Below are 115,343 nucleotides of genomic sequence, written 5' to 3'. Positions count from 1 at the left end.
ACCGTGCCGAGGCCGAGCGAACACAGCGACAGCAGCGTCAGAAATAGCCACAGCGGCAGCGGCGTCAGAACAGCGATCGCCGCAGCCATCAACGCCGCAAAACCAGTACCGATGATCGCAATCCGCTTGTAGCGCTCGACATGCACCATCGCCCGGCCGGTGAACGCCGCGCCGAACACCGAGATCGCCGCGATCGGAATCAACGCGAGGCCGGACTGGCTGGCCGTCAGATAGTACACCGCCTCGTAGTACAGCGGCATGTGCACGGTCAACGCGATCATCGCCCCCATGGTGAACGCGCCGCCCGCCATCGCCCACGGCACTACCGTCCCACTCATCAATTGCAGCGGCAGGAATGGCTCACGCGCACGCAGCGCGTGCCAGACGAAGCTCACCGCCAGCAGTACAACCGCGCCCGACAGCGCCAGGATCATCGGCGACAGCCAGGCGAAGCGGTTTCCGCCCCAGGTCAGCACCAGCATCACCGCCATCGCGGCGGCCATCAGCAGCACGCCGCCGAGCCAATCTACCTTCCGGCGGCGGTGATACACCGGGATCTTCGCCATCTTCGGCAGCAGCAGCGCCAGCGCGCCGATCGCGAGCGGCAGGTTGATCCAGAAGATCATCGACCAGTGCAGATGCTCGGCGAAGAAGCCACCGAGGATCGGACCGCCGATCCCGGCCGACACCCACACGCCGGAGAAATACGCCTGATACTGGCCGCGCTCGCGCGGGCTGACGACGTCGGAGATCACGGTCTGCACGATCGGCATGATGCCGCCGCCCCCCAGGCCTTGCAGAGCACGGCCAAGGATCAGGACGAGCAGACTCGGCGCCAGCGCGCACATCACTGAGCCAGCGACGAACAGGCTGAGCGAGACGATGATCATCACGCGACGGCCATAGATGTCGGCGAGGCTGCCGAACACCGGCGCCACCGCTGTCGATGACAGCAGATAGGCCGTGATCACCCAGGACAGGTTTTCGACATCGCCGAACTGACGCCCGATCGTCGGCAGCGCAGTGGCGACGATCGTCTGGTCGAGCGCCGCGAGAAACATCGCCAGCAGCAGGCTCAACAAGATTGCGCGAACTTCCCCCTGCGTCAGCGCACCGGCCGGCGCCAGCGGCGGGGCGTCGCCGAGATTGATCACTTCGGTCGGAATGCTAGAGAGCTCTGCGGCGGCTTCGTCGGACAGCAGATGGTGGGTCGGACCCGCAGACGTGCGGCTCTGGCGTTCAGACATGCTCATGCGGGCGCAGAATCTCGTCGGGCTGAAGAGGATGCGGAGGAAATTGGCCAGTGCATCCTACTAGCGCATCCAGTCCCGGAGCGACAGCAACGTCAGCGCATGGGTGCGCCGCGTACCGCATCAAATGGCCAGACTCGGGATATGATCACCAATCAGCGGAATGTTCCGCGTGGCAAAATACACCCCACGGCTGGTGGGATCGGAGGTCAGGCATGAAGCGATTCAAGCGACGTCTCCTCGTCACCTGCGCCAGCGCCCTGGCTCTCGCGGGGGCGCTACTGCCGCCGGTCGCGGACGCGTGCACACGCCTGGTTTATCTCGGTGCTGACAATCAGGTGATCACGGCGCGATCGATGGATTGGGCCCGTGACATCGGCACCAATCTCTGGATCTTTCCCCGCGGCATCAAGCGCTCCGGCGAGGCCGGCCCCAATTCGGCACAATGGACCGCACGCTACGGCAGCGTAATCGCGTCAGCCTACGATGTCGCGACCTCGGACGGCATCAACGAGGCCGGGCTGGTCGCCAACGTGCTGTGGCTGGCGGAATCGCAATATCCGGCGTTCAATGGTTCCAAGCCAGGACTGGCACTCTCCCTGTGGCCGCAATACGCGCTCGACAACTTCGCAACCGTCGCCGACGCGGTCGAAGCGCTGGCCAAGGAACCATTTACCGTCGTCACCGACAAGATGCCCGGCGAGCAACGCTTCGCCACTGTTCACCTATCGCTGTCGGACGCCTCCGGCGACAGCGCCATCATCGAGTATATCGATGGCAAGCAGGTGATCCACCACGGTCGGCAATACCAGGTAATGACCAATTCGCCGAACTTCGATCAGCAACTCGCGCTTTATTCGTACTGGCAGCAGATCGGCGGCACGGTGATGCTGCCGGGCACCAATCGCGCCGCCGACCGCTTCGCGCGGGCGTCGTTCTATGTCGGGGCCATTCCGAAAACGCCCGACCCGGTGGAATCGATCGCCGCCGCTTTCAGCGTGATCCGCAATGCGTCGGTGCCGTACGGCATCTCGACGCCCGACCAACCGAACATCTCCTCGACCCGCTGGCGCAGCGTCGCCGACCACAAGCGCAAACTGTACTTCTTTGAGTCCGCGCTGACGCCGAACGTGTTCTGGGTCGATCTCACCAAGATCGAATTCGCCGCCGACAAGGGCACAGTGAAGAAGCTCGACCTCGGCCCCGGCCAGAGCAACATCTTCTCCGGCGAAGTGCACGATCGCTTCAAGCCGGCGGAGCCGTTCAAGTTTCAAGGGCTGTGAAGTCGCGCCGACAGCGTAGGAGTACAGTCAAAACCGCAGTCTCCGAGAGCTTCTCTCGGAGACGAAATATGAGGCTCACTTGATCTTGTTGATACGACGCAGATCGGCATCGATCCGCGACTGCCAGCCGGGGCCTCCGGCCTTGTAGGTGTCGATCACCTCCGGCGACAGCCGCAGTGACACCAGTCGCTTGGTCGGCGCCTTGTTTGGACCGCGCCCTCGGCGGATCGAAGCGGCGAGATCGGGAAGAACTTCGGCGAATGGACGAAGCTCTTTGATCTGCTCCGCTGTCAGTTCCGGACTTTCAACATCGTCCCAATCCTGCTTGCTGTAACCTCGGCCGGGCTGAAACGTCTTCGAGAGCCTTTTACTCATCGATCAGTCTCCTCTCCCTGCGACTTGCACGACGCATACTGATAACGCTGACACCCTCAGTGCCGAGCTTGAGAAATACAACGACGATGACCCCGCTGAACAATTCTCCGACCGCGATCATTCGGTCGAGCTTTGCTGGAACGATCGCCGAGCGTTCAAAGAACGCTTCATCGAGATCGGCGAAGTCCATCCCATGCCGGTCGATATTGACGAGCCGCTTGTACTCGTCCCAGACAATCCGCATCGCGATCAACTCATTATAATGTATCTACAATAAAATCGACGTCAAGCTGGTCGACCGGCAGCAGACGGGTCGCCAGCATGGACCATCGGCCGGCCAGCGCCTACATCATCCGGGTACCCACCTGGAGTTCGCATGCCCCGTTCCGATCTAGCCGCACCGGAGGACGCATCCGGCGCGACGCTCGCCAACTGGCGCGAGCTGCCGTTCAGCCGCTGGTCGTTCCGCAACATCGACGCCCTGATCCCGACCGAGACGATCGCCAACGCGCCTGACGATATCTGGTCCCTGCCCGCGGCACCGCGCGATTTGGCGGACTTTCGCGTCCGGCCCCAAGGCGGCGGAACGCTCGACCTCGACGGCTTCCTCACCGCCACCAAGACCGACGCGCTGGTCGTGCTCAAGGACGGCAGGATCGCGGTCGAGGCCTACGCCAACGGCACCACCGCCACGACGCCGCATATCATCATGTCGGCGTCGAAATCGCTCACCGGCCTGATCGCCGGCATCCTGAGCGAGCGCGGCCACCTTAATCTCGACGCCGAGGTGACGACGCTGATCCCGGAAGTGGCAGGCACGGCCTATCAGGGCGCGACACTGCGACAGATGCTGGACATGCGGACCGGCATCCAAATCGACCTCGACGCCCAGCGCGCTTATGCGGCTGCCGCCGGCTGGGATCCAGTGCCTGAGGACCTGCCGCCGACCGATCTGAAGGCGTTCTATCGCAGTCTCAAGATCGCGCCACAGCCGCATGGCGGTCCGTTCCGCTACGTCTCCGCCAACACCGATCTGCTCGGCTGGGCGATCGAGCGCGCCACCGGTACCAGCTTTGCCACGCTGGTCTCCGACCTGTTGTGGCGGCCGCTCGGCGCCGAACAGCCTGCCTCGATCACCACAGACCGGCAGGGCCAGGCGCGCGCCACCGGCGGCTTCAGCATGGTGGCGCGCGATTTGGCGCGTATCGGCCAGATGATGCTCGACGACGGCTACCGTGACGGCCGCACGATCGTTCCGCCGTCATGGATCGACGATCTATGGACCGCCGGCGACCGGGATGCGTGGCGGCAGGGCGAGTGGCAGAAATTGTTCCCGTACCGGAATTTCAGCTATCGCGGCGGCTGGTACGTGATTCACGATGAGCCGAAGGCGATGTTCGCGATGGGAATCCACGGCCAGAATCTCTTCATCGATCCGGAAAATCGGCTGGTGATCGCCAAGCTGTCGTCGCAGGGCGCGGCGGTCGACAATGCGGCCTGGGCAGTGACACATCGTGCGCTGCCGGAATTTCGTCGCTGCCTCGCCTCGTGAGAGTACTGGGGGCTCGCGGAATTCGTCCCACCTAGAGCATTTCTGATTTCGACGGAATCAGGACCGCACTTCCTAGCGGTCGCAGCTTGCAGAACCTCATGGTGAGGAGGCGCGAAGCGCCGTCTCGAACCATGTGCCGCAAGCCCTGCGGCTCCTCATCCTTCGAGACGCCCCGGCTTTGCCGGGCTCCTCAGGATGAGGACTTTAGTGAGCTTGGAAAGGCCAAGTTCGCTTAATCAATCGATGAAGCGCTCTAGACAGGCGCGCCGATGCGATTGAAGGACAAATACAAATAAAGAGGCCCGGTCGCCATTCGGCGCCCGGGCCCAAGTCTAGGGAGGAAACGCCCCAAGGAAGGGGACCGCGACGAACCGCATCGCGGATGTTCAGTATGTGACACACTTCTAGCGTGCGTTCTATTTGGGCAAATCCCGAGTCCGGGAATGTCCCGATCGTAGTTTTACGGAGGCGGCTTAGTCCCTCCGGGCACAGCGACGATCTGGTATGGCCGCGCCGACCGCCCTGTCAGACCGCGACCTTATCGAGCAGATCGATCAGATGCGGTTTGTTGTCGGACACGATCTTCACCTTGGCAGCCAACTCCGGGTTATTGGCGAAGAACGCCACCAGCCCCTGCTCATCGGCCGACCAATCCGGCCGCAAACCGCCTTTCGGCGGCTTAGCCCGGCCCGCTTCCTTGGCCTGCTGCTTGACCCAATCGGCCTCGCGGCCGGCATCGATCTCTTCGATCGGATAGGTCAGATGGATCGTATAGTCGTCGGCCACGCCCCTCGCATCCAGCAGCATCTGCAGCGTGGCCCGCTCTGGATTGCCGTAATCACCATTGCCGGAGAACACGTAGTGATCGGCAGTGACGCGTTCGAAGAACGAGGTCTCCATATTGTTGTCGCTGCCGTGATGCGGCACCTTCAAAATATCGACGTGCAGCTTCTCGTCCTTGGCCAGCTTGCCGGCGGTCTCAAGCCCCTCGATGATCTTGTCGCCCCTCGCATCGCCGGTCAGCAGCATGGTCTTGCCGCCGCATTCGGCGAGCAGCACAATGCTCGACAGGTTCGGCACTGATTTGTCGACGAAAGCTGCGAGCATCGCCGACGCGGTGGGACGGGTGCCGTCGGCCTTGCGTTGCCGCAGCCACTGATCGTGCATGTCCTGCAGCGCCTGCAGTTCGTCCTGCAGCGGGCCCGCGACGGTGATCGTCACACCGTTGAGGTCGACCGGCGCGGCGTCGGCAGCGGTCAGGATCAGCTTGCCCTTGAACTTGTGGTTCGGCCTCCAGCCGAGATCGGCAGCGTCATCGCGCAGCGTCCGCCCCTGCGGCACGCTGGCAAGCACGGCTTGCGCCGCAGCCTCTTCCTCGCGCTCGCCGATCTCGACGCCGGCGAACATATTAGTGTCGGCGCCGGCGAGGATCGAGGCTGTGCCGAAACCGCTCGCCAGCGGCCAGCGCCGGCGATTGCCAAATCGCCGCCACCAGCATCAGCGCAATTCCGGTCGCAATCCGCCCCATGCCAGATCCGCCTACGCTCGGGTCGGGCCACAGACTATCCGGATTCCGCGACCCGGCAAAACCGGGTTTGCGCCGGCAAACGGCCGGCAAGTCATCGCGGCGACCTGTCACGCTCGGCCCGATCGCCGAGTCATCCCCAATCACCTCCTATGATTTGAGCGATTCAAAAGTGATGGTGCGGTAACGTGCATCTCTGTCCCGCCGCGCACAGTTCAACTGAATCAACGCGATACTCGCCCATCAGGATCGTTCGCAGGCGAGCGCCTGATATCGTTTGATAGATTCCAAACTGGCTTCGCGCAAAAGCTTCGCAGCAGCGTTGATACACGTTGCCGTATCCGATTACTTCGCCGCCTCGATTTGGGGGCAAGCGATGAAATTGGGTTTTGCCGGCGTGAATGCCGGTCGCAGTTCTTTGGTCAACGCGCTGCTGCTGACGAGCGCGCTGATCTCACCAGTGGTGTGGCCCTCGGCGCAAGCCGCCGCGCAGGATGCCAAACCGCAGGCGACCCAGCTGCCCGCCGTCGAAGTCGCCGCCCCGGAGGCGAGCCGGCGCCAGGCGCAGCCTGCGCGCGACCGGAATCGCGCCGCCGCGGGCCCGTCGCGCCGCTCGGCCCAGCGCGCCCCGCAAGCACCACAACCGGTACAGCCCACGCAGCGCGCGGTGTTCGAACGCGGCACAGATCCGGTGCCGGGCTTCGTCCCCAGCGTCAGTGCCAGCGGCACCAAGACCGACACCAAGCTGATCGAAACGCCGCAGTCGATTTCGGTGATCAGTCGAGACAATCTCGATGCGCGCGGCGTCGACACCATCGCGCAGGCGCTGCAATACACCGCCGGCGTCGCGGTGCAGACCGGCGGCGCCGATCCGCGCTACGATCAGGCCCGTATCCGGGGTTTCGAGACCAACGGCTTCTCCAATTTCCGCGATGGATTGCGCGACACCGCCAACGGCTCGGCCTATTTCTCGGTGTTCCGCAATGAGCCCTACGGCGTCCAGCGCGTCGACGTCGTCAAGGGACCGAGCTCGGTGATGTACGGCCAGAGCCCGCCCGGCGGCCTGATCGATCTGATCAGCAAGCGCCCGACCGATCAGGCGTTCGGCGAAGTGGTCGGCCTCGTCGGCACCGCCGACCGGCTGCAGGGCGCGTTCGATGTCGGCGGCCCGATCGACAAGGATAAGACCCTGCTCTATCGCCTCACCGGCGTGCTGCGGGATTCCGACGCGCAGATCGCCAAATTCTCCGACAAGGTGAAGGACGACCGGGCTTATATCGCACCGGCCGTGACCTGGCGTCCCACCAACGACACCTCGCTGACGATCCTCAGCGACTTCCAGCACGATGTCTTCGGCAACGCGTTTCCGGTATCGGTCGGTGTCGTGCGAGGCGGCAAGATTGTCGACGTCAAGGCGCTGCCGCTGTTTCTTGGCGATCCGTCGTACAACACTTTCGACCAGACCCAGTATCGGATCGGCTATCAGTTCGAGCACCGCTTCAGCGACGATCTGATCGTGCGCTCGCGCGCCCGTTACGGCCATGTCGACCTGGAATATCGCTACATCACCTTTGCGGGCACGCCGCTCGACACCCAGACCGTATTTCCGCGGGTTTCACGCAAGGTGCTGGAGACCACCGACAGCTTCAACATCGACAACCACGTCATCGCCAAGACCTGGACCGGTCCGCTGCAGCACACCGTGCTGATCGGCACCGATTATCAGGCGTTCCAACTCGGCGGCGATCAGTTCGGCGGCACCGCGCCATCGCTCAGCCGGATCAACCCGGTTTACGGCCAGCAGATCGTGATCCCGACGACGCTGCTGCAGAGCTACAAGCAGAACCTGAACCAGGCCGGCATCTATCTGCAAGACCAGATCAAGCTGCAGAACTGGATCCTGACACTCGGCGGCCGCTACGATGCCGCCCAGCAGACCACCCTCAACCGCCTGAACGGCGTGCCGCAGCCGAACGACGACACCGCCTTCACCAAGCGCGCCGGCCTGACCTACGTCTTCGACAGCGGCGTTGCCCCCTATGTCAGCTATTCCGAATCGTTCCTGCCCACGGCCGGCATCGATTTCAGCTCGAATGCCTTCAAGCCAACCAAGGGCAAGCAGTACGAAGGCGGCATCAAGTTCCAGCCGAACCGAGACCTCTTGTTCACCGTGGCGGTCTTCGACCTGACCCAGGACAACGTGCTGACGGCCGACCCGCTGCATCTGAACTACAGCATCCAAACCGGCCAGGTGAATTCGCGCGGCCTCGAGCTCGAATTGCTCGCCAAACCGATGCCGGGGCTGAATGTACTGGCGACTTACACACTGCAGAACGTCAAGAACACCCAGAGCAACAATGGCGATATCGGCAAGGTGCCGGTGCAGATCCCCCGCAATATGGCGTCGGGCTTCGTCGATTACACGCTGCAGAGCGGACCGCTCGCCGGCTGGGGCTTCGGAGCCGGCGTCCGCTACGTTGGTGAATCCTACATGGACATTCTGAACACGCTCACCAACGACGCCTATACGGTGTTCGACGCCGGGCTGCATTATCGCCAGCCGAAGGGCATCAATCTGGCGCTCAACGTCAAGAACATCGCCAATAACGACCACACGCAGTGCACGGTGACCGGCGGCTGTCAGTACATCACCCCGCGGGTGGTCACCGCGACCGCGAGCTATCGCTGGTGACCGGGACACGCGCACTCAAGATCTGGAGCAAGGTCCACACCTGGACCTCGCTGATCAGCATGCTGTTCATGCTGATGCTGTGCCTCACCGGCCTGCCGTTGATCTTCCACGAGGAGATCGAGGAGTTCACCGAACAGCAGTTCGTGGCGCCGCAGCTCCCGGGCGGCACGCCGGCGGCGCCGGCCGACGACGTCCTTCACGCCGCACAGCAGGCCCGCCCAGGCGATCACGTGCTGTTCGTCACCTGGCGCGACGAGCAGCCGAACACGGTTGTGGTCACGATGTCGCCGACGCCGAAACCGGTGCGCGGCCAGTTCTATCGCCTGGTGATGGACGGCCGCACCAAGGCGGTGCTCGGCGAGGAGCGGCCGCAGCGGGGCGTGATGGACATCATCCTCCTGCTGCACAAGAACATGCTGCTGGAGCTGCCCGGTGAACTATTCCTCGGCGCGATGGGCCTACTGCTGGTGGTGTCGATCGTCTCCGGCGTCGTGGTCTATGCGCCGTTCATGCGCCGGCTCGAATTCGGCACCGTCCGTCAGCGCTCGCGGCGGCTGAAATGGCTCGACCTGCATAACCTGTTCGGCATCGTCACCACGGTCTGGCTGTTCGTCGTCGGCGGCACCGGCGTGATCAACACGCTGGCGATGCCGATGTACGACTACTGGCGCGGCCAGGTACTGCCGCCTCTGTTGGCACCGTATCGCGGTGCGCCGGTCGCTCAACCATCCTCGCTGGATCAGGCGATCGCGCGGGTCCGCGCTGCGATGCCGGAGGGACGTCTTTCCTCGATCACGATGCCGACCGCGGAGAATTTTGGGAGCCCCCGCCATCTCGTGGTCTGGATGAAGGGCAACTCCGCGCTCACGGCGCTGATCGCCACCCCGACGCTGGTCGATGTCGATCAAACCGTGCCCGTGCTGGTGCCGCAGATGCCTTGGTATTTGACGCTGCTGCAGATGTCGCGGCCACTGCATTTCGGCGACTATGGTGGCCTGCCACTCAAGATCGTCTGGGGGTTGCTCGACCTCGTCTGCATCGTCGTGCTGATCACCGGACTTTATCTCTGGGTCGCTAAACAGCGCTTCGGCGGCAGCGTCCGCAGCCGCACCGCGGCGCCATCCGATGCGAGGCCGGCATGACCACGCCCCGCAGAGCCTCGCACACCACCGCGCAGATCTTCGCCGCCCCGCTCGCGATCGGCGTCATCACCGCCCTTGGGCTGACGACAGCGTTGCTCGGCGACGGGCTGTGGGACTGGATCTCCTGGATCGCACTCGCACTGCCCGTTGCGGTGGCGGTCGTTTATTGGCAGATCGGCCCGAAGCGGGCCGAGCCGCGATAAAAGGCACAGTTGTTCAACACAGACAGACGTCATCGCCCGGCTCGTCCGGGCGACCCAGTATCGCAGAGCGCCGCCTGTTTAGAGCAGCTCTGTTTTTCATAGAATCAGTGCTGATCCACGCCGCCTGCCGCATGCACAACCTCATGGTGAGGAGGCGCGTAGCGCCGTCTCGAACCATGTGACGCAGGGAATGCGTTGCCCCATCCTTCGAGACGCCCGGCTTCGCCTGGCTCCTCAGGATGAGGACTCAGTGCCTTCGGAAAGGTCGGATCGTTCAATCAGACGATGAACCGCTCTAGCTCGGCGAGCAAGACAATCGTTCTGGAATACTGGATCCCCGCTTTCGCGGGGATGACGGCTTAGGGTTGGGTTAGGCTCGACTCAAATTTCCCGCGTGATGCCCGGCCTTGTGCCGGGCATCCACGAACTTCGGCATAGCGTCGTGGCGAGACGTGGATGGCCGGGACGAGCCCGGCCATGACGGCGTAGAGAGACAACGGCTTCTAACTACTTCACCAGCTCACACCCGCCTTCCGCGATCGGACGGAACGCCTTGTCGGCGGCGATGGTCGAAACCAGGCGATAGTAGTCGTAAGGATACTTCGACTCCTCCGGCTTCTTCACCTCGAACAGGTACATCGGGTGCACCACGCGTCCGTCCTGCCGGATGGTGACGTCGCCGAACAGCTTGTCCTTGCCGCTGAACTTTTTCATCTGCGGCACGACGTCCTTGGCGTCATCGCTTCCGGTAGCCGCGACGGCGTTGAGATAGGCCAGCGTCGAGGCGTAGACGCCGGCTTGGTTGCCGCTCGGCATCTTGCCGTTCATGCCGGGCCGCTGCGCGAACCGCTTGGCGAAAGCGCGCGTGTCGTCATTCATGTCCCAATAGAACGCTTCCATCAGCTGCAGGCCCTGCGCCACCTTCAGGCCCATGCCGTGGATATCGTTGATGAACAAGAGGAACGCGACCAGCTTCTGCCCGCTCTGCTGAATGCCGAATTCGGCCGCCTGCTTGACGCTGTTGATGGTGTCGCCGCCGGCATTGGCGAGGCCGATCACGCCCGCCTTCGAAGATTGCGCCTGCAGCAGGAACGAGGCGAAGTCCGACGTGCCGAGCGGATGCTTGGCCGAGCCGAGCACCTTGCCGCCATGTGCCTCAATGTACTTGGCGGCTTCGGCTTCAATGCCCTTGCCGAGCGCATAGTCCACCGTGATGAAGTACCAGTCCTTGCCGCCCCGCTGCATCATCGCCGCGGCGGTGGTGTTGCCGGTCGCCCAGGTGTCGTTGACCCACTGGATGGTGTTGGGCGAGCAGGCCTTGCCGGTGAGATCGGAGCTCGCCGTCGACGACGCCAGGAACGTCATCTTGGTGCCGCGCAGCAGCGTGTTGATCGACAGCCCGACCGCCGAATTCGGCACGTCGACGATCGCGTCGACGCCCTCGTTGTCGAGCCAGCGGCGGGCGATGGCGTTGCCGACGTCGGCCTTGTTCTGGTGATCGGCGTAGACGATCTCGACCTTGAGGTTCTTGCCGCCGCCGGCGAAGTCTTCGGCCGCCATCCGCGCCGCTTCGACCGAGCCCATGCCGTTGGTATCTTGGAAAATGCCGGAAATGTCGTTGAGCACGCCGACACGCACGACATTGCCGGAGATCTCGGCGTTGGCAGTGCCGCACAACAGGCACGCGGCCGCAAGGCCGAGCAGGCCCTTGGTTGGTGTCATTTGATTTCTCCCTCGGTGTTTTGATTGTTTGTTGAGTGGGCCGCAGCGGGTCGTTGCCCCCTACGGTAGCGCTGCTCAGACCTGACGATCCGGAATCCGCAAGATCAGGCCGTCGAGATCGGACGACAGCTTGATCTGGCACGACAGCCGGCTGTTCGGCAGCCGCTCGGCGGCCGTGCCGTCGAGCAGATCGTCCTCATCGCCGGCGACTTTAGGCAGCTTCTCGAGTCCGTGCTCGACATAGACGTGACAGGTCGCGCACACGGCATTGCCGCCGCATTCAGCGACGACGCCGTCGAGCCCGAGGCTGAGCGCGGCATACATCGCAGTGTCGCCGACTGCGGCCTCGGTGGTGCGACGTTCGCCATCGGGAAGAATGAACGTGATACTTGGCATCATGGGCCCCTCAGGCAGGCGTCAGTTGGATCGGCAAGCTTTCCAGCCCGCGCAGCGTATTGTTGAAACGGCGCTTCAAAGGCCCGGCGATCTCGATCGCCGCAACCTTCCGAGCCAGCGCGGCGAGCACCACCTCGCCCTCCAGCCGGGCGACGAGCTGACCGACGCACATGTGCACGCCCGAACCGAAGCCGACATGGCCCGAGGTTTTGCGGGTGATGTCGTAGCGGTCCGGATCGTCCCAGCGCCGCGGATCGCGGTTGGCGGAGCCGAGGAACATCAGCACCTTCTCGCCCTCCCCGATCGTGGTTCCGGCGAGTTCGACCTCGCGCGTGGTGGTGCGGAAGAAGGTCTGCACCGGGCTCTCGAACCGCACCGCTTCCTCAAAGGCGTTGCGGGCCAGCGACGCATCGGCGCGCAGCCGCGCGAACTCGTCCGGAAAACGCGCCAGGCAGTACACCGCCGCAGCAATGCCGTTGACGGTCGTGTCGAGGCCCGCCGAGAGCAGCGACCGCACCAGCAGCGGGGCCTCCTCGGGCGTGATCTCGCCGGTGTCGCTGAAGGCGTGGATACAGGCGCCGAAACCGCCAGGCGCGAGGTTCGGCCGCTGGCACTGCTCGGCCACATAGGCCTGATGCGGCGCCGAGCGTTCGATCGCGTTCTGCCGCAGTTCGTTCGGCGGCCCGAACGCGTTGAACACGAGACCCGCATAGGGCAGCAGATTCTCGCGCCCCTCCTGCTTCAGGCCCATCGCATCGGGAAACACCGATAGCGGATAGGCTTCGGCAAGGTCGGCGATCGCATCGATATTGCCGCCGCGGGCCAGCAGTTCATCGATCTTGGCGTCCGCCGCCGCCGCGAAGCCGTCACGCAGCCGCTTCATCGTCGCCGGCGACAGCACCTTGCTGAGCACCGCGCGGGTGCGGGTATGCGCCGGCGGGTCAGCCTCGAGGATCAGGCTCGGCGGCCGCCACGGCTTCTCCTTCTTGAAATCGCTCAGGCCAACGCCGCGGCTGGAGCAGAAGGTGAGCGGATCGTTGAGCACCGCATAAACTTCGGCGTAGCGGGCAACGCCATAGACGTTCCACTTGTCGAGATACACCACCGGGCCCGCCTCGCGCAGCGTCTCCTGCTCCGGATAGGGATCGGCGAAGTAGTCCAGCGCGAACGGATCGATAGCCAGATGCGGAATACCTGCGCCTTGCTGGGACGGCGTGGTAACCGGCACCGATAAGGGAGCCGTGGTCATGTTGTCCTCCTCAATCGCCACTTGTGAAATGCCGTGGCATGTCCTTATGTCGGCGCATGCATTCGCAGCCGACATCCCCATGACTGGTGCATCCCGTCCGCCAAAATCCCGGCGATCTGCCGCGGCCGCGCCGAGCCCCGAAGGCCTCACGCTCGATCTGGAGCGTTACGTTCCGGCCTTCATCACCTTCATCGCCAACAAGCTGTCGAACAGCGCCACGGCGTTCTATCAGGGCAATTTCGGCGTCAACGTCACGGAATGGCGGATCATGTCGCTGCTGGCGATCGAGCCCGGCATTTCGGCGGCGCGGATCTGTCAGGTGATCGGCTTCAACAAGGGACCGGTCAGCCGCACGCTGTCCGACATGCAGTCGCGTGGGCTGATCACCATCCGCGTCGATCCGAACGACGCCCGCACGCATTCGATCTCGCTCACCGGCAAAGGTCGCGCCACCCATGACAAGGTGATCGTCGCTGCGCTGGAGCGCGAACGGAAGCTGATGTCGTGCCTGAGTGCGGACGAGCAGGAAGTCCTGATCGATCTGTTGCGCCGGCTGCACAACAATCTCGGCGCGGTCACCGGCGAAACCACCTGAACCGCCGCGCGGCGCTGCACGCCGTTCATCCTGCTTGCGCATGATCGCGGACACGTCTCCGCGACAGCCGGCCGCTGTGCTGCCGAGCATGACTCCTCCCCGAACCGGCGACTGGGTCGCTCTTGTTCAGAACAATTCTCACATATCAGTTGCCTTGGCAACGAATAAGTTGGCGCGTGTTTCGGCACGCGCGACGGGCTCGTTCGCAAGCGCGAACAAGCTCCGTGCATCACCGATGAGTCAGAATGAAGTTTGGTGTCGGCTCGGGATCAGCCGAACCGGCATTGATCCGCTACGCTTGGCGCCAGAACAGCCCGATAGTCAGCGCGATGCCGAGGGCGACGACGCCGATCCGCAGCCAGGTCTCGTTGACCCGGCGCAGCACCCAGACGCCGAGCAAGTAACCGACCGTCGACGACACCGCGAGCACCAGTGCCTCCAGCCATTTCACCTCGGGCGAGAACGCGAACATCGCCACCGCCGAGGCGTTCATCGCGGCCGCCAGTGCGTTCTTGGTGGCGCCGGCGTTGCGCGCGGTCATGCCGGCGATCGACAGCGCAGCCATCATCAGAAAGCCGATGCCGCCGCCGAAGTAACCGCCATAGATCGAGATCAGAAACTGAATGCCGATCAGCACCGGCGCGCCGACGTGCCGCGCCTGCGCACTTGGTTTGCGGCCGAAGCTGCCCCACGCGAACATCGCGGTGGCGAACAGCACCAGCCACGGGATCATCTTGGCGAACACCGTCGGCGGCGTGATCAGCAGCAGCAGCGCACCGGCCGCCCCGCCGGCGAGGCTGGTGAACACCAGCGCCCGGAAGCTGACCTCGCCGACGCCGCGCACCATGCCGCGGCCGGCGTAGCCCGAAGCGAGCTGGCCGGGAAACAGCGCGACCGTGGAGGTGATGTTCGCCGACAGCGGCGTCATCCCGGCGAACAGCAGCGCCGGCAAGGTCACGAACGACCCGCCGCCCGCAAGCGTGTTCTGAACGCCGGCCCACAGGCCGGCGACGGCGATGATGATCAGCGCGGTCATGCAAGTCCTTCAATAGAGCGGCGGCGGGCGCCGCCGGCAGCAAGATAAGGTGGCTACCTCGGCCGTTGCTTGAGCTTGGCGCGCTTGGGCAGCAGCGCCGGCCACGACACGATGTGATCTTCGAGCTCCTCGACCGGGACCTCGGTCTCGGTGCGCTCGACCCGCCCGCGCACCGAGACCCCGGCCTCATGGACGGTATTCGGATCGCCGGAGATCAGCGGGTGCCACCAGTACAGGTCGCGCCCCTCGGCGACGAGCTTGTAGGCGCAGCTCGGCGGCAGCCAGGTCAGCTCGCGCACCTCTTTCGGGGTGAGCCGCACGCAGTCCGGCACCCGGTCCGACCGGTTCGGATAGTCCCGGCAGGCGCAGGCGCCCGCATCGAGCAGCCGGCAGCCGACCTCGGTGAAGTAGATCCGCCCGGTGTCTTCGTCCTCGAGCTTTTCCAGACAGCAGCGCGCGCAGCCGTCGCACAGGCTCTCCCATTCGGTCGGGGAGAGCTGCTCCAACGTCTTGGTCTTCCAGAAGAAACCGTCTTGGTCGGAGCGCTTCTGCGGCTTCGTCATGCGATCTGGCGTTTGCGCGGTCGTCCACGCTTCCGCGCGGGCTTATCTGGAGTTGCAGGAGACCGGTCCGCACGCGAATTCAGCCAGCGGAAGATCTTTTCGGCCGGTTTACGGACTTCCGGGCTGAAGTCCAGCAAGAACCGCTCGCCGCGCACGAAAGCAACGAAAGAGGCATGAACTGGCGCCTGGCGGTCCGCCGCGCCGGTTTCCTTGAACCAGTCGATCAGCTTGTCGCCATAGCCGCGCTTGGCCGCGATCCGCAGCAGCCGCAGCAGATCGTCGGAGAAGACCGTGGCGAGTTGCTGCTGATCGCCGCTCAGTGCGCGTTGCAAATGTTCCGTCGCTTCGCCAAAATTGTCACGCACGAGCGCCCGCGCGGCATCGAGCAATTCGCGCCCGACCGGGTCGAGCTTGTCGAGCGCGGCAACGATCGGCTCGGCTTCGGACAGCCGGTCGGCGTCAATCAGCAACCAGGCCAGATTGGCCTCCGCCACCATGCTGGGATCGCCGATCGCCATCGCCTTGCGATAGGCCGCCTCGGCTTCAGCCAGGTTGCCGGTGTGGTCGGCGAGGACGTTGCCGAGGCGGTACCAGGCTTCGTAGTTACCCGGATATTGTTCAACAGTACGGCGACCGAACTGTGCTGCTTCGTCGAATCGGCCGAGGTCCACCTGAAGAGACGAGACACGCGATAGCGCAAACGCCACGAACCAGCCGAGCTGAGCCTGTTCGTGCCCAGCCAGCCGGGACACCACGTCCTCGTACACAGCAAGTGCCTCTTCGCTCCGCCCCAAAGCTCCGAGTGTGACGCCTTTGTTGCAAAGCGCGGAAGCGACAACAGCGCGAATTGCGGGGTCCTCGGCCGCTCCGAACCGGCTCACCACCTCGTCGTCAACCGCAACCGCCTCTTCGCTCCGCCCCAATGTTCCGAGCGTGACCCCTTTGTTGACCAGCGCGCGGGCGAATTCAATGCGAAGTGTGGGCTCCTCGGCCGCACCGAACCGGCTCACCACCTCGTCACAAGCCGCAACCGCCTCCTCGCTACGCCCCAGCGTTCCGAGCGCGACCCCTTTGCTGACTAGCGCGCGGATGACCTGCTCGCGAAGCCCGAGTTCCTCGGCCGTACCGAACCGCCTTACCACCTCGTCGTCAACCGCGACCGCATCCTCGCTCCGCCCCAATGTTCCGAGCGTGATCGCCTTGTTGAGCAGCGCGCGGGCAACCGCCTCGCGAAGCTCGGGCTCCTCCGCCGCGCCAAACCGGTTCAACACCTCGTCGTAAACCGCAATCGCTTCCTCGCTCCGCTCCAACGCTCCAAGCCTGCCCCCCTTGTTGACCAGCGTGCGGGCGACCCAAACGCGAAGCTGAGGCTCCTCGGCTGCGCCGAATCGGTTCAACACCTCGTCGTAAACCGCAATCGCGTCCTCGCTCCGCCCCAGCAGTTGAAGCGCGGCCCCCTTGTTGACCAGCGCGCGGGCGACCTGCACGCGAAGCTGAGGCTCCTCGGCTGCGCCGAATCGGTTCAACACCTCGTCGTAAACCGCAATCGCTTCCTCGCTCCGCTCCAACGCTCCAAGCCTGCCCCCCTTGTTGACCAGCGTGCGGGCGACCCAAACGCGAAGCTGAGGCTCCTCGGCTGCGCCGAATCGGTTCAACACCTCGTCGTAAACCGCAATCGCGTCCTCGCTCCGCCCCAGCAGTTGAAGCGCGGCCCCCTTGTTGACCAGCGCGCGGGCGACCTGCACGCGAAGCTGGGGCTCCTCGGCTGCGCCGAATCGGTTCAACACCTCGTCGTAAACCGCAATCGCATCCTCGCTCCGTTCCAGCGATTTAAGCGCGCCCCCCTTGTTGACCAGCGCGCGGGCGAGCTGACGGCGAAGCCCTGGCTCCTCCGCCGCGCCGAACTGGCTCACCGCATCGTCATAGACCACAATCGCGTCCTCGCTCCGCCCCAGCAGTTGAAGCGCGGCCCCCTTATTGACCAGCGCGCGGGCAACCCAAACGCGAAACTCGGGCTGCTCGGCCGCGCCGAACCGGTTCATAACCTCGTCACAAACCGTCAGCGCTTCCTCATATCGGCCGGAAGATGCCAGTTGATCGGCTTCGATCATCAGCCGGTCGATCTCCGCCCGCGCCGAACCAGCCTCTGATCTGGGTGGCTCGTCCAGGGAAGGCGCTTCGAGCGGGCTTTCCGCCAGCAACAACCGCCCACCGGGCGTCATCCTCTCGCCTTCATCGCCGGCCGCCTCCAGCGCCTCGCGATAGAACGGATGCAGCGACGCGCACTCAGCGGCCATCGCCTCGGCCTTCATCTTCGCCAGTTCCGACGGTGCGTAGAAACTGCTCAGAAACGCGGTAAGCCAAGCCACCTTCTGCCGGGTGCGGCGACTGCCATGCCGCATCAGGTACCAGATGTTGAAGAACCGCTCGACGAACTGATAGCCGGCGCGGGCGCCGGAGGTTTCGACCTCTTCGATCAATCCATCGCGTTTGAGCCGGGCGAGCTGCGACGAAATCGTAGTGACCTCGACCGCGGTGACTTCGCTCAGTCGGGCGGCGCCGACCGGATGCCAATTGAGCGCGACCGCGTCGATCACCGCTCGCTGCAGATCGGTTTGGTATTCCTCGATCCGAGCCTTGTAATACGGCGTCAGCTGATCGAGCAGCACTTCGAGATCGCGAAACACGCTGTCGCTCTCGGTACGTTCCAGCAGTTGGTAGACCAGCGTCAGCACCCGCGGATTGCCACCGGTCAACGTGTGCAGCGTCGTGATCCGGCCGGGTTCGCGTTCCAGCACCTCGCGAACCGGCTGGCCGAATTCGCCGCGCGCCTCCGACAGGCGGTACATGCAATGCCGCAACTCGCCTTCGGACAGCGGGTGCAGTGTGTGCGGATGGAAAAACTCGTAGAACGCAGCCTCTCGCTCGGCGCTCTGCCGCAGCATCTGCGTCGCCGCGCCGAATACGATCGGCCCTCCCGGCGCCTGCAGCGCGCGCCGCAATTTCCAATTCTGCTGAGGCGACAGCGCGTCGAGGATCAGGTCGAGATTGTCGACGAACAGTACCGGCCGGCCGCCGAGTTGCTTGCAGAGAGCGAGGAAGGCGTCGCCGGCGGAATCCGGCTCGTGCCACTCCGCGCGGCCCAGGCTGCGATCGATGCCGTCGGCAGCTTCCTGCCTGCCGCCATCCTCGCACCATTCGGCAAGTGACTCGGCGCAGTTGCGCCAGAATGCGTCGAGCGAACGGACGTTGTATTGCTCCTCGCGGAAGCTCAGCGGAATGAATCGCGCGCGCAGCGCGGCCTCCTCCGAGATGCCGATCGCCAGCCGCCGCAACAGGCTGGTCTTGCCCATGCCGCGGGGCCCGACGATGAGAAAATGCTCGCCGAGCTCCGGCATGTAGCGGAGCTTGTCGAGCAGGAAGGCGACGAACTCGCCCCTGGCCACGAACCCTGCGAGGAAGGTTTCGGGGTCGAGCCGACGCGGGTCATAGATGGCGATGCCGAGGTTGGTCATGGGCAGATGTACTTGATCCAGTAGCGGCGCAGCAGGCCGGAACGGAAACGCCAGCGGCCATCGACCTCGGTCACGAAGCCGTCGTTGGCCAAGGCGGTCATCAGGTTCATCAGATCGCGGTGCGAGACAACTGGATGCTTCTGATTGACCTTAGCGAGGATGGTGGAGGCGATCTCGCCGGATCGATCGCCGCAGCAACAACCCAGGATCGCGTACAGAACTTCGGTGTCCGGCTTTGGGAAGTTCTTGTTGAGGTGCTCTTCCCAGGCGACGAAATTATTGCGGTAGGCGTGCCCGAGGAGTTCGTCGAAGGCGCGGTCGATCTCGGCATTCGTCGGAACGGCCGCCGCTCCGCCATCGTTAGGCGACAGCCTGATCCGATTAGCAATCAATTCGAGATAATAGGGCGACAGCCAGCCGAGCTCGGCGGCCAGATAATCGAAGCCGGCATCGTCGAGGACGAACCGCCACCGCACCTTGCGATCCGCACACAGCGCGTCGATGAACGCACGAGCCTCCTGCGCGGAGAACGGTTCGAGCGGAAATATCTCGAGATCGATCAGGGCGCCGCCGAGCCCCAGCCGCCGCGCCACGACGTCGAGTCCGATCGATCCAGTCAGCAGCCAGCGCACGTTGGGGTAGGACTGGCGCAGCTTGCGCAAGTGATACAAGAACGCCTGCGCCGCCTCCGGCCCCTTCGAGATCAGCGCCGATACGAACAGCGAAATCTCGTCGATCAGGATCAGCACCTTGGGATGCTCGTCGTGCAACGACGCGACCAACGCCTCGGAGAATTGCTTGACGTCGACTCGACCGATCGCACCGATCAGATTGCCGCCTTCGATGCTCGCAGTGGTGAGTTGCTTGAGCCGATGCAGGATCTGACCGCGAGCGCGCTGTGCGAGTGATCCCGCATCCTCGATCTTCTTGCAGAGATCGCGGAGGAACTCCTCCTCGCTCGCCATCCCCTCGACGTCGGAGAAGATCGTCAGCCATCCCTGCTGTTTGAGCTGCCGCTCGACCTCGTGCATCAGCCAGGTCTTGCCGACCCGCCGCGGCGCCAACATCTGGATGCTCTTCCCGGCCTCCAGCAGCCGCAACACCTCTGCCGTCTCGCAATCCCGATGCGCCATCGCGCGCCCCCAACAATATCATATTTCAATATGCCGCATTTATTCATTTTCGGATTTATCCGTCAATGAATAATTTATGGCGTGAAGTGCAGGTCTCTTCGAGAACATCCGATCCAAACTGAGCCGGAGCCGTGTTGCTCGCCAGCCTCGTCGTTGCCTGAAATCCCTGCGACGCCGTTGGTTTGTCCGCACCGCTCGGCTAGAAGGTGAAGACCTTTAAAGTGCGTCGAATCGCCTTTGGTTTGCCGCAACGCTGCCGCAAGACGTCATTCCGGCGCCGAGGCGGCGTCGTTACCCAAGGGTCAGAAGCCCGGTGCCGAAGATTCTGCCAGACAATTGGAAGCAGCGGATCCGGAATTGGTTTCTGGACCTCGACGCTCGGCTCGACTCGACGCTGTTCTCATCGGCGGTCGGTATCAGAGAGCTGTGGGAGCGGTTCTCGACCTATATGGACCGCTTCTATGTCGGCGGCTGGAAGCGCTGGGTGTTTATCGAGCCGCTGTCGGAGGCCGCCTCGATCGGACTGCTCGGCCTCGTCGCGCTGCTGGCGCTGGCGCAGCCGGCATTCCGCGAGACCTCGGATGAGGACTGGCTGAAGAAGTCCGACCTCGCCGTTACCTTCCTCGATCGCTACGGTAATCCGATCGGCAGCCGCGGCATCAAGCACAACGACGCGATCCCACTCGAGGACTTCCCGGACAACCTGATCAAGGCCACCCTCGCCACCGAGGACCGCCGGTTCTACGATCATTTCGGCATCGACGTCGCCGGCACGTTGCGCGCGCTGGTGACCAACGCCCAGGCCGGCGGCGTGCGCCAGGGCGGCTCGTCGATCAGCCAGCAGCTCGCCAAGAACCTGTTCCTGTCCAACGAGCGCACGCTCGAACGCAAGATCAACGAAGCGTTCCTGGCGATCTGGCTGGAAACCCGGCTGACCAAGAACGAGATCCTGAAGCTGTATCTCGATCGCGCCTATATGGGCGGCGGCACCTTCGGCGCCGACGGCGCGGCCCACTTCTATTTCAACAAGTCGGTGCGCGACGTGAACCTCGCGGAGGCGGCGATGCTTGCCGGCCTGTTCAAGGCGCCCACCAAATACGCCCCGCACATCAACCTCCCCGCCGCCCGCGCCCGCGCCAACCAGGTACTCGACAATCTGGTCGACGCCGGGTTCATGACCGAGGGCCAGGTGTTCGGCGCTCGTCGTAATCCGGCCTCGGTGGTCGACCGCCGCGACGAGAACTCGCCGAACTACTATCTCGATTGGGCGTTCGACGAAGTCCGCAAGATCGTCGACACCTTCCCGAAGTCGTACACCGAGCGCGTGTTCGTGGTCCGCACCGCGATCGACATGAACGTGCAACGCGCCGCCGAGAGCGCGATCGAGAACCAGCTCCGGCAGTTCGGCCGCGATTATCACGCGACCCAGGCCGCCACCGTAGTGTCCGATCTCGATGGCGGCGTGCGCGCGATGGTCGGCGGCCGCGACTATGGCTCCAGCCAGTTCAACCGCGCGGTCGACGCCTATCGCCAGCCGGGTTCGTCGTTCAAGCCTTACGTTTACACCACGGCGCTGCTGAACGGCTTCAAGCCGACCTCGATCGTGGTCGACGGCCCGGTCTGCCTCGGCAACTGGTGCCCACAAAACTACGGCCACTCCTATTCCGGCTCGGTGACGCTGACCCAGGCGATCACCCGCTCGATCAACGTGGTGCCGGTGAAGCTGTCGATCGCGATCGGCGGCAATCCGAAGAACCAGTGGGACTCGGCCAAGAAGGGCCGCGCCAAGATCGTCGAGGTGGCGCGCCGGTTCGGCCTCACTGCACCGCTGCTCGACACCCCCTCGCTGCCGATCGGTTCGACCGAGGTCACCGTGGTCGAGCACGCGGTCGCCTACGTGACCTTCCCCAACAAGGGCCTGGCGGTGAAGCCGCATGCGGTGCTGGAGATCCGCACCGGCGCCGGCGACCTGGTGTGGCGCTGGGACCGCGACGGCCCGCAGCCGCGGCGCGCGATCCCCGCCAACATCGCCGCCGATATGGCTGGGATGATGAGCCACGTCGTCACCGAGGGCACCGCGCGGCGCGCGCGGCTCGACGGCATTCCGGCCGCCGGCAAGACCGGCACCACCAACGCCTATCGCGACGCCTGGTTCGTCGGCTACACCGGCAACTTCGCTTGCGCGGTGTGGTACGGCAACGACGACTACTCGCCGACCAACCGGATGACCGGCGGCTCGCTGCCGGCGCAAACCTGGCACGACATCATGGTAGCGGCGCATCAGGGCGTCGAGGTCAAGGAGCTGGCCGGCGTCGGCATGGGCGAGAAGCTGCCGGCGACGCCGGGCGAACGTGCTGCGGGCGCTGAGAGCGCCGAAGTGAAAGCGGCTCCGCCACCGGTGCTGACGCGGCGCGGCGCCGAGATCCTGGTGCGGGTGGAGAAGATGCTCGACGATACCAGCCGTGCACTCGATTCCGCCCCTGCTCCGGCGACCGGCCGCAAGGTATCGACCGGCACGGTGGGCCTCACGGACAGCATGGCGGCGGCGTCGCCCGGCTCCGCCCCGGCAGCGGCCCAGAAGAATTGAGCGCGGCGATGCGACTGACGATGACATCGGGGATGGCTGCGACGTGCGCCTGATCGTCCTCACTCTGCTGGCCCTGCTGATCGCCGCCGGCGTCGGCATCGGCGCCACCTGGATCACCGCGACGCGCGGCACCGATTTTGGCACGCTGACGATCGGCGCCTGGACGGCGCGGCCGCGGGTCGGCACCTCCGAGGTCGATCCTTACGCCCGCGCCGCGATCGTGCGCAGCGGCGCGCTGCCGGTTGGCGCCGGCGACGGCATCTCGTTCCTCGCCACCACCGACGATAACAAGCGCCCGCTGGACGGCCGCTGCGACGTTGAAATCAGCGGTGTCACTCCCGCCGCGCGGTTCTGGACGCTGACGCTGTACGATCCGCGGGGCAATCTGGTCGCCAATACGCTGGAGCGCTACGGCTTCACCAGCCAAGAGATCATTCGCGACGCCGAAGGCAAGTTCAGCATCCGGATCGCGGCCCGTGCCCGCGGCGGCAACTGGCTGCCGACCGGAGGCGTCGACCGCTATTGGGTGATGCTGCGGCTGTACGATACCCCGGTCGGCATCGCCACCCGAACCCAACGCGACGCGCCGATGCCGACGGTCGCCACCATCGGCTGCCCATGATCCGCTTTTCCATCGCCATCATTGCCGGACTGGTCCTCGGCGGCATCGTGCATCTCGTCACCGTCCTGGTGCTGCCGCGGATCGCCGGCCAGGACGCCTACGCCCGGCTGGCACCTCTGACCCAGGTCAACGCGGTGACCCAGTTGCCGGACATTACGCCCGACAACGCGCCGCTGCCGCTGCTCGATCCGGCGTTCGCGATGGCGGTGTGCCGCTACGATCTGTCGAAGGGCCCGATCAAGCTGGCGGTGCCGGTGAGCCAAGCCTACACCGCGGTGTCGTTCTACACCCGCAGCGAAGTCGCCTACTACGCGATCAACGATCGCTCCGCCGGCCGCAAGGTGATCGAGCTCGATCTGATGACCGCCGAGCAGCATGCCGAGCTGCCGGAAGACGAAGACGTTACCTCGGCCGACCGCCTGATCATCGACTCGCCGACTCCCACCGGCCTGATCGTGATGAAGGCGCTCGCCTCCGAGCCCGGCCTGATGCCGCAAGCCCGCGCGGCGCTGAAGGCCGCGACCTGCAAGACGCAGTCGGAGCCGCAGGTGAAGTCGCAGTCATAATCTCGACGACAAACAACGCGAACCGCGCCCTCGCTCGCGGCGCCACCTTGTTTGTCGAACCACGCGTGGCACAATGCCGTCAGGCGCCCTTGGTGCGCGGGAACGTGCCCAGCTCCTCGATATTGTAGCCTTCCGGATAGGTGCGGCCGCCGATCTCCTGCCACTTCGGTGCCCGACGCTTCGGCAGCAGCTTCAGGATCGCACGGCGCAGTCCGAGCCCGCCGAGCGCGAGCACGCGCAGCGGCGCCGACGGATAGGTGAACCCTAATGCCTCGACCAACGGCCGGTCGGTGATGGCCAGCGCGACCTGCCGTCCGCCGCGATGCAGAATCCGCGGCACGAAGTAATCCGACAGCACGAGATCGATCGTGCGTTCGGAGATCAGCCGGTTCGACTCCGCATAGACGAACCGCGTACGCTCGAACTCGTCTGCGAACGCGCGAAACGAGTGGATGTCCGGATAGAGGCCATCGATGCCCATCCGGCGACCGAACTCGTTCCAATAGACGAACCACAGATGCTGCTCGGTCTCGGTCATCGGCCGATGACCAAAGCGGCCGACCCAGTCGATCGGCGAAAACACGAAGGTCGACAGAACGTAGAGGTAGTCGTCCGTGGCGATGCGATATCGTCCGTGCATCGCATTGATACGCGCGAACGAGCGGCGCGCGCGATCGCTGTCGAGGCCGTTGCGCAGTACCTCGCGGATCAGAAGTGCGGTGTCGTCGTATCGCTTCGACACGCGCTCGGAGAATTCACCGGTCCGCGCCAGCAGGCCTGAAATCGACGGCACCGCGTAGGTGCGTAGCAGCGCAAATTCCAGCGCCTTGTTGATGTCCCACGGGAAGTCGATGTGAGCCAGGCGCCAAACTGTCCGCTGCGCTTGTGCGAGTTCAGGCGCGCCGTCCGGCACGCTCAATCCGTCGGCAGTCGTCACCTGCGGTTCAAGAGAGTCGATCATCAACGCTTCCTCCAAAAGCGACGCGCAGATTGGTTCGCGGGAGGAAGTTCGGTCTTGCGTAGAGAAGCTGGGAGACAGTCGCAGATATGCGACATCGCCATCGAATGATGCGGCGCGATATCGGCCCATCACTCGTGTGAACTACGTGCGACTCAGCCCTTCCGCACGACTGCCCCGCTTTGCGGTGCAGCGGGCTTGGCCAACTGGCCGAGATTGGCGGCCTGCAATTCCAATTCGGCAATCAGGCGGTCGGCGTCGGCGGCGATGCCGTCGGGCGCCATGATCACCAAACGCTCCAGCGCCCAGCGATACGACGACGCGCGCCGGCGCAGGCACTGCTGCACCCACTGCACGATCAGAGAATTCTCTTCCATCCGCGCCACTGCGTCCGCGCGCTCATTTGGCGACAGATCGGCGATGTATTTTAGGCTCGCGTTGCGTTTCTGATCGAGTTCGAGCACCCGCGCCGCGGTGAACTGAAACGGCTCGATCATCGTCAGGTCGTTGCGGACGTCCTGGATCAGCTCGTTGTAGCGGGAGGAGTGCGAGCGATGCGGCTCATCGATCAGCAGCTTGCCGTAGGCGGTGCGATCAAACGGCGGCTGCTGCCGCCACGGCGCTGCGATCGGCTGGTAATCACCGAACACGCTCTTCCATGCGGGGCGTGCATGCGGCGCTTCGATCAGCGGATACGCCATGTCGCGCATGTTGCGCTCTTGGTCGGTCAACTGAAACGCCGACGCTTGCAGGCCGATGCTGCCGGTGGCTTCGGCGCCAATCCAGCGATGCATGTCGTCGGTGACGAAGTCGCGCCTCGTGCGTCCGAAATCACCGCCAGCACAGCCGCCGAGCAAGACAGCCGCAAGGGTGGGAAGGAGCAGAACCGTTCGGGCGGCCCTGCCCCGGATCAGGACCGGACGGCCGACCGCGGACATCGATGAACTTCTTCGGTTCAGGAGCGGGCGCGGCGGCGGCGACGCCGGCCGGGCGCATCGCCCTGTTTGGGCCCGCCGTCGCTGCCGGCATCGACGTGACGCTCGATCCGGATCACCGGGAGGATGGTCACGGTGGCGGTGTGATCGGACGGCGCGACCATGGGCGAGCCCGGCCGCCGCGATGCCGCATCCGCCGGAAATTCAATGATGGTGCCCATACCGGTCTCTCCGCGTCCTTTCCTGCGACCCGATCACGGTGCGTCGCATTAAGGAGCCGTTATGGTTAATGCACTGTTAATGGCGGAGCCGTCGGCGGTTGCAACCGTCACGGGTGGGGTGATAGCTTTGAAGCCCCTGGGGACGGGAACTTGACGTCGACGTGAGGCTTGTGACCTCCATGATCGAGATTCCGCCATCCGATCTGCGCGCTAGTCGCTTCCCCGCCCTCGGCCCCCAGCCGATCGCGATTGCGGCCGCAGCCCTGCTGCTGATCATCGCCGGGATCGGCACCATCTTTCTGTGGCGCATTGCGACCGGCACCAGCCCTGAACAGGAACGAGTCGCCGCCGGCCGTCAGGTGCAGGCCCGAGTCGCGCAGACCTCCGAACAGCTGGTGGAGCGCACCAAGGGGCTGGAGCTGACGCAGCAGCAATCGATCGACCAACTGCAGGCGCTGCAGGATCAGCTTGCGCAGATCGAAAGGCTGGTCGCCGCCCAGCGCAGCGAGACCAAGAAACTGTCGGAACAGGTCGGAGAGATCGGCACCAATCTCGACAGCCTGCGGCAGTCCTTCGCCCAGGCCCAGCCGGCGGACACCGCCGAGCGGCCAACCGCGCGATCACGGCCTGTCGCCCATGCTTCGCGCGGCAAAGCCGGCAAACCTCGCGCCACCAAATCGCAACGCAAACGCATCAAACCGCGCAGATAGCTCAAATTGCATACCGCTGCTTAACCAATTTGCGACCAAGTTCGCTGGGGCAAGCGGCTAGTATGTGTGGGAGTTGACGATGCGTAAATTTGCGGTGCTGGCAGCCGGCTGTAGCACGCTGGCTGTCCTGGTCGGGCTCGGCGCCGGCCGCGCGTGGTTCACCCTCACCCCTTCCAAGCTCGACGCCGCCCGCGCTCCGTCCGCTTCGGAAGAAATCACCACCGGCACGATTGCTGCGCGTTGGCCCACGCCCGGCGGCACGCCTCCCCGTGCAGCGCAGAGCCCTGCCCCCAACATCCAGCCAGCCCGCGCGACCGCCGCTGATCCCGCGATGACCGCCAAGCCCGCGGCGCTGCCGACTCCGGCGCCGGCCCCGGTGCGGCAGGTCTGCAGCAATCCGAACGCGCTGGGCATCTCGCGCACCGTCGAGATCGACACCTCAGGCGGCCCGGGCCTCGGCATGTCGCAATATCGCGACTATGACTTCCTGCAGCCCGGCGAAGTCGCCCTGACCTTTGACGATGGCCCGTGGCCGGTAAATACCCCCGCGGTGCTGGCAGCGCTGGAGGCGCAATGCGTCAAGGCGGTGTTCTTCCCGATCGGCAAGCATGCGAGCTGGCACCCGGCGATCCTCAAGCAGGTGATCGCCGCCGGCCACACCGTCGGTTCGCACACCTGGTCACACGTCAATCTCGCCAGCAAGCCGTTCGCCGAAGCCAAGAACGAAATCGAGAAGGGCATCAGCGGCGTGGTGCAGTCCGCAGGTCAGCCGACGGCGCCGTTCTTCCGCTTCCCCCAGCTGCGACAGACACCGGAGCTGAAGGCGTATCTTGGCGAGCGCAACATCGCGACGTTCTCGATCGACGTCGACTCCGAAGACTTCCGGATTCACAAGCCGGATCAGCTGATCAACGGCGTGATGGCCAAGCTCAAGAAGGCCGGCAAAGGCATCCTGCTGATGCACGACTTCCAGAAGTCGACCGCGCAGGCCCTGCCCGAGCTGCTCGCGCAGCTCAAGGCCGGCGGTTACAAGATCGTGTTCATCACCGCCAAGGACCGGGTGACCACGCTACCGGAGTACGACGCCCAGGTCGCGCCGGCGCAACCGACCGCTTCGACCGCAAAGCCGATCGCCAACGTGATCCGCACCGTCGATTAGCAGCGGCTGCTACCAAAATTGTGACTTCGATAGACGGGCGCTTCAAGCGCCCGTTCTTGCGTCTCCGACCTGCTTAACAAACCGTTGAGCTTAACTGGCTGTTAAAGCGGCGGGGCTAAGCTTCCGGTAACTCGTACCATTTTGCGCCGCCATGACAACGTTCACACCCTTTCCCGGATACGACGGGCTGATGTCGCTGTCGCGCCGCGAAGGCGTCGACATTCGCCCGACGCTGCTCAGGGTGCTGACCGATCTGTATGTGCAGAGCCCGTCGCACACTGACGAGGAAGAGCGGCAGTTCGTCGAGCTGACATCGCGGCTGATCGATGAGGTCGACGATGCGACCCGCGCGGTGGTACGCGCCCGGCTGTCGATCTATCCGCATACCCCGCGCGCGATCGCGCTGCGGCTGTCGCTATCGCCCTCAACCGATCAGCGCGTGCCTTTAGCCGCACCGATCCCCCCGGTTGATACCGCAGCTCCTGCGCGGCCGGCGCCGCGTATTCCGACCGAAGCCGAACAGCGCGCGTCCAGCCTGTCGATGCAGCCGGAAGACGCTGCGCAGCTGTCGGAGATGTTCTTCTCGGCGAGTTCGCAGGAGCGGACGCAGATCCTATACAATCTTGCCGAGACGCCACTGCGCCCGGCGGCGCGGATTCATCTGCCGCGGGCGATGCGGGCGATCGAAGTACTCCACATGGCGGCCTATGTGTCCGACGTCGAGAACTTCACCGCCGAACTCGGTGACGCACTGCTGCTCACGGCCCCGACGGCCGAGCGCGTCGTGTTCGATGAAGGCGGCGAAGCGCTCGCCTGCGCCCTGAAGGCACTGGGGATCAAGAGCCAAGTGTTCGAGCAGGTACTGATGTTCCTTGACCCGGTCAAAGGCTCGTCGGTCGAGTGGGTTTACCGGCTGTCGCGGCTGTACGATCGCTTGAGCGAACGCGCGGCGCTGATCATGCTGGCGGCTTGGCGCGGTGCCACCGTCGCTTCCACGCGCGCCAAGTATCGCGCGGCACTTTACGACGATGAACGGCAGCGCGCCCGCAGCGCAACGCCACAGGCCCGCCCTGCGGTCCAGCCTGGCGCCATTTGGACGCCACGCACCGGCACGACGCGCGGTTAGCGCGCTTCATTGGAAGTCGTTTAGTTCGTAATACTCGTCATGGCCGGCGGTACCGCGGCCATCCACGGCTTCTCCCAACACGTGGATGCCAAGGCCGAGCCCGGCATGACGCGGCAGAACAGCGCCGATTACTTCGCCAGATCGAGAAAGTGCCGCCCGGCGCGATCTTCGGTTTCGACGATCCAGACGTCGGGATCGAACCGGATTTCCTTGGCGAGACGCGCCTCGACGTCGGCTTCGGGTTGGGGCGCCTGCGACGCCGGCACGAACACACGCTCGAATGGGCGCTCGTCGTCGTATGCGGTCTGTGGCGCCGGAACGTACAGCATCGCTTGTCCGTCCAAGGTCGCGACCTTGACGAACACCGCTCCCGCGTCCTCGGCCCCACGCCGGCGCACCGCGCCGAACACGCCCTCGGTCTGGCAGCGCCGCAAGTAAGCCGACACCCAAATCGCACTCTTCAGTCTCATGGGGTGGCTTGTAGAGGATTTTGGGATTGGCGCAAATCGGAAGCGGTGATCGCCCGTCAGAGACGTCGAGGCCTACGTCCACCCAAAATCAAGAGAAGCGACAGCGGTGTCTTTCGGGCAGACGGCCGCTGTCGACTTAGCACTAGTCGATCGGATGGCCGATCATCAGTCCAAGCTCGCGGACGACGCGGTCGGAGATCTGCCCCGTGACCGGCAGGTTGCGCGAGCGTTCGAAGCGAGCGATGGCGGCTTGGGTGTCGGAGCCAGCGGTGCCGGTCGGCTTGAGCTGGCCATAGCCATATTGCGTCAGCGCGCGCTGCACCGAAGCGACACGGCGGGACGACGGAGCGGCGGCCTCGCTAGCACCACTCGGGATCGCAGCCGGCGGCCGCGGCGCATTGACCGACGAGGCAGCGCTATGCGGCGCGGTGGCGCGCACCAGATTGCCGAGCGGATCTTCGGCTTCGGCACGGCCGCGCACCGGACGCGCGTCCGGCCGACGCGTGTCAGCGGCCTTCGCCTCGACGGGGCGCACCTCGACCGGCCGCGCCTCCACCGGCTTGGCGGCTTCGACCGGCCTGGACTCGACCTTGGTTTCGGACGGCTTCAGCTCGGTCACGGTCGGTTCGAGCAGCTTCTGATCGAGCACCTTGGTGTCGGCACGCGCCTCGGCGTCGACCGGGCGCGGACGCGGCAACGTGACGATCGAAACCGACGCCGACGGCGCCGCCTTGCCGAACATCGGCGATGGGTGCTGGCCGGCCTGCATGAAGATCGCATTGGTCACGATCGCGATCACTGCGGCCGAGGCGAACATCGCCGCGACGAAATCCTTCGGGCTCGACAGCATCAGCCGCATCGCAAATCCACGCTCCTCGCTGTCCGCAACGGCTGCCGCCGCACCGCGACGCCGCGGTGCATCGTCCTTTCGCGTCTTAGGCACTCTTCTTCACCTGGTAGTCTGTCGCCGGCGAGTCTGCCGGCATCGCCGGGTTCAACGTCGTCACGTTGCTCGCTGCCGGCAATGCCAACGGCAGCGACACCGTAACGGTGGTACCGCAATCGATCTGGCTCTGCACCTCGATCTCGCCGCCGTGCATCCGCACCAAGCTCTTGACGATCGACAGCCCGAGGCCGGTGCCCTCGTGGCGGCGCTGATAGGTCTTTCCAGCCTGGAAGAACGGATCGCCGAGGCGCTTCAGATCTTCTTCGGCAATGCCGACGCCGGTATCGGTAACGCGCAGCACCAGCCGGGTGCCTTCGACCGCGGCCGAGACGGTGACGGTGCCGCCCCGCTCGGTGAACTTGATCGCATTCGATACCAGGTTGAGCAGGATCTGCTTGAACGCCCGCGGATCGCCAACGACCTCCGGCAGGTTTTCCGGCGCGCGGGTGACGAGATCGATCCCGCTGTCGCGCGCCTTCAGCGCTAGCAGATTGCAGCAGTTGAGCAGTGCGGGGCGCGGCGCGAACGGCTCAGGCACGATCTCGAACGAGCCGGACTCCATCTTCGACATGTCGAGGATGCCATTGACCACCGACAACAGATGCTGACCGGAATCGTTGATGAGCTGCGCGTATTCCTTGCGCCGCTCCGGGCCGAGCATCAGCACGTCGTCCTGCAGGATCATGTCGGAAAAACCGATGATCGCGTTCAGCGGCGTCCGCAGCTCGTGGCTCATGGTGGCAAGGAAGCGGCTCTTGGCGGCATCGGCGCGATCGGCTTCGGCGCGCGCTTCGTCGAGCGCCTGCTCGTGGATCTTGCGCTCGGTAATGTCGCGCATCACCGCGACGACTTCGGTCTCGCCTGCGTTGGCGGCGGTCGTGGTGAGGCTCGGCTCAAGCGGCCGGCAGCGCATCTCGACCCAGACGAATTCAGCGGCCGACGGTCGGCCGCGCTCGTCGCGCGCGACCTCGCGGCGAATGCGGAATTCGACGCTGCCGGTCTCGCGGCCGCGCGCCGCATCGGACATGGCTTTCAAGTAAGCCGGACGGTCGGCGACGTGAACGCGATCGAACAGACCATGCTCGGCAAGCCGGGCCACCGGCGTGCCAAGCAGATTCTCGGCCGCCGGCGAAATGAAGCGCACCGCGCCGTTACGATTGTGACGCGAGATGACATCGCTCATGTTACGGGCGAGCAGCCGGTAGCGCTCTTCCTCGACATTCAGCAGTGCGCCGTTGGTTCGCGCCAGCCACACCGCACCGTAAGCAAGGCCGGAGGCGTACAGCGCCGCCGAGGTGATACCGAACGCAGCGAGCGTCGCGCTCGACGCGGCACCGGCGGTTTGCACCGGCAAAAGGCCAAACAAGCCGAGCCCGATCAGCACCGCCGCGCCGCCGAGCGCCAGCGACGCCGCGAACATCACGGCGCGACGCGAAGCCGACAGCGCCGCTTCGATCGGGATCACCACCAGCCACACGGCTGCGAAAGATTGAATGCCGCCGGTCAGCGCGGCGACGCCGATCACCAGCGCAGTCAGCGCCAGCGACGACAGAAAGTGTGCCTGCTCGTAGCGCCCAGTGCGCGACAGGAACCACGCCACCAGAATAGGCGCAATCAGCCACGCAAACGCAGCTGCCTCGAGCGCCGTCGGAGCGCCACGCAAAACCAGATACAGTGGAAAGGCCGCGAAGGCGGCGAGGCTTCCGAGCAGACGCGGCGCAAGGAACGCACGATGCCGTGCAGTCGTCAGCGCGTCATAGCGCGCCGACGGATGCAGCAATGCATCGAGACATTCACCGATGATCCTGGATACTGCCACGCTTCTCGCGCTCGCTGGTCGCCTCGTAACGGGAGGCATTGTGGCGCCTCACGTGTGGTTGGCCGAACCTGTCAGAGCGACATTAAACGAACACTAAGGCGACCGCAGACGATGGCGTTCGGCCGCTTCTCCGCGCGTCGGCGCACCGCATTCAACCCGAATGGTGAACGCATGGTTTCAGCGACCGCCGCGATATGGTTTCGAATTGGTGGACGCAAACAGCGTGCGCGGTGAGAAAGCGTGCAACGTCAATCGAATATTTACGCCGAATCGGCTCGGCGGTGTTTTCAGCCGATTTCACTCGAATTGTAAGTAACCGATCCACTCCGAATTCATTGACCTTCGCTACGACGGAGCTCGATTGCGAGACCAATCGCAACGGGGATTTGGACGACGGGGTCGCGAGATGTTCTTTCTGCTTCGCTTGGCATTTTGGATCGGAGTGGTCCTGGTGTTTCTGCCGCGCGAGTCGACACCGGATTCGGAGAAGCTGCCGCAGATCGGCGCCTCGGAGGCGGTATCTGCAGCGAGCGCCGCGGTGTCGGACTTCAGTCAATTCTGCAAGCGCCAGCCGGCGGCTTGCGAAGTCGGCGAACAGGCCGCGACGGTGATCGGCCATCGCGCGCAGGAAGGCGCGCGCAAGCTGTATCAGATCATCACCGAGAAGCGTGGCGAACCGACCGGTGCCATCGGCGCCGCCGATGCGCCCGATCCGTCGCTCGCGCCGCGCGACACGCTGACGGCGGAAGATCTTAAAATCGAGTGGAAGCTGCCCGGCGCCGAAACCGCATCGACCGATGCGGTCGCAAAGCCCACTGCCACCAATTAGGGCAATTCACGACCATCGGAGCAGGCGATTCTCGCTTTCGACCGCCTGCGAACCCATATATCTGTCGGTACAGGTTCCATCGCGAGCGAACCGCTACCGACAGATACGGGTCACGATGACGATTGACGAGATCAGGGACAATTTCGCGCTACTCGACGAGTGGGACGACCGCTATCGGTACGTGATCGAACTCGGCCGCATGCTCGAGCCGATGCCCGAGGACGAACACTCCTCCGCCAACAAGGTGCAAGGCTGTGCCAGCCAAGTGTGGCTGTCGCGCAAGCTGTCGCATAACGCCAACGGCGAGCCGGTGCTGAGCTATCTCGGCGACAGCGACGCGCACATCGTCCGTGGTCTGATCGCGATCCTGCTGACGCTGGTGTCGGGCCATACGCCGAAGGAGATCCTGGCGACGGAACCGATCGCGGTGTTCGACGAACTGGGCTTTCGCGAACATCTGACGCCGCAGCGTTCCAACGGTCTGCGTTCGATGATCGAGCGGATCAAGGCCGACGCTCGCGAGACCCTCGCCGCCTCGACCTGACGGACCGCTGGCGGCTGATCCGCCGCCTCACGGCACCACGAAAGCGGCATCGTCCGCCAGCCAGCTTCGCAGCCGCGGCTTGGCCTGTGCCGTCCGCGGTGCAAGGCCGTAATGCCTTGCCAGCCGGTCCAGCGCGAGCTGCAGTACCACCTTGGCTGAGCGCGACGGCCAGCCTCGTTCGCGCTCGACGTCCTCGAGCCCGCGCAGAAAGCAACAAACGTCGAGCAGAATGCCGGAGAACTCCGGCCCGCAGGCTTCCAGCGCCAGCTGCACGCGCTGCCGCGCCGCCACCACCAGATCGGTCATCTCCCCGGCCCCGCCGCCGCCCGAGCGCCCCGTGGGCGCCCCCCAGCTCGATGTGATGCGAGGTGTCAGGTTGCCGCGCGTGAAGTCGGCGCGCAGCCGCTCGCCGGCGACGAACTGCTCGGCGCTGATCAGCGCCCGCCCATCCCGCCCCTTGCGGCGGGCCAGCCACGCCAGCGGGCTTTCGCTGTCGTCCATGGTGACGCGCCCTAGCCCCTCGGCCGTCATGATGTCGCGCTCGGTGAGATCCAGATGACTGGCACGAAAGCCGTCGACTTCGGCCCTGCCCTGCGCGTGTGGTGTGGTGGACTTCCGTCCGCGACGTTTGGCCTGCATCTCGGTCCGACCTTTCCTAGAGCCCCATCTAGGAAAATATTCACATATCGAGACCGACGCCGCAAGGCCATCGAGCACGCAGGATCGGATTTTTTTCCTCAGCCGACAACCCGTGCGGTGATCATGCGCCCCAGCGCGCCATAGCATGGCGGGCCGCCGCCGCCAGCTCGGCACGGCTGGCACCGTCGCGGGCCAGGATCGACATGCCGGCCTGGACGGCCTGATAGAACCGGGCAACCGCATGGATGTCGGACGACGCCGGCAACTCTCCCGCCGCAACGGCCTCGCTCAAGCGCGCTTCGAGGCGCTGCAGCGTGACTGCACGGGCGCTGCGCACCATCTCGCCGAGTTCGGCGTGTCCTTCGCTGCCCACGGCCGACAACGTGACCATGCAGCCGGGCGGATGATCGTCAGGCGCCCCGGTCAGCGCGGAAGCGGAGTCGAGCAGAAAAGCCTCCAACGCCTCGCGCGCGGTCCGCGCAGTGTGGAACCGGCCCCAGACCAGTTGCTCGTAATTGGCCTCGTAATGTCGCAGCGCTTCGGCGTAGAGCGCCTCCTTGGAGCCGAATGCTGCGTAAAGGCTTGGCGCTCCGATTCCCATCGCCTCGGTCAGATCGGCGATCGAGGTCGCCTCATAACCCTTGATCCAGAACAGCCGGGTCGCCTCCGCCAGCGCGCGCTCCCGATCGAATGCCCGCGGCCTTCCGCGTGGCCGTGCGGGGCGATCGTCCAAGGGCGGATCTGATTTCTGCATTAATCGCTATATAAATTGCTTGCCGACCTCCGGCAATTCGCCTACGAATTATATATCGATTACTACAAAAAAGAGGATGACATGGTTGAGCTGACGGGTAAGCGGGCGCTGATCACCGGAGCCTCGCGCGGCATTGGCGCGGCAATTGCGAAGGAACTGGCCGCCAACGGCGCGGACGTCGCCATCACCTATGAGCGCTCAGCCGAACGTGCCGCCGAGGTCGTGCGCGTGATCGAGGGCGAAGGACGTCGCGGCTTCGCGCTTCAGGCGGACAGCGCTGATCCGGCGGCCTTGAAGTCCGCAGTCGATGAGGCCGTTACCAAGCTCGGCGGCCTCGACATCCTGGTCAACAATGCAGGTATCGGCCGCGTCGGTCCGATCACCGAGCTCAGCCTTGCCGACATCAATGCGCTGCTGAACGTCAACGTGCGCGCAGTGGTGCTCGCGTCGCAAGCCACGATCCCTCACCTCGGACAGGGCGGACGGATCATTTCGATCGGTTCGACCCTCGCCGAGCGGGTGCCGTTCCCCGGCTCGACCGTTTACGCGATGACCAAGTCGGCGCTGCACGCGTTCACGCGGGGCCTGTCGCGCGAGCTCGGGCCGCAGGGCGTCACCGTCAATCTGGTACAGCCTGGATCGATCGACACCGACATGAACCCGGCGAGTGGCGAACAGGCCGACCAGCTCCGCGCCCTGACGGCGCTCGGGCGCTACGGCAAGCCCGAGGAAATCGCCGCCGTGGTCGCGTTCCTGGCCAGTCCGGCCGCAGCCCTGATCACCGGCGCGATGATCACCGCGGACGCCGGCTTCTCGGCTTGATTCAGAATTACTTCCGCCGGCGGCGCTGCTGGCCGAGCCCCATCTTCTTGGCCAGTTGCGAGCGCTCCACCGCGTAGTTCGGTGCGACCATCGGGTAGTCCGCGGGAAGTCCCCACTTCTCGCGGTACTGCTCCGGCGTCATCTTGTACTGCGTACGCAAATGCCGCTTCAGCGACTTGAAGCGTTTGCCGTCTTCCAGACAGATCAGATATTCCGGCGTCACCGACTTCTTCACCGGAACGGCCGGCTTGGCCGGCTCCTGCGGCGCCACCTCGGGGCGACCGGCCGACAGCCGCTGCAGCGCGGCGTGGACCTGACCGATCAGCGCCGGGATCTCGCTCGCCTGGGTCGCATTGTTGCTGACATAAGCCGAGACGATCGACGCGGTCAGCTCGATGTAGCTCTTGCCTGGGGTGTCACTCATCGGCCGTCCTTCGTCATCGGTTCGAAACGCGCCGCGCGGCAGGCCGCGGGCGCGTTGGTCAAATTGTCGGGATACTCGGTGGTATTTTGCAGATCGCCGCCCCGCGGCGAATCTAACCTTGCCAATACCGAAGTCTATTTAGGGTGGTGCAGTCCAGCAAGGTAGACCAACAGACGAACCTGCGCCTTAGCTGCGCTGTTCGAGATGCTCGCGCAGTTCATCGATCGACTCGAACCGCATCATGCCTTCCGGCATCTGCGCCTCGATCGAACCGTCGGAATACAGCGAATACGCCATGCCATCGACCACGCCGGATTTCAGCACGGTGACCTGCTGCATCTCCTCACTGCGCGGAGCCGGCGTCGGCTCCAGCAGGCCGGACCGTTCCGGCGGCGACGGCGTCTCGTCACCAGCCGCCGCTGCGGACCGCTTGCGCGGCCAGGCATCCTCGAAATTGCGTGCTGAGCCTCCCAACAGGTCGCCGGACGGCGCCTCGCCGCCGGCCTGGGCCGCGCGCTCCCGCTCGCGGCGGGACGAGGCGAACAACAAATTGCGCCGCTTCGGCGGCGTCTGCTCGTCCTCGGGCTCGGGCGACGACGTGTCGAGCGGCGCAGAAGGCGGTGGCGGTGGTGGCTTGATCTCGAGCGGCGCCGCAGCCCGCTGGCGCAGCCGGTCGCGCGCTGCGGCCTCCTCCTGCCAGGGCATCACGCCTGCGGGCTCGGCAGCGGGCGAGAGCGGCTGAGGCGGCGCGGACGGCTCCGACCGGTCGCCGGGGAACAGGGCATCACTGTCGGCGCCCGCAGCCGGCGGTTGGGGAAACGCGGTCCGCTCCGGAGCCCGGGTGACGCTGGTCTCGATGTCCTCGGTGCCGAGGCCGGCGCCGATCGACCGCAGCTCACGGATCACCGCCGACAGGCCGAGCAGCAGCGCGCCAGTGCAGAAGCCGATCACGCCGGACAGGATCAACGTGTTGCCGAAGCTGAATTCCTTGACCGGGACGCCGACGATGATCGACGCCGCTCCGGCCAGCAGGAAGACGATGCCGGCGACCAGAAGCAATATCATGCTGTACTCCACTCCGGGGCGGAGCGCCTCGGTAGCCCGCGTTACGATAGCGTCATCCGTCCTAGATCGGCAATCGCCTCAGGCCTTTGCGAACAACTTGTTGGCGCCGCGGTTGCGGACCCTGCCGCTTTCCCGGCGGGATTGGGGCACCGCCCCGCCACATGCCTGCTGCGCTCCGGTCGGCGCTTGCTGCAAGACATTCGCAGCACTAGGCTTCCGCCAAGTCAACGCGCCGGGCAACGGCGCCCACACCGAAGAGGAAGCGCATGTCCCCAGCCGAAGCCGCACGCCTGAGAGAAGTCCCCTCCGACATGACCGAGGCCGAGTGGGAGCAGCGGGTCAACCTCGCCGCCTGTTATCGCCTGGTCGCGCTGTACGGCTGGGACGATCTGGTCGACACCCACATTTCGGCCCGGGTGCCCGGCCCCGAGCATCACTTCCTGATCAATCCCTACGGGCTGATGTTCGACGAGATCACCGCCTCGAGCCTGGTGAAGGTCGATCTCGACGGCAACCAGCTCACCGAGAGCCCGTACAAGATCAACCCGGCCGGCTTCACCATCCATTCGGCGATCCATGAGGTCCGCGAGGACGCCGGCTGCGTCATCCACCTGCACACCCCGGACGGCACCGCGGTGGCGAGCTGCATGGACGGCCTGCTGCCGATCAACCAGACCGCGCATTTCGTCACCGGCGACCTCGCCTATCACGACTATGAAGGCGTCGCGCTCGATCACGACGAGCGGCCCCGGCTGCAGCGCGATCTCGGCGACAAGAACCACATGCTGCTGCGCAATCATGGCACGCTGACCGTGGGCCGCACTGTCGCCTCCGCGTTCGAGCGGATGTATCATCTCGAGCGCTCCTGCACGATGCAGGTCCGCACCAAGATGCTCGGCCCGACGGCGTACCCGCTCGAGCAGATGGTGATCGACAAGAACCACGGCCTGATCGCCAATCGCGACGCGATGGAGCTGCGCTCCACCAAGCTGGTGTGGCCGCCGCTGCTGCGCAAACTCGACCGCATCGATCCGAGCTATCGGAGCTGAGCGGGCCAACGCTGTCATCGCCAGCGCAGCGAAGCGATCCAGAGGCTCAGCACACCGAGCTGATTGCTTCGTCGCTTCGCTCCTCGCAATGACGGCTGAACTCGCGGTTGAAATCTGCAAAGGCGATGCTATCCTCTCCGCATCACCCTCTACGCTATTGGAATTCAAACGCCGCCCAATTCCGGGCGGCGTTTTTGCGTCGGCACGCGGCCTTCGGCCGCCGACATCGATTTGTGACGTAATTATTACGCCGCGATTTTCATCACCACCATCGCGCTCATCAACGCCGCGCCGCGCGCGCAAGTAATCGCTCCCCGAAAGATATCTCTGCTTCTGAAAATTCCACCTCGTAGATTTACCGAATGTTGGTCTCTGCCGTCCATGGGTGCGCCGCCGCCAACTAACAGATGGCGACTCGCGAACAAAATAACCTTCGCAAAACTGTCACCAACCTCGGTCACCCGATGCGTCAGTTGTATTCCGCTTCGAAACACGTTCTGAAATCTCCGTTCAACCGCATCAAGATCGGTCTCCGCTTCAAGATCGCAGTGCTCGGTTTGATCGGCGTAGCCCTGGTCGGCTCCGCCTGCCTGCTCGGGCTGAGAGAGGCAGCCGAGGCGGAGCGCAGATCGGAAGCCAGCGTGGCGCTGCGCTTTGACGTCATGCAGCTGTCGGCCGACTACCTGCAGGCGGGATTGATCGCCAACGAATTCCTGCGCACGTCGGACGACAAGCTGATCGCAAAGCACGAGGCGGTCGCGACGGCGGCCAAACACCGGCTGCAGGACATCGAGCAGAGGCTCGGCCGAACCGACAGCGACGCGGCGGCGAAGCAATCGACGGCACTGCTTACGGGCCTCAATCTCTATCTCACCCGTTTCCAGAATCTGCTGTCGGCCAAACGCGTGCTCGGTCTCACCGAGCAGGACGGATTGCAGGGCAAGCTGCGGGAAGCGACCAGGCGGCTCGAAGCAAAGCTGGCTGAGATCGACGATCCCCGCCTGTCGGTGCTGATGCTGACGATGCGTCGCCTGGAGAAGGATTTCATCCAGAAGGGCCGCGAGAAGGACGGGGACGATCTGATCGAACGCGCCTCCGATTTCGCTGGCGCGCTGGCCAAGAGCGATCTTGCCGCCGACCAGAAGAAGGAGCTGACGACGCTGATCGGCGGCTACAAATCGAGCTTCCTCGCTTTCATGGTCAGCCAACAGAGTCTGAACGAAGAGATCGAAGACTTCGGTTCGGTGTTCGCCCGCACCCGGCCGACGCTGGACGCGCTGATGACGAGCGCAGAGGCGCGCTATCGGGCTTCCCAATCGAGCGCGGCCCAAGTCCGAAAACTGCTCAACTGGATCATCGGCGGCGTCACCTTGGGCGTGGCGACACTCGCTCGCCTGGTCGGTCAACGCATCGCCGGCTCGGTGACGCGGACTACCGCGGCCATGCAGCGGCTCGCCGCTGGGGATTTCGACGCGGTGCTGCCGGGACTGGAGCGGCGCGACGAGATCGGCGAGATGGCGCGCGCCGTCGAAGCCTTCAAGGCAGCGTCGCAGCGCGCCGCGCGCGAAGAGGCTGAAGCTAAGATCGCGCAGCAGCAGATCGAGGCCGAGCGCCGCAGGGACGGCATGCACAAGCTCGCCGACGGCTTCGAGGTCGCGGTCGGCAAGGTAATCGAAACCGTGTTTCTGGCGTCGAGCTCGCTTGAGTCATCGGCGGGCTCGCTCACCCACACCGCCGAGACGTCACGCCAGCTCACGATTGCGACAGCGTCGGTCTCGTCCGAGGTGAGCGCCTGTGTCGGCACAGTTGCGGCGTCGGCCGAGCAACTCCTCGCCTCGGTCGACGACATCGGCCGGCGGATCGAGGAGTCGACGACGATGACGGCCGCAGCCGTGCGGCAAACACGGCAAACCAGCGAGCACGTGCTGCAGCTCGCACGCGCCGGCGATCGCATCGGCGATATCGTCGGGATGATCCAGACCATCGCCCGCCAGACCAATCTGCTCGCCCTGAACGCCACCATCGAAGCCGCACGGGCTGGCGACGCGGGGCGCGGCTTCGCCGTGGTCGCCTTCGAAGTCAAAGACCTTGCCGAGCAGACCGCCAAGGCGACGCACGATATTCAGCGGCAGGTCGTGGATATCCAGCAAGCGACACGTTCGTCGGCCGGCTCGATCGACCAGATCGTCGGCCTGATCGAACGGGTCTCGGAAACGATCGCGACCATTTCGGCCGCGATCGAGACGCAGGGCCTGGAGACGCGGACCATGTCGGACCACGTGGCGAAAGCTGCGAGCGAGACCGTCCATGTCGCGACCAGCATCGAACAGGTGCAGCGCGGCGCCGAACATGTCGAAAGCGCCTCGCGCGAAGTGTTCGCTGCGGCGCAGTCGCTGGCGAACGACAGCAACGTGCTGCGGCGGGAAGTCGCCGACTTCCTAGGCTCGGTACGTTCGGCCTAGGCGCCGGCGGCCGCGAGCGAAGGGGGGCGGAGTCGCGGGCTCACTGGCGCAATCCGACCCGGCGGCCGTAGCCGATCAGCGCACAGTACACCAGAGCGGCCGCCAGCGTGGTGTGGCCGCTGAATTTGACCAGACCGAAGCCCCAGCCGGATACACCGACGAGCACGGCGAGAGCGAGCGTCAGCAAACAAGCGCCGATCGCGCGCAGGGCGATCACCACCGGACGCCGCAGCGAGCGACGCAGGATCTCGTGCTGAGGCCGGCGCGTGGCGAATGCGAGCGCAGTGAAGCCCAACAGACACAGGGCTTGAGCGAGCGCGTGGCTCATGTCGCCGCCTCGCCCGACATCGTTGGCAGCGCGTCGCGCTTCGCTAAACTGCGCGGCGTGCGAATCCGCGCGCCGTGCCGCGCGGTGCGGATCGCCAGCACGGCGTGCAGCAGCGCCAGCGTCCAGCACATCAGGTCGGTGCCGACGAACACCCAATCGCCGACCGCGAAGCTGTGCCACAGCGGACGCTGGGTCGTCATAGCGTTGAGCACCGGGATCAACGCCAACAACGCAGCGGCCGCCCACAGCTGCTGGACCCAAGCCGCTCGCGCCGGCCGCAGCAGTGCGTGGAGCAAGGTCATCCCCCAGACGATAAAGAACACATGGATTTCCCAGAACGCCCGATCGGCCATCGCGGTCGGCAACAGCCGGTTCGCCCACAGGAACGCCGTCATGGCGATCGAGAGGCCTGCGATGCTGGCGATGTTGAGCCGCTCGACCAGGCGAAATCCAAAATACGGCCGCTCCGGATCAGGCAGCTTCTGCCGCCGCTTCACCGTCCACATCACCAGGCCGGTCCCGACCATCGCGGTGCCCATGAAGCTGACGATGAAGTACAGCCACCGGGTCTCGAGGTCGCTGAACCGTCCGATGTGCAGCGCGTAGAGCACGCCGCGGGTTTCGGCCGCCGCACCGACGCGATCATGCACGGAGACTAATTTGCCGGTGACGCCGTCGAATTCCAGGTAGTCGGGACTCATCGAGACGCGTCCGGCATCGCCGCGGGTCACCGCGATACGGGCTGCTCCGTTGCCCGGATTGGCGGCGTTGACGCGCCCGACATCGGACGTGCCCCAGCGCACCTGCGCCTGCCGCACCATCGCTTCGATCGAGCCGAGCGGCGCCGCGTCTGCGGCGGGTTTGCCGGGCGGAATGAAGGCATTGAGCTCCGCCATCAACTGCTGGCGCTCGGCCGGCGTCTTGATGGCGGCGCGCTCGCCCCATGGCACGTACAGCGCCATCAGCGTCACCAGCCCGGTGTAGGTGATCATCACATGAAACGGCAGGCCGAACACCGACAACGCATTATGCGCGTCGAGCCAGGAGCGCTGGCCCTTGCCCCAGCGGAAGGTGAAAAAGTCGGTGAAAATCTTCTTGTGGGTGATCACGCCGGCGACGATCGCGATCAGCATGAACATCGCCGCGAGACCGGCGAGCAGCCGTCCCCAAAACGGCGACATGTAATAGAACTGAAAGTGGAAACGATAGAAAAAGTCGCCGCCGAGCGTCCCCCGAGCTTCGACCTGACGGCCGGTCACCGGATCGAAGTGCCCTTCTCCGAAGCCACGCGCATCCTGCGCGACGGGAAGCCGCCAGAACGCATAGACGCTGTTGCTACGATCATCTGGAAGCTTGATGCTCCACTGCGTCGCGCTGGGCGCGATCCGGCCGATCTCGTCGGCGACGCGCTGCGCCACCATGGCCGGGTCCAGCGCCTGCGTCACGCGCGGCAACTCCGGCCGCATCCACTGCGACAGCTCCTCCTTGAAGAACGACACGGTGCCGGTGAGGAACATCGCATACAGCACCCAGCCGAGCAGCAGCCCGGTCCAGGTGTGCAAGCCCGACATGCTCTGCCGAATGCCGCGATGGGCGGCTTGTCGATCATGCTTGGTCACGCGATGCGCCCCATCAGGAAGCAAACCATGCCAGCGGCGCCAGCACCGCGGCGACGACGGCTAAGCCGATCCAAGCTCTCAGCGCGCTCCGCGCCGCGAACACCCAGATCACCACGGCCGTACACACCGCGAAGCTTGCCAATTGGCCGGTCAGCACCGCTTGCGGCTTACTGATCGGCAGCGCCAGCACTGCGACGCTGAACAGCGCCGCGATCCCGTAGCCGCCGGCCGCCGCCGCGACGATCCGCGCGATCAGCGGACCGATTGTCCGCGCGCGGTGCACCCGCGTGGTCATTTGCTCGGCGCGGCCGGCGTCGCCGGCGGACCGGGCGGAAGCGGCGGAAGGCCGTCGGCCTTCTCGTAAGTGACGGTGGTGGCGTAGCTCACCGCATCATAGGGCTCCGAACCCTTGGCACCGGTACGCTCGCCAGCGGTTTTGTCGTTGAGGCTGACTTCGGCGACGTAAACGCCTTTCCACGGCATGTCGAAGCTGACCAGCCCCTGCGCGTCGGTGTGCGCTTCCTTGGCCCAGCCCGACTGCGTCGTCAGCGTGACCTTGGTCTTCGGCTTCGGCTGATCCTTGAACACCAGCTTGAACTGGCCAGGCTGCCCGGTCGGCACCAGGTCGAGCACCAGCTTCGGCTGCTGCGCGGCAAAGCCAGTGATCAGCCGCGCCGCCGGATAGAACCAATTCCGCACGTCCTTATCCTGCTGTTTCCAGGTGTACAGCGGATAGTTCGCGTCCTCGGCCACGATGCTGTCACCGGCCGCAGCGGCGAACGGCAGCTTGAACCCGCTGGCGGTCTTGCTCGCCTCCGCCTTCTGCTCACCCTTGGCAGACAGCAGCGTGCCGGTGACCTTGCCGAATTTATCGAGCAGCCCGGGCGAGGCTTCGCGCAGGTTTTCGCCGAACTCGCCGAACCGAACCACCGTCTGGCCGTCCGCCTGCTCGATCCAGATCTGATGCGCCTGCGCAGGCGCGGCGGCGCCGAGCAGCGCAACGATCGCGAGAGAGAGCTTGTTCATGTCGTGCTCCTTGTTGGCTTGAAGATCGCGTGCCGGACGACAAGCCTCCGACACGTGGATGCCCGGCACCTAGGCCGGGCATGAAGTCGTTGCGTGCGCTGCGCGCGTTCGATCAGAAATCGAATGCCGCCGAGAGCAGATAGGTGCGCGGCGCACCCACGGTGACGTAGGTGCCGGTGGTGAGCCAATAGGTTTCGCCGGTGACGTTCTCGATATTGGCGCGGAAGGTGACCGGCTTTCCGGTGAGTGCCGTCGTGGTGTAGCGCGCGCCGATGTCGAGACGGGTCCAGCCCGGGAAGCTCAGCGTGTTGGCCGTGGTGAGATAGGCGCTGCCGGTGTGGATCACTCGACCGTTAAGCGCGAGCCCGCGGACCCATGGCGTATCCCAGTCGAGCCCAGCGGAGAACGTCCTGTCGGGTACGCCAGCCGCGGCATTGCCACGCTGCGTCGGGTCAGTCGGATTGGTCAGTTCGGGGTTGATGAACGTCGCACTCGCCATGCCGCGCAGCCCGGGCAGGATCAGGCCATAGAGGTTCAGCTCCAAGCCTCTGTTGCGCTGCTCGCCGTCGTAGGCCTGCGCATTGGCGGCCGTGGTGATCAGGCTCGGACGGGCGATCTGGAACACCGCTGCGGTGGTGGTGATGGTGCCCCAGTCGACCTTGACGCCGGCCTCCTGTTGCTTCGACTTGTACGGCGCCAGGATCGTGCCAGCGTTCGAGAAGTTGCCGCCGACGATGGTGCCGCGCGTGAGACCCTCGGCGTAGTTGGCATATAGCGACACGTTCGTCCACGGCTTGACGACGATACCGGCGAGCGGTGTCGTGGCGCTGGCGTCGTAGGTCGAGGTCAACGCGCCGATGTTGGTGCCGATTGTAGCGTAACTCTCCTGCTTCACCATCTGATGACGGCCGCCGAGCGTCAGCAGCACCGACTCGTTCAGGAACGACATGGTGTCGACCACCGCGACGCTGGTCAGCGTGCTGTCGGAGGCGTGCCGCGGCGCGTAGCGGTCCGACGTCACCGCCGGCAGCGGCGCCGGGTTGTAGATATTGGACGCGGTGGTGCCGCCCGTGATGTAGGCGTTTCCGCTCTCCTGGAAGAACCCGGTGTAGGCGACGTTGAGCTTGTGGCCGATGAAGCCGGTGTCGAACCGCGAACGGAAGCCGACATTGCCGCTGACGGTCTTGGTGTAAGAATCGTAATACGTATTCTGGACGTTGAAATTGCCGAGCGCATCCACCGCCGTCGCCGAGCGCGGGAAGGTCTGGTAGTTCGAGCCATCACGATAGCCAACGCCCGCATAGGCGGTCAGCCAGTTGGTCAGGTCGTATTCCAAAGCGGTTGCGGCCGTGTTGTCCTTCTGGCGCAGCCTCGTGTCGGGATACCAGTTGCTGCGTGCATCAGGCGGCGCCGGAATCGCAGTGGCGGTCGGCAGCAGGCCGATCTGCGGGCGGAAGTTGTCGGTGTTGTCGTTTTGCGAGAATAGATCGAGCGTCCAGCGAAGCCGATCGCCGCGATAGTCGATCGCCACCGCACCCAGACCCGACTGGAAATTTCCGTCTCTGATCGAGGCTTCACCGTTACGACCAACGCCGTTGAAGCGAACGCCCCACTCCTTGTTGGCGCCGAACCGCTGGCTGGTCTCGAGATGCAGTCCGTAATTCGCCGCGCTCATGAAGAACGGCGTCAGTCGCGAGAACGGCTCGTCAGTAGCACGCTTGGTGACGATATTGATGCCGCCGCCGACGGCTCCGCTCGGGGCGATGCCGTTGATCAGCGCGCCTGGACCCTTGAGCAACTCGATCCGCTCGATGATCTGGGCCGGAACGCGCTGCGACGACGCGAGGCCATACAGACCGTTGAGGCCGACGTCGGTCGCCCTGACCTCGAAGCCGCGGATAATGAAAGTGTCGTCGAATCCGTCGCTGCCGGTCGAAAGCCGCACCGACGAGTCGTTGACCAACGTGTCGGCGGCGGTGCGCGCCTGCTGGTTCTCGATCAATTGCGAGGTGAAGTTGACGGTCGAGAACGGCGTGTTCATCACGCTGGTCGAGCCGAGCAGGCCGAGCGTGCCGCCCTGCGCCACCTGGCCGCCCGCATAGGCCGGCGCCGGTGCGCCGATGGTGCGGGTCGAGCCCATCGTGGTCGGCGGCGCGGCCGGAGGCGGCACCGGCTCGGCGGCGCGGCGCGGCGCGACCCGCGCGGCGCGCTGCGGCGTGGCGCGTGGCTGCGCGGCGCGTGTGGCAGACCGTGTGCGCTGCTGCGGGGCGTCGACCGAGACCGGCGGCAACACGCGCGCTTCGGACTCCTGGGCAGGCGCCGAGGATGGCGCGAGGCCAGCCGCGCACAGCGTCAGCACGCCGGTCGCGACGCCCAGATACAAACGATTGTTGCTGGCCTTGAAGTTGCTCACACCACGCCCCCGGTCACTCGTTGGTGTCCGGGTAGGAGATGAGGGATGGTGAGGCAACGGATGCGATTTAGAATTGATATACGCACGCCATCGCAAGCGCCCGGAGCTTAGAACGAGTCTAGTAAGCGACCTCTCCGCTCAGTATCACGCGGTGAACGCAACGCGGCGAGCCCGGCGCCAAGGAACACCTTGGCGCATCGCAGCTTCGCGCAGTTTGCTACTCACCGCGCGGAAGCGAAACAGCCATGGAACCGATTTGGAAGGATTCCGGATTTGCGCGCGGTGGCGCAAATCCGGAGCAGGCCTCGCGCAATGCGAGGTGACGATCTGACGCGGAGGTGTTTCAGCGCGGTGCGTCAGCCAGCGCACCGAGAATCCGCACCCATGAACGGATGCCCTTCTGGAAGCTGGTGAGGCTGTACTTCTCGTTCGGCGAATGGATGTTGTCGTCGTCGAGACCGAATCCGATCAGCACGCTGTCGAGCCCGAGCGTGCGCTTGAAATCGGCGACGATCGGGATCGACGCGCCCGAGCCGATCAGCACCGCTTCCTTGCCCCACTCCTCGGTCAGCGCGCGGCTCGCCGCGGTCAGTGGCTTCATGTCCCACGGCAGCGCGATCGCCGCGCCGTTGGAGTGATCGAGAAACTCGGCGCGGCAATCGCCCGGCAGCCGGGCGGTGACATAAGCGCGGAACGCATCGCGGATCTTGTTGGGGTCCTGCCCTTCGACGATGCGGAACGACACCTTGGCCGAGGCTTCCGCCGCGATCACGGTCTTCGATCCCTCGCCGGTGTAACCGCCGACGATCCCGTTGATGTCGCAGGTCGGTCGCGAGATCAGCTGCTCGATCAACAGACGATCGTCCTCACCGGCCGGAATCGACAGCCCGATCGGGCCGAGAAAACTCTCGGCGGTCAGGTTCAGTCCCTTCCACTGCGCCAGGATCTCCGGCGGCAAATCCTTCACCCCGTTATAGAAGCCCGGAATGGTGATGCGGCCGTGCTCGTCGTGCAGGCCGCCGAGAATCCGCGTCAGCACCCGGATCGGATTCTGCGCGCCGCCGCCATAAACCCCGGAGTGCAGATCGCGGTTCGCCGCCTTGATCTTCACCTCTTCATAGACGAGGCCGCGCAGCGAGGTGGTGATCGCCGGAGTCGCCGGGTCCCACATTCCGGTGTCGCAGACCAGCGCGAAGTCCGCGGCGAGGTCCTTCTTATGCGCATCGAGGAACGGCACGAAGTTCTTCGAGCCGACCTCCTCCTCGCCCTCGATCACGATGGTCAGGTCGATCGGCAGTTCGCCGGTAGCGTCCTTCCACGCGCGGCAGGCTTCGATGAAGGTCGAGAGCTGGCCTTTGTCGTCCTGCGCACCACGCGCCACGATGATCTTACGGCCGTCGGCATGGTCGGCGATCACCGGCTCGAACGGCGGCCGATGCCACAGTTCCAGGGGATCGACCGGCTGCACGTCGTAGTGGCCATAGAACAGCGCGTGCGGCCGGTTGCCGGTATTGCTCTTGGCCTTCGCCACGATCGCCGGATGACCGGCGGTCGGCCTTACCTCGGCATCAAATCCGATCGACGCGATGTCGGTGCAAAGATGCTCAGCCGCCGCCTTGCAGTCCGCCGCGAACGCCGGATCGGCCGAGATCGACTTGATCCGCAGCAGCGCGAACAGCCGCTGCAACGCGGAGTCGAAATCGGCATCGGCGCGGGCAAGCACCGTTTGAACGTGAGAGCTGGCGGACATGCTGTGTTCCTTCTTCAGATGTGTCAGATGCCGCGGCCCTCACCCTTCGAGACGCGGCCTAACGGCCGCTCCTCAGGATGAGGAAGCTGCGACATGTCGCAAAGAGCGAACGCGGCGATCTCGCACAGCCTCATGATGAGAAGGCGCGTAGCGCCGTCTCGAACCATGCTGCCGCGCGCCTGTTTCCAAACCGCGGACGCCTCGTCTCACCGTCGCAGCATTCCGCCGAGCGTGCCACGCACGATCGAGCGACCGACCGAACTGCCGAGGGAGCCCCCGACCTTCTTGCCGAGCTCGGCGGCGACGCCGCCGACCACCGTGGTGGCGACGGTGCGGGCAACATTGCGGGCGACGAGTTGGCCGGTAGTGAGCTTGCCGCGCGGCGTGTTGGTGCCGAACACGGTCGAGAACAGCCCGCCGAGCTGACCGAGAATGCCGCCCTCGCCCGGTGCCGCATCTTCATTCGCCGACTTGCCGTCGATGCGGGCGCGCAGCTTCTCGTAGGCGGATTCGGAATCCACCGCGGTATCGTATTTGCCTCGCACCGGGCTCGCGGCGATGATCGCCTTGCGCTCCTCCGGTGTGATCGGTCCGATCCGCGCCGACGGCGGCCGCACCAGCACGCGCTCGACCATCGCCGGCGTGCCGTTGCCTTCGAGGAACGACACCAGCGCTTCGCCCTTGCCGAGCTCGGTGATCGCCTTGGCCGTATCGAGCTTCGGGTTCGGTCGGAAAGTGTCGGCCGCGGCCGCCACCGCCTTCTGGTCGCGCGGCGTAAAAGCGCGGAGCGCGTGCTGCACCCGATTGCCGAGCTGCGCCAGCACCCGGTCCGGCACGTCGATCGGGTTCTGGGTGATGAAGTACACGCCGACGCCCTTGGAGCGGATCAGCCGCACCACCTGTTCAATTTTGTCCATCAACGGCTTCGGCGCGTCATTGAACAAGAGGTGCGCCTCGTCGAAGAAGAACACCAGCTTCGGCTTGTCGGGGTCGCCGACTTCCGGCAGCTCCTCGAACAGCTCCGACAGCATCCACAGCAGGAAGGTCGCGTACAGCCGCGGATTGGTCATCAGCTTGTCGGCGACCAGAATATTGACGAGGCCGCGGCCCTGGCTATCGGTGCGGATGAAGTCCTTGAGCTGCAGCGCCGGCTCGCCGAAGAACTTCTCGCCGCCCTGATTTTCCAGGACCAGAAGCTGACGCTGGATGGTGCCGACGGTCTGCTTGGTGACGTTGCCGAGCGACTGCGCGGCCTGGCGGATATCGGCATTGACGTCGCCGGCTTCGGCCACCTTCTGCGCGATCGGCGCGATCGCATCGAGCATCGCGCGCAGATCCTTCATGTCCATCAGCGGCAGGCCCATGTCGTCGGCGACACGGAATGCGACGTTGAGCACGCCCTCCTGCACGTCGTTGAGATCGAGCATCCGCGACAGCAGCAGCGGTCCCATCTCGGAAACGGTGGCGCGCACCGGATGGCCCTGCTCGCCGAACACATCCCAGAACACCGTGCTGAACTGGTCGGGCTGGAATTTCAGCCCGATCTCCTGGGCACGCTTGAGGATGAAGTCCTTGGCCTCGCCGACCTCGGCGATGCCCGACAGATCGCCTTTGATATCGGCCGCAAACACCGGCACGCCGGCGCGCGCAAAGCCTTCCGCCATCACCTGCAGCGACACTGTTTTGCCGGTACCGGTGGCGCCGGTGACCAGGCCGTGGCGATTGGCGAGCGCCAACGTCAACCACGCCGGCTGTTCGCCCTTACCGATAAAAATCTTGTCTTCGGTATCACCGCTCGCGATGCCGCTCGCCGCCATTTCTTCGTTTCCTCGCACAGAACATTCCAACCGGCGATCGATCGCCCGGCGCAACACTCATCCTGCCAATCACAATGGAACCATTCAACGACGATCGCGGCGAGACGTTGGCGCGATATTCACCCTACCGCGCGCAAACGACGCTCGATGCGTGGCTTCGCGCTGCCCCAGCAGCATATCTCGCGTCGTCGCCTTTGCAATGTTGCAACACTTGCGGAGCGAAATGCCGCCGAGTCGTCGACTCGATGACGAGGGTCGCTTGTGTTTCGTTGCGGAGCGGATCAGGATGATTTTAGAACATGGACCGGTGATAAGAACCGGCGTGGCGGGGGCGTTATGGACGAGTTGATTGAAAGACTGGCCGACAAGGCCGGTCTGGACAAATCTGTTGCCGACAAGACTATCGGCATCATTCTCGCCTTTCTCCGCAATGAAGGACCGCAGGAGCCGGTCCAGGCTTTGATCGACAGCATTCCGGGCGCCGAGGCTGCGATCGAAGCGGCAGGCTCCTCGCGTGGCGGGCTGAGCCGCCTGATCGGCGGCGGCGTGATGGCGATGGGGACGAAGCTGCTCGGCCTCGGCCTCGGCATGTCCCAGATCCAGACGATCGCCCGCGAACTGTTCAAAGCCGGCCGCGACAGAATTGGGGCGGAGAAGATGGGCGCCATCATCGAAGGCACGCCCGGCCTCCGCCAGTTCACCTGAACCTAGTATCGAGTGCCATGACATATCCAATCGCTCAGCTCGACGGCATCACCGAGGTTGCCGCGAGCAAATTGAAATCGGTAGGAATTCGCACCACCGAAGCGCTGCTCGAAGCCGCCCGGACCGTGAAGGGTCGCAAGGCGCTCGCCGCGAAGACCGGCCTCACCGAGCAGCAATTGCTGCAATGGGCCAACCTCGCCGATTGCATGCGGGTTCCCGGTCTCGGCAAGGCGAAGGCCGATCTGCTGCGCGCCGCTGGCGTTTCGACGCTGCGCGAGTTCACCCACCGCAATCCGGCGCGGCTGGCGCAGAACATGAAAGAGGCCAATCTCAAGCGCAAACTGGTGCGCGCGCTGCCCTCCGAGAAAGAAGTCGGTCAACTGATCGAGCAGGCGCGCAAGCTGCCATTGAAAATCACCTACTAAGGTCCGGCGCGCCGGCGCAGCCCGCCGCTTGACAGGCTTTCGCGGACCGCGCAAAGCGCTGGCGCATGACCGCTTCCCCATCGCTGACCGCATCGCCCGCCGCGCCGGCCAAGCCGCCACAGCTGCGCGATCTGCTGGCGCGTCCCGCCGCAGCGGTGATGGGCATCCTCAACGTCACGCCGGACTCGTTCTCCGACGGCGGCGATTATCTCGCCCCCGAGCAGGCGCGGACCCATGCGGCCGAGATGATCGCGGATGGCGCCGAGATCATCGACATCGGCGCGGAGTCCACCCGTCCCTACGGCTCGCAGCCGGTGACAGCCGCCGAAGAGCTGCGGCGGCTGCAGCCGGTGCTGGAAGCGGTGGTCGCGCTCGGCACACCGGTGTCGATCGACACCATGAAGGCCGAAGTCGCCGCCTGGGCGCTCGACCATGGTGCCGCGATCGCCAACGACGTCTGGGGATTGCAGCGCGACCCCGAGATGGCCGGCGTCGTCGCTGCGCGCCGCGCCCCGGTGATCGTGATGCACAATCGCGACGCCGCCGATCCAGCCATCGACATCGTCGCCGACATCAACGCGTTCTTCGAGCGCTCGCTGACAATCGCCACCAAGGCCGGGATCGCCGAGGAGCTGATCGTGCTCGATCCCGGCATCGGCTTCGGCAAGACGCCGCAGCAGAGCATGATCACCCTGGCGCGGCTGCGCGAGTTCGCAAGCTTCGGCCGCCCGCTGCTGGTCGGCGCCTCGCGCAAGCGTTTTATTAGTACGATCGTGCCGAGCGAACCGAAGCAGCGGCTCGGCGGTTCGCTCGCCGCGCATCTGATCGCCGTCGAGAACGGCGCCAAGATCATCCGCGCGCACGACGTCGCCGCGACCTCGCAGGCACTGAAAGTCGCCCACGCCATCAGGGACAGCCGATGAACGACACCATCTTCATTTCCGGCCTGGTGCTGCACGCCCGCCACGGCGTGATGGAGCACGAGACCGAAGTCGGCCAGCGTTTCGTGATCGATCTCGAACTCACCGCCGATCTGTCGGAGTCCTCGCGCACCGACCGGCTCTCCGACACGGTGTCGTATTCGAACGTGGTGGCGTGTACCACCGCGGCGTTCAAGGACGCCAACTACCGGCTGCTCGAGCGCGCGGCCGGCGCGGTCGCCGATGCGATCCTGACGAGCTTCGACAAGATCACCGCGGTGAAGGTGACGGTGCACAAGCCGCACGCGCCGATCCCCGCGATCTTCGACGATGTCGGCGTGATCATCACCCGCAGGCGGAGCTGAGATGCCGCGCGCCCTGATCGCGCTCGGCGGCAATGTCGGCGACGTCCGCTCCACGTTCGACAAGGCGATCGCCAGTATCTGCGGCATGACCCAGGCCGAACTGATCGCGCGCTCCCCGGACTACGCGACGCCGCCATGGGGCGATGAGCAGCAGGACCGCTTCGTCAACGCCTGCGTGGCGATCGAAACTGCGCTCGATCCGCATGCGCTCTTATTTACGCTGCACAAGATCGAGAAGCGCTTCGGCCGCGACCGCGCCAACGAACGGCGCTGGGGTCCGCGGACGCTCGATCTCGACCTGCTCGCCTACGACGACGCCGAGATCAATCGGCCGGACCTGACGCTGCCGCATCCGCGGCTGTTCGAGCGCGCCTTCGTGCTGGTGCCGCTGCTCGACATCGTGCCGGATCAGGTGATCGCCGGTCGCTCGCTGAAAGACGCCCTCGCCGGGCTGTCGACCGCCGGGATCGAACGGCTGCCGGACCGCGGCTGAGCCGCCGCTTCTGGGAATATCCCGCAACACGGTCCGCCGCAGTGCACAGGGCGCAATCTCGTCCTTATTGCCTCAAACAACTGTTTGGCATCGCCGTCCGCACGTGGCATTTTCCGGCCAAATCACGTTCCGGTATTCTGGGAGTTCGATTTCACCGATGTCTTCTGCAAACCAAGAGCTGCGGCTCGCCGCCGATTTCGCCCCGGCCGGCTATGAAGACTGGCGCAAGCTGGTCGACGGCGTGCTGAAGGGCGCACCGTTCGAGAAGCTGATCAGCAAGAGCTACGACGGCATCCAGATCGATCCGATCTATGTGCGGGCGCGCGACGCCGCTCCGATCGCCGGCCGCGCTCCCACAGCGCCGTGGCGGATCATGCAGCGGGTCGATCACCCGGAGCCGAAGGAAGCCAACAAGCAGGCTCTGCAGGACCTCGAAAACGGCGCCACCGGCCTGACGCTGGTGTTCGCGGGCAGCGTCGGCGCGCGCGGCTTCGGTCTGCCGGCCACTCAGGAAGCGATCGCGCAGGTGCTGGAGGGTGTCCACCTCGACGCCGGCATCGCGATCGAACTGCAGTTCCCGCCGCAATCCTGCGACGTGGTCCGCCACCTCGCCGACCTGATCAAGAGCCGCGGCACCGATCCGGCCGCCTGCGACATCCGCTTCGGCATCGATCCGCTCGGCGCGCGCGCCGTGCAGGGGGCGAGCGCCACCGAGTGGAGCGAGATCGCCAAGGGCCTCGGCGACGTCGCCGCCGGCCTCGCGAGCGCCGGCTTCAAGGGCCCGTTCCTGGTCGCCGACGGCCGCGTGATCCACGATGCGGGCGGCTCGGAGGCGCAGGAGCTGGCCTACGTGCTCGGCTGCAGCGTCGCCTATCTGCGCGCGCTGGAGGCCGCCGGCGTCGCGCTGGATGCCGCCCGCGGCATGATCTACACGCGTCTGTCCGCGGACGCCGATCAGTTCCTGACGCTGTCCAAGTTTCGCGCGCTGCGGCTGCTGTGGGCGCGGATCGAACAGGCCTGCGGCGTGACGCCGAAGCCGCTGTTCGTCGCCGCCGAGACCGCATGGCGGATGCTGACCCAGCGCGACCCTTACGTGAACATGCTGCGCGCCACGATGGCGACCTTCGCCGCCGCGCTCGGCGGCGCCAATTCGGTGCAGGTGCTGCCGCACACGCTGGCGCTCGGCCTGCCCGACGCATTCGCCCGCCGCGTCGCCCGCAACACGCAGCTGGTCCTGCTGGAAGAGTCCAACCTCGATAAGGTTGCCGATCCGGCTGCGGGTGCCGGCGGCATCGAAGCGCTGACCAAGGAACTGTGCGACGCCGCCTGGACCCAGTTCCAGGAGATTGAACGTGCCGGCGGCACGCTCGCCGCACTGCAGGCCGGCCTGATCCAGCCGAAGGTCGCGGCCAGCCGCGCGGCCCGCGACAAGGCGATCGCCAAGCGTCGCGATGTTCTGACCGGCGCCTCCGAATTCCCGAACCTGCACGAGGCACAGGCCAAGGTGCTCGACGTCAAGCCGGCCGCGGTACCGCCCGCCGGTGAGGCGAAGATCAGCTTTACGGCGCTGACGCCCATTCGTCTGGCGACCCCGTTCGAAAGCCTGCGCGACAAGTCCGACGCCGTGCTGGCCGCGAAGGCGTCGCGGCCGAAGGTGTTCCTGGCCAATCTCGGCACGCCGGCCGACTTCACCGCGCGCGCCACCTTCACCAAGAGCTTCTTCGAGACCGGCGGCATCGAGGCAATCGACAGCGAGGGCTTCACCGAGGCGGCTGCGCTCGCCGACGCCTTCAAGGCATCCGGTGCGGCGTTCGCGTGCCTGTGCTCGTCCGACAAGGCCTACCCGACCTATGCGGCCGCCGCCGCCCAGGCGCTGCGCGCTGCCGGCGCGAAGCGGATCTATCTGGCCGGCCGCCCCGGCGAGCAGGAGAGCGCGCTGCGCGAAGCCGGGGTGCAGGAGTTCGTGTTCGCCGGTGGCGACGCCTTGGCGACGCTCAGCGACGCCTGGAAGGGCATCGAAGCGGCATGACGGGGACCGGCAAAGCGGTGCTCTCCGGCGGCTGCCAGTGCGGCGCGATCCGCTACGCGCTGTCGGCCCCGCCGCTGAGCACGGCGCTGTGCCATTGCCGAATGTGCCAGAAGGCGACCGGGGCACCGTTCGCCTCGATGGCCGAGGTCGCCAAGGACAACTTTGCCTGGACCCGCGGCCAGCCTGCGTCGTTCCGCTCCTCCTCGGTCGCCGAGCGCGACTTCTGCAAGGATTGCGGCACCCCGCTCGGCTATCGGCTGCAGTTCTCCGACACCATCGAAATCCTGACCGGAACCTTCGATCGGCCGGACCGGGTGGTCCCGACCATGCAATACGGCACCGAAGCGAGGCTCGGTTGGACCGGGACGATCGCGAACTTGCCGAGCAAGACCACGTTGCAGAACTACGGGCCCGACAGGCTGGCACAAGTGTTCAGCTATCAGCAGCCGGACCACGATTAACCCGACGAAATGACGAGAAACGGCAGCCGTGCTACGATGGGCTGTAGTGAGATCAGATAAAAATGAGCAAGATTCCGAACTTCGCCGAGATCGCATTCCAGCCCACCGTCGCCCCTGCCCCTGCAGGTGAGGCCCAGCCGTGGCTGACGCCCGAAGGCATTCTGGTCAAGCCGGGCTACTCCGAGGCGGATGTCGCCGGCATCGATTTTCTCGACACCTGGCCGGGCGTCGCGCCGTTCCTGCGCGGCCCCTACCCGACCATGTACGTCAACCAGCCGTGGACGATCCGGCAATACGCCGGCTTCTCGACCGCTGAAGACTCCAACGCATTCTATCGCCGCAACCTCGCCGCCGGTCAGAAGGGCCTGTCGGTGGCATTCGACCTCGCCACTCACCGCGGTTACGACTCCGATCATCCGCGCGTCGCCGGCGATGTCGGCATGGCCGGCGTGGCGATCGACTCGATCTACGACATGCGCACGCTGTTCGCCGGCATCCCGCTCGACCAGATGAGCGTGTCGATGACCATGAACGGCGCGGTGCTGCCGATCCTGGCGCTGTACGTCGCCGCCGCCGAGGAACAGGGCGTCTCCCCGGAGAAGCTGTCGGGCACCATTCAGAACGACATTCTGAAAGAGTTCATGGTGCGCAACACCTACATCTATCCGCCGGTGCCCTCGATGCGGATCATTTCCGACATCTTCGCCTACACCTCGCAGAAGATGCCGAAGTTCAACTCGATTTCGATCTCCGGCTATCACATGCAGGAAGCCGGCGCGACGCAGGACCTCGAGCTCGCCTACACGCTCGCCGATGGCGTCGAATACGTCCGCGCCGGCATCGCGGCCGGTCTCGACGTCGACAAGTTCGCGCCGCGGCTGTCGTTCTTCTGGGCGATCGGCATGAACTTCTTCATGGAAGTCGCCAAGATGCGCGCGGCTCGTTTGCTGTGGGCCAAGCTGCTGACGCAGTTCGACCCGAAGCAGCAGAAGTCGCTGAGCCTGCGCACGCACTGCCAGACCTCCGGCTGGTCGCTGACCGCGCAGGATGTGTTCAACAACGTGATGCGCACCACGATCGAAGCGATGGCGGCCACTCAGGGCCACACCCAATCGCTGCACACCAACGCGCTCGACGAAGCGCTGGCGCTGCCGACCGACTTCTCGGCGCGGATCGCACGTAACACCCAGCTGTTCCTGCAGCAGGAGAGCGGCACCACCCGGATCATCGATCCGTGGGGTGGCTCGTACTACGTCGAGCGGCTGACCCACGACATCGCCGTCAAGGCCTGGGCTCACATCCAGGAAGTCGAAGCGCTCGGTGGCATGGCCAAGGCGATCGAAGCCGGCGTGCCGAAGCTGCGCATCGAGGAAGCCGCCGCCAAGACCCAAGCGCGGATCGACACCGGCCGGCAGTCGGTGATCGGCGTCAACAAGTACAAGCCGACCGACGAGGCTCCGATCGACGTGCTCAAGGTCGACAACTCGACCGTGCGCCGGCTGCAGATCGACAAGCTCGGCCGGTTGAAGAAGGAACGCGTCCAGGCCGACGTCGACGCCGCGTTGTCGGCGCTGACGCGCTCGGCTTCGGAAGGCAACGGCAACCTGTTGGCGCTGGCAATCGACGCCGCGCGCAAGAAGGCCACCGTCGGCGAAATCTCCGACGCGCTTGAGAAGGTTTATGGCCGGCATCGCGCCGAGATCAAGTCGATCACCGGCGTGTACAAGCGGGAGGTCGCATCGATGGCGGACCGGATGGAGAAGGTGCAGGCACTGATCGACGCGTTCGAGGACGCCGAGGGCCGTCGCCCGCGTATCCTGGTCGCCAAGATCGGCCAGGACGGCCACGACCGCGGCCAGAAGGTGATCGCCTCGGCATTCGCCGACATCGGCTTCGACGTCGACATCGGGCCGCTGTTCGCGACGCCGGAGGAAGCCGCCCGGCAGGCGGTCGAAAACGACGTCCATATCCTCGGCGTGTCGTCGCTCGCCGCCGCGCATCTCACCGCGGTGCCGGAACTGAAGGCCGCGCTGAAGAAGCAGGGCCGCGACGACATCATGATCATCGTCGGCGGCGTGGTCCCGCCGCAGGACTACGACGCGCTGGTCAAGTCCGGCGCCGAGGCGATCTTCCCGCCCGGCACCGTGATCGCCGACGCCGCCGAGGAGCTGATCCACAAGCTCAACGCCCGGCTCGGCCACTCCAGCCAGGCGGCGGAGTAGCTGCGGGCTTCAAGACAATGCCGGCTTGATTTGACGAACTAGTCTAACCAGACTAGTTTGTCTTCATGAAGCAGGTCGGCATTTTCGAAGCGAAGACCCACCTGTCGAGCCTTCTCGACGAGGTCGAAAACGGCGCCGAAGTGACAATCACACGGCACGGAAAGCCTGTCGCACGGCTGGTTCAGGCGAGTAGCGAGTTGTCGGCCGATGCGATCGCGCGGCGGCGTCAGGCGATCCGCAACTTGCGCAGCTTGGCCCGCGACCTCAAACTGAATCCGACCCACGACGAGATCAAGAGCTGGATCAACGAGGGACGCCGTTGATCGTCATGGATGCATCCGCCGCCCTGGCGATGTTTCTGGATGAGCGCGAGCACCTCGCCCACGATGAGGTGTTTGAAAGCTTGGCGGACCAGCAATTCGTCGTCCCGGCGCATTGGCATGCTGAAATCGGCAATGCGCTTACCACGAACGTTCGTCGTGGTCGGCTCCCTTCCGACAAGCTCGAATACGCGCTGCACAACCTGAAGATTCTCGAGGTGATCACGCAATCACCTCCGGAACTTGACGAAGTAGCCGGTGCGGTCCGTAGGGCGCTGGATTCCGGACTGACCTATTACGATGAGCTCTATGTCCGACTGGCCGAAGTCAGGAATCTTCCGCTCTTCACCTTCGACAGCCAGATGAGAAAAGCGGCGCGACAGCGCGGCGTCGAGATTCTTCCCGTGTGACTGCAGCGCCAAAGGCAATCTGCTATACTGACACTATGACCGCCGTCGCCGACATGCCGTTGGACACCATCCTCGCCAGATTGCGCGAGAGGGGTGATGCATTGCGCGCAGAAGGCGTGGCCAAGCTATATGTGTTCGGCTCGCGTGCCCGCGGTGACGCGCGACCGGACAGTGATCTGGACGTGCTGGTGGAAGTGCTGCCGGATACCGAGCTGACTTGGAAGACGCCGCTCGAGATCGGCTACATCTGCGAAGCGGCCACAGGCATCCCAGCGCACGTCATGCTGCCCAGCGAGTTAACACCACGTATCAGAGAGCGAATGGCCGACGATCTTGTCGAGGTGCTGTGAATGCCCCCTTCAACGGAAGACAGGCTGTTGGACATTCTGCGCTCGACGTCTCGCGTCCTAAGCCTCGTCGAAGGACGCAGCTTCGATGAATTTTCGCAAGACGAAGTGCGCCGTATGGCGGCCGAGCGTTATCTGGAGATCGTCTGCGAGGCAGCACGCAAACTCCCGGATGAGCTGAAGCACGAGGCGATCGACATAGACTGGCGTAAGATGACCGACTTTGCCAATCGGCTGCGTCATGCCCACCACGCGATCGACGTCGAGATCGTCTGGGACATTATCCATCATCATGTCCCTCCTCTGCGTTCCTTCGCCGAGCGGCGCATCGGAGCTGCCAATTCGTAATCGATTTACCCTTCTCCTCGCGACTGTGGTCAGGCTCGATATGCTCTCATCTCACTTCCGTGTTTACCCACTCGTCATTCTGGCCTGTCTGGCAATCGGCTCCCCCGCCCTCGCCGAGCCGGCGAAGCCGAAGCCTGACTTCGCCGTGAAGACGAAGGCCATCGACGGCACGGTGACGCTCGATGCCGGCATCAAGGCTGATGCCAAGCTCGCTGAGAACTGTCTGGCCGAGGGCAAGAAGTGGATCGCCGAGCGGCGCACCGAGGCCGAGCCGGAATTCAAGAGCGACCCTGAGTTGTTCCGCAACGGGCCGTGGACCTACGAGCGCAGCTACACGACGGATTCGCTGGTCGCGGATCGCTACGTCTCGATCCTGCGCACCGACTATAGCTACACCGGTGGCGCCCATCCCAACACCGACATCGACACCATCCTGTGGGACAAGCAGCTCACCAGGCGTATCAGCATCCGGCCGTTCTTCACCGACCTGTCCGACGGCAGCCCGGCGATGCGGGCGATGGTCGACGGCATCGTCACCGCGCTGAAGGCTGAAAAGAAGGAGCGCGGCGCCGATGAAGAGGACACCGCCTACATCAAGAGCATCGAGCCGAAGCTTTTGAAGATCGGGCCGGTGACGCTGGCGCCGTCGACCACCGCGGGGAAAAGCTCGGGCCTCACCTTCCACTACGCGCCCTACGCGGTCGGTGCCTATGCGGAAGGTGAATACGAGGCGTTCGTGCCGTGGACGGCGCTGAAGCCTTATCTGTCGGCCGACGGCAGTGCGATCTTCGGTGGCGATCGGCCGAAGCAGGAGCGTAAGGCCGAATAGGCCATCGTACGTCTCGTGGCGGTTTAGAACAGGCCATCTGCGGCGCGCGCGCTTGCCAGCAGAACTCCTCTGCCCCGCGCCGAACAACGAACGCCGCTTCTGCGCAAACTCTGCTTTTTTGCTGACGATTTCCATTCGCTGCACCGATCCGGTGCGGCGAATTGAAATCTGTCAGCAATGTTGCGGAGTGGACGAGATGACCAAGCCAGCCGGCAATTACGACGCCGTGTTATCGGCCAACAATCAGTATGCGAAGGACTTCGCCGACAAGGCCAATCTGGCGCTGCCGCCGGCACGGCATTTCGCGATTCTGACCTGCATGGATGCCCGGCTCGATCCTGCCAAATATGCCGGCCTCGCCGAAGGCGACGCCCACGTCATCCGCAACGCCGGCGGCCGCGCCTCCGACGACGCAATCCGCTCGCTGGTGATCTCCCACAAGCTGCTCGGCACCCAGGAATGGTTCGTGATCCATCACAGCGATTGCGGGATGCAGTTGTTCACCGGCGAGGTGATCGCCGATCTGCTCGAGGACAATCTCGAGACCGCCAGCTTCGACGGCCATCACTGGAGCAATCCGAAGCACGGCGGCGGCTCGGTGGCCGGTCATTTCGTGCACTGGCATACGTTCCAGGACAACGCCAAGAGCGTCACCGAGGACGTCGCACGGATCCGCAGCCATCCGCTGGTGCCGAAGCACATCCCGATCTACGGCTTCATCTACGACGTGAAAACCGGCCGGCTCGACGAGGTCGCCGAGGCCAGCGCCGCCGGCAAACCTGTCGCCTGAGGCGTCATCAACAGGGAGATCGGCGCGCGGCCGTTCCGCGCCGGACTCCCCTCGCCCCTGGCGCCCAATCGTTGTAAATGGGCGCCATGAATTCAGCCCGACGCACCGGCGACATTGCCCATCTCGCCAGCGAGGTCCGCAGCGGCCATCGCGCCGCGCTGGCGCGCGCCATCACCCTGATCGAAAGCCGCCGCGCCGACCACCAGGCATCCGCGCGCGCGCTGGTGCAGGAGCTGCTGCCCGAAACCGGCCGCGCGATCCGCGTCGGCATCACCGGCTCGCCCGGCGTCGGCAAATCGACCACCATCGACGCGCTCGGCATGTATCTGATCGAGCAAGGTCACAAGGTCGCGGTGCTGGCGGTCGATCCATCCTCGGCGCGCACCGGCGGCTCGATCCTCGGCGACAAGACGCGGATGGCGCGGCTGTCCGCCGAGCCTGACGCCTTCATCCGTCCCTCGCCCTCCTCCGGCACGCTGGGAGGCGTCGCCGCCAAGACCCGTGAGGCGATGCTGCTGTGCGAGGCGGCCGGCTTCGACGTCGTGCTGGTGGAAACCGTCGGCATCGGCCAATCCGAAACCGCGGTCTGCGACATGACCGATTTCTTTCTGGCGCTGATGCTGCCGGGCGCCGGCGACGAGCTGCAGGGCATCAAGAAGGGCCTGGTCGAGCTCGCCGACATGATCGCGATCAACAAGGCGGACGGCGACAACATCAAGCGCGCCAATCTCGCCGCCGGCGAGTATCGCGCCGCGCTGCATATCCTCACCCCGCGCTCACCGAACTGGCAGCCGCCGGTGAAGACCTATTCGGCGATCACCGGCACCGGCATCGCCGAGTTGTGGCAGGCGATCCTGGACCACCGCGCTGCGACGACGCCGTCGGGCGAATTCGACGCGCGCCGCCGCGAGCAGCAGGTGAAGTGGATGTGGACGCTGCTGGAGGATCGCTGGAAGGCGAAGCTGCGCAGCGACCCGGCGATCCGCGCCAAGGTGAAATCCACCGAGGCCGCCGTCGCCGAAGGCTCGATCACGCCGACGCTCGGCGCCGATCGGGTCGCGGAGCTGATCGGGTGAGCGGCCTGCGCATCCTGATCACCGGCTTCGGGCCGTTTCCCGGAGCGCCTTACAATCCGACTCCGCAATTGGTCGATCGCCTCGTCAAGCTGCGGCGGCCGGCATTCGACGACGTCACGCGCGTCGGGCATATCTTCAACGTCAGCTACCGTGCGGTCGATCGCGACCTGCCGGCGCTCCTCGCACAGTCCCGTCCCGATGCGCTGCTGATGTTCGGCCTCGCCGCGTCGACCCGACACGTCCGGATCGAGACCCGCGCCCGCAACGCGATCACCACGCTGTGGCCCGACGCCGACAAGGTGACGCTGCGCCATGGCCAGATCGCGCCCGGCGAAGACGCGCGGACGTTCGGCGCCCATGGCGCGCGGCTGGCCCGCGCCGCACGGCTCACCGGGATCGATGCGCGGCTGTCGCGCGACGCGGGTCGCTATCTGTGCAACTATCTATGCTGGCGCGGGATCGAAGCGACGCAAGCCCCACAGGGCCCTCGGCTCGCCGCCTTCGTCCACGTGCCGCTGCTCAGCCGTGACGGCACCGCCTGGCCGGGAAGCCGCATCACCGCCGAGCAACTGGTCGATGCCGGCGAAGCGATGCTGCTGGAGCTGGTGCGGCTGACCCGGCAGGCCCGCCGCGTTGCGGCCCGCTGAGATCGCATCGCTCCGCAAAGAAACCCATCGTGCCGGCCGGCGTTGTCCTCCTCCGAGGAGGAACCGATGCCATACGCGTTGTTTTGCGACGATGCCAGGGTCAGCAAGATCTATCCGACCCCAGCCGACGTCTGGAAGCACGCCAAGGAGAGCGGGCTGGTGATCGATACGGTCGGCGACACCGAAACCGAAGCTCCGCGCCACGTGCTCGACAACGGCTACCAGATCCGTGCCTGCGCGCCGGAGCCGGGCGAAGACCCGGAGCGCAACGAACGCGAAGCCCGTGCCGCGCGGCGTGATCAGTTTGTACCGCCCCAGCGTGAGCCGGACCACGCGCCGGGTTAACCCTACCGCGAAACATCATGCCGCCGGTCCGCCGCCTTGGCCCGCGCCTCGGCGGAATTTGCGTTAGCTGTGAGGATTAGGTTTTCGCCCACAGAGCACGCGCCATGGCCCTGCACCGCCGCGACTTCCTCACGACCCTTGCGACGACCAGCGCCCTGGCGCTGACCACGTCTCCGCTCGCTGCGGCCCCGACCTCGCGCCGCGGCCGCGACGCCGCGCTGTCCGGCGTTCGTCCCGATAGCAGCGAAGACCAGACCGCCGCCTTGCAGCGCGCGATCGACGATGCCGCCGAGCGGCGCGTGCCGCTGGCACTGCCGCCCGGCAATTATCGGACCGGCACGCTGCGGCTGCCGTCCGGCGCGCAGCTGTCCGGCGTGCGCGGCGCCACGCGGCTGATCTTCACCGGCGGGCCATCCCTGTTCGACAGCCAGGGCGCCGAAACCGCGACGCTGTCCGGCCTGGTGCTCGACGGCGCCGGAATTCCGCTGCCGAGCCGGCGCGGGCTGGTGCACTGTATCGCTGCGCAAGACCTGCGGATCGAAGACTGCACGATCACCGCCAGCGGTGGCTCGGGCATCTGGCTGGAGGCCAGCTCCGGCACCATCAGCAACAACACGCTGACCAAGATTGCGGTGACCGGCGTCGTGTCGTTCGACGCCAAGGGGCTGCGTGTCGACGGCAACACCATCATTGATACCAACGACAACGGCATCGAGATTTTGCGCACCTCGCTCGGCGATGACGGCACGCTCGTCACCGGCAACCGGATCGAAAACATCAAGGCCGGCCCGGGCGGCTCGGGCCAGTACGGCAACGCCATCAACGCGTTTCGCGCCGGCAACGTGGTGATCAGCGGCAACCGCATCAAGGATTGCGATTACTCCGCGGTGCGCGGCAACTCGGCTTCGAATATTCAGATCACCGGCAACAGCGTGCTGAACGTGCGCGAGGTCGCGCTGTATTCGGAGTTCGCGTTCGAAGGCGCGGTGATCGCCAACAACACCGTGGACGGCGCAGCACTCGGCGTCTCGGTCTGCAACTTCAACGAGGGCGGCCGGCTCAGCACAGTGCACGGCAACATCATCCGCAACCTCAAGCCGAAGCGACCGATCGGCACGGCGCCCGACGACGACGCCGGGATCGGCATCTATGTCGAAGCCGACACCGCGGTTTCAGGCAACGTGATCGAGAACGCGCCGTCGTTCGGCATCGTTGCCGGCTGGGGGCGCTATTTGCGCGACGTCGCCATCACCGGAAACGTCGTGCGCAAGAGCTTCATCGGCATCGGCGTCTCGGTGATGGACGGCGCCGGCACCGCGACGATCACCGGCAACGTCATCGCCGAAACTCCGCGCGGCGCGGTGGTCGGTCTCGACCACGCAAGACCGGTGACACCGGATCTGACGACGCCGGGCGCGACGCGGTTCACCCAGGTCTCGCTCGGCCACAACACCACCCGGTGACGACGCGGCCCGACGGCTTCCTGCGCGCGAACGGCGGCTTTGTACTTTGCTGTACGTAGCTGGCCGCACTGTGGGCGTTTTTTGAGGGACGCGTTCACAGAAATATAAAATTCTCATGCTCAAACGGCCGAATGGATGAGCAGAGAAAAACGCCTCGGCGGCGCGTCCTGAAGGCTGCAACCATCGAGTTCGGCGGCGGCGCGATCGACTGCAGCGTCAGGAATATCTCGGAGGCCGGCGCGGCGCTGGATGTCGTCACGCCCCTATTCATCCCCGACCGCTTCACGCTCTACGTCCCGAGCGATCAGATCAAACGAGCCAGCCGCGTGATCTGGCGAAAAGAGAAACGGATCGGGGTTGCGTTCGATTGATCGAGCGCGGGGACCGGACCTGGCAAGCCAGGCCCGTCAACTCTCCAGCTCGCTTATCGACACCGCCACAAGCACGGCTCGGTGGCGGCGGCAAGCGATCTCACACCGCGCGGCAGGCGTCGGCGCAGGCTTTGCACGCGTCCGCGCAAGCCTTGCAGGTGGCGTGATGATCGGCGTGCTTGCGGCACTCCTTTTCGCAATCCTCGCACACCGCCAGCGCCACCTTGGCCATCGCCGGCAGGTTCGGAGAGCCGAGGGATGCGAGCTTCTGCAGCGTGGCGCACACCGACAGCATCTGGTCGACCGACTTGGCGCAGGCCGCGAGCGAGGTGTCGCCGGCCGCGAACGACTGCAGGCAATGCGCGATGCAGGCCTGCCCGGTCTTGACGCAATCGGACGCGGTTTCGATCAGCTTGGCGTTGGCCGGCGCAGCGCCGGCGGCCGCAGCATGCATGTGGGCGCTATGGTCCTCGGCGGCGAGCGCGGGCGAAGCCACAAAGATCGCGGCCCCCAGAACGGTCAGAAGATTGCGGCGGTCGAGCATGATGAACTTCCCTCTGCGTGGAGTTCGAATCTCTACTCCTCCCGGATGAAAATACAATCACGTCGGCACCAGCCTGATTGTAGTCGATTATTCTCCTTCGTCGTCATACCAGGCTTCCAGGCCGGCGAATGGGGCCGCTGCCAGAATCGACAGCGGCCCCACACGCGATCAGAACGACACGGTCAGGCGGGTGTTGAACGACCGCCCCATGCCCGGCACGCCATAGCCCCAGATCGGCGACGATCCGCCCATCATCGAGGCCGCGCGGTAATCGACGAGGTCCGCCCCGCCGAGTGGCAGCGTGTAGAACTTGTCGAAAACGTTATCGACGCCGACATCCAGCCGCACGTTCTCCCAGCGATAACCGGTGCGGAGGTTCAGCAGCGCGTAGGCCGACGTCGTGGTCTCGTTGTGCACCTCGCTGATCTGGGTCTTGGCGCCGACCAGTTGCAGCTCGATGCCGTTGACCCAGCCGCCGAGCTCGTGATCGAGCCCGAGCTTCGCATTGACCGGCATCACGTGATACAAGTTGACGCCGTCGGTGCGCTGGCCGTGCACGTAAGCGAACTGCCCACGCAGCACGCCTCGGCCGTAAGCCGAATTGTCCCACGCCGTCAGCCGGCCGTCGAGATTGACGCCGTAGAGTTCGGCATCGTGGTTGGCGAACTGCAGAAATACGAACGCGTTGGTCTTGGTGAGGTTCGCCGCATTGCAGGTCGAGCTGCCCGCGATGAAGCAGCGGTTCACGTCGATGTAGTCCTGCACGTAGCTGTAATACGGCGTGACTCGAACCTCCCACAGCTTCTGCGCCGGATCGTGCCACGCCGCGGTGAAGCTCACCGTGTGGGCCTTCTCCGGGTTGAGGTCGACGTTGCCGACATAGCCGTTGCCGTCGCCGAACCAGCCGATCATCTTCATCGCCATCGCGGTGTTCGACCAGGTGTAGCGCTCGTAGAGGTTCGGCGACCGAGTCTTGCGGGCGAAGCCGAGTTCGAATTGGCTGATCGCGTTGGGTTCGTAGCGGATCAGCGCCGAGCCGTCGAAATTGACGTCAGTGCGATCGCGGTCGCGACCATTGAAACGCGCCGCATCGGCTGCGTACATCGCGCTGTAGCCCTGGACGTTGCCGGTGCCCATCCACACCACGTCGTTACGCAGGCCGAACAGCGTGGTCCATTCCCGGTTCCAGTGCCGCTCCCACTCGACGAAGGTGCCGAGCCGGGTGCGGCGGCCGTCGTTGATGTTGATGAAGGTGTTGGGCGACATCATCATCCCGGAACCCGGCACCGGATCCCACCAATCGTCGAGCCGATACGCATGGGTTTCGTTGCCGATGCGGATCAGATCGTGATCGGAGGCGATCACTGACGCCTTGATATTATAGCCGAGGTCGGTGCCGCGGGTGTCCATCGGCATGTTGCTGACCTTGTCCGGCGCGATGAAGCCCATGGTGTGCCGGATGCGGTGATAGAACGCAGATGTCTCCAGCTTGCCCCAGTCAAACACGCCGTCGTAGCGGCCGTTGACGAACATCGACCGGTTGGAAACCATGTCCATGTACTGGTTGACGTAGCCCTGATACGGGATGAACTGCCCGCCGACCTGCAGCGTGAACAGATTGCCGGCGCTCTGCCGCGAAATGCTGACGGCGTGGTTCTGCACCTCCCACAGCGTCGACTTCACCGTCATGCCGTTGCCGGCCTTGTAGTTGCCGGAGCGGGCCCAGCCGCCGGTGTAGGTGACGCTGGTGTCCTGATTGGCGATCGTCGCACGCGCATCAACGCCGTAAGCGTTGCCGTTGCTGCGATAGAAGCCGGAGACGGTCGCGGTGGTCAGCAGGCTCGGCCCGGTCGCAAACTGCGGCGGCGCGGTGGTGACGTCGATCTTGCCGCCGATGTAGTCGCCGCCGACGCTGACCGGCGCGACGCCCAGATAGGCGCGCATGCTGGCGATCATCTGCGGATTGACGAAGGACAGCGGCGGATTCATTTCGTTCGGGCACGCCGGGCTGATCAGCATCGAGTTGATCGCCACCTGCACGCGATCGGCACCGACGCCGTTCAGCGCCGGCAGGCTGGAAACGCCGCCCGCGCCCCACACTGCGCCGCCCGGAATGTCGGTGATCAGCGAGGCGCTGTCGCTGGTGCCGAGGCTGCGCGTCACCGCAGCCGAGCCCGGCAGCGTCGAGGCTGAGGCGGACACCGGCTCAGACGATGGCGCGGCGGGCGGCGGTGACGCCGCAGCATCGCGGATCACCGGGCCGCGCTGCGGCGACGGCGTGGTAGCGCGCACGCGCGGTTTGGCGCGCGGCTTGGCGGGCTCGACCACGATGGTCGACAGATTGCTTGCAGTTTGGGCCGAAGCCGGCGCCGACGAGAGCGAGACGGCCGAGAACGCGATCGCCGCGCACGGCAACGACAGCAGCGAGGTGGACAGCAGCAATGACCGGCGCAAGCCGGCGGACAGAACGGATGACATGACGAAACTCACGGAAGATCGAACGCGCGCAGCGTCTGGCTGGCGCAGGACATCTGGCGCCGTGCGCTGCGACGAGCAGACGCGACGGTGACAGCAGCGAAACGGCAAAGCATCGCCCCCCGCGCAGAAGCGCGCGATCAGCGACGGGTGCGGTTACGCGACGTCCGGAGGTCCGCGGGCAGAGTGTGAGGAGACCGGCGCGCTACGCGGAGCAGCCTCGGCGAGAGGCCAGCGCTGGGCCAGCCACGCCCAGGCCAAACTCGGCGCCGCGGTGACGACCAGCGACGGCGGCGGCAGGCTGCAGACCAGGACGCAGGCGATGCACTTGAAGTGCACCACCACCCGATCCTGCGACTCGGGCGGCGCGGAGGTGTCGATCGAATGGCAGATGCCGGCGCTGGCAAGAACGTCGAGCGATGCGGCGCTGGCGGCCGGCATCGCCGACAGCGCGATCTGCAGCAGCAGCGCGAGGGTGACGATCCAACTGGTCGACATCCGCAAGGCGGCGCCGAACCAAGCGGACTCGTTGCGAATCGCGAGCGGCCGGCTTGGACGGCGCGCATGCGCGGCCGACGCTCTTGCCTTCACTCCGCTCCACAACGCCCTCAGCACATTCGTCCCCAGTCTGTGCGAGGAGCAAGTAATCACAGCGACAAAGGTGCAACAATACGGCGAAGTAATGAGGTACCGCAGTTCATGACATTTGGAATAGATGTCACATTTGGACCACAGGTCACCCAAACGCGCGCGCCCGGGACCAGGCCCGGGCGCGACACATCAGTTGCAAGTTGCTAGCGATAACGTGACGGCTTACGCCGCGCGCACCGTCTCCATGAAGCGATCGACCTCGTCCTTCAGGCGCGTGCTATCGCGCGACAGCGACTGTGCGGCGGACAGCACCTGCGACGAGGCCGAACCGGTCTCGGTCGCGCCGCGCTGCACGTCGGAGATGTTGGACGAGACCTCGTGGGTGCCGCGTGCAGCCTGCTGCACGTTGCGCGAGATCTCCTGCGTCGCCGCGCCCTGCTCTTCCACCGCAGACGCGATGGTCGAGGCGATCTCCGACATCCGCTCGATGGTGCCGCCGATCTCGCGGATCGCGCCGACCGACTCCTGCGTCGCCGACTGCATGCTGCTGATCTGCGAGCTGATCTCGCCGGTCGCCTTGCCGGTCTGCTCGGCAAGCGCCTTCACTTCCTGCGCCACCACCGCGAAGCCGCGGCCGGCATCACCCGCACGCGCCGCCTCGATCGTGGCGTTGAGTGCGAGCAGGTTGGTCTGGCCGGCAATGGTGTTGATCAGCTCGACCACGTCGCCGATCCGGTTCGCCGCCTGGGCGAGCGTACCGATCCGGTCGTTGGTCTTGCGCGCCTGCTCGACGGCTTCGTTGGCGATGCGCGCCGCCTCCTGCACCTGACGGCTGATCTCGGTGATCGAGGACGCCATCTCTTCGGTGGCCGAGGCCACCGACTGCACGTTGGCCGACGCCTGTTCGGAAGCCGCCGCGACCGAGCCGGCGAGCATCTGCGAACGTTCGGCGGTGGTGGTCAGCGTACCGGCCGAAGCTTCGAGTTCGGTCGACGCCGAGGTCACGGTGTCGATGATCTCGCCGACCGCACCTTCGAAATGATCGGCGAGGCGCTTCATCTCCGCCTTGTGCTCGGCGGCGACGCGGCGTTCGGCCTCCTCCTGCTCGGCCTTCAACCGGTCGAATTCGCGCGAGTTGTTGCGGAACACTTCGACCGTGCAGGCCATCAGCCCGATCTCGTCCAAACGGCCGGAGCCGACGATCTCGACATTGGTGTTGCCGGCAGCAAGCTCCTTCATCACGCCGGACATCGCCACGATCGGGCCCGACACTGCACGGCCGATCAGCCAGGCGAGCAGAATGCCGACTGCGAGCGCGCCGAGGGTGATGACCAGGATCTGGGTTTGGGTTTCGCTGATCAGCGCCTCGGTCTGGTGGCCGATCTGCTTGGATTCGGTCAGACCGGACTGCTTGATCGCCGCGGCATCACCTGCCAACGCCTCCGCGACCTTGGTCATCGACGCGATCGCCGCGTCGATGTCGTTGACGTCGCGAACCGACTGCTGGAAGCCGTCCGCATAGATTGCGAGGTCGGCTTCGATCGCGGCGAGCTGCTTGCGCTCGGCGTCTGCCGTCAGCGCGGTCTTCATGGTCGACAACGAGGTGCGAAAATCCGCCAGAGCCTTTTCGGCGCTCGCCTGCGCGGACTTCTCCAGCCGGACTCCAAGCACCTTCGCGGCGCCGAGCCGCAGGAGCAGGAACTGCTTGAGCGATTGCGCGACCAGAAGCGCCTGATCGCTGTTGCCGTCGCCGCTCATCGTGGAGGATTGCAACTGCTCGAGCTTGCCGACGATCCGCTGCCCGACCGGCCCCAGCACGGTCAGAGATAAACGGTTCTGATCCTGACGCAGCCTGGTCAGCCCCTCGAATTGGCCGACGTACGCATCAACCTTGTTGCTGAGGTCGAGCATCGCGGCGTGGCGGCTGGCGACGCGAATTTGCTGCAGCGACTGCTTGATATGATCCTGCAGCTCGGTGCGGCGCTTGGTGGCTTCGGCGATCATAAAGTCTTCGCCGGTGAGGCTGTATTCGCGCACGGTACGGCGAAGCGAATTGAAGTCCTGTTCGACGTCACGCACGGCGTCGACGACGTCGACGCGCTGATCGAACTTGGCGAACGCATCACCGACCTTGCCGAAGCTGGAATAGTTGAGGACGGCCAGGACGGCCATCAGCACCTGCACGGCGGCGAAACCGATGGCGATTTTCACCCCGATCTTGCGGTTGGTGAAGAACGAAAACAGGCCCGCAGAACTGTGCGGGACAGGCGACGATTGAGCACTAGGCATGATCTCTTTCCCGACGAGGCCGCGCGAAAGCGTGGCTGCACTCAGCGCATGAAAGAGAGATCCGCAGCACGTCAGGGACGCGCACGTCGCCGCGAATCCCCCTGCTGTGATTTCATCTTATGAGCGAATCGAGAACCGGTTCGCACGCAATAAGTGCGCGGAAATTCGTTCCAATCCGTTAAATATCAGCGGCGCAATTCGGTGCGCATTGGCGCCAGTTTGCGCTCATCGCGGCTTCGGCTGCTGTGTTCAAGTTTGATCAATGTCAAACGGCGCCGCAAAACCGAACTAACAGTTGAAGTTAGTAAGCCGAGCGTGGACTGAAGCAGATTGCGCCGCGCCATCGGCGCCGACGGTTCAATACGACGAAGGTCGCATCGGCCACGCTGTGGATGAATGACGCGAATGCGCACCTTTGCGCGAATCAGCGCGGGTGTGCGCGTCAGCCCGCTTTGCGGAGCAGCGAGTAGCGTTGCTCGAGCCGCGCCGGATCGAGCGCGTGCATCCACACCGGGACATCGTCGGGGACAATCGCCGGGGCCGGCTCCGGCGCAATCGGAGCGCGCACCGGCTCGGCGGCTTTAACCGGCTTTGCGGGAGCGGTGACGCGCGGCGCCTGGGCAGGCTTGGGTGCCGATTGGGGCAGCGTGTACGAGGGCGAACTGTTCACCACCTCGCCGTCGAAGTAGAACGCCAGCCGCGGCTGGACTTTCTTATTGTGGCCGAGCCAGGACAGATCGACCGGACGATTGTCGAGAGTCGCTTCGCGATTCAACAAGCCGCGCCAGGATTCGACGGCGGCCTTGGCTTCCTGGACGTTTTCAAGAAATTCGAGCTCGCCGAAGAAGCGCCGCCAACGGCCGGTTTCGAACAGCTCGGTGAGATAGTCGAGCCGCTGTTCTGCGAGCAAGCACCAGCGCTGGACGAGCGCACGCCCACGCTCTGCGTCGGTCTGTTCCATGGTCGGTCCGCCAGGAGAGGAAAAAGGAACGCGACGCAACTTACGAATCGACGCAAAGCTTACGAACAATGTTGTTAACAAAAATTTACCATGTCCAGCGCAGCGGTAACTTGGAGCTCCGCCGCGGCCCAACCTCGTAATACTGCGGGTATTTGGAGGGCGTCCCAGTGGCTTGGCCGCCGAATCGGGCCGGAAAACGAAAGACCCGCCCGGGGGGACAACCGGGCGGGTCACAAGCCATATCAGCGCAGGGGTGGATGGGCGCTCGCGCCGACTGGCCTCGTTTGGGAGGTGGTGTCCGCTCCCACAACGATTGGTCAGCGGACAACGCGCACACGTTCAATCCGGTTGCAGATTTTTTCTCGCGCGCGAGGTTGTGAAGATGGAGTGAGCGACGCTCCGCGCCAGCCGTCAGTGACGCGAGCAGATGTGCCCGCCACAGCGCCCAGACAGTTGCTTTGTGCAGCGCGAAGTAATCAGGGAGCCGACAGCACCACGCTGACGACCGGCTCCTTTTGCAGCCGGCCGATCAGATTCTCCTGATCCTGCTTCGAAAGTGGCTGCGTGCCGAACTGCAGCCGGAACAGCCCGCCTCGCGAGCTGTCGACCACCACGGCATTATAATGGTCGAGCAAGGCGGCGATCTCCGAAGCGCGCGCTTCGGGCGCGAACTTGACCAGCACACGCGGGCCGGATTGCGGCGCAAGGCTCCGCACCACCGGTCCGCCCGACCGCTCCGCCATCACCATCGGCGGCGCCGGTTTGCTGGCTTCTGCCGGGCGATCGGCCATCGCGGCGGCGGGCGGCGAAACCGACGCGGGAGCCGGAGCCGACGCGGGAGCTGGAGCCGATGCCGGCGCGCGCGCCACCTCGCGCTGCGGCTGATAGGCGGCGGTCTGCACCGGAGCCGCATGCGGCCACGTCAGCAGCGCACCGATCAATCCGGCCTGTAGCAGAAGCGCAAGGCCGGCGACCGACGCCGACCACGCCAGCGCCTTCGGCGACAACGCGGAAAAGAAACCGGCAAAGCGGGCGCCGAGCCCCTGCCCGGCGCCCGGCGCCCGGGCCGGCTCGGCATCGATCGCAGCGAACAGCTTCTGCATCGCGCGCGACGACGGCGCGCCGAGGCTCTCATTGAGCTCGATGGTCGAGGCATATTCTTCGAGGATGACGGCATATTGCCGCGCCAGCGCCGGATCGCGATCGAGCGCATCCGCGACACGGCGGGCATCGCGGGCATTCAGCGTGCCGGCCGCGTACCACGGCAGCAGCGCCTCGACGTCGCCCGGCTCCCGGGGATCCGGCATCGTGTTGCTCATCGCCATCATGGCCAGCCTCGCTGCACGCCGGCCGCCTGCAGCAGATCGGCGAGTTTCTTGCGCGCGTAGAACAGACGGGTTTTCACCGTGTTCTCCGGAATTCCGACGATCTCGGCGACTTCTTCGATGGATTTCTCATGGTAGTACACCAGATCGACGATCTCTCGATGCTCGGGCGTCAGTGAGGTCAGGCACTTCCGCAGAGCTTCGCCCGTGTCCTTCTTCTGCACCGCGATCTCCGGATCGTCGGAAGGATCCTCGATCGCGGCGGCGGCCTCGTCGTCCAGTTCAGCGTCCTTACGCCGTCGCAGCGCCGACAGCGCCTTGAACCGCGTGATCGCCAACAGCCAGGTTGAAACCGAAGACCGTCCCTCGAACTTGCCGGCCTGCCGCCAGACGTCGAGGAAGACTTCGCTGATAAGATCCTCGGCGATCTGTTCGTTCCGAACGAGGCGCAGACCGAACCGGAAGACTTTGACGTGATGCCGTCCATACAGGACCTGCATCGCGACCCGGTCCCCCTGGGCGATCCTGGCGATCAGGACGTCGTCGGTGGCTGCCTGCTTGGTACTCACTGGCCGTCTCTTGGATTTGGTCGGCCGGACATCGCAGAAGGTTCGATAAATAAAAGCAAATTTTCGATCCTCGGAATGGCCGCAGGTCCCGATTCCGGCGCGAAACGGCGCCTAACCCAGCAAGATCGCTCCGCCAGCCCACCTCCGCGGGCAGCGTGAGTCGCCGCGCCATGTTGGCCGAAGGTTACCAAGCCGAGATGCGGTTTGCGCGACATATTCACAGCTCAATCCTGGCAGGTCGCCTTGGCTGTCCGGGAAATCCCGTGCAAAAGCCGCTGGGATCAACCAGCTGGCGGCTTCCATCAACCCTTGCGAGCAACTGGCAGATACCAAAACGAAAGGCTTTTCCCAGTAGGTTCCCGAAGAGCAAAATCGACCGGGCGGACGATGGGACCAACTGCCGCGCTGTCGGGCACCCTGCCCGACCCTCAAACCAGGGCTGAAGACGCCAGGGCAGAAGACGCGCGCACCCTTGCCGTCCGTGGCCGACGGATGCGTCAGCGCCGGCACATGCTGGACCTGATCGCCGCCAGCTTCATGATCGATGCGGCGATCCTGCTGATCTACGTCCAGGCCGGCACGATCCCGTCGATCGTGGTGGTGGCATTCGCCGTTTCCGGCGCCCTGGTCGGCGGCATTTTGTTCGCGCTGTCGGAATCCGGGTTCAACGATCGCTTCTCCGACCACTATCTGACGGTGCCGATCGCCGTCACGACGCTGGCGCTGATCATCGGCTTCACGGTGTGGGCGCCGCAGATCGGCGCCTTCTTTCTGTTCGAACTGTTCGTGGTGTTCGGCTTCGCTTCGCTGCGCGCCGATCGCCGGCAGGCACTGATCCTGTGGTCCGCGCTGCTGTGCGCGCTGGTGCCGCTGTTCCTGCTCACCGATCTGCCGATCGGGATGCCGCACGACAATTCGCTCGAACGGCTCGCCACCCTGCTGGCGCTGGTGCTGACGGTCGGACGGTGCACCTTCATCGGGGTGTTTTCCAAGGCGCTGCGCGACTCGCTGTACAAGCGCGGCGCCCAGCTCCGCGAGGCCTATCAGCGGATCGAGGAGCTCGCCGAGCTCGACGAGCTCACCGGGGCCTATAACCGCCGCTGCATCATGCGGCACCTCGACAACGAGATCGAGCGCGCAGCGCGCCACTGTGAGTCGCTGTCGCTGGCGCTGATCGACCTCGACTGGTTCAAGCGCATCAATGACACGTTTGGTCATCCGATCGGCGACGAGGTGCTGCGCACTTTCGCTATCACGATCTTCGCCAACATCCGCAGCTTCGACCGGTTCGGCCGCTACGGCGGTGAAGAATTCCTGCTGCTGCTGCCGAACACCTCCGACGACGAAGCCCGCTTGATCCTCGACCGGCTTCGCATGATCGTCGCCGATCTCGACTGGAGCGCGTTCTCGCCCAGCATGATGGTGACGCTGTCCGCCGGCGTCACCACCATGACGCTCCAAGAATCCACCGAAGCCGTGCTGGCACGCGCCGATCGCGCACTCTACGAGGCCAAGCACGGCGGACGAAACCGAGTTGCCTGCGCCTGAAGAAACAGGCGCCCTGTCTTCGCTCTAGGAAAGAGTAATGACTTCAAGACCAACGAGGCCGGCCCTCCACCTGCTCGATGAATTGCAGGCGATGCTGGCGCACGGCACCGTAGCGCGCCGCGTCGAGACGCTGCGCCGCGTGACCGACCTGTTTCTCGACGGCGTGGACTACAACGACGAACAGATCGAGGTGTTCGACGACGTCTTCACCTGCCTGGTCGAGGACATCGAATCCAACGCCAAGGAGCTGCTGGCGCAGCGGCTCGCCAATGTGCAGGCGCCGCCGCGGATCATCCGGCAACTCGCTTTCGAAGACCGGATCGAGATCGCCGCGCCGGTGCTGTCGCAGTCGGAGCAACTCGACGACGCCACCCTGATCGCCAATGTGCGCGCCAAGAGCCAGCAGCACATGATGGCGATCTCGACCCGCCGCACCCTCAGCGGTGCCGTCACCGACGTGCTGGTCGAACTCGGCAATCCGGCGGTGGTGCAGAGCACCGTGAAAAACCCCGGCGCTGAATTCTCCGACAACGGCTATTGCGTGCTCGCCCGGCGCGCCGAACACGACGACGGCCTCGCCGACGCGCTCGGCCAGCGCACCATTCCGCGGGCGCAGTACCTGAAGATGATCGCGATCGCTTCGGCGACCGTACGCAGTAAGCTCGAAGCCGCCAATCCGCATGCCGCCGCCGATGTCGGCAACGCGGTGCGACAGGCCGGCCGGCTGGCACGCTCGGCGCCGCGCGGCATCAGCCGCCAGACCTCGATCGCGCACGGGCTGGTGCGTTCGCTGTTTGAAGAGGGCCGCATCGACGCCGTCGCGGTGCACAGCTTCGCCCAGCAGCGCAAATTCGACGAGACCAATCAGGCGATCGCCTGTCTGGCCAACATCACGGTCGAAACCGCCGAAGCCATGATGGTGGAATCGCGCGACGAAGGCGTGCTGATCCTCGCCAAGGTGTGCAACCTGACATGGGCGACGGTGCGCGAGATCATCGACATGCGCGACGAGATCAACGGGACGCACTCGCACGACCTCGAGGAATGCCGCGACACCTATGAGCGGCTGCGCACCTCCACCGCCCAGCAGGTGCTGCGCTTCCACCGCATGCAGCAATCCACCGCCGCCGCACCGCCGGCCGCCTGAGCGGCCGGCGACGGCGTTTCGCCTACCACCTCGCCTTGAAGCCGGCATAGACGGCGCGGCCGGTGCCGGGTTCGAACAGCGGCGAGTTGGCGTTCGCCTTGTCGATGATGCTGGCCGAGGCGATGTAGGTCTTGTCGAGCAGGTTGCGGCCTTCGATGTAGATCGAATACGGCCCGCCATTGTCGATGCCCGCTTTGAGGCCGAGCAGCGCGTACGGCTCGGTCTGAAGCGTATTGGCACTATCGACGTAGTAGGCCTGCGGCACCCATTCGACGTTCGGGCCCATATAGAAGCCGTTCGGATTCTTGTAGAGCAGTTCGGCGCGTAGATAGTGCCGCGGCGCGCCGGGCAGCAGGTTGTTGCCGAACTTGGCGTCGCCGTCGAAGCGGAAGTCGTTCAGCGTGTAGGCCATGTTCAGCCACAGCCGGTCCGGCGCGCCGGCGCGCTCGAACAAATGCTTGAACAGCGTCACGCCGAGGCCGGCTTCGACACCTTGATGGAGGGTGCGGTCGGCGTTGGTGACGTTGCAGTTGCCGAACGCGCTGTAGAGACACAGCAGTTCGTCCTTGATCTCGGCCCGGTACAGGCTGAGATCCCAGGTGACGTCGGGACGGCGCCCGCGGGTGCCGATCTCGTAGGTCGTGGCCCGCTGCGGACGGATACTGGTGAACGGGATCGTCGGAATGCCGGGGCCGGACGCACTCTCGCCGAAGCTCGGCACCTCGGCGCTGCGCGAGACGTTGGCGAAGGCCTGCCAGTTCGGATCGATCTGCCAGAGCAGTCCCCCCTTTGGGCTCCACAGGTTGAACTCGGTGGAGCCGGACTGATCACCATCCGACAGGAAGCGATCGCGGCGGTCGCGGGTGGCGTGCAGGAATTGCGTGCCGCCGACCAGCGCAACGTTCTGCAGGAAGTAGAACGAGTCTTCGATATAGACGCTGGTGTTGGTCGACTTGTCGAGCGACGACGACGCCAGCGCGCCCTTGTTGCCGGCGATGTTGACGTACTGCTTGTTGTCGATCCGGCCGTTCAACAGATTGACGCCGGCGACCAGGCGATTGCGATAGCCGCCGATGATGCGATCGTCGGTGACTTTGGCGAACCCGCCGTAGTCCTGATAGCGATAGTCGAGCCACTGAAAGATCGGATGCATCAGATGGCGGTCGACGCCGAACGCGCCGAAATCGACCACGGTGTCCTCGAACCGGATCGTGGTCTTATTGGCGAGGCGCACGGTGTCGATGTTGCGCTGCTGATCGAGCGCGACGTTGCCGGCCGCCGCGGTCTGCGGCGAATTCAGCGCGATGTCCTTGGTGACGGTGCCGGGGATCTTCTGCCGGACGCTGTTGGCGTTGAGATAGAACCGCGTCTCGATATCCGGCGTGATCTGATAACCGACATTGCCGCTCAGCCGGTAGGCCTGACCGTCGCTGTGATTGCGGAAGCCGTCCGCGGCCTGCGCAGAAGCCGTGATGTAGCCATCCCAGGCACCGTTGACGCCGCCGGCATTGGCCTGCAGCCGACGATAGCCGAACGCGCCGGCATCGACGCTGACGCCGTTGGGGAACGGATCGCGGCCGGTCTTGGTGACGAAGTTGATCGCGCCGCCGAGCGAATTGGCGCCGAACTGCAGCGCATTGGCGCCCTTGTACACCGAAACGTAGTTGTAGGCGGTCGGATCGATCTCCTGGAAATCGCCATAGCCGTCGGCGGTGTTGATCGGAATGCCGTCCATGTAGAGCTGCACGCCGCGCAAATGGAAATTGCGCGACAGGCCCGAGCCGCGGATCGACAGCCGGGTGTCGTCGCCCCATTTCGGCTGCGCGAATACGCCCGGCACGTAGTCGAGAATATCCTTGATGGTGCTCGCCACGGTCGAGTTGCGATAGGCGTTGGCCGGCACCAGCGCGACGCCGCCCGGCGTCTGCTCGATGTCGCGCAGCGCCTGCTGCACGGTGAGCACGGTCAGCGCCGGCCCGCGCGCGACCTCGCTTACGGCCGGTGCCGCGGACGGCTGCGCGGCGGGGGTGGCGCTACGCACCGCGCGCGTGGACTGCGATGCAGCGCGCGGCTTCGGACGCGGCGACGCCGGTCGTGCGGCTTGATCGGGCGCCTGCACGGTGACCGGCGGCAGGGTGCTGTCGGAACGGCTTTGCGCCGCGGCGGGCAAGACGACGAGGCAGGTGGAGACGAGCGCGGTGGCGTGCACAAGCAAAGGCCTGCGCGACCGCGGAAATGCGGATGACATGACGGAACTCCGGCAACTGATCGGACGATGAGGGGGACGCGCGCAAGCGCGCGCGATCGTCAGGTCAGAACCGGCGGGCCGCGGGGCTGATGGGCAGGAGACGGCCGCAGCGCGACGAACGGCGTCGCTGGCGGGACTTCGTAGCGGATGCTGAAGGCGATCCGGATCGCGAGCGCCGGCGACAACGGCGGCGGGGTCGCGCTGACGTGCTGGCCGAGGCACAGCGGGCAGCGGATCGGAACGGCCTTGGCCGGCTGGCCGGCATCACCCGCGGCGCCATCATCCACGGCAGCGATACAGAACTCGTGACCGGTGATGAGTTGGACCGGAGACTGTCCGGCGAGCAGCGTGCTGGCGAGCACGACATTGAGCACGAGCGCGTAGGCAGCGACCCAAGCCGCCACCAATGCCCTCGCCCGCCGTCGTGAAAACCCGCTCATGCAGCGCCCCTTGGTGTTTTGCTACCACAGGCGCAAAGCGAGTCAAATTCATTCGCGATCAGTAGCGTCCCGGAGGTGTCTCAGTAACGCAGCACCCGGGGGCCCAGCACGGCACCAAGACCGGCGACCATCGCAGTCGCTAGCGTGTACCAGGTGGCGACGAACAGCGGGGAATCGTCGACGCAATGCGCGGCATACAGCATGCCCGCGAGCCCGGCCGACAGCATGCCGGCGAGCGCGCCCGCGAGCGCCGGACGCGACGGCGCGCCGCGGCGCAGCCCCACCAGCGCGGCGCCGAGGATCGGCAGCGACAGCACCGGGATCGAGCCGAGGCACAGCAGCGAGTTGTGGCCGAGCAGCCGCGTCATCGCCGAGGTGCGATGCGGCAGCATCGCTTCGGCGCCGATCGCAAGGCCAAGGATCGCCAGCGGCGCCAGCAGCAGCAGGCGCCAGCCTTTCGCCGTCGCCTCCGGGCGCGACAGATGCAGCGCGACGGTGATCGCCGACAGCGACAGCGCCAGCGTCACCACGAATTTCAGGTCGAAGAACGGATTGCGCATCGCCTCGTGCAGATCCGGGCGCAGGCCGAGCGTCGTCAGCAGTAGCGCCGCCGACACCGGCAGCGCCACCAGCAGCGCAGCGGCCAGCACTTGCCCGACTGGGCGATCGCGGCTGGCACCGTCGGCGGCGAGCGCTTGGATCAGGCGATCGGTTTCCATGGTCACACCGTTCTCAATTTGGCGGCGAGCGCCGATAGGCCGCGATGCAGCGCCACCCGCACCGCGCCCTCGCTCATCGACAGTTTCGCCGCGGTGTCCTTGATCGAGGCGCTGTCGACCGCGATCGATTGCAGCACGTCGCGCTGCCGCGGCGGCAAGCCTTCGAGATGCCGCGTCACTTCGCTGGCGGGCAGCGTCTCCCGTGCCGGTTCGCTCGCCAGCGTATCGGCGAAGTCGTCGATATCGACGAACACCCGGCGGCCGCGGCGGCGCAGCGTATCGATCAGCTTGTTGCGGGCGATCGCAAACAGCCACGGGGCGAACGGCGCGCCCGAATCCCAGGTGTGCCGCTTCAGATGCACCGCCAGCAGAATGTCCTGCACAATATCCTCAGCCTGATCGACTGGCTGGCCGGCGCGGGCGAGACCGCGCCGCGCCCCTGCGCGCAGCACCGGCGTGACACTCTGGAGTAGCCGCCGATACGCGACGCTGTCGCCGGCATTGGCTGACCGCATCAGGTCGGTCCATTCGTCGTCACGTCCGCGCACGCACGCTCCCGTCCAACAATTCGGCCCTAACTGCGGTTCGTTACGCCCCACCGGGGGCGATCACGGAGTCGTGAGACAAGCCGCCAGACAGCGGCGTTCGCCGGCCGTTGCCATAGCACCGAACGACGCCCCGCAGCCACTTCGCGCCAATGCCCAGATGTTGCCGCGGATCGGCAATGTTTCCTCATGGTTTGGCCCCGCTGACGCCACCGCCCCGCGCTTTCTGGTCGCGGGCTGGCAAATGGGGAGAATGTCATGGACATCAAAGCCAGCGGGCGCTCGGCTCTGATCATTGCAGCAGGATTGACGGTAGGTTTGTGGTGCGTTGCACCGGCGACACCAAGCTTCGCGGCGCCGCAGGCCGCCGCAAGCGATAGCGGAAGCGCCGCCAAGCCGGCGCCAAAGAAAAAGGCCGTCAAGCACCACGCCAAGCCGGCCAAGGCCAAGCAGGCCCAAGCCAAGCCCTCCGAAACCACTTCGTCCGACACCAAACAGTCCGAGACCAAGCAGTCCGAAGCCAAGTCGGTGGTCAAATCCCCGGTCGAGGAAGGCCGCGCCGCCGACGCCCAGACCGAGCCGAAGCCGCTCGCCGATGCCAGCGGTGCCCTGCCCGCCTCGATCGCCAATGCCAATGCCCAGGCGACACCGGCCGAAGCCGCTCAGGCCCAGCCGACCGCGTCCACGGAAGCCAGCCAGGCCGCGGCACCGGCCGCCGCCGCTGGCGCGACCAACCCTGCCGTGATGGCCGCCGATCAGGTCAACGACCTCGACCGCGCCGCAACCGATGCGCCGCAGCTTCAGGCCCAAATGCAGCCGCAACAGCCTGCAGCCGCCGAGACCGCAGCCACCCCGCAGCCGCAAGCCGACACGCAGGCCAAAGCCACCACCCACGACGATGATGCGTGGGACAAGGCGTCACTGATCGGCAAGATCTTCATCGCAGCCGGCGGCCTCCTCACTCTCGCCTCCGCGGCGCGGATGTTCATGGCCTGAGGGCGCCAGCGCCCACCCCTTGAAGCCGCTGGCGGCAGCGGGCAGATTGCCCGCGGCCGCGGTCGGCCTTCCGGGGACATGCATCATGAGCACATTCGAATTCATCATCGTCGAGCGTCAGAACGCGGTCGGCATCATCAAGCTCAACCGCCCGAAGATGCTGAATGCGTTGTCGTTCGGCGTGTTCCGCGAGATTGGCGCGGCGGTCGAGGATCTCGAGGCCGACGATGCGATCGGATGCATCCTGATCACCGGCAGCGAGAAAGCGTTCGCCGCCGGCGCCGACATCAAGGAGATGCAGCCGAAGGGCTTCATCGACATGTTCAACGAGGACTTCACCTCGATCGGCGGTGACCGGCTGGCGCGCTGCCGCAAGCCGACCGTCGCAGCGGTCGCGGGCTACGCGCTCGGCGGCGGCTGCGAATTGGCGATGATGTGCGACATCATTATCGCCGCCGACACCGCCAAGTTCGGTCAGCCGGAAATCACCCTGGGCACCATTCCGGGCATCGGCGGCACCCAGCGTCTCACCCGCGCCATCGGCAAGTACAAGGCAATGGATCTGTGCCTCACCGGACGGATGATGGACGCGCAGGAAGCCGAACGCTCGGGCCTGGTCAGCCGCATCGTGCCCGCCGACAAACTGATGGAAGAAGCGCTCGGCGCCGCCGAGAAGATTGCCACGATGTCGCGCCCCACCGCAGCGATGGCCAAGAGCGCGGTGAACCGTGCGCTGGAAACCACACTCGCCGAAGGTCTCGCGATCGAGCGCGACCTGTTCCGGTCGACCTTCGCGCTGGAAGACCGCGCCGAGGGCATGGCGGCGTTCATCGAAAAGCGCAAGCCGAACAACCAGAACCGCTGATAACACGCTGACAGATCGCGGCCGCTGCGTCGGAAAGCGTGCACAATACCGCGCGCCCCATCGTCGCAGCGTTGCTGCATCACAACACCCCCACGCTGCAACGGCGGCTGTCGGGCCCGGTCGATTGCCTCGCGTTGCACTGCGTTCTACAAACGCGCAGGCATCGCGGGGCGGATGTCCAGGAGGGCGCGGGACCGCATGGTTTGGTGGACGAGACTCGTTGGCAGCGCGTATCGCGCTCATCGCTCGGCGTTGACCCTGGGGGTCGCGACGGCGATCGGCGTCGCATCGGCCGGACCGGTATCGGCCGAAGGACTATCCGACGCGCTGGTTAAGGCTTACCAGTCCAACCCGCAACTCACTGCCGAACGCGCCCGTCAGCGCGCGACTGACGAGAACGTGCCGCAAGCGCTCGCCGGCTATCGGCCGCAGCTTCTGGCCACACTGGGCGCCGGGCTGCAGCAGGTGCGCAACCTGCTCCCCACCAATACTTACCAGGGCGACACGCTGCGACCATGGACGATCGGCGTCACCGTCACGCAGACGCTGTTTAATGGCTTCCGCACCGCCAACAGCGTGCGGGTCGCCGAGCTGCAGGTGAAGTCGGGCCGCGAGGCGCTGCGCAACGTCGGCCAGGGCGTGCTGCTCGACGCGGTGACGGCCTACACCAACGTGCTCGCCAACCAGGCCTTGGTGGCGGCGCAGAAGGCCAACGTCGATTTCCTCAGCCAGACGCTCGATATCACCAAGAAGCGCCTGAACGCGGGCGACGTCACCCCGACCGACACCGCGCAGGCCGAAGCGCGCCTCAACCGCGGACGCGCCGACCTCAACGCGGCGGAAGTGAACCTCGCGATCAGCCAGGCCACCTACGCGGCGGTGATCGGCAGTCCGCCGGGCACGCTGAGCAATGCCACGCCGGTCGACCGGCTGCTGCCGAAGAGCCGCGAAGACGCGATCGCGCAGGCGGCGAAGGGCAATCCCGCAGTGCTGGCCGCGGGCTACGATGTCGACGTCGCCACCACCACCATCAAGGTTGCCGAAGGCGCCCTGCTGCCGACTGTGACGTTGCAGGGCAGCGCCAGCCGCGCCAGCCAGACCGACTCCACGCTCGGCACCTACGGCACCGACCAGGCCTCGGTGATCGGCCAGATCAACGCCCCGATCTATGACGGCGGCACTGCCGCGTCGCAGACCCGGCAATCGAAGGAACTGGCGGCGCAGAGCCGCTCGGTGCTCGACCTGGTGCGCAACCAGACCCGCACTGCGACGATCGGCGCCTGGGTGTCGAACGAAGGCGCCAAGATCGCCGTGAGCGCCGCGGAATCCGAAGTGCGCGCTGCCGAAATCGCACTGCAGGGTGTCAGCCGCGAAGCCCAGGGCGGCCAGCGCACCACCGTCGACGTGCTGAACTCGCAGCAGGATCTGATCCAGGCCAAAGCCCGCCTGATCGGCGCGCAGCGCGACCGCGTGGTGGCGTCCTATACGCTGCTCAGCGCCATCGGCCGCCTCGACGTCCAGAACCTCGGCCTGAACACCCCGGACTATCTGCCCGACGTGCACTACCAGCAGGTCCGCGACGCCTGGCACGGCCTGCGTACCCCGTCAGGACAGTAAGCGTCGATCCACGACCTTCGACGACGCTCCGGGAGACGCACACAGCGTTCCCACGTCCCCCTCTCCCGTCGTGGCCGGGCTTGACCCGGCGATCCCCGACCTTCGCGCAGACGCTCAGCAAACCATGGCTGCCCGGGATGAGCCTGGGCACGACGCCTGCAAGGCGCCGCGTTTTCTAACGACGGTCCGAGAGCGCTTCATCGATTGATGAGAAGCGGATCTGGCCTTTGCCAAGCGTCCGAAGTCCTCATCCTGAGGAGCCCGGCCTCGCCGGGCGTCTCGAAGGATGAGGAGCCACATCGCCTGCGGCGCATGGTTCGAGACGGCGCTTTGCGCCTCCTCACCATGAGGTTCTGCAAGCTGCGACCGCTAGGAAGTGCGGTCCTGTTTCCGTCAAAAGCAGAGATGCTCTAAGTGCGCTCAATACGCCTTGAACTGATTGCCGCTAAAGCCGCTAAATGCGTCGACGTCGGGTGCGCTGAAGCCGGCGGCTTCCGGCTGCAGGACGGCGCGCGGCGGAAAGCGATCCTCGCGCGGCGGGAATGCCGGGCCATGCGTCGCGGTCACGGTGGCGGCGGTGTCGCCGAGCGCGCGACCAGTATCCAGGCTGATGAAATGCTGCTGGGAACACGCCAGACAGAACACCGGCTCATAGCTCGGCCGATCCCCGCCGACCACCTCGTCGGCAAGCCAGGTCTGAGTCATCAGACCATTCTGCGGGCATCGGTAAACCAGAAGCTTGGCCATGGTTGAATGTTGCCATGGCCTCGCGTGCCCTCCTTGACTCAGGTCAAGAGGCCGCTGCGGTGTATCGCCGCGACGGGTCTGTCATCAGGGCGTCACACGGTAACAGCGCAGTTGTTGCGTATTTTCAACACGATCTCGCCACACCCGGAGAACTCCTACCCGCGTTACTACGAGGGAACGCCAATGGCCGGCGGGGCGATTAGTTGGCGCGCCGCCGGGAGAAATACGAGATCAAAACCGGGAGGGTGATGAGAATCACCCCCGGCGCCAGCATCATGCCGGTGACCACTACGATCGCCAACGGCTTCTGCACCTGCGAGCCGATTCCGGTCGACATCGCCGCCGGCAGCAGGCCGCCGCCGGCGATCACGCAGGTCATCAGCACCGGCCGGAGCTGCAGCTCGCCGGTGCGGACCACCGCGCGCAGCCGATCGAGCCCCTGGTCGATCAACTGATTGTACTGCGACAGGATGATGATGCCGTCCATCACCGCAATACCGAACAGCGCGATGAAGCCGATCGCGGCCGACACGCTGAACGGGATGCCGCTGACCAGCAGGCCCATCACGCCGCCGAAGATCGCCATCGGGATCACGCTCATCGCCAGCAGCGTGTCGGTGAGCGAGCCGAAATTGAAGAACAGCAGCGCGCCGATCAGCGCCAGGCTGATCGGGACCACAATCGACAGCCGCTTGATCGCGTCCTGCAGATTGCCGAATTCGCCGACCCACTCCATCCGCGAGCCCGGCGGCAACTGAACCTGGGCGTTGACCTTGTCCTGGGCCTCACGGATCGCGCTGCCGAGATCGCGCTCGCGCACCGAGAACTTGATCGGCAGGTAGCGCTCCTGATCCTCGCGATAAATGTAGGCGGCGCCGGACACCAGCTGGATGTCGGCGAGCTCGCTGAGCGGGATCTGGGTGATGCCGTTCGGTCCCTGCACGCCGATCCGCAGATTGTGGATCGCCTCGGCGCTCTTGCGATATTCCGGCGCCAGCCGGACGATGATCGGGAAATGCCGGTCGCTGCCCGGCTCGTACAAATCACCGGCAGTGTCGCCGCCAATCGCCACCTTGATAGTGGCGTTGATGTCACCGGGCGTCAGCCCGTAGCGCGCGGCGCGAGCCCGGTTGACGTCGATCTGGATCGTCGGCTGGCCGAGCGAGGTGAACACCGCGAGGTCCTGCACGCCCTGCACCGTCGACAGCACCGCTTTGATCTTGTTGGCGGTGTCGGTCAGCGCCTGCAGATCGTTGCCGTACAGCTTGATCGAGTTCTCGCCCTTCACGCCGGACACGGCTTCGGAGACGTTGTCCTGCAGATACTGCGAGAAGTTGAACTCGACGCCCGGGAATTTCGCCTGCAGCTGCTTCAGCATCCGCGCGGTCAGCTCGTCCTTGTCGTGGCTGCCGGGCCATTGCGAGGCGGGCTTCAGCGGCGCGAAGAACTCGGCGTTGAAGAAGCCGGCGGCGTCGGTTCCGTCGTCGGGCCGGCCATGCTGCGACACCACCGACTCGACCTCGGGGAAGCTGGCGATCAGCTTGCGCATGTCGTTGACGTAGCCGTTGCCCTCGGTGAGCGAAATCGTCGGCGGCAGCGTCGCGCGGATCCAGAGGTTGCCCTCTTCCAGCTTCGGCAGAAATTCGAGCCCCAGGAAGCTTGTGGCGATCAGGGTGGTCAGCACCAGGCCCGCCGCGCCGGCCATCACCACAGGCCGGTTCTTCACCGCCCAGCCGAGCCACGGGGTGTAGACCTTGTGCAGCATCCGCATCAGCCAAGTCTCGGTCTCCTGGACGTGGTGCGGCAGGATGATGGCGCTGAGCGCCGGCGTCACCGTGAAGGTCGCCAGCAGGCCGCCGGCGAGCGCGTAGGCGTAAGTGCGAGCCATCGGGCCGAAGATGTTGCCTTCGACGCCGGACAGCGTGAACAGCGGCAGGAACGCCGCGATGATGATCGCCGCGGCGAAGAAGATCGAGCGCGACACGTCCGCGGCGGCGGAGCGGATCGCGTGCTTCTTCATCCCCATGATGGTGTCGGCGGAGATCTGGCTGCGCTCCTCGGGCGACAGCACGGTGGTGTGCGAGAGTCGCCTGAAGATCGCCTCGACCATGATCACGGTGGCGTCGACGATCAACCCGAAGTCGATCGCGCCAACCGACAGCAGGTTGGCGGACTCCCCGCGTAACACCAGGATGATCACCGCAAAGAACAGCGCGAACGGAATCGTCGCGCCGACGATCAGCGCGCTGCGCAGGTCGCCGAGGAAGATCCACTGCAGCAGAACGATCAGCAGGATGCCGACCACCATGTTGTGCAGCACGGTGTGGGTGGTGGTGTCGATCAGATCCTTGCGGTCGTAGATCCGCTCGATCCGCACGCCGGGCGGCAGCAGGCCCGAGGCGTTGATCTTGGTGACCGCCTGCTCCACCCGCGCGATCGTCGGCGAGCTCTGCTCGCCGCGCCGCATCAGCACGATGCCCTGGACGATGTCGTCATCGTTGTTGATGCCGGCGATGCCGAGTCGCGGCTTCTCGGCGACGTTGACCTTGGCGACGTCCTTGACCAGCACCGGATTGCCGTTGTTCGACGCCACCATCGTATTGGCGAGATCGTCGAGCGAACGGATCAGGCCGACGCCACGCACCACCGCGGATTGCGCGCCGATGTCGACGGTGTTGCCGCCGACATTGATGTTGGAGTTGGAGACCGCCTGCAGCACCTGCGGCAGCGTCAGGCCGTAGGCGATCAGCTTATTGAAATCGACCTGGACCTCGTAGGTCTTGGTCTTGCCGCCCCAGCCGGTGACGTCGATCACGCCCGGGATCGCCCGGAAGCGGCGCTGCAGCACCCAGTCCTGCAGCGTCTTCAGATCGAGCACGCTGTAGCCGGGCGGCCCGACCAGCCGATAGCGGAAGATCTCGCCGATCGGGCTGAGCGGCGAGATACCGGGCTGGACGTTGCCCGGCAACGGCGGCAGCTGTGACAGCCGGTTGAGGACCTGCTGCAGCGCCTCCTGATATGTGTAGTCGAACGAGAACTGCAGTTTGACGTCGGACAGGCCGTACAGCGAGATTGTTCGGATCGTCTTCAGGTTCTTGATGCCGGCGACCTGGGTCTCGATCGGAATCGTAATGTAGCGCTCGATCTCCTCCGCCGAGAGCCCGGGGCTCTGGGTGACGATGTCGACCATCGGCGGCGTCGGATCGGGATAGGCTTCGATATTGAGATGTTCGAACGCGGCGACACCGCCCGCCAGCACCAGCAAGAACAGCGCGAGCATCAGGAAACGGCGGTTGACCGCGAGTTCGACGAGGCGACCCATGCGGATCGGACCTTTCAGGGCAGGCGGAGGCTGTGAGGCGCTGGTCCGGCGGTTATGTCGATCAATGCCGCAGGCCGTTCAGAAGAACAAGCGACCGCAGGCTGAGGGCGGGAGCACCGGCGGCGGGACCGCGCGGCGACGGTCGTGTGCAGACCGGAGTTACCCGGTGGCAGCCCGATCGATGAACAGGCTGCCGCGGGTGATGACCTTTTCGCCCGGACGCAGATTGCCGGTGACTTCGACCAGATCGCCGGCCGACAGGCCCGGCTTCACCGTGCGCAGCTCGATCGAGCGGTCGTCATGCGCGACCCAGACCCGAACCTGGTCGCCTTCGTAGATCAGCGCCTGGCGCGGCACGCCCACGGCCGGATGATCCGACGGCGAGTAGATCGTGACGTTGGCGAACATTTCCGGCTTCAGCAGCCCGCCGGGATTGTCGATGGTGGCCCGCACCGTCAGCCGGCGGGTGGTCGGATCGATCGCCGCGGCGACGTAGTCGATCCGGCCGGTCAGCGTGCGGCCCGGCAACGCCAGCACCTTGAAGCTGATGTCCTGGCCTTCGGCGACATCGGCAGCTTCGCTTTCGCGGACGAAAGCGGTCAGCCACACCGTCGACAGATCGCCGATCATATAGACGGGATCGCTGGAGCCGGAGTTGACGTACTGGCCCGGACCGACCTTGCGTTGCACCACGGTGCCGGCGATCGGCGCCACGATGGTGGTCTCGGGATTGATATTGCCCTTGTCCTGGAACGCCGAGATCGCGGACTCGCTGAGACCGAGAATGCGCAGCCGGTTACGCGCGGCTTCGAGCGCCGTGGTGGCCGACTGGAAATCGTTCTGCGCGGTGACCAGCGTCGCCTGGGCCTGCTGATAGTCCTTCAGTGGCACCGCCTTGCCTTCGAACAGATCGCGGGCGCGCTTGTCCTGAAGCTGCGCCAGGTCGAGCTGCGACTTCGCCTTGTTGAGCGCGGTCGAGGCGGTGATGAAATCGTTCTGAGCCTGGACGGTGTCGGGCGCTTCGATCGAAAACAGCGGCTGGCCCTTGGTGACGTGGTCGCCGGGGCGCGCCAGCAGCTTGGTCACCCGGCCCGCATAGGGCGAGAACACCGGGGTGGCGCGGTCTTCGTCGATCGCGATCTTGCCTTCGGTGACGTGCTCGGCGCGGAAGCTGCGGTCGCTCACCGGCTCGATCGTCAGGCTGGCCCATTCGGCCGGGGTCGGGGTGTAGCGGTCGGCACTGCGGCGCGACTGGCTGGAAATATCGGTGTGGCCGCGACCGGGCTGCTTGAACTGAGCCAGCTCGTAACCGCCCACGGCAACGCCGGCCGCAACGCACGCAGCCGCGATCCACCAGGTGCGCCGAAGACGCAGATTTCGAAGAAAATGTTCGCGCATGCCCTGCCTGAGCTCCGGCTTGATCGCCGCGTTGCCTCCCTGACGGCTGATAATGCCCGAATCGTGGCCAGCGCAAAGTGAAAACGGCAAAAATGCGCTTAGCAGCGAATGATGACACCAGCGCGTCAGCCGCCGACCGAGACGCGCGCCTCAATGGGCAGGCTTACGAATTCCATCCTGAACGGCACATTAACCGGCGGAACCGGCGGCCGGAGGCCTTAACCGCGGGCCGGCCAGGCCGCCGGATCGGTCCCCAGCGGCACCGCCGGGCGGGCCCAGGCGGCCGACGTGGCGCTGAGCACCGCAGAATGCCGGACCGCCTGCAGCGTCCCGAAGCCGGATTGGGCGCGTTCGAGATACGGCCCCACTGCTTCCTGGCCGATCTCGGGGGTGGCGAGACCGTGCGGCAGCCGCCCCATCTCCCACAGCCATTTGCCGGTGCGGGCCAGCGACACCTGGACGTGCCAGCTGCCGCCCTCGCGCGCCTGGCGCGCCTTGGCGATCATCGCCCCGAACGCCATCAGGTAGCCGGTCGCATGGTCGAGGATCTGCATCGGCAATTCCTTCGGTCCGGCGACGCCGGCCGCCTGCCCTTCGGCATGGTTGAAACCGGTGGCGCACTGCACCAGGGAGTCGAAGCCGCGCCGCTCCGCCCACGGACCCGAGCGTCCATAGGCGGACAGTGACACGTAAACGATGCCGGGATTGATCGCGGCCGCTTCCTCAGGCGAGAAGCCGAGCGCTGCGAGCGAGCGCGGACGATAGCCCTGGCTGAAGATGTCCGCTTCGGTGAGCAATTCGCGCAGCGCGGCGTGGCCCTCCGGCGTGGTCAGGTCGGCGAAGCTCGACAGCTTGCCGCGGCCGGTGTCGATCACCAGCCAGGGGATCGACGGCAGCCGAGGACTCGACACCAGCATCACGTCGGCGCCATGCGCCGCCAGCGTCCGGCCGGCGACCGGACCGGCGATCACCCGCGACAGATCGAGCACGCGCAGACCGGAGAGCGGCCGCCTGCCTTCCGGCCACGGCTTCGGCGCCGCCTCGCCGATCTTGGTGATTTCCACCAGCGGCAGCGCATCGAGCGCGGCGGCCTGCGGCAGCGCCTGCCACTCCTCGCGCGATCGCATCAGCGCCACCACGCCGCCGGCCGCATAAGCAGCGGTCTCGAACGCTTCGCCCTCCCACTGCAGCAGCGCGGCCTGCACCGCGTCGCGAACCGGCTCGCAGGCGAGCACCCGGCAGACCGCGTCGCGATGGTGCGGAAAGTTGGTGTGCAGCCGAACGTAACGGCCGCCCTTCACCTGATAAACGCCGGCGAGCGGATCCCAAGCGGGCGGCGGCGGTTCGTCGTTCTTGCGCAAGTAGCGCTCGGAGCGGCACTCGATCGCGGCGTGGCGGATGTCGACGCTGACGCCCTGCGCCTGCCCGCTGCGCATCGCCCAGATCTCGGCCGCCGCCAGCCCGCTCGCCGCAATCGCCACCTGCGCCGCGGCGTCGACGCGAAACGACGATGGCAATTGCGGCTCGTCGCCGGTGAGCGTCACGCGTTCCAGCCCGGCAGCATCGGCGCCGACGGAGGTCCAGAGATCAGCAAGCAAATCACGGGGAGATTGCATACGCCTTGCCTCCCGGCTCTCATCGGAGCCGCCTTGGTGACGGCGCACGGCTAAGTCGGTCGGCGCGCCGCGCGTTGACGACGATCCGCATAGGCCGGCCCGGCGACCTCGCGCAAGAGGCCGCGAAACCAGACCAGCAACGGATCGGCATGACGCAGATGCGACCACACCAGCGTCATCGGCAACTCGATCTTGGTGAACGGCGGCGGTTTGACGATCAGATCGAAGGCGCCGGCAAAGCGGCGCGCCAACGCGCGGGAGATCGTCGTCACCATGTCGGTCGCGGCGACGGCCGCCAGCGCCGCGGTGAAATGCGGCGTAACCAGCGCGACCCGTCGGCTCACCCCCGCGGCCGCCAGGATTCCGTCGAGCTCCGAGCGACCGTCGTCGAGCAGCGCGATGCCGACGTGGTCGACGTCGGCGTAGTCCTCGATCCGCCAGGTGCGTTTGGCTTTCGGATGGCCGCGCCGCATCACCAGCGCGAGCCGGTCGTCGGCGATCGGCATACTCACCGCACCGGGCGGCAAATCGGTGGTGGCCAGCGCGAAAGCGAAATCCAGCGCGCCGCTCTCCATGCGCTCGCGCAGATCCGCGCGGTAGGGCTCGAAGCGCAGATCGATGCCAGGCGCCTCGCGGGCCAGCCGCGCCATCAATGGCGGCGCCAGCAGCACGGTCTGATTGTCGGACGCCGCGATGCGGATGGTGCGCTGCTCGGTGGCCGGGTCGAACCGGCGTTCGCGAAACAGGTCCTTGAGGTCGGCGACGGCGACGCTCAGGAGCGGCACCAAGGCTTGCGCCTTCGGCGTCAGCACCAAGCCATGATGACCGCGGACCAGCAGCGGATCGGCGAGCAAAATGCGCAAGCGCGACAGTGCGCGGCTCATCGCCGGTTGGCTCAGGCCGACGTCCTGCGCCGCGTGGGTGACGTTGCGCCGGCGCAGCAGCGCCTCGAGCGGCGGCAGCAGATTGAGGTCGAGCCCGGCTAAATTCACTTCGCGCATGATGATGATATAAACAATGCATTTTTGATATGCAAAGAAAGCGCTTAGTCTGCGGTCATCGACTTTGAAAGGAGTTGCCCATGACGCAGGAGATCGTCGTTCTCGGCTACGGCCCGGTCGGCCGCGCCACCACCGAACTGCTCGCAGCCAAAGGCGTTGCGGTACGGGTAGCGCAACGATCCCGGCCCGCCGATCTTCCGCGCGGCGCTGTGTTTCAAGCCTGCGACGTGCTCGAACCCGCCTCGGTCGCTGGTGCCGTCGCGGGCGCCAGGCAGATCGTCGTCGCGATCGGCTTTCCCTATGTCGGCGAGGTGTGGCGCACCGCGTGGCCAGCGGCGATGCAAAACCTGCTCGCGGCCGCCGCTGCGGCGAATGCGCGGATGGTGTTCGTCGACAACCTGTATATGTACGGCCCGCAGCACGCGCCGCTGCGCGAGGACATGCCGCTGACCGATGCCGGCGTGAAACCCGCGGTGCGCGCCGCCATCACGCGGCTGTGGACGGCGGCGAGCGCCGCCGGCCAGGTGCGCGTCGCAGCGCTGCGCGCGCCGGACTTCTACGGACCCGGCGTCGGGCTGTCGCACCTCGGCGATCTCGCGTTCGGCGCACTCGCCAAGGGCAAGCGCGCGATGCTGATCGCAACGCCGGATACGCCGCACGACTTCGCCTACGTACCGGATATCGCGCGCGCGGTCGCGACCCTGCTCGACGCCCCGGATGACGCCTTCAGTCAGGCCTGGCACATGCCGAGCGCGCCGATCCGCACCCCGCGGCAGATTCTCGAACTCGGCGCCCGGGCGCTCGGCATGCCCGCGCGGATCACGTCGCTGCCGCAATGGCTGCTGCCGGCGATCGGCACGGTGTCGCCGATGCTGCGGGAGATGAGCGAGATGCGATTCCTGTGGGATCGTCCGTACCGGGTCGATGCGCGGAAATTCACCAGCCGGTTCTGGTCGGACGTCACGCCGTTCGAGATCGGCGCCGCGGCGACCGCGTTGTCGTTCCGCGAACGGGCCGCTGCACTGGCGGCGTGATCACTTAGTGAAAATCCCGTGACGGCGGCAGGATGCGGATTTCGCGGGGGTGGCGTTGGGCGGGGGCGTCGGGCGCGTCGCGAACATGACGCTCGCCGCAGCGAACGATCGACCGCGCGTCGCCTTGCGGCGCGCCACCGGCCGCGGTTTTGGGCGATCAGGTCCGTGCTTCCGGGGACGGGCGCGATGCTTTTCGCACCGCTGCATCCGGCGGGCTTTCCCCGCCTTCGCTCGTCCCGCGTCTAGCGAACTAACAAGTCGCAGAGCCCCGTAGTATACTCGGACGGAGACCCGATGCCTCCCGGACGCGGGCTTGCGAGACCCATCGCGTCGTTCCGGCTTCGCCAGCCACGCCGGCTCCGCCAAAGTCGCCCGGCTGGTCACCCAGCCGACCGATCTGCCCCCACCAAGACGCCTCATGATACGCCCCTCGTTGGACAGGACGGGTAGTCGAACCAGGATTTTGTCAGGACGCAGGGCTACGGAATCTTGGTGCGCGAGAGCGGATCTGAAATCCGACCATGTCCAGAGAGCCAGAAGGCCAATTCTCCTCTTGCGTCCGCTGTTGTACGATTTCGATGCGGCAATCGTGGAGTCGCCTGGATGAGCACGACATCTTGGACCAAGCCAGTATTGAGCGCAGCCTTGTTGCAAACACTCGCTTCGGCTGCCGTTTGCGAAGAGACGAGAGCACAGCAGGGTGATCTACGCTGGCGGACTTCGACGTCCGAGGGTCGATCATCTCTCGTCCAGGCATCTTCCGACGCGACGGACGCCGTCGGCCGCTTCGCGTTCACATGCGTCGTGAAATCTGGAAACGTCGCCGTCTCGGTGGCGATGACGGATGAGCAACGCTCCGCATTCGCGGCGCTGCTGACCAGCGGTGAATATCCCACGGTCGCGCTGTCGGACGGACGGACCAAGTCGGCACTTGCGAAGCTTGAATTCGGCGATGCTGATGGCTGGTCGTATGCTTTCACCGTTCCGGTTGACAGCAAGTGGCTCGACGATTTCGAGAAGACGGGCTCAGTGCGCCTTGCGATCGGTAAGACGATCAGTGACGGCGACAGCCTCAATGTCGGACTCGGCGCGATCAACGACTTTCGAAGCCAGTGCAGAAAGACGCATCAAACACCGCCGCCCGCTGTCCGGCCGCTTCCGCGAACCCCTCCGAACCCCGACGTGTTTCCGCCAGCGAAACTGATGCCTCCTGAGGCGCGCTAGCGACGGTTCGTATGACGGCCGCACGGGCTCCCGAGAGCGATACACGAGAGGACCGTCAGCTGATCGCCTCGGCCAAGAGCGCTTTGGGCCAGAAGCGGAAATGAATGGCTTCCTATTCGCATTCAGGACGGAGTCGAGCCAATGCGTTCGACAAGCTCAAACCGTTCACACCAGAGCATCATATCCGGCGCATATCTTCCAAGTCGCATGAAGTATCGCGTGTGCGCCTCGCGCCAGTATTGCAAAGAACGGTCACCTTCACCTTCATCGAAAGCAAACGCCCCATCGACTTCGTCAAAGCGTCGTTTCGTCAATTCAATTGTCTTCAGGACGGCCTTCGGAACGCCTTGCCCGTCTAGGACGACCATCAATTTACCGACCTCCGCAGAAAGCAGGCCCTGACTTTCGGCCCAGCAGGTCGCACGCTTTGTTCCCGAGAGAACAAGCTCAACAAGCCTGTTCGCCAAGTCGGGACTATCGCCGAATGAAAATGTCTCCAAGTTTTGCCATTCCATTTCAAAAGAGTGCTTGCGGATTTGAGTGATGTCAACGATGCGACGTGCCCGAGGCATTGCGAAAACGCTGCAAAACATGCCGAACGTCGAATGGCCGCTTAGGGTCATAAGCGGCACCACACCCCCTCAATGGAAATCCCGCGACGGCGGCAGGATGCGGACGTCGCGGGGGTGGCGATGGCGTTGGGCGGGGGCGTCGGGCGTGTCGCGGCGGTCGCCGTTGAGAGCTTCGTAGCCGCGCTTTTCGGAGGTCAGTTGTTCGTAGAGGTCGGTGCCGTCCGGCAGTGCCGGACGCACCAGACCTTCGGCGAGGCGGCCCATCTCATGGCTGCGATCGATCAGGCGTTCGGCGACGACATGCACCACGCCTTCGGGGCTCGCCTGGACCTTGCCCTCGACCAGCACCAACCGTGCGCCCATCACCTCTTTGCGAAACTTCTCCATGATGGCCGGCCACACCACGATGTTGGCGATGCCGGTCTCGTCCTCGATGGTCATGAAGATCACGCCATTGGCGCTGCCCGGCCGCTGCCGCACCAGCACGACGCCGGCGCAGCGCAGCCAGCGGCCGCTGGCGCGCTGACCGGACTGCGACACCTTACTACACGTCACCACCCGCTCGGCCGCGAACAGCGAGCGCAGGAATTCCATCGGATGCCCCTTCAGCGACAACCGCACCGTCTGATAATCGGCCACCACGTGCTCGGCCATCGGCATCGCCGGCAGCGGCGCGGCGCGCTCGTCGTCCTGCTCGCGCGCGTGCGCGGCTTCGAACAGCGGCAGCGGCACGTCGTCGGGCAGCCGTCGCACCGCCCACAGCGCGGCGCGACGATCGAGCCCGAGCGAGCGGAACGCGTCGGCGTCGGCTAATAGGATCAGCGCGCGCTTCGGCAGCGCGGTGATGCGCGCAAACTGCTCCAGCGACGTGAACGCTCCCCTCGCCCGCGCCGCGACGATCCGCGCCGCCCAATCATCGCTCGGCGCCTCGCCGGCTTCGAGCCGCACCCGCTCCTCGTCCGGATCGGCCCAACGGAAGCCATCGATCATGCGGAAGCCGAGCCGCACCGCGTGATACGCGCCACAGCGCTCCTCCAGCGTGCACTGGCCCGCGCTGAACGACACATCGACCGGCCGCACCTCGACGCCATTACTTCGCGCATCGCCGACGATCTGCGCCGGCGCGTAGAACCCCATCGGCTGCGAATTCAAGAGCGCGCAGCAGAACGCGTCGGGATGCACATGCTTGAGCCAGGACGACGCGTAAACCAATTGCGCGAAGCTCGCGGCGTGGCTCTCGGGAAAGCCATAAGAGCCGAAGCCCTTGATCTGCTCGAAACAGTTTTGCGCGAACGCACGCTCGTAGCCGCGCGCCACCATGTTCTCGACCATCATCGATTCGAACTTGCCGATGGTGCCGACATTGCGAAACGTCGCCATCGCGCGGCGCAGGCCGTTGGCCTGTTCGGGCGTGAACTTCGCCGCCTCGATGGCGATGCGCATCGCCTGCTCCTGAAACAGCGGCACGCCGAGCGTCTTGTGCAGCACCTTGCGGAGTTCGTCCTTATCGCCGTGTTGCGGCGATGGCGACGTATAGGAGACTTTCTCCTGATGATTCCGCCGGCGGAGATAAGGGTGCACCATGTCACCCTGGATCGGGCCCGGCCGCACGATCGCGACCTCGATGACGAGATCGTAGAATTTGCGCGGGCGCAGCCGCGGCAGCATGTTCATCTGCGCGCGGCTTTCGACCTGGAACACGCCGAGCGACTCGCCGCGGCACAGCATGTCGTAAACTTCCGGCACCTCGCGAGGCAGGCTGGCGAGCGTCCAGCGCTCGCGCTTGTGCGCGCCGATCAGGTCGAAACATTTGCGGATGCAGGTCAGCATGCCGAGCGCCAGCACGTCGACCTTCATCATCTTCAGGGTATCGATATCGTCCTTGTCCCACTCAATGAAGGTGCGATCCGCCATCGCAGCGTTGCCGACGGGCACGTAACTGTCGAGCCGATCCTGGGTCAGCACATAGCCGCCGACGTGCTGCGACAGATGCCTGGGAAATTCGATCAGCTCGGTGGCGAGTTCCACCGCGAGCGCGATCATCGGATTGGCCGGATCGAGCCCGGCCTGCTTGACCTGCATGTCGTTGAGGCCCTTGCCCCAACTGCCCCACACCGTATCGGCCAGCGCCGCGGTGACGTCCTCGGTCAGCCCCAGCGCCTTGCCGACGTCGCGGATCGCCGAGCGCGGCCGATAATGAATGACGGTGGCGACGATCGCAGCGCGGTGGCGGCCGTAGCGGCGATAGACATATTGCATCACCTCCTCGCGCCGGACGTGTTCGAAATCGACGTCGATATCCGGCGGCTCCAGCCGTTCCTTGGAGATGAAGCGCTCGAACAGCAAATCGACCTCGGTCGGGTTCACGGCGGTGACGCCGAGCACGTAGCACACCGCCGAGTTCGCCGCCGAACCGCGGCCCTGGCACAGGATGTTCTGCGACCGCGCGAACTGCACGATGTCGTGCACGGTGAGGAAGTAGTGCGCGTAGCGCAGCTTGCGGATCAGCCGCAGCTCCTTGTGCAGCACCTTCTTGGTGCGCGGCGAAATCCCCTTGGGGAAGGCTTTATGCGCGCCGGCCCAGGTCAGATCCTCGAGATGACGCTGCGCGGTCTTGCCCGGCGGCACCGGCTCGTCGGGATATTGATATTTGAGCTGGTCGAGCGAAAAATCGATCCGCTCGGCGAAGCGCAGCGTCTCGGCGATGGCATCGGGATCATGGCGGAACAGCCGCGCCATCTCGGCTGCGGGTTTGAGGTGCCGCTCGGCATTGGCTTCCAGCCGGCGACCGGCTTTATCGATCGTGGTCTTCTCGCGTACGCAGGTCAGCACATCCTGCAGCGCCCGCCGCCGCGGGTGGTGATACAGCACATCGTTGGTGGCAATACATGGGACTTTCGCTGCGGCCGCGATCCGGCGCAGTCGATCGAGCCGCCGCTTGTCGTCGCCGCGATAATACGGCGTGAGGGCGAGCCAGACGGCACCGGCATTGAGCGCGGCGAGACGATCCAATGCGGTTGCGATCGTCTTCGTCTGGAACCGGTACGAAGGCATGACCACGAGCAGGATCTTCGAATGACGACCCGTAACCTTTCCACCGTCATGCCCGGCCTTGTGCCGGGCATCCACGTCTTGCTGACTCAATCGTAGCAAAGGCGTGGATGGCCGGGACGAGCCCGGCCATGACAGCGTGGGGAACTGGTGGATGGAGGCGGAAGGCTGAGGGGTGGACCTCGCAGGCTCGTGGATGAATTCCTCCAAATCCCCAAACGTCAGATGGCACTCAGCCTTCTCCGCACGCAGCTTGCCGGTGCTGAGCAGGCGGCAGAGGCGACCGTAGGCGGCGCGGTCGGTCGGATAGGCGAGAATGTCCGGCGTGCCGTCGACAAAGCACAGTCGCGCGCCGATCAGCAGCTTGGGTTTATGGACGAGGTCTTTATTGTCGAGCTCGCTATAGGCACGCACCACCCCGGCCAGCGTATTACGGTCTGCAATCCCGATCGCGTCGAGCTTGAGCCGGCTCGCTTCGTGGACATAGTCCTGCGGATGCGAGCCGCCTTCGAGGAACGAGAAATTAGTGGTGACGCCGATCTCGGCGTAGCGCGGTGTCATGCGATCCGCCTTGGATTCTTGAACTGACAACTGACTTCGTCATTGCGAGGAGCGAAGCGACGAAGCAATCCAGCTCAGTGCACGGAACTTCTGGATTGCTTCGCTTCGCTCGCAATGACGGAGAGAGCCGTACGTCCCCCTCGCCCGCTCCTCACGCAAACAACCCATGCATGTACCAGCGCGGCTGGCCGGTGCCGTCGGGCTGGGGCGTCACTTCGATATTGTAGAGGCCGTCGCGATATACCCAGAACCGCGCGCCGGCTTCGTCCTCGATCCGGAAGTAATCGCGGGTCAGGCCGGGCTCGGCGGCGCGCCACCATTCCATGGCGATGCGCTCCGGGCCTTCGGCGCGGACGACGCGATGAAGGACGCGGCGCCAGGTGAATTTCGCCGGCGGATCGTCCGGCGTGCCGGCCATCACGTCGATCGGCTCGGGCGGCTGGAGCAGCCGTAGCGGGCGCAGCGGCGGCTCGTCGGCGCGCTCCGGCCACGGCGCATCGCCGGCGTCCGGCGGACAATGCTGCACCGGCACGGCCAGCGCCGCGCGCTCCGGGATGTGCGTATCCTGCGGCAGATAGCGCACCACCCGCCGCGCCCCGAGCCGCGCCGCCAGCGTATCAGCCAGCAAGGCGACATCCTCGGCCTGATGCGCGGTGGTGTCGAAGCCGCGCTGGGCCTCCGCGACAGACACGCTGACGCTGGCGGCGAGCCGGATCAGATCGTAGCCGAAGCCGGGATCGAGCGGATCGGCGAGCGCGTCGAGCTTCTCGGCGAACAGCCGCTGCACCACCTCGACCCGCGTCACCGGCTGGCCGGTTTCGACGCTGATGCTGCGCACCGCGCCATCGCTGCGGAAGAAGCTCGCGGTGAGCTGGCGGGCGCCTTTGCCGCTCCGCTCCATCGCGGCAATCAGCAGCCGCGCCAGCGCCAGCAGCGTCGGCAGAATGACCTCGGTGGTGGCAACCGGTTCGGGAAAATTCTTGTCGACCACGTAGTCCGGCGCCGGCCGCCGCGGCGAGATCGGCGCGTCGTCTTCGCCGGTCGCCTGGCGCAGCACCGCGACGAAGCCTTCGCCGAACCTTGCGGCGAGTTCGGTCAGCTGCCGCGCCAGCACTTCACCGACGGTCTTGAACCCGGCGCGGCGCAGGCCGCGGACGATCGTATCGTCGACACCGAGGGCCGCTACCGGCAGTGGCGCCACCGCGCGCAGCTCGTCGCCCGGCGCGACGATCAGGCCGGAGCCACCGCGGGTCAGCGCCCGTGCCGCCACCGCAGTGCCGGCGACCGCGGCACTGACCGCAAAGCCCTGCCGCGTCAGCGCCGCGGTCAGCGTGTTCAGCAGCTTGGCCTCGTCGCCGAACAGATGCGCGCAACCGGTGATGTCGAGCAGCAGCCCGTCGGCGCCGTCGAGCGCCACCAGCGGCGTGAAGCGATCGCACCAGTCGGCGATCGCATTCAGCAGCGCCGCATCGGCATGCGGGTCATGATCGATCACATCGACCGCCGGATGCATCGCCCGCACGGTGGCGAGCGGCATTCCGAGCAACACGCCACCGCGGCTGGCGCGCGCATCGCAGGCCACCACCACCAGCGCGTTGTCGCGCTTGACGGCGACGACACGCGGCGGCGGAGGCGCGGCGTCAGCCGGCGAGCCGGTGCTCGCCTGCGGCAAGGCCCGTTCGACCCGATCGGTCGAAAGCCTCGGCAGCCAAAGGCCGAGGATACGCCTGCGGTTCACGGAAGCGGTACGCATCACAATTCCATTCCATGATCCAGCGGCCGGTCTGGCCGCGACGATTGCGAACAAGGGAGGTGTCGAGCACCGGGGCGCCCCAGCCTTCGATCGGCGGCGAAGGCGCCGCGCGGATCACCCAGCGGGTTTCCGCGGTCGAGGCCTGCGGCGCAGCGGCGATCCGCAGCATCAGCGCGGTGACGCCGGACTGCTGCGCCGCCAGCGTCAGTTTTCGCGAGGCGACGGAATCGAACGCGCGGGTCTCGCCCCACAACTCGGTGATCACCGCGCCGAGCCCATTGCAGGCCAGCGCATCGGCGGCGGCGCGGAGCGCGCTGTCGGCATCATGGGCGCGCACCATCACCAGGCGGCGCGGGTCGAAGCCGAGTTCGGCCAGCCCCTCCATCGCCAACTCGCCGTTCTCGCGCGCGGAAAAATCCTGGCGGATCCACAGCAGATAGCGCGCCTCGGCGAGCAGCTGCGCCACGCCGGCGATGAATCCGGTTGCAGCAGAGGCGTGACGGCCATCGCAGAACACTTCGTGCAGCGCGCCCTGCATCAGGCCGCCGTGCAGCACCGCATCCACGTCGTCATGGCCGAGCGGCACGCGGCGCAGCGTCTCCGCCGTCCCGCTTTCGAGCCGGTCGATTTCGCCCTGCAGGCGCGCAAGCATACCGAGGCGGGCGCTATCCATGCGCCGCTCCTTTTTCCGTTGCCGTTTTCGGATTCGATGAACCCGTTGCCGGCTCATTTGTTCATGATATGTTCTAATAAATCCCTGCTCCCGGGCGGAGTCAATCGGGATCGCACCGAGGTCTTGCGGCAAATTTTTTCGCGAGATGAATCAAGGAGATTCCAAGCATGGACGTGCAGCGCAAGCTGGCCATCCTGGCGGACGCGGCGAAATACGACGCCTCCTGCGCCTCTAGCGGGACGGAGAAACGCGACAGCCTGGGCGGCAAGGGGCTGGGCTCGACCGCGCCCGGCATGGGCATCTGTCATTCTTATGCGCCGGACGGGCGCTGCATCTCGCTGCTCAAGGTGCTGCTCACCAACGCCTGCGCCTATGACTGCCTGTATTGCGTCAACCGGGCGTCGTCGAACGTGCCACGCGCCCGCTTCACCGTCGACGAGGTGGTGCAGCTCACGCTCGACTTCTATCGCCGCAACTACATCGAGGGGCTGTTTCTATCCTCGGGCATCATCCGCAGCGCCGACTACACCATGGAGCAGATCGTCGAAGTGGCGCGGCGCCTCCGGGAGGAGCATCACTTCCGCGGCTACATTCATCTGAAGACGATCCCGGAAGCCGACGACGCGCTGATCGCCAAGGCCGGCCGCTATGCCGACCGGCTCAGCATCAATATCGAGATGCCGGAGGAGAACAGCCTCGCTCAATTGGCGCCGGAGAAGAACGTCCGCGCCATCCGCCGCACCATGGGGCGGCTGCGGCTGAAGCTGGATGAAGCGACCGAGGCCAAGGCCGAGGCGCGGAAGACCCCTACCCGCGCCAAGCCGCCGCGCTTCGCGCCGGCCGGCCAGAGCACGCAGATGATCGTCGGCGCCGACAGCGCCACCGACCAGACCATCCTCAACACCAGCGCCAACCTCTACGGCTCGTACAATCTGAAGCGGGTGTACTACTCGGCGTTCAGCCCGATCCCGGATTCCAGCCGGGCGCTGCCGCTGCAGGCGCCGCCCCTGGTGCGCGAGCATCGGCTGTACCAGGCCGACTGGCTGATGCGGTTCTACGGCTTCGACGCCGGCGAAATCATCGATCCCGCCGCCGGCATGCTGTCGCTGGAGATGGATCCGAAACTGGCCTGGGCGCTGCGCCACCGCGAGCGCTTTCCGCTCGACGTCAACCGCGCCAGCCGCGAGGAATTGCTGCGCATTCCCGGCTTCGGCCGCAAGGCGGTCGACCGCATCATCGACACCCGCCGGCACAGCGCGATCCGCAGCTCGGACCTCGCCAAACTCCACATCCCAAGGAACAAGGCGCTGCCGTTCATCGTTCTTCCCGACCACCGCCCGCCGAGCACCCTGCTCGACGCCGCGCGACTGGCGGAGCGGTTTCGGCCGAAGGCGCAGCAACTGGGATTTGGGTTTTGATCGACCGTCATTGCGAGGAGCGGAGCGACGAAGCAATCCAGAGGCCCCGTGCCCGGCGCCCCTGGATTGCTTCGCTTCGCTCGCAATGACGGGGATAGGTGATTAGCGCCCAGCACAGCCTCATCCTGAGGAGGCTGCGCAGCAGCCGTCTCGAAGGATGAAGTCACACCCTGGGGCAATCCTTCGAGACGCCACGACGAAACCCTTCGGGCTTCGCCGCGGCTCCTCAGGATGAGGATAGTGCCACGTATCACGCGCATAGGAATTAACTAACAGTCTGGGCAACCAAAGGCACATGCACCGCATCCGGCTCGATAGCGACACCGATTTTGGCGGCTGGCGCAAGGCGGCGCGGGAGCTGGTGCTGGCGGATGTGGCACCGGCGGATATCACTTGGACTGTGGCTGGCGACGAGCCGGAGCTGTTCGATGCGGCAGAGCTGTCGCCGGATGCGGGGCATCTTGCCGAAACGGCCGCGCCGTTCACACATGCTGCACGATCGCCTGCCCCCGCGCAGACGTTCAACGTCCCCGCCCGCTTCGTCGAGCTGGCGCAGATCGCCATCCTGCATCGCGATCCGCAGCGCTTTGCGTATCTGTATCAGCTGCTGTGGCGACTGCGCGCCAATCCCGAGCTGATGCAGGTGGCGACCGATCCCGACGTGGCGCGGCTGCAGGCGATGGCCAAGGCGGTGCGGCGCGACGAGCACAAGATGCACGCCTTCGTCCGCTTCCGCGAGATCGGCCGCGAACCGAAGTCGCGCTATGTCGCGTGGTTCGAGCCCGAGCACCATATCGTCGAGCTCGCGGCGCCATTCTTCGCGCGGCGCTTCGCCGACATGGAATGGTCGATCCTGACGCCCGACGTCTGCGCACATTGGGACGGTCATGCGATTGCGATCACGCCCGGCGTCACCAAAGCGATGGCGCCGTCGGAGGATCGCCTCGAAGAAACCTGGCTCACCTACTACGCCAGCATCTTCAATCCGGCGCGGCTGAAGACCAAGGCGATGCAGGCCGAGATGCCGAAGAAGTATTGGCGCAATCTGCCCGAAGCGGCGCTGATCAAACCGCTGATCGAACACGCCGAGCGCAAGGCGCACGCGATGGTCGCGGCCGAGGCGACCGCGCCGAAGAAGCCGCAGCGACAGGAGCAGCCGATGACGAGAGCCAAGCCCAAGGCCGACACGCTGGCGCATCTGCGCGAGGAAGCGAAAGACTGCCGCGCCTGCGACCTGTGGAAGGACGCCACCCAGACCGTGTTCGGCGAAGGTCCGCAGCATGCCACCGTGATGCTGGTCGGCGAGCAGCCCGGCGATAAGGAAGACCTCGCCGGCAAGCCGTTCGTCGGCCCGGCCGGGCAGGTGCTCGATCGGGCGCTGGCGGAAGCCGGCGTCGACCGCAGCAAGACCTATGTGACCAACGCGGTGAAGCACTTCAAATTCGTGCCGCGCGGCAAGATCCGCTTGCACCAGAAGCCGAACACGCCGGAGATCAAGGCGTGCCGGCAATGGTACGAGCGCGAACTCGCCGCGGTGCAGCCGCTGCTGGTGGTGGCGATGGGCGCGACCGCGGCGCAGAGCGTGCTCGGCAAGATCACCCCGATCAACAAGACTCGCGGCCACCTGATCGACCGCGACGACGGCCCGCAGGTGTTGGTGACGGTGCATCCGTCCTATCTGCTGCGCCTGCCCGACGCCGAAGCCAAGGAACGCGAATACGCCCGCTTCGTCGACGATTTGAAACTCGTCGCCGCGCATCTGAAGAAGGCACACGCAGCGTAGCGGGAATGTTCCCGCGCTGCCGGTCCGCTCCAGCGCGAGCCTTCCCTTGTGTCTGCCCCCCTCGCGACATTTCCGCGCAGCAGCACGATCTATTTCCATTCGACGGAATGGGCGGGAAATTTGGTAACCGTCGCAATTTCCGCGGGTTGAGCACGGCGGCCGAACCGGCTAACGCTCCGCTGCACTGTTGCACTGCAATGCAGCGCATGCGGCAAGACCAACAACAACACGCGAGGAATCCGATGTCTGCCCTGTCCCGTTCCATCGCCGCCGTCGCGGCCGTCGCGCTGCTGTCCGCCACCGGCGGGCAAGCACTGGCGCAAAAGAAATACGGCCCCGGTGCGAGCGACACCGAAGTCAAGATCGGCAACATCGTGCCGTATTCCGGCCCCGCCTCGGCCTATGGCAGCGTCGGCCGGGCGCAGGAAGCCTACTTCAAGATGATCAACGACAAGGGCGGCATCAACGGCCGCAAGATCGTCTACGTGTCCTATGACGACGCCTATTCGCCGCCGAAGGCCGTCGAGCAGACCCGCAAGCTGGTCGAGAGCGACGAAGTGCTGTTTATGTTCTCGCCGCTCGGCACGCCGTCGAACACCGCGATCCAGAAGTATCTGAACGCCAAGAAGGTGCCGCATCTGTTCCTGGCGTCGGGCGCCACCAAGTGGAACGATCCGAAGCACTTCCCGTGGACGATGGGCTGGCTGCCGAGCTACCAGAGCGAAGGTCGAATCTACGCCAAGTACATCTTGAAGGAGAAGCCGGACGCCAAGATCGCCGTGCTGTATCAGGGCGACGACTTCGGCAAGGACTACCTGAAGGGCCTCAAGGACGGTCTCGGCGCCAAGGCGTCGCAGGTCGTGATCGAGGACAGCTACGAGCTGACCGAGCCGACCGTCGACTCCCACATCGTCAAGATCAAGGCCGCCAATCCGGACGTGCTGGTGATCTTCGCGACGCCGAAGTTCGCCGCGCAGACCATCAAGAAGGTCGCTGAACTGGCCTGGAAGCCGATGATGATCGTGCCGAACGTCTCGGCCTCGACCGGCAGCGTGATGAAGCCGGCCGGTTTCGAAAACGCGCAGGGCATCGTCTCGGCCGCCTACGCCAAGGACGCCACCGACAAGCAGTGGGAAAACGACCCGGGCATGAAGGCGTATTACGAGTTCATGGCCAAGTACGCGCCGGACGCCAGCCGCGCCGACTCCTCGTTCACCACCGGCTACAACATCGCCGAGACCGTTGCGGTGCTGATCAAGCAGTGCGGCGACGACCTCAGCCGTGAGAACGTGATGAAGCAGGCGGCGAACCTGAAGGGCGTGCAGCTCGGCGGCCTGCTGCCGGGCGTGACGCTCAACACCTCGCCGACCGACTTCGCGCCGATCGAGCAGCTGCAGATGATGCGGTTCGAAGGCGAGAACTGGAAGCTGTTCGGCGACGTGATCGAAGGCGAAGTCGCTGCGCCCAGCGGCGGCTAGTTCGCCCTCCTGTTCGCCTCGACGAACCAGCCCTCCGCGATTACCGCGGAGGGCTTTTTCGTTCAGCGCACGCGGCCGTCTTGCCGCCCCGCAGTGCGCCTGCCACAACTGGCGGCATGACCGATCGTCGCCCCCTGCTCCGCGCCATCTTCGATGCGGCCGTTGCCGCCGCGCATCCCGACCGTATTCTCGCCGCGCAGCTGCCGCCGGCACCGCGCGGACGGATCATCTGCCTCGCGGCCGGCAAAGGCGCCGCCGCGATGGCCGCCGCCGCCGAGCGGCACTATCTCGACACGGTGGGTCTGGAACCGTCGCGGCTGGTCGGCATCGCCACCACACGCCATGGCCACCGTGTTCCGACACGTGTCATCGAGGTGATCGAAGCCGGCCATCCGATGCCGGATGCCGCCGGCGTGCGCGGCGCCGAAGCCAGCCTCGCCCTCGCCGCCACAGCGACGCCGCACGACCTGTTGCTCGTGCTGCTATCCGGCGGCGGCTCGGCCAATTGGATCGCGCCGACCGAGGGCGTGACACTGGCGCAGAAGCAGCAGGCGACCCGGGCGCTGCTGCGCTCCGGCGCACCGATCGGCGAGGTCAACACGGTGCGCAAACATCTGTCGCGGATTAAGGGCGGCCGCCTCGCCCGCGCCGGTCAGCACGCCGGGCAGATCGTGACGCTGGCGATCTCGGACGTGCCGCGCGACGAACCGTCCGCCATCGCGTCTGGGCCGACCGTGCCCGACCCGACCACGCTGGCCGATGCCCGCGCGCTGGTGGCCCGCTATGATCTGCAGCTCGATCCCGCGGTCGCCGCCGCGCTGAACGATCAGCGCAACGAGAGCGTCAAGGCCGGCGATGCCGCGTTCGCCCGCGCCCGGTTCGAGATCATTGCGCGGCCACGGCAGTCGCTCGATGCGGCGATCCAAGTTGCGCGCGACGCCGGCTACGAGGTCGCCGATCTCGGCGCCGATCTCGAAGGCGAAGCCCGCGAGGTTGCCGCCGCGCACGCCCAGCTCGCGCGCGAAGCTCGGGCTGCGGGGCGCAAACTGGCGATCCTGTCCGGCGGCGAATTGACGGTGACGGTGCGCGGCCAGGGCCGCGGCGGCCCCAACCAGGAATACGCGCTGGCGCTGGCGCAGCAGCTGTCCGACCTGCCCGACGTCGCCGCACTCGCGGCCGACACCGACGGCGCCGACGGCGGCGCCGGCAACGCCGACGATCCCGCCGGCGCCCTGATCGATGCTGCGACCTTCGCGCAGATCGCCGCGCGGCGGCTCGACCCCGCCGCCTATCTGACCGACAACGACGCCACCAGGTTCTTCGCGCAGACCGGCGACCTGCTGGTCACCGGCCCGACGCTCACCAACGTCAACGATATCCGGGCGATCTTAGTTTAGTTCATCCCCTCTCCGTCGTTGCGAGCGAAGCGAAGCAATCCAGGAGTTCCGGACCTTGAGCTCTCCGTGCCTTGAGCTCCTGGATTGCTTCGTCGCTTCGCTCCTCGCAATGACGCACGAGAGGCCGCAGCTAACCATCGCCGTCATGCGCGGGCTTGCGCCGCCTGCGGCACCATGGCCACTCCGGCGCGGCGAAGGCCGGCGCATTCATCCTTTTCAAGGAAGATGGATCGCCGGATCAAGTCCGGCGATGACGGCCTTTGTTGTGGAACGATCCTGCTACTCCGCCGCCTTCGGCTGTCGGCGGTCGAGCGAGGACAGCGCCTGGAGCAGCACCGAGCGAACGCGCTCGCTGTCGTTTGCGGCGACGGCTGCAGTGTCGAGGTGGAAGTCGAAGCCCGGCATCTTCTCGATCACCACCGCCGCGGCCTCGGTGCCGTCGCGCAGGTGGTCGATCGCGTACGGCACCACCTCACGGCTGATGCCTTTCATGGTGATCGACGGCAGCGCGCGGGCGTCGATGATGTCGCTGACCAGCGCATAGGTTTCGTACGACACCACGATGCCGCCGGGTTCGGCGATCGATTGCAGCCGCGCGGCGAGGTTCGCCTCGGCGCCGATGATGGTGTAGTCCATCCGGTCGGCGCTGCCGAAATTGCCGACGTTGCAATAGCCGGAATTGATCCCGATCCGCGACCGGAACGGCTGCTCGATCCCGGCCGCGCGCCACTTGGCGTTGAGCTCCGACAGCCGGCGCTGCATTGCCCACGCCATTCGCACGCAGGCCTGCGCATCGGCGCGGTCGCCCTTGGTCTCCGGATCGCCGAAGAAGATCAGCATCGCATCGCCGATGAACTTGTCGATCGTGCCGCCGTAGCGGTGCGCGATCTCGGACATCTCGGTGAAGTACTCGTTGAGAAGCTGGGTGATCAGCTCCGGCTGCAGCCGCTCGGTGGTGGCGGTGAAATTCTGGATGTCGGAGAAGAAGATCGTCAGCTTCTTGCGCTCGGTGTGGATGACCACGTCCTTCTGGCCGGAGAAGATGCTCTTGTAGATCTGCGGCGGGATGTAGCGCGAGATCTTCATCGACAGAGAAGCCAGAAAGTCGTTGTTGGTCTCCAGCTCGTGGTTCATCGCCAGGATCTTCTGCGACTGCCGGCGCTGCATTGTCAGGAACGACACGCCGCACACCGCAGCCAGCATGAAGTACGCCAGCAGGAACTTGAACGAGAACAGATTGGCGGCGATCGGCTGGGTGATCATCACCTCCTGGATGCCGCGGACGTCGCCGACCTTCCAATCGCGCTTCGGGCTTTCAGGATGGCTGTTGTGGCAGGCGACGCAGGCCGGCGCCATCGTCACCGGCGACACCAGCCGGACGCTGTCGCTGAACAATCCAGCAGAGGCCGAGACAATGTTCTCGCTCGAATCCTTGCGCAGCGCCGCCAGCGCATCCCGCTCGAAGGCGTCGAGCTGATGCGGCGCACGATTGGCGAACGGATAATCCGAGACGAACCGATAGGTGATGTTGCTCTGCTGCTCGCCGATCACCTTGCCGAGCTCGAGCGACAGCGTGGCCGGGATCGGGATCGCGCCGGGCACATTCTCGTAGTCGTGGATAACCTGCACCTGCCCGGAATGGGACAGGATGCGCCCGACCACGTTGGCAGCGTAGTAGTGACGGACGCTCTTGATCACCGAATTCAGATCGGACGCCTGCCGGCGCAGCGCGGCATCGGCGAGGTTGGTGAGATCGAGCCACACCGCCAGCGGCAGGCCGGGCAGCAGCACCGCGATCGCGAGGCCGGTCCACCATCCACGGGCGCGCAGATCGTCCGTCTCGGATTTGTCCATGCCGCCCTGCCCTGGTTGCCGCGATAGCCGGGAACCTAGCGCGTAGGCGGTATAAAGAGAAGCATCCGGGTGCAGGGCTACCGGTCAGGGATCGCGTGGCCTAGCCCATAGCAGTCCCGGCTCAGCGGCCGGAGGTGGTGCGGATCGGCCGGCCCTGCGAGATGAACGCGTAATGGCCGTTGGCGAAGGTCCCGATCATCAGCGCTTCGGTCACAGGTTCGGCGATCTCGCCGGCCGCGGTCCAGTCGATCACAAAATTGGCGCCGGTTCCGCCGCGGGTGTCGAGCGTCGCGACGAACGCCTCGATGGTGGCAAACGGCTTCAGCGCCACCGGCTCCTTGAGATGACTCTCCACCATTTTACCGGCGCCGTCGTAATAGGCGATCCGCTTGATCACCAGCGGCTTGGTCTCGGAGGCGTTGTGGATGCTCAGCGTAACCGAAAAATCCGCCCGCGCCCCGCCCTGGTTGATCCAGACGCTGGAATAGGCCGGCACATAGATCGAGCCGCCGACGGTCAAGGGCTCGCTCGGCAGCGCGGTCAGCGAGCCGGCGAACGCCTTGGCGATGTCGCGCGGGGCCGGTGATTGAGCCAAAGCCGGTGCGCCAGCCGACAGAATCAGGCATGTCAGGCAGAGAATCACGAGCGCGCCGGAGCGATGGCGTCTCGTTCCGCGAGCCCGGCTCCCGATGCGTTGTCTCAGCATGGCTGTCCCTTTAGTGTTCGCGCCAAGGCATTCCACGGCGGAAGGTGCATGCACGAACTGATTGGCGATATCACGCTGAGCATCCTGTTCGCCTGGCTGCTCGGTTTGGCGGCGCATTTTTTCCGTCAGCCGCTGATCCTCGCCTACCTTATCGGCGGTTTCGTCATCGGTCCATTCGGCCTTGGCTGGGTGAAATCCGAGAACTCGATCTCGGTGATCTCCGAGCTCGGGCTGATCTTCATGCTGTTCATGATCGGTCTCGAGATCGATCTGAAGAAGATCATCCGCGCCGGTCCGGTGATCCTGGTCGCGGCCGGCGGACAGATCGCTGGAGGCGTGCTGCTCGGCCTCGCCTTCTTCGTCGCCATTGGGCTCAGCCTCGGCGGCGGCCATTTCGACGCGCTGTACCTGACGGTGGCGTGCGCGCTGTCGTCGACGGTGATCATCGTCAAGGTGCTGTACGAGAAGCGCGAGCTCGACACCCTGCCCGGCCGCATCACGCTCGGCATCCTGGTGCTGCAGGACATCTTCGCGATCCTGTTCCTGGCGGTGCAGCCAAGTCTCGCCGACCTGCAGATCTCGGTGCTGCTGCTGTCGATCGCGCGGGTCGTCGCGCTTGTCGCGACTGCGCTGGCTCTGTCGCGCTACGTGCTGCCCTGGCTGTTTCACCGCATCGCGCGCACGCCCGAACTGGTGCTGCTCGGCGCATTGGCGTGGTGCTTCCTGATCGGCGAAATCGCCGAGCGGCTGCATCTGTCGCGCGAGATGGGCGCGCTGGTCGCCGGCGTGTCGCTGTCGACCTTCCCCTACGCGCTCGACGTCACCGCCAAGGTGACGACGCTGCGGGACTTCTTCATCACGCTGTTCTTCGTCGCGCTCGGCATGACGATCCCGATCCCGAACGGCTCGGTGATTGGGCTGGCGCTGGCAATCGCGGTTTTCACGCTGGCGAGCCGGCTCCTCACCACCTTCCTGCCGCTGTATCTGATGAAGCAAGGCCTGCGCGCCAGCCTACTGCCGGCGCTGAACCTGGCGCAGATCAGTGAATTCTCGCTGGTGGTGATCCAGACCGGCGTCGCCGCAGGCCATATCGGCACCCAGACCGCCAGCGCGGCGTCGTTCGCCTTCGTTCTCCTGGCGGTGCTGTCGACCTTCGTGATCATGCGCAGCGATCCGATCACCCGCCGCGCGATCGGGACGCTGACCAAATTCGGCTTCCGCGATCTCGGCCAGCAGCAGAGCGGCGCCGAAGCCGCCGCAGAGGCCGGCCACGGCGCGGTGCACCGCATCGTCATCCTCGGCTTCTTCCGTGCCGCCAGCGCGCTGGTCAGCGAGATCGAGCAGCACACCCCTGAGCTGCTGAAACAGATCAGCGTGATCGACTTCAACCCGATGGTGTACCGCACCCTCACCGAGCGCGGCATGCACGTGATCTACGGCGACATCAGCAATGTGGACACGCTGCTGCATGCCGGCGTCGCCAAGGCCGAGATCATCATCCTCAGCGTGCCGGACTCGCTGCTGAAGGGCGCCACCAACGAGCGGCTGGTGCGTCACGTCCGCGCGCTCAATCCCAACGCGCAGATCGTCGCCACCGCCGACCTGCTGGCCGATGTCGATGCGATGTATCAGGCGGGCGCGGACTACGTCACCGTCACCCGGCTCGCCGGCGCCCGTGAGCTGTACGAGGTGATCGAAGCCGCCGATAACGGCCTGCTGTCCGACAAGCGCGCCGCCCTCGACGCCCGCCTCGCCGAGCGACGGGAAGTACTCCCGTAACGCTACCGACCGGGTGAATTCGCCTCATAGTTGCATCGAAACAACAGACACGGCACAGGGCCGGCGTATAGTCGGCGTGTATTTCGGTTTGCCGTTTGTCGTTGTTCGAGTGATTGCCCGAGGCGCGCGATGTGGAAGAGCATCGTTTCGGCTGCCATCGCATTGCTGGTGCTGACCGGGTGCGCGATCCACCCGCTGCCGGAGGATTTCTCCGGCGTCGACACGCCCGATATCGTCAAGCGCATCCGCTGCGAAACCCGCGACGCGGTTCAGACCGTGGTGATCGCATGGGTCGACAAGCTCGCCCAGAGCGGCGATCCGATTGCCCAGCAGCTCAGCCCCACCTATGCCCAGAACCGCGAAGCGACCAGCCAATTTAGTCCCGAGCTGTTTCCCGGCCGCGCCTATGACAAGGTCCGGACGCTAATCCGGACGTTCTACCGGACCGGCGTGGCGTACAATTTCGATCTCAACATCACCGAAGACAACGACCTGACCTCGCAGGCGAACCTATTGCGGGTGCTGCCCGAGCACGTGTTCAGGCTGAATGTCGGCGCCGGCGCGCTGCGCAAGCGCAGCAACCAGCGTACCTTCACGGTGACCGACACGTTTGAATATCTGCTCAAGACGCTGAACGATCCCTCGCGCGGCAGCTACTGCAACGGCCAGATCGTCGCGGCGAACTACGTCTATCCAATCACCGGCCGGATCGGCGTCGAGAAGCTGGTCAAGGACTTCATCGAGCTGACGCTGTTCGGCAACCTCGCCGGCAGCAACAACGGCGCGGTGCCGGCGATGACCGACAAGCTGGTGTTCACCACCACGCTGAATGCCAGCGCCACGCCGAGCGTGGTATTCACGCGCGTGACCACCGCGTTCGATCTCGCTGACGCGCAATTGACTGCGAGCGCCAAGCGCAGCGACGTGCATCAGGTCGCGATTGCGCTAGCACTTGCGGGCAACGAGGCCGCCGATCTCGCCACGATGCGGACCTATCTGTTCACCGCGCCGCGCGCCGGCGGCGCTCCGACCGCTGCGGTGCGCAAGACCGGCGGCGGATCACAAACCCTGTATGTCGGCGACCGCGTGACCGGCGGCGGCACGCCGTCCGAAGTCCTCGCCGTGATCGCAATCGATCAGATGAAGCGTCGTGAGCTGCAACTGTACCCTGCCCAATAATCAAGGGGGACGATGATGGCGACCACACCGGCGAAGTCGAAGGCCAAGAAAACCTCTGCGGCGAAGCCGGCCGCCAAGAAGCAAGCGGCCGGGCCTTTCACCCGCTACGTGTCACCGGCCGCGGCGGTCGTGCGGTTCTGCCGCTCGCTGACGCCCGAGGAAGCCGACGACTTCATCGCGCGCGCCGAACGCGCCGAAGCCGTCGTGACCCTGAAGGCGACCTCGGTCGCTTTCGTCGACCGCTTTCTGGTGGCGAAACGAAAGCGCGCGGCGATCGAGCTCAACTCGATCACCGCCTCGGTGCAGGAGGTCGACCCCTGCCCGGGGAACGACAAACGTTGCTTCAAAAAGAGCTGACCGCCGGCGCGTTCAGAATTCGCGCGCGATGGTGGCGAGCATCGCCAGCAAAGCGTCGCGATTGTCGCGGCCGAGCAGTTCGGTCAGGCGATCTTCGTGACGGGTCGCCACCAACTTCTTGGCGCGCGCCAACGTGGCTCGGCCCTTGTCGGTGAGCATCAGGATGTGCGAGCGGCGATCGCTCGGCGAGCGGGTGCGGACGCACAGACCGCGACTTTCCAGCGCATCGAGCATCGCCACGAAATTCGGCCGCAGGATGCCGAGCGTGGTGGCGATCTCGGTCTGATTGCGGCCGGGATTGGCGTCGAGCAGCAGCAGCACCGAGAACTGCGCCGGAGTGAGCTGCACCGGGGCGACGCAATGCAGGAAGTCTTCGAACACGCGGAGCTGGGCGCGCTTCAGCGCGTAGCCGAGCAGCTCCGAGAGCTCGCCCATCATCAGCTCGGAGGCCTCAGCGGCACTCTCGACCGGCGGCTCCTTGCGCGCGCCTCGTGCCGGCTTGGCGACGGCGGCGGTTTTCGATGCGGGCATCGCCGGGCTCGTGATCCTGTTCGCTAAGGTCCCGCGAACGCCTCGCGGGGCCTTGAGCTTATAATCGATAATTGTTATGCACCATATCAAATAGCCTGAGCAGAATTCAACTGCCGGCGGATGGAGGCGCGCAACGACGTGCCTTCGCGGGAGGGGACGTTCGCGTGAACACCACGATTCTGCTGTTCCTGGTTCAGGACGGTATCACCAACGGCGCGATCTACGCACTGCTCGGGCTGGCGTTGGTGCTGGTCTTTGCCGTCACCCGGGTGATCCTGATTCCCCAGGGCGAATTCATCACATTCGGCGCACTCACCTACGCGACGCTGTCGGCTGGCGGCGTGCCCGGCACCGCGCAACTGGCGCTGGTGATGGGGCTGGTCGCGTTCGCCTTCGAACTGTTCAGCGCCCGCAAATCGCTGCATCTCGCCAAGGTGGCGCGCGCGGCGCTGATCTACATCGCCTTCCCAGCAGTCGTGCTGGCGCTGGCGACGTGGCTGCCGGCGCATAAGCCCGGCGTCGCCATCAACATCGCGCTGTCGCTGCTGATCGTCGCCGCGATCGGGCTGTTTCTGTATCGCATCGCCTTCCAGCCGCTGGCCCACACTTCGGTGCTAGTGCTGCTGATCGCCTCGGTCGGCTGTCATCTGGCACTGCAAGGCTTCGGCCTGGTGTTCTTCGGTGCCGAAGGTCTGCGCGGCCCACCGCTGTCGGACGTGACGCTGAGCGCAGGCCCGCTGATCTTCACCGGCCAGAGCCTCGCCGTATACGGCATCACCCTGGCGCTGATGGCGGCACTGTGGCTGTTCTTCGGCTACACCCGCTACGGCAAGGCGCTGCGCGCCACCGCGGTCAACCGGCTCGGCGCCCGGCTGGTCGGCATCCGCACCTCGCTCTCCGGCCAGATCGCGTTTCTGCTCGCCTCGGTGATCGGCGCGATCTCCGGCATCCTGATCGTGCCGATCACCACGCTCTATTACGACACCGGCTTCCTGATCGGCCTCAAGGGCTTCGTCGCTGCGATCATCGGCGGCTTGGTCAGCTATCCGCTCACCGCCGTCGCCGCGATCGTAGTCGGCATCGTCGAGTCGTTCTCCTCGTTCTACGCCTCGAACTACAAGGAGGTCATCGTCTTCACGCTGATCCTGCCGGTGCTGGTGCTGCGCTCGCTCGCCGCCCCCGCGGTCGAAGAAGAGAAGGACTGAGCGTGATGCCGCGTTGGTTGCCGATTCTCCTGTTCGCCGCCGTAATGACGGCGCTGCCGCTGATCCCGGGCATCCCGCCGTTCTGGATCGTGCTGCTCGATAATATCGGCCTCGCCGCGCTGGTGGCGATGGGTCTGGTGCTGCTCACCGGGGTCGGCGGGCTCACCTCGTTCGGCCAGGCCGCATTCTGCGGCTTCGGCGCCTACACCACCGCCTACATCACCACGGTGTACGGCCTGTCGCCGTGGCTGGCGCTGCCCGCTTCGCTGGTGGTCGCCGGCATTGCGGCGGTGCTGCTCGGGCTGATGACGGTGCGGCTCTCGGGCCACTACCTGCCGCTCGGCACCATCGCCTGGGGCATCGCGCTGTACTATCTGTTCAGCAAGCTCGACTTCCTCGGCCGCAACGACGGCATCTCACGGGTCCCGCCGCTGTCGATCGGCCCGATCGACATGTACGATCCGCACACGATCTACTTCGTGATCTGGGCGATGGTGCTGATCAGCGCTGTGCTGACCATGAACCTGCTCGACAGCCGCACCGGCCGCGCCATCCGCGCGCTGCGCCGCGGCCATGTCGCCGCCGAAGCCTTCGGCGTGCAGACCGCGCGTGCCAAGCTCCTGGTGTTCATCTATGCGGCCGTGCTGGCGGGCCTGTCGGGCTGGCTGTACGCGCACTTCCAGCGCAACGTCAATCCGACGCCATTCGGGCCGCAAGCCGGCATCGAGTATCTGTTCATCGCCGTGGTCGGCGGCGCAGGCTATGTCTGGGGCGGCGTGCTCGGCGCCGCGATCGTCATCATCCTGAAGGAAGTGCTGCAGGGCTATCTGCCGCTGCTGTTCGGCGGCCAGGGCCAGCTCGAGATCATCGTGTTCGGCATCCTCCTGGTGGTGCTGCTGCAGCTTGCGCCCGGCGGTGTGTGGCCGTGGCTGGCCAATCTGGTACCGGTCAAATTCCGGCGCGCCGTCACCGGCAATGCCGGCGGCTTGCCCGCGCGTGAACGGGTCGGCGGCTCCGCGACCGCGCCGCTGCTGAAGGTCGAGCGCGCGCGAAAGCAGTTCGGCGGCGTGGTTGCGGTCAACGACGTGTCGTTCGACGTCAACGCCGCGGAGATCGTCGCGCTGATCGGCCCCAATGGCGCGGGCAAGTCGACCACCTTCAACCTGATCACCGGCATCCTCACCACCACCGGCGGCCGGATCGAAGTACACGGCAAGCCGGTCGACAACACCCCGCCGCAGGAGGTGGTGAAGCTCGGCATCGCCCGCACCTTCCAGCACGTCAAGCTGGTGCCGGACATGACCGTGCTGGAGAACGTCGCGATCGGCGCCCACCTGCGCGGCCGCTCCGGCGCGATCACCAGCATGC

General features: G+C 65.5%; 103 protein-coding genes (2 of these 103 running past the window's edge). 52 read left to right on the top strand and 51 right to left on the bottom strand.

The window, feature by feature from the left end; genetic code table 11:
* Positions 1-1,253, bottom strand: the 5' portion of a protein-coding gene (locus tag RPPS3_RS09480; protein WP_107343845.1) for an MDR family MFS transporter. 337 nt of this gene lie to the left of the window's left edge; only the first 1,253 of its 1,590 coding nucleotides appear in the window; it begins with the start codon at positions 1,251-1,253; its stop codon lies beyond the left edge, outside the window.
* Between the two features lie 212 nt (positions 1,254-1,465).
* Between RPPS3_RS09480 and RPPS3_RS09475 the strand changes: the two genes are divergently transcribed.
* Positions 1,466-2,533 carry a linear amide C-N hydrolase gene (locus tag RPPS3_RS09475; RefSeq protein WP_107343844.1) on the top strand — a complete coding sequence of 356 codons (1,068 nt, stop codon included), beginning with the start codon at positions 1,466-1,468 and terminating at the stop codon, positions 2,531-2,533.
* A gap of 75 nt (positions 2,534-2,608) precedes the next feature.
* Here the strand turns inward: RPPS3_RS09475 and RPPS3_RS09470 are convergent, their stop codons facing one another.
* Together RPPS3_RS09470 and RPPS3_RS09465 are read right to left on the bottom strand one after the other, a co-directional pair.
* On the bottom strand, positions 2,609-2,908 hold the full coding sequence (locus tag RPPS3_RS09470; protein WP_107343843.1) for a BrnA antitoxin family protein: 300 nt from the start codon (positions 2,906-2,908) through the stop codon (positions 2,609-2,611).
* Complete coding sequence (locus RPPS3_RS09465) at positions 2,901-3,152, bottom strand: BrnT family toxin (RefSeq protein ID WP_107343842.1); 252 nt, start codon at positions 3,150-3,152, stop codon at positions 2,901-2,903. The genes RPPS3_RS09470 and RPPS3_RS09465 overlap by 8 nt, the downstream gene beginning before the upstream one ends.
* Before the next feature lie 132 nt (positions 3,153-3,284).
* Here RPPS3_RS09465 and RPPS3_RS09460 point away from each other — a divergent pair, with 132 nt between their 5' ends.
* Entirely contained in the window at positions 3,285-4,460 is a 1,176-nt protein-coding gene (locus RPPS3_RS09460) for a serine hydrolase domain-containing protein (RefSeq protein ID WP_107343841.1), read from the top strand.
* Positions 4,461-4,985: 525 nt separating this feature from the next.
* Here RPPS3_RS09460 and RPPS3_RS09455 read toward each other — a convergent pair.
* The gene (locus RPPS3_RS09455) at positions 4,986-5,867 is read right to left on the bottom strand and encodes a hypothetical protein (protein ID WP_199852203.1); all 882 of its coding nucleotides are present in this window, start codon (positions 5,865-5,867) and stop codon (positions 4,986-4,988) included.
* Between the two features lie 494 nt (positions 5,868-6,361).
* Between RPPS3_RS09455 and RPPS3_RS09450 the strand changes: the two genes are divergently transcribed.
* Genes RPPS3_RS09450 through RPPS3_RS09440 form a run of 3 tightly spaced genes read left to right on the top strand, consistent with a single transcriptional unit; the run spans position 6,362 to position 10,022 of the window.
* Positions 6,362-8,677 carry a TonB-dependent siderophore receptor gene (locus RPPS3_RS09450; protein ID WP_107343840.1) on the top strand — a complete coding sequence of 772 codons (2,316 nt, stop codon included), beginning with the start codon at positions 6,362-6,364 and terminating at the stop codon, positions 8,675-8,677.
* Positions 8,674-9,819 (top strand): PepSY-associated TM helix domain-containing protein, encoded by a 1,146-nt coding sequence (locus tag RPPS3_RS09445; RefSeq protein ID WP_107343839.1) that lies wholly within the window; start codon positions 8,674-8,676, stop codon positions 9,817-9,819. Before RPPS3_RS09450 ends, RPPS3_RS09445 begins: the two co-directional genes overlap by 4 nt.
* Positions 9,816-10,022 carry a hypothetical protein gene (locus RPPS3_RS09440; RefSeq protein WP_012495410.1) on the top strand — a complete coding sequence of 69 codons (207 nt, stop codon included), beginning with the start codon at positions 9,816-9,818 and terminating at the stop codon, positions 10,020-10,022. The genes RPPS3_RS09445 and RPPS3_RS09440 overlap by 4 nt, the downstream gene beginning before the upstream one ends.
* Before the next feature lie 507 nt (positions 10,023-10,529).
* On the opposite strand, the gene RPPS3_RS09430 is transcribed toward RPPS3_RS09440, so the two are convergent.
* The 3 genes from RPPS3_RS09430 to RPPS3_RS09420 all read right to left on the bottom strand — a co-directional run bounded on the left by RPPS3_RS09430 (position 10,530) and on the right by RPPS3_RS09420 (position 13,389).
* Positions 10,530-11,744, bottom strand: a complete 1,215-nt coding sequence (locus RPPS3_RS09430; RefSeq protein WP_107343838.1) for an ABC transporter substrate-binding protein — start codon at positions 11,742-11,744, stop codon at positions 10,530-10,532.
* A 75-nt stretch (positions 11,745-11,819) separates the two neighbouring features.
* Entirely contained in the window at positions 11,820-12,140 is a 321-nt protein-coding gene (locus RPPS3_RS09425; protein WP_107346529.1) for a 2Fe-2S iron-sulfur cluster-binding protein, read from the bottom strand.
* Positions 12,141-12,150: 10 nt separating this feature from the next.
* Positions 12,151-13,389, bottom strand: coding sequence for a cytochrome P450 (locus RPPS3_RS09420; RefSeq protein ID WP_107346528.1), 1,239 nt, complete (start codon positions 13,387-13,389; stop codon positions 12,151-12,153).
* 79 nt (positions 13,390-13,468) lie between these two features.
* Between RPPS3_RS09420 and RPPS3_RS09415 the strand changes: the two genes are divergently transcribed.
* Positions 13,469-13,984 (top strand): MarR family winged helix-turn-helix transcriptional regulator, encoded by a 516-nt coding sequence (locus RPPS3_RS09415; protein WP_011157376.1) that lies wholly within the window; start codon positions 13,469-13,471, stop codon positions 13,982-13,984.
* A 292-nt stretch (positions 13,985-14,276) separates the two neighbouring features.
* On the opposite strand, the gene RPPS3_RS09410 is transcribed toward RPPS3_RS09415, so the two are convergent.
* From RPPS3_RS09410 to RPPS3_RS09385, 4 genes are read right to left on the bottom strand one after another with little or no spacing between them, the layout of a single operon-like run.
* Entirely contained in the window at positions 14,277-15,020 is a 744-nt protein-coding gene (locus RPPS3_RS09410; protein WP_107343837.1) for a sulfite exporter TauE/SafE family protein, read from the bottom strand.
* Positions 15,021-15,073: 53 nt separating this feature from the next.
* Entirely contained in the window at positions 15,074-15,583 is a 510-nt protein-coding gene (locus RPPS3_RS09405; protein ID WP_107343836.1) for a YcgN family cysteine cluster protein, read from the bottom strand.
* Positions 15,580-19,098 (bottom strand): tetratricopeptide repeat protein, encoded by a 3,519-nt coding sequence (locus tag RPPS3_RS24470; RefSeq protein WP_159060660.1) that lies wholly within the window; start codon positions 19,096-19,098, stop codon positions 15,580-15,582. The genes RPPS3_RS09405 and RPPS3_RS24470 overlap by 4 nt, the downstream gene beginning before the upstream one ends.
* Positions 19,095-20,231 carry an AAA family ATPase gene (locus RPPS3_RS09385; protein ID WP_107343835.1) on the bottom strand — a complete coding sequence of 379 codons (1,137 nt, stop codon included), beginning with the start codon at positions 20,229-20,231 and terminating at the stop codon, positions 19,095-19,097. Before RPPS3_RS09385 ends, RPPS3_RS24470 begins: the two co-directional genes overlap by 4 nt.
* 313 nt (positions 20,232-20,544) lie before the next feature.
* Between RPPS3_RS09385 and RPPS3_RS09380 the strand changes: the two genes are divergently transcribed.
* The 3 genes from RPPS3_RS09380 to RPPS3_RS09370 are packed head-to-tail and all read left to right on the top strand — an operon-like array spanning position 20,545 to position 24,006.
* Entirely contained in the window at positions 20,545-22,818 is a 2,274-nt protein-coding gene (locus RPPS3_RS09380) for a transglycosylase domain-containing protein (RefSeq protein ID WP_107343834.1), read from the top strand.
* Positions 22,819-22,861: 43 nt separating this feature from the next.
* Positions 22,862-23,440, top strand: a complete 579-nt coding sequence (locus tag RPPS3_RS09375; RefSeq protein ID WP_107343833.1) for a DUF1214 domain-containing protein — start codon at positions 22,862-22,864, stop codon at positions 23,438-23,440.
* Complete coding sequence (locus RPPS3_RS09370; protein ID WP_107343832.1) at positions 23,437-24,006, top strand: DUF1254 domain-containing protein; 570 nt, start codon at positions 23,437-23,439, stop codon at positions 24,004-24,006. Before RPPS3_RS09375 ends, RPPS3_RS09370 begins: the two co-directional genes overlap by 4 nt.
* Positions 24,007-24,085: 79 nt before the next feature.
* On the opposite strand, the gene RPPS3_RS09365 is transcribed toward RPPS3_RS09370, so the two are convergent.
* From RPPS3_RS09365 to RPPS3_RS09355, 3 genes are all read right to left on the bottom strand, one after another.
* On the bottom strand, positions 24,086-24,967 hold the full coding sequence (locus tag RPPS3_RS09365; RefSeq protein ID WP_107346526.1) for an oxygenase MpaB family protein: 882 nt from the start codon (positions 24,965-24,967) through the stop codon (positions 24,086-24,088).
* Positions 24,968-25,119: 152 nt separating this feature from the next.
* Positions 25,120-25,902, bottom strand: a complete 783-nt coding sequence (locus RPPS3_RS09360) for a hypothetical protein (protein WP_107343831.1) — start codon at positions 25,900-25,902, stop codon at positions 25,120-25,122.
* 17 nt (positions 25,903-25,919) lie between these two features.
* Positions 25,920-26,120: a hypothetical protein gene (locus tag RPPS3_RS09355; RefSeq protein ID WP_107343830.1), complete on the bottom strand. Its 201-nt coding sequence runs from the start codon at positions 26,118-26,120 to the stop codon at positions 25,920-25,922.
* Between the two features lie 179 nt (positions 26,121-26,299).
* On the opposite strand from RPPS3_RS09355, the gene RPPS3_RS09350 reads away from it, so the two are divergent.
* The 3 genes from RPPS3_RS09350 to RPPS3_RS09340 all read left to right on the top strand — a co-directional run bounded on the left by RPPS3_RS09350 (position 26,300) and on the right by RPPS3_RS09340 (position 29,115).
* Positions 26,300-26,830, top strand: a complete 531-nt coding sequence (locus RPPS3_RS09350; protein WP_107343829.1) for a hypothetical protein — start codon at positions 26,300-26,302, stop codon at positions 26,828-26,830.
* Positions 26,831-26,909: 79 nt separating this feature from the next.
* Positions 26,910-27,989, top strand: a complete 1,080-nt coding sequence (locus tag RPPS3_RS09345) for a polysaccharide deacetylase family protein (RefSeq protein ID WP_107346525.1) — start codon at positions 26,910-26,912, stop codon at positions 27,987-27,989.
* Positions 27,990-28,140: 151 nt separating this feature from the next.
* Entirely contained in the window at positions 28,141-29,115 is a 975-nt protein-coding gene (locus RPPS3_RS09340) for a DUF2336 domain-containing protein (RefSeq protein ID WP_107343828.1), read from the top strand.
* A 128-nt stretch (positions 29,116-29,243) separates the two neighbouring features.
* Here the strand turns inward: RPPS3_RS09340 and RPPS3_RS09335 are convergent, their stop codons facing one another.
* From RPPS3_RS09335 to RPPS3_RS09325, 3 genes are all read right to left on the bottom strand, one after another.
* The gene (locus tag RPPS3_RS09335) at positions 29,244-29,585 is read right to left on the bottom strand and encodes a DUF1491 family protein (protein WP_107343827.1); all 342 of its coding nucleotides are present in this window, start codon (positions 29,583-29,585) and stop codon (positions 29,244-29,246) included.
* 142 nt (positions 29,586-29,727) lie between these two features.
* A complete protein-coding gene (locus RPPS3_RS09330; RefSeq protein ID WP_199852202.1) occupies positions 29,728-30,528 on the bottom strand; it encodes a peptidoglycan-binding domain-containing protein in 801 nt (266 codons plus the stop codon).
* Positions 30,521-32,350, bottom strand: coding sequence for a PAS domain-containing sensor histidine kinase (locus RPPS3_RS09325; protein WP_107343825.1), 1,830 nt, complete (start codon positions 32,348-32,350; stop codon positions 30,521-30,523). The genes RPPS3_RS09330 and RPPS3_RS09325 overlap by 8 nt, the downstream gene beginning before the upstream one ends.
* Before the next feature lie 406 nt (positions 32,351-32,756).
* Between RPPS3_RS09325 and RPPS3_RS09320 the strand changes: the two genes are divergently transcribed.
* Together RPPS3_RS09320 and RPPS3_RS09315 are read left to right on the top strand one after the other, a co-directional pair.
* On the top strand, positions 32,757-33,179 hold the full coding sequence (locus tag RPPS3_RS09320) for a DUF5330 domain-containing protein (protein WP_107343824.1): 423 nt from the start codon (positions 32,757-32,759) through the stop codon (positions 33,177-33,179).
* 115 nt (positions 33,180-33,294) lie between these two features.
* The gene (locus RPPS3_RS09315) at positions 33,295-33,723 is read left to right on the top strand and encodes a SufE family protein (RefSeq protein ID WP_107343823.1); all 429 of its coding nucleotides are present in this window, start codon (positions 33,295-33,297) and stop codon (positions 33,721-33,723) included.
* Between the two features lie 27 nt (positions 33,724-33,750).
* Here the strand turns inward: RPPS3_RS09315 and RPPS3_RS09310 are convergent, their stop codons facing one another.
* Positions 33,751-34,362 (bottom strand): DUF6456 domain-containing protein, encoded by a 612-nt coding sequence (locus RPPS3_RS09310; RefSeq protein ID WP_107343822.1) that lies wholly within the window; start codon positions 34,360-34,362, stop codon positions 33,751-33,753.
* Positions 34,363-34,483: 121 nt separating this feature from the next.
* The gene (locus tag RPPS3_RS09305) at positions 34,484-35,116 is read right to left on the bottom strand and encodes a TetR/AcrR family transcriptional regulator (RefSeq protein WP_107343821.1); all 633 of its coding nucleotides are present in this window, start codon (positions 35,114-35,116) and stop codon (positions 34,484-34,486) included.
* Between the two features lie 81 nt (positions 35,117-35,197).
* Here RPPS3_RS09305 and RPPS3_RS09300 point away from each other — a divergent pair, with 81 nt between their 5' ends.
* Complete coding sequence (locus RPPS3_RS09300) at positions 35,198-35,938, top strand: 3-oxoacyl-ACP reductase family protein (protein ID WP_107346524.1); 741 nt, start codon at positions 35,198-35,200, stop codon at positions 35,936-35,938.
* Between the two features lie 7 nt (positions 35,939-35,945).
* Here RPPS3_RS09300 and RPPS3_RS09295 read toward each other — a convergent pair whose 3' ends face one another.
* Positions 35,946-36,362, bottom strand: a complete 417-nt coding sequence (locus RPPS3_RS09295) for a MucR family transcriptional regulator (RefSeq protein ID WP_011157358.1) — start codon at positions 36,360-36,362, stop codon at positions 35,946-35,948.
* 186 nt (positions 36,363-36,548) lie between these two features.
* On the bottom strand, positions 36,549-37,427 hold the full coding sequence (locus RPPS3_RS09290; protein WP_107346523.1) for a DUF2892 domain-containing protein: 879 nt from the start codon (positions 37,425-37,427) through the stop codon (positions 36,549-36,551).
* 266 nt (positions 37,428-37,693) lie between these two features.
* Here RPPS3_RS09290 and RPPS3_RS09285 point away from each other — a divergent pair, with 266 nt between their 5' ends.
* Positions 37,694-38,476, top strand: a complete 783-nt coding sequence (locus tag RPPS3_RS09285) for a class II aldolase/adducin family protein (RefSeq protein WP_107343820.1) — start codon at positions 37,694-37,696, stop codon at positions 38,474-38,476.
* Between the two features lie 464 nt (positions 38,477-38,940).
* Entirely contained in the window at positions 38,941-40,938 is a 1,998-nt protein-coding gene (locus RPPS3_RS09280) for a methyl-accepting chemotaxis protein (protein ID WP_107343819.1), read from the top strand.
* 40 nt (positions 40,939-40,978) lie between these two features.
* Here RPPS3_RS09280 and RPPS3_RS09275 read toward each other — a convergent pair whose 3' ends face one another.
* The 7 genes from RPPS3_RS09275 to RPPS3_RS09245 form a co-directional block, all read right to left on the bottom strand.
* Positions 40,979-41,266 carry a DUF3325 family protein gene (locus RPPS3_RS09275; RefSeq protein ID WP_107343818.1) on the bottom strand — a complete coding sequence of 96 codons (288 nt, stop codon included), beginning with the start codon at positions 41,264-41,266 and terminating at the stop codon, positions 40,979-40,981.
* Positions 41,263-42,837, bottom strand: coding sequence for a PepSY-associated TM helix domain-containing protein (locus RPPS3_RS09270; protein WP_107343817.1), 1,575 nt, complete (start codon positions 42,835-42,837; stop codon positions 41,263-41,265). The genes RPPS3_RS09275 and RPPS3_RS09270 overlap by 4 nt, the downstream gene beginning before the upstream one ends.
* 61 nt (positions 42,838-42,898) lie before the next feature.
* Complete coding sequence (locus RPPS3_RS09265) at positions 42,899-43,180, bottom strand: DUF3649 domain-containing protein (RefSeq protein WP_107343816.1); 282 nt, start codon at positions 43,178-43,180, stop codon at positions 42,899-42,901.
* The gene (locus tag RPPS3_RS09260; RefSeq protein WP_107343815.1) at positions 43,177-43,911 is read right to left on the bottom strand and encodes a cobalt ABC transporter substrate-binding protein; all 735 of its coding nucleotides are present in this window, start codon (positions 43,909-43,911) and stop codon (positions 43,177-43,179) included. The genes RPPS3_RS09265 and RPPS3_RS09260 overlap by 4 nt, the downstream gene beginning before the upstream one ends.
* Before the next feature lie 112 nt (positions 43,912-44,023).
* On the bottom strand, positions 44,024-46,324 hold the full coding sequence (locus RPPS3_RS09255) for a TonB-dependent receptor (RefSeq protein ID WP_107343814.1): 2,301 nt from the start codon (positions 46,322-46,324) through the stop codon (positions 44,024-44,026).
* 343 nt (positions 46,325-46,667) lie between these two features.
* Positions 46,668-48,074 (bottom strand): M20/M25/M40 family metallo-hydrolase, encoded by a 1,407-nt coding sequence (locus RPPS3_RS09250; RefSeq protein ID WP_107343813.1) that lies wholly within the window; start codon positions 48,072-48,074, stop codon positions 46,668-46,670.
* 206 nt (positions 48,075-48,280) lie between these two features.
* Positions 48,281-49,891: a helicase HerA-like domain-containing protein gene (locus RPPS3_RS09245; protein WP_107343812.1), complete on the bottom strand. Its 1,611-nt coding sequence runs from the start codon at positions 49,889-49,891 to the stop codon at positions 48,281-48,283.
* 336 nt (positions 49,892-50,227) lie between these two features.
* On the opposite strand from RPPS3_RS09245, the gene RPPS3_RS09240 reads away from it, so the two are divergent.
* From RPPS3_RS09240 to RPPS3_RS09150, 19 genes are all read left to right on the top strand, one after another.
* Entirely contained in the window at positions 50,228-50,596 is a 369-nt protein-coding gene (locus RPPS3_RS09240; RefSeq protein ID WP_107343811.1) for a hypothetical protein, read from the top strand.
* A 17-nt stretch (positions 50,597-50,613) separates the two neighbouring features.
* A complete protein-coding gene (locus RPPS3_RS09235) occupies positions 50,614-51,021 on the top strand; it encodes a DUF4332 domain-containing protein (RefSeq protein ID WP_012495381.1) in 408 nt (135 codons plus the stop codon).
* 65 nt (positions 51,022-51,086) lie between these two features.
* Positions 51,087-51,944 (top strand): dihydropteroate synthase, encoded by an 858-nt coding sequence (gene folP, locus RPPS3_RS09230; RefSeq protein WP_107343810.1) that lies wholly within the window; start codon positions 51,087-51,089, stop codon positions 51,942-51,944.
* Complete coding sequence (gene folB, locus RPPS3_RS09225) at positions 51,941-52,306, top strand: dihydroneopterin aldolase (RefSeq protein WP_107343809.1); 366 nt, start codon at positions 51,941-51,943, stop codon at positions 52,304-52,306. Before folP ends, folB begins: the two co-directional genes overlap by 4 nt.
* 1 nt (position 52,307) lies before the next feature.
* Entirely contained in the window at positions 52,308-52,799 is a 492-nt protein-coding gene (folK, locus tag RPPS3_RS09220; RefSeq protein WP_107343808.1) for a 2-amino-4-hydroxy-6-hydroxymethyldihydropteridine diphosphokinase, read from the top strand.
* A 157-nt stretch (positions 52,800-52,956) separates the two neighbouring features.
* Positions 52,957-54,828: a methylmalonyl-CoA mutase subunit beta gene (locus RPPS3_RS09215; RefSeq protein WP_107343807.1), complete on the top strand. Its 1,872-nt coding sequence runs from the start codon at positions 52,957-52,959 to the stop codon at positions 54,826-54,828.
* A complete protein-coding gene (locus RPPS3_RS09210; RefSeq protein WP_107343806.1) occupies positions 54,825-55,289 on the top strand; it encodes a GFA family protein in 465 nt (154 codons plus the stop codon). Before RPPS3_RS09215 ends, RPPS3_RS09210 begins: the two co-directional genes overlap by 4 nt.
* Positions 55,290-55,351: 62 nt before the next feature.
* Entirely contained in the window at positions 55,352-57,511 is a 2,160-nt protein-coding gene (gene scpA, locus RPPS3_RS09205) for a methylmalonyl-CoA mutase (protein ID WP_107343805.1), read from the top strand.
* A 65-nt stretch (positions 57,512-57,576) separates the two neighbouring features.
* Positions 57,577-57,834 (top strand): type II toxin-antitoxin system Phd/YefM family antitoxin, encoded by a 258-nt coding sequence (locus RPPS3_RS09200; RefSeq protein WP_107343804.1) that lies wholly within the window; start codon positions 57,577-57,579, stop codon positions 57,832-57,834.
* 5 nt (positions 57,835-57,839) lie between these two features.
* Positions 57,840-58,241, top strand: a complete 402-nt coding sequence (locus tag RPPS3_RS09195; protein WP_234820223.1) for a type II toxin-antitoxin system VapC family toxin — start codon at positions 57,840-57,842, stop codon at positions 58,239-58,241.
* A gap of 35 nt (positions 58,242-58,276) precedes the next feature.
* Positions 58,277-58,591 carry a nucleotidyltransferase family protein gene (locus tag RPPS3_RS09190; protein WP_107343802.1) on the top strand — a complete coding sequence of 105 codons (315 nt, stop codon included), beginning with the start codon at positions 58,277-58,279 and terminating at the stop codon, positions 58,589-58,591.
* Between the two features lie 27 nt (positions 58,592-58,618).
* Positions 58,619-58,936: a HepT-like ribonuclease domain-containing protein gene (locus RPPS3_RS09185; protein ID WP_234820153.1), complete on the top strand. Its 318-nt coding sequence runs from the start codon at positions 58,619-58,621 to the stop codon at positions 58,934-58,936.
* Between the two features lie 40 nt (positions 58,937-58,976).
* Positions 58,977-59,765, top strand: coding sequence for a DUF3298 and DUF4163 domain-containing protein (locus tag RPPS3_RS09180; protein ID WP_107343800.1), 789 nt, complete (start codon positions 58,977-58,979; stop codon positions 59,763-59,765).
* A 196-nt stretch (positions 59,766-59,961) separates the two neighbouring features.
* Complete coding sequence (locus RPPS3_RS09175) at positions 59,962-60,555, top strand: beta-class carbonic anhydrase (RefSeq protein WP_107346522.1); 594 nt, start codon at positions 59,962-59,964, stop codon at positions 60,553-60,555.
* Positions 60,556-60,641: 86 nt separating this feature from the next.
* Positions 60,642-61,631, top strand: a complete 990-nt coding sequence (gene meaB / locus RPPS3_RS09170; RefSeq protein WP_107346521.1) for a methylmalonyl Co-A mutase-associated GTPase MeaB — start codon at positions 60,642-60,644, stop codon at positions 61,629-61,631.
* Entirely contained in the window at positions 61,628-62,278 is a 651-nt protein-coding gene (locus RPPS3_RS09165) for a pyroglutamyl-peptidase I (RefSeq protein ID WP_107343799.1), read from the top strand. The genes meaB and RPPS3_RS09165 overlap by 4 nt, the downstream gene beginning before the upstream one ends.
* Positions 62,279-62,344: 66 nt before the next feature.
* Entirely contained in the window at positions 62,345-62,623 is a 279-nt protein-coding gene (locus RPPS3_RS09160) for a hypothetical protein (RefSeq protein ID WP_107346520.1), read from the top strand.
* Positions 62,624-62,727: 104 nt separating this feature from the next.
* The gene (locus RPPS3_RS09155; protein ID WP_107343798.1) at positions 62,728-64,086 is read left to right on the top strand and encodes a TIGR03808 family TAT-translocated repetitive protein; all 1,359 of its coding nucleotides are present in this window, start codon (positions 62,728-62,730) and stop codon (positions 64,084-64,086) included.
* Positions 64,087-64,217: 131 nt separating this feature from the next.
* Positions 64,218-64,457, top strand: a complete 240-nt coding sequence (locus RPPS3_RS09150; RefSeq protein ID WP_107343797.1) for a PilZ domain-containing protein — start codon at positions 64,218-64,220, stop codon at positions 64,455-64,457.
* A gap of 100 nt (positions 64,458-64,557) precedes the next feature.
* Here the strand turns inward: RPPS3_RS09150 and RPPS3_RS09145 are convergent, their stop codons facing one another.
* From RPPS3_RS09145 to RPPS3_RS09115, 7 genes are all read right to left on the bottom strand, one after another.
* Complete coding sequence (locus RPPS3_RS09145) at positions 64,558-65,001, bottom strand: four-helix bundle copper-binding protein (protein ID WP_107343796.1); 444 nt, start codon at positions 64,999-65,001, stop codon at positions 64,558-64,560.
* A 168-nt stretch (positions 65,002-65,169) separates the two neighbouring features.
* Positions 65,170-67,479: a TonB-dependent receptor gene (locus RPPS3_RS09140; protein ID WP_107343795.1), complete on the bottom strand. Its 2,310-nt coding sequence runs from the start codon at positions 67,477-67,479 to the stop codon at positions 65,170-65,172.
* Positions 67,480-67,632: 153 nt separating this feature from the next.
* Positions 67,633-67,974: a hypothetical protein gene (locus RPPS3_RS09135; RefSeq protein ID WP_107343794.1), complete on the bottom strand. Its 342-nt coding sequence runs from the start codon at positions 67,972-67,974 to the stop codon at positions 67,633-67,635.
* Between the two features lie 315 nt (positions 67,975-68,289).
* Positions 68,290-70,356 (bottom strand): methyl-accepting chemotaxis protein, encoded by a 2,067-nt coding sequence (locus RPPS3_RS09130; protein WP_107343793.1) that lies wholly within the window; start codon positions 70,354-70,356, stop codon positions 68,290-68,292.
* Positions 70,357-70,798: 442 nt separating this feature from the next.
* Complete coding sequence (locus RPPS3_RS09125) at positions 70,799-71,317, bottom strand: TIGR03809 family protein (RefSeq protein WP_107343792.1); 519 nt, start codon at positions 71,315-71,317, stop codon at positions 70,799-70,801.
* Positions 71,318-71,793: 476 nt separating this feature from the next.
* Positions 71,794-72,645: a hypothetical protein gene (locus RPPS3_RS09120; RefSeq protein ID WP_107343791.1), complete on the bottom strand. Its 852-nt coding sequence runs from the start codon at positions 72,643-72,645 to the stop codon at positions 71,794-71,796.
* On the bottom strand, positions 72,642-73,211 hold the full coding sequence (locus RPPS3_RS09115; RefSeq protein WP_012495371.1) for a sigma-70 family RNA polymerase sigma factor: 570 nt from the start codon (positions 73,209-73,211) through the stop codon (positions 72,642-72,644). Before RPPS3_RS09115 ends, RPPS3_RS09120 begins: the two co-directional genes overlap by 4 nt.
* Positions 73,212-73,598: 387 nt before the next feature.
* Here RPPS3_RS09115 and RPPS3_RS09110 point away from each other — a divergent pair, with 387 nt between their 5' ends.
* A complete protein-coding gene (locus RPPS3_RS09110; RefSeq protein ID WP_107343790.1) occupies positions 73,599-74,759 on the top strand; it encodes a GGDEF domain-containing protein in 1,161 nt (386 codons plus the stop codon).
* Positions 74,760-74,796: 37 nt separating this feature from the next.
* Positions 74,797-75,906 carry a DUF2336 domain-containing protein gene (locus RPPS3_RS09105; protein ID WP_107343789.1) on the top strand — a complete coding sequence of 370 codons (1,110 nt, stop codon included), beginning with the start codon at positions 74,797-74,799 and terminating at the stop codon, positions 75,904-75,906.
* Between the two features lie 22 nt (positions 75,907-75,928).
* On the opposite strand, the gene RPPS3_RS09100 is transcribed toward RPPS3_RS09105, so the two are convergent.
* From RPPS3_RS09100 to RPPS3_RS09085, 4 genes are all read right to left on the bottom strand, one after another.
* The gene (locus tag RPPS3_RS09100) at positions 75,929-78,154 is read right to left on the bottom strand and encodes a TonB-dependent receptor family protein (protein ID WP_107343788.1); all 2,226 of its coding nucleotides are present in this window, start codon (positions 78,152-78,154) and stop codon (positions 75,929-75,931) included.
* 59 nt (positions 78,155-78,213) lie between these two features.
* On the bottom strand, positions 78,214-78,558 hold the full coding sequence (locus tag RPPS3_RS09095; protein WP_234820151.1) for a DUF2946 family protein: 345 nt from the start codon (positions 78,556-78,558) through the stop codon (positions 78,214-78,216).
* A 116-nt stretch (positions 78,559-78,674) separates the two neighbouring features.
* A complete protein-coding gene (locus RPPS3_RS09090) occupies positions 78,675-79,313 on the bottom strand; it encodes an NrsF family protein (protein WP_107343786.1) in 639 nt (212 codons plus the stop codon).
* Between the two features lie 2 nt (positions 79,314-79,315).
* Positions 79,316-79,861, bottom strand: a complete 546-nt coding sequence (locus RPPS3_RS09085) for a sigma-70 family RNA polymerase sigma factor (protein ID WP_107343785.1) — start codon at positions 79,859-79,861, stop codon at positions 79,316-79,318.
* Positions 79,862-80,116: 255 nt separating this feature from the next.
* On the opposite strand from RPPS3_RS09085, the gene RPPS3_RS09080 reads away from it, so the two are divergent.
* From RPPS3_RS09080 to RPPS3_RS09070, 3 genes are all read left to right on the top strand, one after another.
* Positions 80,117-80,854 (top strand): hypothetical protein, encoded by a 738-nt coding sequence (locus RPPS3_RS09080; protein ID WP_107343784.1) that lies wholly within the window; start codon positions 80,117-80,119, stop codon positions 80,852-80,854.
* 85 nt (positions 80,855-80,939) lie between these two features.
* Entirely contained in the window at positions 80,940-81,719 is a 780-nt protein-coding gene (locus tag RPPS3_RS09075; protein ID WP_107343783.1) for an enoyl-CoA hydratase, read from the top strand.
* 198 nt (positions 81,720-81,917) lie between these two features.
* Positions 81,918-83,336, top strand: a complete 1,419-nt coding sequence (locus RPPS3_RS09070) for a TolC family outer membrane protein (RefSeq protein WP_107343782.1) — start codon at positions 81,918-81,920, stop codon at positions 83,334-83,336.
* Positions 83,337-83,756: 420 nt separating this feature from the next.
* Here RPPS3_RS09070 and RPPS3_RS09065 read toward each other — a convergent pair whose 3' ends face one another.
* The 5 genes from RPPS3_RS09065 to RPPS3_RS09045 all read right to left on the bottom strand — a co-directional run bounded on the left by RPPS3_RS09065 (position 83,757) and on the right by RPPS3_RS09045 (position 91,420).
* A complete protein-coding gene (locus RPPS3_RS09065; RefSeq protein WP_234820149.1) occupies positions 83,757-84,041 on the bottom strand; it encodes a hypothetical protein in 285 nt (94 codons plus the stop codon).
* A gap of 241 nt (positions 84,042-84,282) precedes the next feature.
* Positions 84,283-87,405, bottom strand: a complete 3,123-nt coding sequence (locus tag RPPS3_RS09060; RefSeq protein WP_107343780.1) for an efflux RND transporter permease subunit — start codon at positions 87,403-87,405, stop codon at positions 84,283-84,285.
* A gap of 159 nt (positions 87,406-87,564) precedes the next feature.
* A complete protein-coding gene (locus RPPS3_RS09055; protein WP_107343779.1) occupies positions 87,565-88,803 on the bottom strand; it encodes an efflux RND transporter periplasmic adaptor subunit in 1,239 nt (412 codons plus the stop codon).
* Between the two features lie 218 nt (positions 88,804-89,021).
* The gene (locus RPPS3_RS09050) at positions 89,022-90,419 is read right to left on the bottom strand and encodes a CoA transferase (RefSeq protein ID WP_107343778.1); all 1,398 of its coding nucleotides are present in this window, start codon (positions 90,417-90,419) and stop codon (positions 89,022-89,024) included.
* Between the two features lie 50 nt (positions 90,420-90,469).
* Entirely contained in the window at positions 90,470-91,420 is a 951-nt protein-coding gene (locus RPPS3_RS09045) for a LysR family transcriptional regulator (RefSeq protein ID WP_107343777.1), read from the bottom strand.
* Between the two features lie 80 nt (positions 91,421-91,500).
* Here RPPS3_RS09045 and RPPS3_RS09040 point away from each other — a divergent pair, with 80 nt between their 5' ends.
* Both RPPS3_RS09040 and RPPS3_RS24465 read left to right on the top strand, forming a co-directional pair.
* Entirely contained in the window at positions 91,501-92,454 is a 954-nt protein-coding gene (locus tag RPPS3_RS09040; protein ID WP_107343776.1) for an NAD-dependent epimerase/dehydratase family protein, read from the top strand.
* 603 nt (positions 92,455-93,057) lie between these two features.
* Positions 93,058-93,678, top strand: coding sequence for a hypothetical protein (locus tag RPPS3_RS24465; RefSeq protein WP_159060659.1), 621 nt, complete (start codon positions 93,058-93,060; stop codon positions 93,676-93,678).
* A gap of 122 nt (positions 93,679-93,800) precedes the next feature.
* Here RPPS3_RS24465 and RPPS3_RS09030 read toward each other — a convergent pair whose 3' ends face one another.
* The 4 genes from RPPS3_RS09030 to RPPS3_RS09015 all read right to left on the bottom strand — a co-directional run bounded on the left by RPPS3_RS09030 (position 93,801) and on the right by RPPS3_RS09015 (position 100,288).
* Positions 93,801-94,301 carry an ASCH domain-containing protein gene (locus RPPS3_RS09030; protein ID WP_349626928.1) on the bottom strand — a complete coding sequence of 167 codons (501 nt, stop codon included), beginning with the start codon at positions 94,299-94,301 and terminating at the stop codon, positions 93,801-93,803.
* Between the two features lie 18 nt (positions 94,302-94,319).
* Entirely contained in the window at positions 94,320-97,862 is a 3,543-nt protein-coding gene (locus tag RPPS3_RS09025; RefSeq protein ID WP_107343774.1) for an error-prone DNA polymerase, read from the bottom strand.
* 151 nt (positions 97,863-98,013) lie between these two features.
* A complete protein-coding gene (locus RPPS3_RS09020; RefSeq protein WP_107343773.1) occupies positions 98,014-99,615 on the bottom strand; it encodes a Y-family DNA polymerase in 1,602 nt (533 codons plus the stop codon).
* Positions 99,503-100,288, bottom strand: a complete 786-nt coding sequence (locus tag RPPS3_RS09015) for an ImuA family protein (RefSeq protein ID WP_107343772.1) — start codon at positions 100,286-100,288, stop codon at positions 99,503-99,505. Before RPPS3_RS09015 ends, RPPS3_RS09020 begins: the two co-directional genes overlap by 113 nt.
* A gap of 167 nt (positions 100,289-100,455) precedes the next feature.
* On the opposite strand from RPPS3_RS09015, the gene RPPS3_RS09010 reads away from it, so the two are divergent.
* The 4 genes from RPPS3_RS09010 to RPPS3_RS08995 all read left to right on the top strand — a co-directional run bounded on the left by RPPS3_RS09010 (position 100,456) and on the right by RPPS3_RS08995 (position 106,364).
* Entirely contained in the window at positions 100,456-101,706 is a 1,251-nt protein-coding gene (locus tag RPPS3_RS09010) for a putative DNA modification/repair radical SAM protein (RefSeq protein ID WP_107343771.1), read from the top strand.
* Positions 101,707-102,001: 295 nt separating this feature from the next.
* A complete protein-coding gene (locus RPPS3_RS09005; RefSeq protein WP_107343770.1) occupies positions 102,002-103,489 on the top strand; it encodes a UdgX family uracil-DNA binding protein in 1,488 nt (495 codons plus the stop codon).
* Between the two features lie 242 nt (positions 103,490-103,731).
* On the top strand, positions 103,732-104,967 hold the full coding sequence (locus tag RPPS3_RS09000; protein WP_107343769.1) for an ABC transporter substrate-binding protein: 1,236 nt from the start codon (positions 103,732-103,734) through the stop codon (positions 104,965-104,967).
* A gap of 116 nt (positions 104,968-105,083) precedes the next feature.
* Positions 105,084-106,364, top strand: a complete 1,281-nt coding sequence (locus RPPS3_RS08995; RefSeq protein WP_107343768.1) for a glycerate kinase type-2 family protein — start codon at positions 105,084-105,086, stop codon at positions 106,362-106,364.
* 279 nt (positions 106,365-106,643) lie between these two features.
* Here RPPS3_RS08995 and RPPS3_RS08990 read toward each other — a convergent pair whose 3' ends face one another.
* A complete protein-coding gene (locus RPPS3_RS08990; RefSeq protein ID WP_107343767.1) occupies positions 106,644-108,218 on the bottom strand; it encodes an adenylate/guanylate cyclase domain-containing protein in 1,575 nt (524 codons plus the stop codon).
* Between the two features lie 121 nt (positions 108,219-108,339).
* Entirely contained in the window at positions 108,340-108,924 is a 585-nt protein-coding gene (locus RPPS3_RS08985; protein WP_107343766.1) for a DUF3124 domain-containing protein, read from the bottom strand.
* A 48-nt stretch (positions 108,925-108,972) separates the two neighbouring features.
* On the opposite strand from RPPS3_RS08985, the gene RPPS3_RS08980 reads away from it, so the two are divergent.
* The 3 genes from RPPS3_RS08980 to RPPS3_RS08970 all read left to right on the top strand — a co-directional run bounded on the left by RPPS3_RS08980 (position 108,973) and on the right by RPPS3_RS08970 (position 112,239).
* Complete coding sequence (locus tag RPPS3_RS08980; RefSeq protein WP_107343765.1) at positions 108,973-110,703, top strand: cation:proton antiporter; 1,731 nt, start codon at positions 108,973-108,975, stop codon at positions 110,701-110,703.
* Between the two features lie 129 nt (positions 110,704-110,832).
* Positions 110,833-111,882: a hypothetical protein gene (locus RPPS3_RS08975; protein ID WP_107343764.1), complete on the top strand. Its 1,050-nt coding sequence runs from the start codon at positions 110,833-110,835 to the stop codon at positions 111,880-111,882.
* A gap of 15 nt (positions 111,883-111,897) precedes the next feature.
* A complete protein-coding gene (locus RPPS3_RS08970; RefSeq protein WP_159060658.1) occupies positions 111,898-112,239 on the top strand; it encodes a hypothetical protein in 342 nt (113 codons plus the stop codon).
* Between the two features lie 12 nt (positions 112,240-112,251).
* Here the strand turns inward: RPPS3_RS08970 and RPPS3_RS08965 are convergent, their stop codons facing one another.
* A complete protein-coding gene (locus RPPS3_RS08965) occupies positions 112,252-112,770 on the bottom strand; it encodes a MarR family winged helix-turn-helix transcriptional regulator (protein WP_107343762.1) in 519 nt (172 codons plus the stop codon).
* A gap of 164 nt (positions 112,771-112,934) precedes the next feature.
* Between RPPS3_RS08965 and RPPS3_RS08960 the strand changes: the two genes are divergently transcribed.
* Together RPPS3_RS08960 and RPPS3_RS08955 are read left to right on the top strand one after the other, a co-directional pair.
* The gene (locus RPPS3_RS08960) at positions 112,935-113,975 is read left to right on the top strand and encodes a branched-chain amino acid ABC transporter permease (RefSeq protein WP_199852201.1); all 1,041 of its coding nucleotides are present in this window, start codon (positions 112,935-112,937) and stop codon (positions 113,973-113,975) included.
* Between the two features lie 5 nt (positions 113,976-113,980).
* Positions 113,981-115,343, top strand: the 5' portion of a protein-coding gene (locus tag RPPS3_RS08955; protein WP_107343761.1) for a branched-chain amino acid ABC transporter ATP-binding protein/permease. It continues 410 nt past the right edge of the window; only the first 1,363 of its 1,773 coding nucleotides appear in the window; it begins with the start codon at positions 113,981-113,983; its stop codon lies off the right edge, out of view.

Source organism: Rhodopseudomonas palustris (assembly GCF_003031265.1).
Classification (GTDB): Bacteria; Pseudomonadota; Alphaproteobacteria; order Rhizobiales; family Xanthobacteraceae; genus Rhodopseudomonas; species Rhodopseudomonas palustris_H.
Note: the sequence above shows the minus strand (reverse complement) of the source record. Positions and strands in the feature narration are given on the sequence as shown.

Coding starts and splice junctions, on each gene's coding strand:
- RPPS3_RS09475 (WP_107343844.1), top strand. CDS start 1,466: ATGAAGCGATTCAAGCGACGTCTCCTCGTCACCTGCGCCAGCGCCCTG.
- RPPS3_RS09470 (WP_107343843.1), bottom strand. CDS start 2,908: ATGAGTAAAAGGCTCTCGAAGACGTTTCAGCCCGGCCGAGGTTACAGC.
- RPPS3_RS09465 (WP_107343842.1), bottom strand. CDS start 3,152: ATGCGGATTGTCTGGGACGAGTACAAGCGGCTCGTCAATATCGACCGG.
- RPPS3_RS09460 (WP_107343841.1), top strand. CDS start 3,285: ATGCCCCGTTCCGATCTAGCCGCACCGGAGGACGCATCCGGCGCGACG.
- RPPS3_RS09455 (WP_199852203.1), bottom strand. CDS start 5,867: ATGTTCGCCGGCGTCGAGATCGGCGAGCGCGAGGAAGAGGCTGCGGCG.
- RPPS3_RS09450 (WP_107343840.1), top strand. CDS start 6,362: ATGAAATTGGGTTTTGCCGGCGTGAATGCCGGTCGCAGTTCTTTGGTC.
- RPPS3_RS09440 (WP_012495410.1), top strand. CDS start 9,816: ATGACCACGCCCCGCAGAGCCTCGCACACCACCGCGCAGATCTTCGCC.
- RPPS3_RS09430 (WP_107343838.1), bottom strand. CDS start 11,744: ATGACACCAACCAAGGGCCTGCTCGGCCTTGCGGCCGCGTGCCTGTTG.
- RPPS3_RS09425 (WP_107346529.1), bottom strand. CDS start 12,140: ATGCCAAGTATCACGTTCATTCTTCCCGATGGCGAACGTCGCACCACC.
- RPPS3_RS09420 (WP_107346528.1), bottom strand. CDS start 13,389: ATGACCACGGCTCCCTTATCGGTGCCGGTTACCACGCCGTCCCAGCAA.
- RPPS3_RS09415 (WP_011157376.1), top strand. CDS start 13,469: ATGACTGGTGCATCCCGTCCGCCAAAATCCCGGCGATCTGCCGCGGCC.
- RPPS3_RS09410 (WP_107343837.1), bottom strand. CDS start 15,020: ATGACCGCGCTGATCATCATCGCCGTCGCCGGCCTGTGGGCCGGCGTT.
- RPPS3_RS09405 (WP_107343836.1), bottom strand. CDS start 15,583: ATGACGAAGCCGCAGAAGCGCTCCGACCAAGACGGTTTCTTCTGGAAG.
- RPPS3_RS24470 (WP_159060660.1), bottom strand. CDS start 19,098: ATGACCAACCTCGGCATCGCCATCTATGACCCGCGTCGGCTCGACCCC.
- RPPS3_RS09385 (WP_107343835.1), bottom strand. CDS start 20,231: ATGGCGCATCGGGATTGCGAGACGGCAGAGGTGTTGCGGCTGCTGGAG.
- RPPS3_RS09370 (WP_107343832.1), top strand. CDS start 23,437: ATGATCCGCTTTTCCATCGCCATCATTGCCGGACTGGTCCTCGGCGGC.
- RPPS3_RS09365 (WP_107346526.1), bottom strand. CDS start 24,967: ATGATCGACTCTCTTGAACCGCAGGTGACGACTGCCGACGGATTGAGC.
- RPPS3_RS09360 (WP_107343831.1), bottom strand. CDS start 25,902: ATGTCCGCGGTCGGCCGTCCGGTCCTGATCCGGGGCAGGGCCGCCCGA.
- RPPS3_RS09355 (WP_107343830.1), bottom strand. CDS start 26,120: ATGGGCACCATCATTGAATTTCCGGCGGATGCGGCATCGCGGCGGCCG.
- RPPS3_RS09350 (WP_107343829.1), top strand. CDS start 26,300: ATGATCGAGATTCCGCCATCCGATCTGCGCGCTAGTCGCTTCCCCGCC.
- RPPS3_RS09345 (WP_107346525.1), top strand. CDS start 26,910: ATGCGTAAATTTGCGGTGCTGGCAGCCGGCTGTAGCACGCTGGCTGTC.
- RPPS3_RS09340 (WP_107343828.1), top strand. CDS start 28,141: ATGACAACGTTCACACCCTTTCCCGGATACGACGGGCTGATGTCGCTG.
- RPPS3_RS09335 (WP_107343827.1), bottom strand. CDS start 29,585: ATGAGACTGAAGAGTGCGATTTGGGTGTCGGCTTACTTGCGGCGCTGC.
- RPPS3_RS09320 (WP_107343824.1), top strand. CDS start 32,757: ATGTTCTTTCTGCTTCGCTTGGCATTTTGGATCGGAGTGGTCCTGGTG.
- RPPS3_RS09315 (WP_107343823.1), top strand. CDS start 33,295: ATGACGATTGACGAGATCAGGGACAATTTCGCGCTACTCGACGAGTGG.
- RPPS3_RS09310 (WP_107343822.1), bottom strand. CDS start 34,362: ATGCAGGCCAAACGTCGCGGACGGAAGTCCACCACACCACACGCGCAG.
- RPPS3_RS09305 (WP_107343821.1), bottom strand. CDS start 35,116: ATGCAGAAATCAGATCCGCCCTTGGACGATCGCCCCGCACGGCCACGC.
- RPPS3_RS09300 (WP_107346524.1), top strand. CDS start 35,198: ATGGTTGAGCTGACGGGTAAGCGGGCGCTGATCACCGGAGCCTCGCGC.
- RPPS3_RS09295 (WP_011157358.1), bottom strand. CDS start 36,362: ATGAGTGACACCCCAGGCAAGAGCTACATCGAGCTGACCGCGTCGATC.
- RPPS3_RS09290 (WP_107346523.1), bottom strand. CDS start 37,427: ATGATATTGCTTCTGGTCGCCGGCATCGTCTTCCTGCTGGCCGGAGCG.
- RPPS3_RS09285 (WP_107343820.1), top strand. CDS start 37,694: ATGTCCCCAGCCGAAGCCGCACGCCTGAGAGAAGTCCCCTCCGACATG.
- RPPS3_RS09280 (WP_107343819.1), top strand. CDS start 38,941: ATGCGTCAGTTGTATTCCGCTTCGAAACACGTTCTGAAATCTCCGTTC.
- RPPS3_RS09275 (WP_107343818.1), bottom strand. CDS start 41,266: ATGAGCCACGCGCTCGCTCAAGCCCTGTGTCTGTTGGGCTTCACTGCG.
- RPPS3_RS09270 (WP_107343817.1), bottom strand. CDS start 42,837: ATGTCGGGCTTGCACACCTGGACCGGGCTGCTGCTCGGCTGGGTGCTG.
- RPPS3_RS09265 (WP_107343816.1), bottom strand. CDS start 43,180: ATGACCACGCGGGTGCACCGCGCGCGGACAATCGGTCCGCTGATCGCG.
- RPPS3_RS09260 (WP_107343815.1), bottom strand. CDS start 43,911: ATGAACAAGCTCTCTCTCGCGATCGTTGCGCTGCTCGGCGCCGCCGCG.
- RPPS3_RS09250 (WP_107343813.1), bottom strand. CDS start 48,074: ATGTCCGCCAGCTCTCACGTTCAAACGGTGCTTGCCCGCGCCGATGCC.
- RPPS3_RS09245 (WP_107343812.1), bottom strand. CDS start 49,891: ATGGCGGCGAGCGGCATCGCGAGCGGTGATACCGAAGACAAGATTTTT.
- RPPS3_RS09240 (WP_107343811.1), top strand. CDS start 50,228: ATGGACGAGTTGATTGAAAGACTGGCCGACAAGGCCGGTCTGGACAAA.
- RPPS3_RS09235 (WP_012495381.1), top strand. CDS start 50,614: ATGACATATCCAATCGCTCAGCTCGACGGCATCACCGAGGTTGCCGCG.
- folP (WP_107343810.1), top strand. CDS start 51,087: ATGACCGCTTCCCCATCGCTGACCGCATCGCCCGCCGCGCCGGCCAAG.
- folB (WP_107343809.1), top strand. CDS start 51,941: ATGAACGACACCATCTTCATTTCCGGCCTGGTGCTGCACGCCCGCCAC.
- folK (WP_107343808.1), top strand. CDS start 52,308: ATGCCGCGCGCCCTGATCGCGCTCGGCGGCAATGTCGGCGACGTCCGC.
- RPPS3_RS09215 (WP_107343807.1), top strand. CDS start 52,957: ATGTCTTCTGCAAACCAAGAGCTGCGGCTCGCCGCCGATTTCGCCCCG.
- RPPS3_RS09210 (WP_107343806.1), top strand. CDS start 54,825: ATGACGGGGACCGGCAAAGCGGTGCTCTCCGGCGGCTGCCAGTGCGGC.
- scpA (WP_107343805.1), top strand. CDS start 55,352: ATGAGCAAGATTCCGAACTTCGCCGAGATCGCATTCCAGCCCACCGTC.
- RPPS3_RS09200 (WP_107343804.1), top strand. CDS start 57,577: ATGAAGCAGGTCGGCATTTTCGAAGCGAAGACCCACCTGTCGAGCCTT.
- RPPS3_RS09195 (WP_234820223.1), top strand. CDS start 57,840: ATGGATGCATCCGCCGCCCTGGCGATGTTTCTGGATGAGCGCGAGCAC.
- RPPS3_RS09190 (WP_107343802.1), top strand. CDS start 58,277: ATGACCGCCGTCGCCGACATGCCGTTGGACACCATCCTCGCCAGATTG.
- RPPS3_RS09180 (WP_107343800.1), top strand. CDS start 58,977: ATGCTCTCATCTCACTTCCGTGTTTACCCACTCGTCATTCTGGCCTGT.
- RPPS3_RS09175 (WP_107346522.1), top strand. CDS start 59,962: ATGACCAAGCCAGCCGGCAATTACGACGCCGTGTTATCGGCCAACAAT.
- meaB (WP_107346521.1), top strand. CDS start 60,642: ATGAATTCAGCCCGACGCACCGGCGACATTGCCCATCTCGCCAGCGAG.
- RPPS3_RS09160 (WP_107346520.1), top strand. CDS start 62,345: ATGCCATACGCGTTGTTTTGCGACGATGCCAGGGTCAGCAAGATCTAT.
- RPPS3_RS09155 (WP_107343798.1), top strand. CDS start 62,728: ATGGCCCTGCACCGCCGCGACTTCCTCACGACCCTTGCGACGACCAGC.
- RPPS3_RS09150 (WP_107343797.1), top strand. CDS start 64,218: ATGGATGAGCAGAGAAAAACGCCTCGGCGGCGCGTCCTGAAGGCTGCA.
- RPPS3_RS09145 (WP_107343796.1), bottom strand. CDS start 65,001: ATGCTCGACCGCCGCAATCTTCTGACCGTTCTGGGGGCCGCGATCTTT.
- RPPS3_RS09140 (WP_107343795.1), bottom strand. CDS start 67,479: ATGTCATCCGTTCTGTCCGCCGGCTTGCGCCGGTCATTGCTGCTGTCC.
- RPPS3_RS09135 (WP_107343794.1), bottom strand. CDS start 67,974: ATGTCGACCAGTTGGATCGTCACCCTCGCGCTGCTGCTGCAGATCGCG.
- RPPS3_RS09130 (WP_107343793.1), bottom strand. CDS start 70,356: ATGCCTAGTGCTCAATCGTCGCCTGTCCCGCACAGTTCTGCGGGCCTG.
- RPPS3_RS09125 (WP_107343792.1), bottom strand. CDS start 71,317: ATGGAACAGACCGACGCAGAGCGTGGGCGTGCGCTCGTCCAGCGCTGG.
- RPPS3_RS09120 (WP_107343791.1), bottom strand. CDS start 72,645: ATGATGGCGATGAGCAACACGATGCCGGATCCCCGGGAGCCGGGCGAC.
- RPPS3_RS09110 (WP_107343790.1), top strand. CDS start 73,599: ATGGGACCAACTGCCGCGCTGTCGGGCACCCTGCCCGACCCTCAAACC.
- RPPS3_RS09105 (WP_107343789.1), top strand. CDS start 74,797: ATGACTTCAAGACCAACGAGGCCGGCCCTCCACCTGCTCGATGAATTG.
- RPPS3_RS09100 (WP_107343788.1), bottom strand. CDS start 78,154: ATGTCATCCGCATTTCCGCGGTCGCGCAGGCCTTTGCTTGTGCACGCC.
- RPPS3_RS09090 (WP_107343786.1), bottom strand. CDS start 79,313: ATGGAAACCGATCGCCTGATCCAAGCGCTCGCCGCCGACGGTGCCAGC.
- RPPS3_RS09080 (WP_107343784.1), top strand. CDS start 80,117: ATGGACATCAAAGCCAGCGGGCGCTCGGCTCTGATCATTGCAGCAGGA.
- RPPS3_RS09075 (WP_107343783.1), top strand. CDS start 80,940: ATGAGCACATTCGAATTCATCATCGTCGAGCGTCAGAACGCGGTCGGC.
- RPPS3_RS09070 (WP_107343782.1), top strand. CDS start 81,918: ATGGTTTGGTGGACGAGACTCGTTGGCAGCGCGTATCGCGCTCATCGC.
- RPPS3_RS09065 (WP_234820149.1), bottom strand. CDS start 84,041: ATGACTCAGACCTGGCTTGCCGACGAGGTGGTCGGCGGGGATCGGCCG.
- RPPS3_RS09060 (WP_107343780.1), bottom strand. CDS start 87,405: ATGGGTCGCCTCGTCGAACTCGCGGTCAACCGCCGTTTCCTGATGCTC.
- RPPS3_RS09055 (WP_107343779.1), bottom strand. CDS start 88,803: ATGCGCGAACATTTTCTTCGAAATCTGCGTCTTCGGCGCACCTGGTGG.
- RPPS3_RS09050 (WP_107343778.1), bottom strand. CDS start 90,419: ATGCAATCTCCCCGTGATTTGCTTGCTGATCTCTGGACCTCCGTCGGC.
- RPPS3_RS09045 (WP_107343777.1), bottom strand. CDS start 91,420: ATGCGCGAAGTGAATTTAGCCGGGCTCGACCTCAATCTGCTGCCGCCG.
- RPPS3_RS09040 (WP_107343776.1), top strand. CDS start 91,501: ATGACGCAGGAGATCGTCGTTCTCGGCTACGGCCCGGTCGGCCGCGCC.
- RPPS3_RS24465 (WP_159060659.1), top strand. CDS start 93,058: ATGAGCACGACATCTTGGACCAAGCCAGTATTGAGCGCAGCCTTGTTG.
- RPPS3_RS09030 (WP_349626928.1), bottom strand. CDS start 94,301: ATGACCCTAAGCGGCCATTCGACGTTCGGCATGTTTTGCAGCGTTTTC.
- RPPS3_RS09025 (WP_107343774.1), bottom strand. CDS start 97,862: ATGACACCGCGCTACGCCGAGATCGGCGTCACCACTAATTTCTCGTTC.
- RPPS3_RS09020 (WP_107343773.1), bottom strand. CDS start 99,615: ATGCGTACCGCTTCCGTGAACCGCAGGCGTATCCTCGGCCTTTGGCTG.
- RPPS3_RS09015 (WP_107343772.1), bottom strand. CDS start 100,288: ATGGATAGCGCCCGCCTCGGTATGCTTGCGCGCCTGCAGGGCGAAATC.
- RPPS3_RS09010 (WP_107343771.1), top strand. CDS start 100,456: ATGGACGTGCAGCGCAAGCTGGCCATCCTGGCGGACGCGGCGAAATAC.
- RPPS3_RS09005 (WP_107343770.1), top strand. CDS start 102,002: ATGCACCGCATCCGGCTCGATAGCGACACCGATTTTGGCGGCTGGCGC.
- RPPS3_RS09000 (WP_107343769.1), top strand. CDS start 103,732: ATGTCTGCCCTGTCCCGTTCCATCGCCGCCGTCGCGGCCGTCGCGCTG.
- RPPS3_RS08995 (WP_107343768.1), top strand. CDS start 105,084: ATGACCGATCGTCGCCCCCTGCTCCGCGCCATCTTCGATGCGGCCGTT.
- RPPS3_RS08990 (WP_107343767.1), bottom strand. CDS start 108,218: ATGGACAAATCCGAGACGGACGATCTGCGCGCCCGTGGATGGTGGACC.
- RPPS3_RS08985 (WP_107343766.1), bottom strand. CDS start 108,924: ATGCTGAGACAACGCATCGGGAGCCGGGCTCGCGGAACGAGACGCCAT.
- RPPS3_RS08980 (WP_107343765.1), top strand. CDS start 108,973: ATGCACGAACTGATTGGCGATATCACGCTGAGCATCCTGTTCGCCTGG.
- RPPS3_RS08975 (WP_107343764.1), top strand. CDS start 110,833: ATGTGGAAGAGCATCGTTTCGGCTGCCATCGCATTGCTGGTGCTGACC.
- RPPS3_RS08970 (WP_159060658.1), top strand. CDS start 111,898: ATGGCGACCACACCGGCGAAGTCGAAGGCCAAGAAAACCTCTGCGGCG.
- RPPS3_RS08965 (WP_107343762.1), bottom strand. CDS start 112,770: ATGCCCGCATCGAAAACCGCCGCCGTCGCCAAGCCGGCACGAGGCGCG.